105 protein-coding genes and 1 pseudogene (2 of these 106 cut by a window edge) are annotated in these 112,378 nt (G+C 68.3%); 37 read left to right on the top strand and 69 right to left on the bottom strand.

The genetic code is table 11. The features are described 5' to 3' along the window. The 8 genes in view from P73_RS24375 to P73_RS10825 are tightly spaced (at most 44 nt apart) and all read right to left on the bottom strand, a layout consistent with a single transcriptional unit that may run on beyond the window. Positions 1 to 332 carry the 5' portion of an ester cyclase gene (locus P73_RS24375; protein ID WP_052453187.1) on the bottom strand. It extends 106 nt beyond the left edge of the window, so 332 of the gene's 438 nt are visible here — the first part of the coding sequence; the start codon lies at positions 330 to 332; its stop codon lies beyond the left edge, outside the window. Then, positions 329 to 1,723, bottom strand: coding sequence for an aromatic ring-hydroxylating oxygenase subunit alpha (locus tag P73_RS10855; protein WP_052453186.1), 1,395 nt, complete (start codon positions 1,721 to 1,723; stop codon positions 329 to 331). The genes P73_RS24375 and P73_RS10855 overlap by 4 nt, the downstream gene beginning before the upstream one ends. A 10-nt stretch (positions 1,724 to 1,733) precedes the next feature. Continuing rightward, positions 1,734 to 2,300: an aromatic-ring-hydroxylating dioxygenase subunit beta gene (locus P73_RS10850; RefSeq protein WP_043869567.1), complete on the bottom strand. Its 567-nt coding sequence runs from the start codon at positions 2,298 to 2,300 to the stop codon at positions 1,734 to 1,736. Continuing rightward, positions 2,297 to 3,895: an ABC transporter permease gene (locus P73_RS10845; protein WP_052453185.1), complete on the bottom strand. Its 1,599-nt coding sequence runs from the start codon at positions 3,893 to 3,895 to the stop codon at positions 2,297 to 2,299. Before P73_RS10845 ends, P73_RS10850 begins: the two co-directional genes overlap by 4 nt. Beyond that, on the bottom strand, positions 3,892 to 4,710 hold the full coding sequence (locus tag P73_RS10840) for an ABC transporter ATP-binding protein (protein WP_082033202.1): 819 nt from the start codon (positions 4,708 to 4,710) through the stop codon (positions 3,892 to 3,894). The genes P73_RS10845 and P73_RS10840 overlap by 4 nt, the downstream gene beginning before the upstream one ends. Continuing rightward, the gene (locus P73_RS10835) at positions 4,700 to 5,692 is read right to left on the bottom strand and encodes an ABC transporter substrate-binding protein (RefSeq protein ID WP_043869566.1); all 993 of its coding nucleotides are present in this window, start codon (positions 5,690 to 5,692) and stop codon (positions 4,700 to 4,702) included. The genes P73_RS10840 and P73_RS10835 overlap by 11 nt, the downstream gene beginning before the upstream one ends. 44 nt (positions 5,693 to 5,736) lie before the next feature. Then, positions 5,737 to 6,690: an ABC transporter substrate-binding protein gene (locus P73_RS10830; RefSeq protein WP_043869565.1), complete on the bottom strand. Its 954-nt coding sequence runs from the start codon at positions 6,688 to 6,690 to the stop codon at positions 5,737 to 5,739. Beyond that, the gene (locus P73_RS10825; protein WP_043869564.1) at positions 6,690 to 7,658 is read right to left on the bottom strand and encodes an isopenicillin N synthase family dioxygenase; all 969 of its coding nucleotides are present in this window, start codon (positions 7,656 to 7,658) and stop codon (positions 6,690 to 6,692) included. Before P73_RS10825 ends, P73_RS10830 begins: the two co-directional genes overlap by 1 nt. 153 nt (positions 7,659 to 7,811) lie before the next feature. Between P73_RS10825 and P73_RS10820 the strand changes: the two genes are divergently transcribed. Continuing rightward, the gene (locus P73_RS10820; RefSeq protein WP_052453184.1) at positions 7,812 to 8,726 is read left to right on the top strand and encodes a LysR family transcriptional regulator; all 915 of its coding nucleotides are present in this window, start codon (positions 7,812 to 7,814) and stop codon (positions 8,724 to 8,726) included. A 39-nt stretch (positions 8,727 to 8,765) separates the two neighbouring features. Here P73_RS10820 and P73_RS10815 read toward each other — a convergent pair whose 3' ends face one another. Then, positions 8,766 to 9,512 carry a substrate-binding domain-containing protein gene (locus tag P73_RS10815; protein ID WP_420836136.1) on the bottom strand — a complete coding sequence of 249 codons (747 nt, stop codon included), beginning with the start codon at positions 9,510 to 9,512 and terminating at the stop codon, positions 8,766 to 8,768. A gap of 162 nt (positions 9,513 to 9,674) precedes the next feature. After that, a pseudogene (locus P73_RS26750) lies at positions 9,675 to 9,788 on the bottom strand (LacI family DNA-binding transcriptional regulator); the annotation flags it as partial. Positions 9,789 to 9,943: 155 nt separating this feature from the next. Between P73_RS26750 and P73_RS10810 the strand changes: the two are divergent. The 4 genes from P73_RS10810 to P73_RS10795 are packed head-to-tail and all read left to right on the top strand — an operon-like array spanning position 9,944 to position 13,665. Further along, on the top strand, positions 9,944 to 11,083 hold the full coding sequence (locus P73_RS10810; RefSeq protein ID WP_082033201.1) for an aryl-sulfate sulfotransferase: 1,140 nt from the start codon (positions 9,944 to 9,946) through the stop codon (positions 11,081 to 11,083). Further along, positions 11,074 to 11,904 (top strand): ABC transporter permease, encoded by an 831-nt coding sequence (locus P73_RS10805; RefSeq protein WP_043869562.1) that lies wholly within the window; start codon positions 11,074 to 11,076, stop codon positions 11,902 to 11,904. The genes P73_RS10810 and P73_RS10805 overlap by 10 nt, the downstream gene beginning before the upstream one ends. A gap of 4 nt (positions 11,905 to 11,908) precedes the next feature. After that, positions 11,909 to 12,700: an ABC transporter ATP-binding protein gene (locus P73_RS10800; RefSeq protein WP_043869561.1), complete on the top strand. Its 792-nt coding sequence runs from the start codon at positions 11,909 to 11,911 to the stop codon at positions 12,698 to 12,700. A gap of 17 nt (positions 12,701 to 12,717) precedes the next feature. Further along, positions 12,718 to 13,665 carry an ABC transporter substrate-binding protein gene (locus P73_RS10795; protein WP_043869560.1) on the top strand — a complete coding sequence of 316 codons (948 nt, stop codon included), beginning with the start codon at positions 12,718 to 12,720 and terminating at the stop codon, positions 13,663 to 13,665. 234 nt (positions 13,666 to 13,899) lie between these two features. Here the strand turns inward: P73_RS10795 and P73_RS10790 are convergent, their stop codons facing one another. The 5 genes from P73_RS10790 to P73_RS10770 all read right to left on the bottom strand — a co-directional run bounded on the left by P73_RS10790 (position 13,900) and on the right by P73_RS10770 (position 18,815). Next, positions 13,900 to 14,973 carry a LacI family DNA-binding transcriptional regulator gene (locus P73_RS10790; protein ID WP_043869559.1) on the bottom strand — a complete coding sequence of 358 codons (1,074 nt, stop codon included), beginning with the start codon at positions 14,971 to 14,973 and terminating at the stop codon, positions 13,900 to 13,902. A gap of 96 nt (positions 14,974 to 15,069) precedes the next feature. Further along, complete coding sequence (locus tag P73_RS10785) at positions 15,070 to 16,053, bottom strand: isopenicillin N synthase family dioxygenase (RefSeq protein WP_052453183.1); 984 nt, start codon at positions 16,051 to 16,053, stop codon at positions 15,070 to 15,072. Between the two features lie 31 nt (positions 16,054 to 16,084). Further along, positions 16,085 to 16,927: an ABC transporter permease gene (locus P73_RS10780; protein WP_043869558.1), complete on the bottom strand. Its 843-nt coding sequence runs from the start codon at positions 16,925 to 16,927 to the stop codon at positions 16,085 to 16,087. Next, a complete protein-coding gene (locus P73_RS10775) occupies positions 16,927 to 17,733 on the bottom strand; it encodes an ABC transporter ATP-binding protein (RefSeq protein WP_052453182.1) in 807 nt (268 codons plus the stop codon). Before P73_RS10775 ends, P73_RS10780 begins: the two co-directional genes overlap by 1 nt. Further along, positions 17,733 to 18,815, bottom strand: a complete 1,083-nt coding sequence (locus P73_RS10770; RefSeq protein ID WP_052453181.1) for an ABC transporter substrate-binding protein — start codon at positions 18,813 to 18,815, stop codon at positions 17,733 to 17,735. Before P73_RS10770 ends, P73_RS10775 begins: the two co-directional genes overlap by 1 nt. Before the next feature lie 292 nt (positions 18,816 to 19,107). Between P73_RS10770 and P73_RS10765 the strand changes: the two genes are divergently transcribed. Further along, a complete protein-coding gene (locus P73_RS10765) occupies positions 19,108 to 20,124 on the top strand; it encodes an adenosine deaminase (protein ID WP_043869557.1) in 1,017 nt (338 codons plus the stop codon). After that, a complete protein-coding gene (locus P73_RS10760; protein WP_052453180.1) occupies positions 20,121 to 20,720 on the top strand; it encodes a glutathione S-transferase family protein in 600 nt (199 codons plus the stop codon). Before P73_RS10765 ends, P73_RS10760 begins: the two co-directional genes overlap by 4 nt. A 15-nt stretch (positions 20,721 to 20,735) precedes the next feature. Here P73_RS10760 and P73_RS10755 read toward each other — a convergent pair whose 3' ends face one another. The 4 genes from P73_RS10755 to P73_RS10740 form a co-directional block, all read right to left on the bottom strand. After that, positions 20,736 to 21,470 carry an amino acid ABC transporter ATP-binding protein gene (locus P73_RS10755; protein WP_043869556.1) on the bottom strand — a complete coding sequence of 245 codons (735 nt, stop codon included), beginning with the start codon at positions 21,468 to 21,470 and terminating at the stop codon, positions 20,736 to 20,738. Next, positions 21,467 to 22,141, bottom strand: coding sequence for an amino acid ABC transporter permease (locus tag P73_RS10750; RefSeq protein ID WP_043869555.1), 675 nt, complete (start codon positions 22,139 to 22,141; stop codon positions 21,467 to 21,469). The genes P73_RS10755 and P73_RS10750 overlap by 4 nt, the downstream gene beginning before the upstream one ends. A gap of 3 nt (positions 22,142 to 22,144) precedes the next feature. After that, positions 22,145 to 22,888: an amino acid ABC transporter substrate-binding protein gene (locus tag P73_RS10745; RefSeq protein WP_043871608.1), complete on the bottom strand. Its 744-nt coding sequence runs from the start codon at positions 22,886 to 22,888 to the stop codon at positions 22,145 to 22,147. Positions 22,889 to 23,095: 207 nt separating this feature from the next. Further along, complete coding sequence (locus P73_RS10740; RefSeq protein ID WP_043869554.1) at positions 23,096 to 24,100, bottom strand: hypothetical protein; 1,005 nt, start codon at positions 24,098 to 24,100, stop codon at positions 23,096 to 23,098. Between the two features lie 123 nt (positions 24,101 to 24,223). On the opposite strand from P73_RS10740, the gene P73_RS10735 reads away from it, so the two are divergent. The 5 genes from P73_RS10735 to P73_RS10715 all read left to right on the top strand — a co-directional run bounded on the left by P73_RS10735 (position 24,224) and on the right by P73_RS10715 (position 29,097). Further along, positions 24,224 to 25,102, top strand: a complete 879-nt coding sequence (locus P73_RS10735; RefSeq protein WP_052453179.1) for a LysR substrate-binding domain-containing protein — start codon at positions 24,224 to 24,226, stop codon at positions 25,100 to 25,102. A 287-nt stretch (positions 25,103 to 25,389) separates the two neighbouring features. Further along, positions 25,390 to 26,376: a TRAP transporter substrate-binding protein gene (locus P73_RS10730; protein ID WP_043869553.1), complete on the top strand. Its 987-nt coding sequence runs from the start codon at positions 25,390 to 25,392 to the stop codon at positions 26,374 to 26,376. A gap of 1 nt (position 26,377) precedes the next feature. Beyond that, on the top strand, positions 26,378 to 26,932 hold the full coding sequence (locus P73_RS10725) for a TRAP transporter small permease (protein WP_052453178.1): 555 nt from the start codon (positions 26,378 to 26,380) through the stop codon (positions 26,930 to 26,932). Beyond that, on the top strand, positions 26,929 to 28,176 hold the full coding sequence (locus P73_RS10720; protein WP_043869552.1) for a TRAP transporter large permease: 1,248 nt from the start codon (positions 26,929 to 26,931) through the stop codon (positions 28,174 to 28,176). Before P73_RS10725 ends, P73_RS10720 begins: the two co-directional genes overlap by 4 nt. Positions 28,177 to 28,296: 120 nt before the next feature. Continuing rightward, the gene (locus P73_RS10715) at positions 28,297 to 29,097 is read left to right on the top strand and encodes a shikimate dehydrogenase family protein (protein WP_043869551.1); all 801 of its coding nucleotides are present in this window, start codon (positions 28,297 to 28,299) and stop codon (positions 29,095 to 29,097) included. A 138-nt stretch (positions 29,098 to 29,235) separates the two neighbouring features. Here the strand turns inward: P73_RS10715 and P73_RS10710 are convergent, their stop codons facing one another. The 7 genes from P73_RS10710 to P73_RS10680 all read right to left on the bottom strand — a co-directional run bounded on the left by P73_RS10710 (position 29,236) and on the right by P73_RS10680 (position 36,244). Then, positions 29,236 to 30,678 carry an MFS transporter gene (locus P73_RS10710; protein WP_052453177.1) on the bottom strand — a complete coding sequence of 481 codons (1,443 nt, stop codon included), beginning with the start codon at positions 30,676 to 30,678 and terminating at the stop codon, positions 29,236 to 29,238. A gap of 77 nt (positions 30,679 to 30,755) precedes the next feature. Then, the gene (locus tag P73_RS10705) at positions 30,756 to 31,781 is read right to left on the bottom strand and encodes an aliphatic sulfonate ABC transporter substrate-binding protein (RefSeq protein ID WP_043869550.1); all 1,026 of its coding nucleotides are present in this window, start codon (positions 31,779 to 31,781) and stop codon (positions 30,756 to 30,758) included. A 114-nt stretch (positions 31,782 to 31,895) separates the two neighbouring features. Further along, complete coding sequence (locus P73_RS10700; RefSeq protein WP_082033198.1) at positions 31,896 to 32,753, bottom strand: ABC transporter permease; 858 nt, start codon at positions 32,751 to 32,753, stop codon at positions 31,896 to 31,898. An 11-nt stretch (positions 32,754 to 32,764) separates the two neighbouring features. Continuing rightward, complete coding sequence (locus tag P73_RS10695) at positions 32,765 to 33,598, bottom strand: ABC transporter ATP-binding protein (protein WP_043869549.1); 834 nt, start codon at positions 33,596 to 33,598, stop codon at positions 32,765 to 32,767. 17 nt (positions 33,599 to 33,615) lie between these two features. Then, the gene (locus P73_RS10690) at positions 33,616 to 33,945 is read right to left on the bottom strand and encodes a 4Fe-4S dicluster domain-containing protein (protein ID WP_043869548.1); all 330 of its coding nucleotides are present in this window, start codon (positions 33,943 to 33,945) and stop codon (positions 33,616 to 33,618) included. After that, positions 33,942 to 35,594, bottom strand: coding sequence for an FAD-binding protein (locus P73_RS10685; protein WP_052453176.1), 1,653 nt, complete (start codon positions 35,592 to 35,594; stop codon positions 33,942 to 33,944). The genes P73_RS10690 and P73_RS10685 overlap by 4 nt, the downstream gene beginning before the upstream one ends. A gap of 62 nt (positions 35,595 to 35,656) precedes the next feature. Continuing rightward, positions 35,657 to 36,244, bottom strand: a complete 588-nt coding sequence (locus P73_RS10680) for a thioredoxin family protein (RefSeq protein ID WP_052453175.1) — start codon at positions 36,242 to 36,244, stop codon at positions 35,657 to 35,659. 379 nt (positions 36,245 to 36,623) lie between these two features. On the opposite strand from P73_RS10680, the gene P73_RS10675 reads away from it, so the two are divergent. Continuing rightward, positions 36,624 to 37,103 carry a MarR family winged helix-turn-helix transcriptional regulator gene (locus tag P73_RS10675; RefSeq protein WP_245629265.1) on the top strand — a complete coding sequence of 160 codons (480 nt, stop codon included), beginning with the start codon at positions 36,624 to 36,626 and terminating at the stop codon, positions 37,101 to 37,103. 48 nt (positions 37,104 to 37,151) lie between these two features. Here the strand turns inward: P73_RS10675 and P73_RS10670 are convergent, their stop codons facing one another. Next, on the bottom strand, positions 37,152 to 39,029 hold the full coding sequence (locus P73_RS10670; protein WP_245629279.1) for a TonB-dependent receptor plug domain-containing protein: 1,878 nt from the start codon (positions 39,027 to 39,029) through the stop codon (positions 37,152 to 37,154). Positions 39,030 to 39,451: 422 nt separating this feature from the next. Here P73_RS10670 and P73_RS10665 point away from each other — a divergent pair, with 422 nt between their 5' ends. Then, positions 39,452 to 40,006, top strand: a complete 555-nt coding sequence (locus P73_RS10665) for a cytochrome b (RefSeq protein ID WP_043869546.1) — start codon at positions 39,452 to 39,454, stop codon at positions 40,004 to 40,006. 37 nt (positions 40,007 to 40,043) lie between these two features. On the opposite strand, the gene P73_RS10660 is transcribed toward P73_RS10665, so the two are convergent. From P73_RS10660 to P73_RS10650, 3 genes are read right to left on the bottom strand one after another with little or no spacing between them, the layout of a single operon-like run. Then, positions 40,044 to 41,015 (bottom strand): TRAP transporter substrate-binding protein, encoded by a 972-nt coding sequence (locus P73_RS10660; protein ID WP_043869545.1) that lies wholly within the window; start codon positions 41,013 to 41,015, stop codon positions 40,044 to 40,046. A 9-nt stretch (positions 41,016 to 41,024) separates the two neighbouring features. Next, positions 41,025 to 42,284, bottom strand: coding sequence for a TRAP transporter large permease (locus tag P73_RS10655; RefSeq protein WP_043869544.1), 1,260 nt, complete (start codon positions 42,282 to 42,284; stop codon positions 41,025 to 41,027). Next, positions 42,281 to 42,847: a TRAP transporter small permease gene (locus tag P73_RS10650; RefSeq protein WP_052453174.1), complete on the bottom strand. Its 567-nt coding sequence runs from the start codon at positions 42,845 to 42,847 to the stop codon at positions 42,281 to 42,283. Before P73_RS10650 ends, P73_RS10655 begins: the two co-directional genes overlap by 4 nt. 335 nt (positions 42,848 to 43,182) lie before the next feature. Between P73_RS10650 and P73_RS10645 the strand changes: the two genes are divergently transcribed. From P73_RS10645 to P73_RS10635, 3 genes are read left to right on the top strand one after another with little or no spacing between them, the layout of a single operon-like run. Further along, on the top strand, positions 43,183 to 44,799 hold the full coding sequence (locus P73_RS10645; protein WP_043869543.1) for a (2,3-dihydroxybenzoyl)adenylate synthase: 1,617 nt from the start codon (positions 43,183 to 43,185) through the stop codon (positions 44,797 to 44,799). Positions 44,800 to 44,808: 9 nt separating this feature from the next. Further along, positions 44,809 to 45,039, top strand: coding sequence for a phosphopantetheine-binding protein (locus P73_RS10640; RefSeq protein WP_043869542.1), 231 nt, complete (start codon positions 44,809 to 44,811; stop codon positions 45,037 to 45,039). A 6-nt stretch (positions 45,040 to 45,045) separates the two neighbouring features. Beyond that, positions 45,046 to 48,885 (top strand): non-ribosomal peptide synthetase, encoded by a 3,840-nt coding sequence (locus P73_RS10635; RefSeq protein WP_043869541.1) that lies wholly within the window; start codon positions 45,046 to 45,048, stop codon positions 48,883 to 48,885. On the opposite strand, the gene P73_RS24370 is transcribed toward P73_RS10635, so the two are convergent. Then, entirely contained in the window at positions 48,882 to 49,826 is a 945-nt protein-coding gene (locus P73_RS24370; protein WP_245629264.1) for an alpha/beta hydrolase, read from the bottom strand. The two genes, P73_RS10635 and P73_RS24370, sit on opposite strands and share 4 nt — an antisense overlap. 96 nt (positions 49,827 to 49,922) lie before the next feature. On the opposite strand from P73_RS24370, the gene P73_RS10625 reads away from it, so the two are divergent. Genes P73_RS10625 through P73_RS10615 form a run of 3 tightly spaced genes read left to right on the top strand, consistent with a single transcriptional unit; the run spans position 49,923 to position 52,842 of the window. Then, on the top strand, positions 49,923 to 51,029 hold the full coding sequence (locus P73_RS10625) for an ABC transporter substrate-binding protein (protein WP_052453172.1): 1,107 nt from the start codon (positions 49,923 to 49,925) through the stop codon (positions 51,027 to 51,029). Then, positions 51,008 to 52,072 carry a FecCD family ABC transporter permease gene (locus P73_RS10620; protein WP_043869540.1) on the top strand — a complete coding sequence of 355 codons (1,065 nt, stop codon included), beginning with the start codon at positions 51,008 to 51,010 and terminating at the stop codon, positions 52,070 to 52,072. Before P73_RS10625 ends, P73_RS10620 begins: the two co-directional genes overlap by 22 nt. Continuing rightward, a complete protein-coding gene (locus P73_RS10615; RefSeq protein WP_043869539.1) occupies positions 52,069 to 52,842 on the top strand; it encodes an ABC transporter ATP-binding protein in 774 nt (257 codons plus the stop codon). The genes P73_RS10620 and P73_RS10615 overlap by 4 nt, the downstream gene beginning before the upstream one ends. Positions 52,843 to 52,921: 79 nt before the next feature. On the opposite strand, the gene P73_RS10610 is transcribed toward P73_RS10615, so the two are convergent. The 3 genes from P73_RS10610 to P73_RS10600 all read right to left on the bottom strand — a co-directional run bounded on the left by P73_RS10610 (position 52,922) and on the right by P73_RS10600 (position 56,297). Further along, positions 52,922 to 54,286 carry a YncE family protein gene (locus P73_RS10610; protein WP_074743206.1) on the bottom strand — a complete coding sequence of 455 codons (1,365 nt, stop codon included), beginning with the start codon at positions 54,284 to 54,286 and terminating at the stop codon, positions 52,922 to 52,924. Between the two features lie 268 nt (positions 54,287 to 54,554). After that, positions 54,555 to 55,154, bottom strand: a complete 600-nt coding sequence (locus tag P73_RS10605; protein WP_043869537.1) for a cysteine dioxygenase family protein — start codon at positions 55,152 to 55,154, stop codon at positions 54,555 to 54,557. A gap of 171 nt (positions 55,155 to 55,325) precedes the next feature. Beyond that, positions 55,326 to 56,297, bottom strand: coding sequence for an NAD-dependent epimerase/dehydratase family protein (locus P73_RS10600; protein ID WP_043869536.1), 972 nt, complete (start codon positions 56,295 to 56,297; stop codon positions 55,326 to 55,328). Positions 56,298 to 56,469: 172 nt separating this feature from the next. Between P73_RS10600 and P73_RS10595 the strand changes: the two genes are divergently transcribed. The 4 genes from P73_RS10595 (at position 56,470) to P73_RS10580 (ending at position 60,440) form a co-directional block, all read left to right on the top strand. Further along, positions 56,470 to 57,270: an IclR family transcriptional regulator gene (locus P73_RS10595; protein ID WP_043869535.1), complete on the top strand. Its 801-nt coding sequence runs from the start codon at positions 56,470 to 56,472 to the stop codon at positions 57,268 to 57,270. A 285-nt stretch (positions 57,271 to 57,555) separates the two neighbouring features. Next, complete coding sequence (dctP, locus tag P73_RS10590; protein ID WP_052453171.1) at positions 57,556 to 58,530, top strand: TRAP transporter substrate-binding protein DctP; 975 nt, start codon at positions 57,556 to 57,558, stop codon at positions 58,528 to 58,530. 76 nt (positions 58,531 to 58,606) lie between these two features. Then, on the top strand, positions 58,607 to 59,137 hold the full coding sequence (locus P73_RS24365) for a TRAP transporter small permease (protein WP_082033194.1): 531 nt from the start codon (positions 58,607 to 58,609) through the stop codon (positions 59,135 to 59,137). Beyond that, entirely contained in the window at positions 59,130 to 60,440 is a 1,311-nt protein-coding gene (locus tag P73_RS10580) for a TRAP transporter large permease (protein WP_043869534.1), read from the top strand. The genes P73_RS24365 and P73_RS10580 overlap by 8 nt, the downstream gene beginning before the upstream one ends. A gap of 34 nt (positions 60,441 to 60,474) precedes the next feature. On the opposite strand, the gene P73_RS10575 is transcribed toward P73_RS10580, so the two are convergent. Genes P73_RS10575 through P73_RS10565 form a run of 3 tightly spaced genes read right to left on the bottom strand, consistent with a single transcriptional unit; the run spans position 60,475 to position 65,491 of the window. Continuing rightward, the gene (locus tag P73_RS10575) at positions 60,475 to 62,829 is read right to left on the bottom strand and encodes a xanthine dehydrogenase family protein molybdopterin-binding subunit (RefSeq protein WP_052453169.1); all 2,355 of its coding nucleotides are present in this window, start codon (positions 62,827 to 62,829) and stop codon (positions 60,475 to 60,477) included. A 31-nt stretch (positions 62,830 to 62,860) separates the two neighbouring features. Beyond that, positions 62,861 to 64,501 (bottom strand): GMC family oxidoreductase, encoded by a 1,641-nt coding sequence (locus P73_RS10570; RefSeq protein ID WP_043869532.1) that lies wholly within the window; start codon positions 64,499 to 64,501, stop codon positions 62,861 to 62,863. A gap of 45 nt (positions 64,502 to 64,546) precedes the next feature. Further along, entirely contained in the window at positions 64,547 to 65,491 is a 945-nt protein-coding gene (locus P73_RS10565) for a cyclase family protein (RefSeq protein ID WP_043869531.1), read from the bottom strand. Positions 65,492 to 65,797: 306 nt separating this feature from the next. Between P73_RS10565 and P73_RS10560 the strand changes: the two genes are divergently transcribed. Continuing rightward, positions 65,798 to 66,601, top strand: a complete 804-nt coding sequence (locus P73_RS10560) for a helix-turn-helix transcriptional regulator (protein ID WP_043869530.1) — start codon at positions 65,798 to 65,800, stop codon at positions 66,599 to 66,601. Positions 66,602 to 66,630: 29 nt separating this feature from the next. On the opposite strand, the gene P73_RS24360 is transcribed toward P73_RS10560, so the two are convergent. The 4 genes from P73_RS24360 to P73_RS10540 all read right to left on the bottom strand — a co-directional run bounded on the left by P73_RS24360 (position 66,631) and on the right by P73_RS10540 (position 70,769). Next, complete coding sequence (locus P73_RS24360; protein ID WP_158401936.1) at positions 66,631 to 67,602, bottom strand: helix-turn-helix domain-containing protein; 972 nt, start codon at positions 67,600 to 67,602, stop codon at positions 66,631 to 66,633. A gap of 177 nt (positions 67,603 to 67,779) precedes the next feature. After that, positions 67,780 to 68,877, bottom strand: a complete 1,098-nt coding sequence (locus P73_RS10550; protein ID WP_043869529.1) for a C4-dicarboxylate TRAP transporter substrate-binding protein — start codon at positions 68,875 to 68,877, stop codon at positions 67,780 to 67,782. A gap of 58 nt (positions 68,878 to 68,935) precedes the next feature. Continuing rightward, the gene (locus tag P73_RS10545; protein WP_043869528.1) at positions 68,936 to 70,246 is read right to left on the bottom strand and encodes a TRAP transporter large permease; all 1,311 of its coding nucleotides are present in this window, start codon (positions 70,244 to 70,246) and stop codon (positions 68,936 to 68,938) included. A 1-nt stretch (position 70,247) separates the two neighbouring features. Beyond that, a complete protein-coding gene (locus P73_RS10540; RefSeq protein ID WP_052453166.1) occupies positions 70,248 to 70,769 on the bottom strand; it encodes a TRAP transporter small permease in 522 nt (173 codons plus the stop codon). 400 nt (positions 70,770 to 71,169) lie between these two features. Here P73_RS10540 and P73_RS10535 point away from each other — a divergent pair, with 400 nt between their 5' ends. From P73_RS10535 to ssuD, 7 genes are all read left to right on the top strand, one after another. Then, entirely contained in the window at positions 71,170 to 71,736 is a 567-nt protein-coding gene (locus P73_RS10535) for a hypothetical protein (RefSeq protein ID WP_043869527.1), read from the top strand. Continuing rightward, on the top strand, positions 71,729 to 72,154 hold the full coding sequence (locus P73_RS10530; protein WP_043869526.1) for a hypothetical protein: 426 nt from the start codon (positions 71,729 to 71,731) through the stop codon (positions 72,152 to 72,154). Before P73_RS10535 ends, P73_RS10530 begins: the two co-directional genes overlap by 8 nt. Next, complete coding sequence (locus P73_RS26475) at positions 72,151 to 73,878, top strand: serine O-acetyltransferase (protein ID WP_245629263.1); 1,728 nt, start codon at positions 72,151 to 72,153, stop codon at positions 73,876 to 73,878. Before P73_RS10530 ends, P73_RS26475 begins: the two co-directional genes overlap by 4 nt. A 215-nt stretch (positions 73,879 to 74,093) precedes the next feature. Beyond that, the gene (tauA, locus tag P73_RS10520) at positions 74,094 to 75,080 is read left to right on the top strand and encodes a taurine ABC transporter substrate-binding protein (RefSeq protein WP_043869525.1); all 987 of its coding nucleotides are present in this window, start codon (positions 74,094 to 74,096) and stop codon (positions 75,078 to 75,080) included. A gap of 46 nt (positions 75,081 to 75,126) precedes the next feature. Next, on the top strand, positions 75,127 to 75,915 hold the full coding sequence (locus P73_RS10515) for a taurine ABC transporter ATP-binding protein (protein WP_043869524.1): 789 nt from the start codon (positions 75,127 to 75,129) through the stop codon (positions 75,913 to 75,915). Further along, positions 75,912 to 76,733, top strand: a complete 822-nt coding sequence (locus tag P73_RS10510) for an ABC transporter permease subunit (RefSeq protein ID WP_052453165.1) — start codon at positions 75,912 to 75,914, stop codon at positions 76,731 to 76,733. The genes P73_RS10515 and P73_RS10510 overlap by 4 nt, the downstream gene beginning before the upstream one ends. A gap of 11 nt (positions 76,734 to 76,744) precedes the next feature. Next, positions 76,745 to 77,860: an FMNH2-dependent alkanesulfonate monooxygenase gene (gene ssuD / locus P73_RS10505; RefSeq protein WP_139267131.1), complete on the top strand. Its 1,116-nt coding sequence runs from the start codon at positions 76,745 to 76,747 to the stop codon at positions 77,858 to 77,860. 126 nt (positions 77,861 to 77,986) lie between these two features. On the opposite strand, the gene P73_RS10500 is transcribed toward ssuD, so the two are convergent. The 17 genes from P73_RS10500 to P73_RS10415 all read right to left on the bottom strand — a co-directional run bounded on the left by P73_RS10500 (position 77,987) and on the right by P73_RS10415 (position 95,562). After that, positions 77,987 to 78,733: an ATP-binding cassette domain-containing protein gene (locus P73_RS10500; protein ID WP_043869522.1), complete on the bottom strand. Its 747-nt coding sequence runs from the start codon at positions 78,731 to 78,733 to the stop codon at positions 77,987 to 77,989. Further along, positions 78,733 to 79,575: an ABC transporter permease subunit gene (locus P73_RS10495; protein ID WP_082033191.1), complete on the bottom strand. Its 843-nt coding sequence runs from the start codon at positions 79,573 to 79,575 to the stop codon at positions 78,733 to 78,735. Before P73_RS10495 ends, P73_RS10500 begins: the two co-directional genes overlap by 1 nt. Positions 79,576 to 79,580: 5 nt before the next feature. After that, a complete protein-coding gene (locus P73_RS10490; protein ID WP_074743209.1) occupies positions 79,581 to 80,141 on the bottom strand; it encodes a type 2 periplasmic-binding domain-containing protein in 561 nt (186 codons plus the stop codon). 274 nt (positions 80,142 to 80,415) lie between these two features. Continuing rightward, entirely contained in the window at positions 80,416 to 81,444 is a 1,029-nt protein-coding gene (locus P73_RS10485) for an IS110 family RNA-guided transposase (protein WP_043867978.1), read from the bottom strand. A gap of 102 nt (positions 81,445 to 81,546) precedes the next feature. Beyond that, a protein-coding gene (locus tag P73_RS24945; protein WP_139267087.1) for an IS5 family transposase occupies positions 81,547 to 82,307 on the bottom strand; the annotation gives its coding sequence in 2 pieces (ribosomal slippage) (positions 81,547 to 81,983 and positions 81,983 to 82,307; 762 coding nt in all). Between the two features lie 25 nt (positions 82,308 to 82,332). Next, positions 82,333 to 82,824, bottom strand: a complete 492-nt coding sequence (locus P73_RS10470) for a PhnD/SsuA/transferrin family substrate-binding protein (RefSeq protein WP_139267161.1) — start codon at positions 82,822 to 82,824, stop codon at positions 82,333 to 82,335. Between the two features lie 311 nt (positions 82,825 to 83,135). Next, positions 83,136 to 83,615 carry a MarR family winged helix-turn-helix transcriptional regulator gene (locus tag P73_RS10465; RefSeq protein WP_043869521.1) on the bottom strand — a complete coding sequence of 160 codons (480 nt, stop codon included), beginning with the start codon at positions 83,613 to 83,615 and terminating at the stop codon, positions 83,136 to 83,138. Positions 83,616 to 83,949: 334 nt separating this feature from the next. Then, positions 83,950 to 85,245, bottom strand: coding sequence for a TRAP transporter large permease (locus tag P73_RS10460; RefSeq protein WP_043869520.1), 1,296 nt, complete (start codon positions 85,243 to 85,245; stop codon positions 83,950 to 83,952). After that, positions 85,235 to 85,807, bottom strand: coding sequence for a TRAP transporter small permease (locus P73_RS10455; protein WP_043869519.1), 573 nt, complete (start codon positions 85,805 to 85,807; stop codon positions 85,235 to 85,237). The genes P73_RS10460 and P73_RS10455 overlap by 11 nt, the downstream gene beginning before the upstream one ends. A 1-nt stretch (position 85,808) precedes the next feature. After that, positions 85,809 to 86,795, bottom strand: a complete 987-nt coding sequence (gene dctP / locus P73_RS10450; RefSeq protein ID WP_158401935.1) for a TRAP transporter substrate-binding protein DctP — start codon at positions 86,793 to 86,795, stop codon at positions 85,809 to 85,811. Positions 86,796 to 86,874: 79 nt separating this feature from the next. After that, the gene (locus P73_RS10445) at positions 86,875 to 87,885 is read right to left on the bottom strand and encodes an aldo/keto reductase (RefSeq protein WP_052453161.1); all 1,011 of its coding nucleotides are present in this window, start codon (positions 87,883 to 87,885) and stop codon (positions 86,875 to 86,877) included. An 8-nt stretch (positions 87,886 to 87,893) separates the two neighbouring features. Next, a complete protein-coding gene (locus P73_RS10440) occupies positions 87,894 to 89,546 on the bottom strand; it encodes a GMC family oxidoreductase (RefSeq protein WP_052453160.1) in 1,653 nt (550 codons plus the stop codon). A 74-nt stretch (positions 89,547 to 89,620) separates the two neighbouring features. Then, positions 89,621 to 91,285 (bottom strand): thiamine pyrophosphate-binding protein, encoded by a 1,665-nt coding sequence (locus P73_RS10435; protein ID WP_175474783.1) that lies wholly within the window; start codon positions 91,283 to 91,285, stop codon positions 89,621 to 89,623. A gap of 58 nt (positions 91,286 to 91,343) precedes the next feature. Then, entirely contained in the window at positions 91,344 to 92,324 is a 981-nt protein-coding gene (locus P73_RS10430) for a polysaccharide deacetylase family protein (RefSeq protein ID WP_043869517.1), read from the bottom strand. 134 nt (positions 92,325 to 92,458) lie between these two features. Further along, positions 92,459 to 93,361 (bottom strand): MBL fold metallo-hydrolase, encoded by a 903-nt coding sequence (locus tag P73_RS10425; RefSeq protein WP_043869516.1) that lies wholly within the window; start codon positions 93,359 to 93,361, stop codon positions 92,459 to 92,461. 44 nt (positions 93,362 to 93,405) lie between these two features. Continuing rightward, complete coding sequence (locus tag P73_RS10420; protein ID WP_043869515.1) at positions 93,406 to 94,200, bottom strand: MBL fold metallo-hydrolase; 795 nt, start codon at positions 94,198 to 94,200, stop codon at positions 93,406 to 93,408. Between the two features lie 438 nt (positions 94,201 to 94,638). Further along, positions 94,639 to 95,562 (bottom strand): amidohydrolase family protein, encoded by a 924-nt coding sequence (locus P73_RS10415; RefSeq protein ID WP_052453159.1) that lies wholly within the window; start codon positions 95,560 to 95,562, stop codon positions 94,639 to 94,641. A gap of 250 nt (positions 95,563 to 95,812) precedes the next feature. Here P73_RS10415 and P73_RS10410 point away from each other — a divergent pair, with 250 nt between their 5' ends. Continuing rightward, positions 95,813 to 97,507 carry a thiamine pyrophosphate-binding protein gene (locus P73_RS10410; protein WP_043869514.1) on the top strand — a complete coding sequence of 565 codons (1,695 nt, stop codon included), beginning with the start codon at positions 95,813 to 95,815 and terminating at the stop codon, positions 97,505 to 97,507. Between the two features lie 27 nt (positions 97,508 to 97,534). Then, on the top strand, positions 97,535 to 97,939 hold the full coding sequence (locus P73_RS10405; RefSeq protein ID WP_043869513.1) for a VOC family protein: 405 nt from the start codon (positions 97,535 to 97,537) through the stop codon (positions 97,937 to 97,939). Here the strand turns inward: P73_RS10405 and P73_RS10400 are convergent. The 11 genes from P73_RS10400 to P73_RS10350 all read right to left on the bottom strand — a co-directional run bounded on the left by P73_RS10400 (position 97,936) and on the right by P73_RS10350 (position 108,227). Next, positions 97,936 to 98,883: a LysR family transcriptional regulator gene (locus tag P73_RS10400; RefSeq protein WP_052453158.1), complete on the bottom strand. Its 948-nt coding sequence runs from the start codon at positions 98,881 to 98,883 to the stop codon at positions 97,936 to 97,938. The two genes, P73_RS10405 and P73_RS10400, sit on opposite strands and share 4 nt — an antisense overlap. A gap of 285 nt (positions 98,884 to 99,168) precedes the next feature. Beyond that, positions 99,169 to 100,056, bottom strand: a complete 888-nt coding sequence (locus P73_RS10395; protein WP_043869512.1) for an SMP-30/gluconolactonase/LRE family protein — start codon at positions 100,054 to 100,056, stop codon at positions 99,169 to 99,171. An 80-nt stretch (positions 100,057 to 100,136) separates the two neighbouring features. Beyond that, complete coding sequence (locus tag P73_RS10390; protein ID WP_082033185.1) at positions 100,137 to 100,955, bottom strand: transporter substrate-binding domain-containing protein; 819 nt, start codon at positions 100,953 to 100,955, stop codon at positions 100,137 to 100,139. Between the two features lie 21 nt (positions 100,956 to 100,976). After that, complete coding sequence (locus P73_RS10385) at positions 100,977 to 101,720, bottom strand: amino acid ABC transporter ATP-binding protein (RefSeq protein ID WP_043869511.1); 744 nt, start codon at positions 101,718 to 101,720, stop codon at positions 100,977 to 100,979. Next, entirely contained in the window at positions 101,717 to 102,388 is a 672-nt protein-coding gene (locus P73_RS10380) for an amino acid ABC transporter permease (protein WP_043869510.1), read from the bottom strand. The genes P73_RS10385 and P73_RS10380 overlap by 4 nt, the downstream gene beginning before the upstream one ends. Then, positions 102,385 to 103,065 (bottom strand): amino acid ABC transporter permease, encoded by a 681-nt coding sequence (locus tag P73_RS10375; RefSeq protein WP_043869509.1) that lies wholly within the window; start codon positions 103,063 to 103,065, stop codon positions 102,385 to 102,387. The genes P73_RS10380 and P73_RS10375 overlap by 4 nt, the downstream gene beginning before the upstream one ends. 243 nt (positions 103,066 to 103,308) lie before the next feature. Continuing rightward, positions 103,309 to 104,160 (bottom strand): SDR family NAD(P)-dependent oxidoreductase, encoded by an 852-nt coding sequence (locus tag P73_RS10370; RefSeq protein WP_043869508.1) that lies wholly within the window; start codon positions 104,158 to 104,160, stop codon positions 103,309 to 103,311. A gap of 186 nt (positions 104,161 to 104,346) precedes the next feature. Next, complete coding sequence (locus tag P73_RS10365; RefSeq protein WP_043869507.1) at positions 104,347 to 105,330, bottom strand: aldo/keto reductase; 984 nt, start codon at positions 105,328 to 105,330, stop codon at positions 104,347 to 104,349. Positions 105,331 to 105,379: 49 nt separating this feature from the next. Beyond that, positions 105,380 to 106,666 (bottom strand): TRAP transporter large permease, encoded by a 1,287-nt coding sequence (locus P73_RS10360; protein WP_043869506.1) that lies wholly within the window; start codon positions 106,664 to 106,666, stop codon positions 105,380 to 105,382. A gap of 2 nt (positions 106,667 to 106,668) precedes the next feature. After that, positions 106,669 to 107,172 (bottom strand): TRAP transporter small permease, encoded by a 504-nt coding sequence (locus P73_RS10355; RefSeq protein WP_043869505.1) that lies wholly within the window; start codon positions 107,170 to 107,172, stop codon positions 106,669 to 106,671. Between the two features lie 26 nt (positions 107,173 to 107,198). Next, positions 107,199 to 108,227 (bottom strand): TRAP transporter substrate-binding protein, encoded by a 1,029-nt coding sequence (locus P73_RS10350; protein ID WP_043869504.1) that lies wholly within the window; start codon positions 108,225 to 108,227, stop codon positions 107,199 to 107,201. Between the two features lie 915 nt (positions 108,228 to 109,142). On the opposite strand from P73_RS10350, the gene P73_RS10345 reads away from it, so the two are divergent. The 3 genes in view from P73_RS10345 to P73_RS10335 are tightly spaced (at most 39 nt apart) and all read left to right on the top strand, a layout consistent with a single transcriptional unit that may run on beyond the window. Further along, complete coding sequence (locus P73_RS10345; protein ID WP_139267159.1) at positions 109,143 to 110,903, top strand: ABC transporter permease; 1,761 nt, start codon at positions 109,143 to 109,145, stop codon at positions 110,901 to 110,903. Between the two features lie 39 nt (positions 110,904 to 110,942). Next, the gene (locus P73_RS10340; RefSeq protein WP_052453157.1) at positions 110,943 to 112,067 is read left to right on the top strand and encodes an ABC transporter ATP-binding protein; all 1,125 of its coding nucleotides are present in this window, start codon (positions 110,943 to 110,945) and stop codon (positions 112,065 to 112,067) included. 35 nt (positions 112,068 to 112,102) lie between these two features. Continuing rightward, positions 112,103 to 112,378, top strand: partial view of an ABC transporter substrate-binding protein gene (locus P73_RS10335; protein ID WP_043869502.1) — the beginning only. Its footprint extends 765 nt past the window's final position; the window shows 276 of its 1,041 coding nt (coding positions 1-276); it begins with the start codon at positions 112,103 to 112,105; its stop codon lies beyond the right edge, outside the window.

Here is a 112,378-nt window from a genome sequence, read left to right as displayed (position 1 = left end):
GCCATGGTGATCTGCTTTCCCGTCGCGGCGATCCCGCCATAGGGGCCGACGTGCCGGCCCGTGGTGGACCAGTGCAGCACGACGCTGTCGCCTTCGGCCACGAGGTGATGGATGGTGGTGCGCTGGTCGGTGAAGGCGGTGAAATAGCGTTCGACATCCTCGCGCACGACATCGACCGCGGTGCCGTCGAAATCGGTCATGTGGACCTCGGCTTCGGGCGACCAGTAGAGGTCGATGACGGCGGTGTCGCCCTCGCCCCAGAGGCTCCGGTGATAGGTGCGGACGATCCGCTTGTTCCGCTCCTCGGGGGTGATCGTCTGTGCGGCGGTCATGAGTTCTGTTCCCTTTTCATCTGGCGTTGGCGGATGGTCTGCATGAAGCGGCTCTCCTCGATCCGGGCGCGGCGCACGGTGGTCGGGACGGGTTTCGACATGAGCCGCTTCCATTCCGCGAGATAGGCGCGCATCGGCGCCTCGGAGGCCACGGTGCCGGTCACGAGCCCGTCCTCGCCGGTCACGTCGCCGGCGCCCGTGCCGCGGGAGATGTCGATCCATTCCTCCTCGTCGACGCGCAGCCCCTCCTGCACGCGCTCGAACATCTCGAAATCGTCGGGCGTGCCGAAGGAGAGGAAATCCTCGTCGACGCGCAGGCGCATGAGATCGACCTCCTCGGGGGCCTCGGGCGCCATGGTGAGGTAGAAGGCGACCCTGGTGCGGTCCGGGGCGACGGGTTCGGGCACCATGATCTGATTGCCGACGAAGATGAGGTTGGGAAAGATCGACAGGTTGATCATGTCGCCGGTCATCAGGTCGAACATCTCCCGCCGCGTCTCGCCCCGCTCCCGCAGGCTCGCCTCGATCTCCGCGCGGGTCGGGAGCGGCCGCATCGTCGACCAGGGACCGTCGGGGATGCCGGGGCGCTGGTCGACGACGCAATGGCCATGGCCGAGCGTGCGCGAGACCATCGGGGTCACGGCGGGGTTGCGCGCGAGGACGGTTTTCGTGTCGGCGGATTTGCCGAGCGTATTGTAGGAGGCATGGGCGAAGGTCGCATGGATCCCGTCGGCGGCATTGTCCCAGGACATCTTCCAGTTGGCGGCGAACTCCTGCACGATCCTGCGGCGCTGGACCTTCAGCCTGCCGCCAGGATAGCGCGCGACATGCAGGTCGAGCCAGGGACCGGCCGCGCCGAGCCAGTCGTCCACCGGCATCGGATCCGCCGCCAGCGTGCCGAAGATGAACCCGGCGCGGATCCCGATGGCGACCTGGCCGAGGTCGAAGGGCCGTTCGTGGAGCCTGTCGTAGCTGTCGGAGACCGGCAGGTTCGCGATCCGCCCGTCGAGGTCGAAGGCCCAGCCGTGATAGGGGCAGACGAAGCGTTTGGCGCAGCCCGCCTCCGAGGGCACGAGCGTGGTGCCGCGGTGGGTGCAGCGGTTCAGCAGGCCCTTGACCTCGCCGTGTTCGGTCCGCACGATCAGGATCTGCCGCTTGCCCATCTGGCGCCGGACATAGTCGCCGGCCTCCGGGATCTCGCTCTCATGGGCGAGGAAGACCCAGGAGCCGCCGAAGACGCGCTGCATTTCCAGGTCGAAAAGCTCCGGGTCGGTGTAGACGGTCCGGTGCAGCAGGTCGTCCTGCACGAGATAGGCGAGGCGGTCGGTCAGATCCGGGCCGCGGGCGATGACGGCGTCGGGGCGTGTCGGGTCGGATGTGCGTGCGGTCATGGGAAACCTTTCAGATGATCCAGCCGAGATGGGGCGTCGACAGGACGAGCTCCGGCAGGATGAGCGTCTTGGAGGTGATGAGCCCCCGCCCCGCGGCGGGGTCGTGGGAGAGGGAGAGCACTTCGCGCCCGGAGAGCCTGAGCGGGGCGCCGCGGCGCACATGCAGGATCTCGATCGGTGCGGTGGCGAGGAGTTCCGCGCCGGTGTCCCAGGCCTCAACCGTGCCGAGATGGCGGATGATCAGCGGATCGGGGGCGGTGACGGCCCAGGCCTGGCGGTCGGAGAAATGCGCGATGCGCTCCGCGATCCGGCGGCGGTCGTCGAAGAGGAGCGCCTGGTCCCGCGCCGGGTGGTCCTCGGGATGGACCGGCACCCAGAGGACCATGTCCTCCGACAGCATCTCCTGCCAGGCGTCGAAGGCGCGCGCGTCGAGCAACCGGGCCTCCGCCGCGAGCCAGCTCGCCGCCTGCGCGCAGAGCGCGGGATCGGCGGCCGGGGCGACGCGCAGATGCGCGAGGCGGCGGGCCATGGCGTCATAGCGGGCATGGACGCGCCCGAGCGGGGCCGCGGCGGTCATGTGCGCACCTGTTCGGGGGCGTAGACCGCGAGGACGCGGCGTTCGAGCGCGCCGACGCCCGCATAGGCGGCGGCCGAGAGCAGGGTGACGGCGGCGATGGAGGCATAGAGCATGTTGTAGTCCGATGTGGAGGTCGTGAGCGCCATGAGGTTGCCGATCCCGGTGCCGGTGGCGAGCCATTCGGCGACGGTGACGGCGAGGACGGCGGCGGGGACGGCCATGCGGGCCGAGGCGAAGAAGGCCGGCAGCATGGCCGGGACGCGGGCGAGCAGCAGCGTGCGCAGCGGCGGCGTGGCATAGCTGCGGAACACGTCCATCACCTGCCCCGGCGCCTGGCGCAGCCCCTGGAGGCAGGCGATGAGGGTCGGGAAGAAGATCATCACCGCGACGATGGTGATCGTGCCCGCGGCCCCGCGTCCGAGCCCGAGGACGATGAGCGGCGCGGTGGCCACGATCGGAACGGAGCGCAGGGCGATGGCGACCGGCAGGGCGACGCGGGCCAGCGCGGGCAGCAGGACGAAGAGCGCGGCGAGGACGGCGCCGAGGCCGAGCCCGGCGAGATAGCCGGGGAGGACGAAGGCCAGCGTCTCGCCCAGCGCGTGCAGCAGCACCGCGCGATGCTCTGCCGCCGCGTCGGAGGTGACGAGGAAGGCCCAGACATCGGCCGGGCGCCGCGCGAAGAAGCGGTTGAGGCCGAAGGCCTCCATGCTGCCCCACCAGAGCGCCAGCACGACGAGCACGGTCAGAAGCGGCAGGCCCGCGCGCCCGAGCCGGCGGTGGGCCGCTGGGTCCGGGCCGTCCTGCGGCACGGCGGAGAGGATCACCGGGGGCCGGTCGGACCACAGCAGGCGGCCGAGCGCGCCGACCGCGAGATAGGCGGCGATGGAGACGGCCGAGGCGACCGTGGCCAGCGCCCATGTCGCCTCGACATCGAGGCTGCGCATCGCCTGGATCGCGAGCACGCCCATGCCGCGTTCCGCCCCGGTGAACTCCCCGACCATGGCGCCGAGGAAGGCGGCGGGGGCGGCGATCCGGAGCCCGGTGACGAGGTAGGGCACGGAGGCCATCGCCCGGATCGTGACGAGTTCGGAGCCGCGGCCGCGCCCGTAGCTCGCCACGAGATCGAGCCAGGCCGCGGGTGTGGCGCGCAGCCCGACGAGGACCGGCACGAAGGTGGTGTAGTAGACGGCGAGCGCCGCGAGGGTCACCTGCGGCCCGATGCCGGGCCCGTAGAGCACCCGCAGGATCGGCCCGGTGGCGACCAGCGGCAGGCAGAAGGTGACGAGGGCGAGCGACTGGACGAGCCGTTCGAGCCGCGGTACCAGCAGCGCGAGGGCGGCGAGCGCGATCCCGGCGAGATTGCCCCAGAGATAGCCCAGCATCGCCTCGCGCAGCGTCACGGAGAGGGCGCGGGACATGAGGCCCGCGTGGTCGCGCAGGTAGGCCAGCACCTCGACCGGCCCGGCGAGCAGGTAGCTTCCGGCAAGGGCGCGGGCGAGGAGTTCCCATCCCAGCAGCACCGCGAGGAGCGACAGGACGGCCGAGGTCGCCCGCGGCGCGGCGATCAGCAGCGGATGGCGGAGCGCGCCGGTCATTCCGCCGCCAGCCTGTCCGACGGGGAATGTCCCGCGCCGCCGTTTCCGAAGAGCACGCCCGCGACCCTGCGCTCGAGCGCGCGGAAGGCGTCGCTGTCGGTCATGTCCGCCCGGCGGGGGCGCGGCAGCGGCACAGGGATGTCGGCGACGACGGCGGCCGGGCGGGCGGAGAGCACGAGGATGCGGTCGGAGAGCAGCACCGCCTCGCTGATCGAATGGGTGACGAGCACGGTGGTGGCGCCGGGTTTTTCCCACAGCCGCGGCAGTTCGAGGTTCAGGCGGCGGCGGGTCAGCTCGTCGACCGCACCGAAGGGTTCGTCGAGCAGCAGGAGCCGCGGCAGGGTGACGAGGCAGCGGGCGATGGCAGCCCTCTGGCGCATGCCGCCCGACAGCGCCGCCGGGCGCCTGTCCTCGAAACCGGCGAGCCCGACGCGCCGGATCAGGTCGTCCACCGCGGCGGGATCGGCGGGTTGCCGGGCCAGCCGGCGCGCCAGGGCGACATTGCTGCGCAGGCTGCGCCAGGGCAGGAGCGAGGGATCCTGGAAGGCGATGGACAGCGCGCCGCGCCGGCTGACCGTGCGCGGCGTCTCCCCCGCGATCAGCACGGAGCCTTCGGTGGGCGCCTCGAGCCCGGCGACGATCCGCAGCAGCGTCGATTTCCCGCAGCCCGAGGGGCCCACCAGCGCGGTGGTCGAGCCGGGGGCGAAGCGCAGGTCGGTCGGCGCCACGGCCTCGACCCTGCGGGGACCGGTGCCGAAGACCTTGGTGAGGCCGCGGCAGACGACCTCCGGCGGGCGGGCCGGTTCAGAGGCCATCGGCGTGCACCTCCTCGAGCAGCGAGCGGTCCCACATCTCCGGGCTCACCTTTCGGCCGAGCAGGCCGAGCGTCTCGATATTGGCCGCGACCGTCTCCTCGGTGAACCAGCCGAAGCCCTGCTCCTCGGTGAGGTCGGAATACATGAGCTCCACCTGGGCGGCGGCCTGCACCCTCTGCGTCTCGGGATCGAGGCCGAGATCGGGGAACATCGCGACGGTGAGCGCCGCCGCCGCCTCCGTGTCGGCGCGGTAGTCCTGCCAGCCGCGGATCTCGCCGCGCAGCAGCGAGACGAGGGTGGCGCGGTCGTTGGCGAGGCTGTCCTCGGTGACGATATAGGTCTGGGAATGCACGGCATAGCCGTGATCGGCGAGGAGCATCACGGTGTTGTCCACCCCCGCCACGGTCATGGCGACGGGCAGGTCGGTCTTCCAGCAGAGCAGGCAATCGACCTGTCCGTTCACCAGCGGCGCGGCATCGTATTGCGTCGGCACCACCTCGATCCCGTCGGGATCGACGCCGTTGATCTCGCAGAGCGCCCGCAGCACCGGCATGTTGGCGGTGGCCATGCCGATGGACCGGCCGACGAGATCGGCGGGTTCACTCACCGGGTTGTCCGTCAGGGAGGCGATGGCGAAGGGGTTCTTCTGCATCGCGACCGCGACGATGCGGAAGGGCGCGCCCTGTTCCACCGCGGCGGCGGTGTAATCGGCCGCGGAGATGCCCATGAGCGCGGTGCCGGAGACGACCGGCGGCTCCACCGGCGCGTTCGGGCCGCCGGGCTGGAGCGACACGTCGAGCCCCTCCTCCGTCCAGTAGCCCCTGTCGAGCGCGATATAGCTGCCGCCGAACTGCACCGAGGGCAGCCAGGAGAGCTGGAAGTTCACCGGCGTCTGCGCGCGGAGCGGGCCCGCGAGGGCGAGGCCGCCGAGCGCGGCGGTGCCCTGGAGGAAGCGGCGTCTGGGGAGGAGGAGCTGCGTCATGGGGAGGTCTCCGGGTGACATCTGGGCTGGGGTGGGGATCGGGATCAGGGCGCGGGCAGGAAGCTGAGATCGTAAGCCCGCGCGGGGTCGAGCGTCTCGGGATAGACCCCCGCCGCCTTCATCGTGTCGGCGAAGGCGGACCAGCGGCCGGCGTCCATGCTGCCGATCGGCACGTCCTCCTCTCCGGTCACCATGTCGCGGTCGATCAGTTGCGACATCTTGAAATCGAAGAGGCCCGCGGAATGGTCGGGATTGGCCGCCATCACCGCGCGTTTCGCCGGCTCGTAGTCGCCCGCGATGCACTGTTGCCAGCCTTCGGCCGAGGCGGCGAGGAAGGCTTCGACCGCGTCGCGGTGCGCCTCGAGCCAGTCGGACATGCCGAAGACGGTGGCGGCGTAGTCGCGATAGCCGTAATCCGCGAGCAGGATGGAGACCGGGGGCGCGTCCATCTCCTGCCCGAGGAGGAAGGCGTCCTCGGTGACATAGCCCTGCTGCACGGCGCGCGCGTCGGCGAGGAAGGGCGCGGAGGAATAGGCATAGGGGCGCAGCTGGTCGTCGGAGAAGCCGTATTCGGCCTTGAGGAACTGCCAGAATTCCATGCGCGAGAAATTGGCGACCATGATGTCGCGATCCTTCAGGTCCTCGAGCGTCTCGACCCCCTGCCCCGGATGGGCAACGAGGGTCTGGGGCGATTTCTGGAGGAAGGCGGCGACCGTCACCCCCTCGATCCCCTCGAGCGCCATGTTCATCGTGGTGAAGGAGGAGCCCATGCCGAGATCGGCGGCCCCGCCCGCGACGAGCATCGGGACATTGGTTTCCGGCCCGCCGGCGAGCAGCGTGACGTCGAGCCCGGCCGCCTCGTAGAGACCGTTCGCCTCCGCCTGGAAGAAGCCGCAATGCTCCGCCTGGGGCAGCCAGTTGAGATGGTAGCTCAGTGGCACGAGATCCTGGGCCGCCGCCGGAGAGCCGAGCAGGAGGACGGGAAGGAGCCGGCGCATCAGTCCGCCTCCGACAGTTCGTGCGAGGCACGGATCTTCGACAGCACGTAATCGCCGCAGGCGACCGGCTGGTAGAGCGGCGGGTTCTCCGCCGACTGGCAGGACGGCAGGCAGGAGATCTGCGTGCGCTCGTTCGGTCCGGTGAAGGCCACCATCGACAGGCGCCGGGTCGAGCCGGTGAGATCGCGCGGCGGGTTGGAGACGCGGTGGAGCGTCGAACGCCAGCGGTTGTTCGTCCAGCGCGCGAGCAGGTCGCCCACGTTGATGACGAAGCTGTCAGGGACCACGGGGGCCTCGCGCCAGACGCCGGTGTCGTCGCGGATCTCGAGCCCGCCCGGCGCCGCGTCCTGGCGCAGGATCGTGAGCGCGCCGTAGTCGTGGTGTTCGCCATAGCGCAACTGCCCCGGTTTCGGCGCCTCGGGCTGGTCGGGATAGTTCACGAAGCGCAGGGTCAGCGACGGGTCGGCATAATCGGCGTCGAAATATTCCTCCGGCAGATCGAGCGCGAGCGCGGAGAGCCGCGCCAGGTGGCGGCTCAGGGTGTTGATCTCTCCGGTCCACGCGCGCACCAGCCCGGCGAGCGCCGGCGGATCGTCCGGCCAGTAGTTCGTGGCATCGTTTTCCGGCCGGTGCGGCGCGGCATAGACGAGCGCCTCGCACAGGTCCGGCGGCGTCTCGCCGCTCAGGGTCTTCGCCACGCTTTCGATGCCGATCGGCAGGTAGCCCCGCCCCTTGGCCTTTTCCGGCGGGGTGAAGACGGTCTTGCGCTCCATCGGCTGATCGAAGAAGGCGGTCATCGTGTCGTAGAGCCGGCGCGCCAGATCCTCCGGCACGCCATGGCCGGTGACGATCGCGAAGCCGGTCGTCTCGAAGGCGGCTCCGAAGGCGCGCGCGACCTGCGCCCTGGCTTGGGGATCGCCGTCCAGGAAGGGGGCGATGTCGACGATCGGCAGATCGAACTCACTCATGTCGGGGCTCCGCTGTTGCTCAAATCCTGGTCTCCCCGAGCGTAGAAAGGGGAAAACGGCGGCAGCGAGCGTCTTTTTCCTACCGTGGCGTGCGCAAAAAGCGCACGCTGACGGGGGTCATGGCCGAAAAGCCAGGAAAAACAGGTGGGAAGGATGCTTCATTCCAGCCTCCTCAGGCAGCTCGACGAAATCGCCCGCAGCGGGTCGATCAGAAGTGCGGCGGAAACGCTCAATGTTTCGGCGTCTTCTATAAACCGGCGCCTGCTGCAACTGGAGGAGGAACTCGGCCTCCAGCTCTTTCACCGGCACCGGCGGGGGATGACCCTGACCGCGGCCGGGGAGATCGTGATCGCCCATATCCGCGAAACGCTCCGCGACCACGAGCGGCTGCATCTGCGCCTGAGGGAATTGCGCGGGACCGAGGGGACGCAGGTGCGGATTTCCGCGATGCACGGGCTCGCGGCGGGAATCCTGCCGCGGCTGATCCGCGAATTCCGCGCCGCGCACCCGGAGATCCATGTGACCGTCCGGGCGCAGACCACCGCCGGCGTCGATGCCGATCTCGCCATGGGCGCGGCGGACCTGGGCCTGTCCTATGCCTATCCGCAGGGGCACGGGATCGAGGCGACCGCCGTCTTTCCCACGCGGCTCGGCGTCATCGTCGCGGCGGCGCACCCGCTGGCGGCGCGCTCCGACCTGCGCCTGATGGAGCTTGCGGACCACCCGCTCGCGATCGCCGACGAGACGATGACGATCAACCATCTCGTCAGCGACGCCTTCGCGAGGGCCGGGCTGCGGATCCGCCCGACCTACAAGTCGAATTCCATCGAGCTCCTGAAATCCATGGTGCGGGCGGGGGAGGCGATCTCCTTCCTCAGCCGGATTGACGTGGACGAGGACCTGCGCACCGGACAGCTCGCCTATATCCCCATCCTCGGGCGCGAGCTGAAGAGCCACGAGCTGCGCCTCGGCCGCAGGATCGACAGCACCCTGGCGCCGGCGGTGACGCTGTTCGAGGAATCCCTGCGCCAGCACATCTCGAGGATCGAGACGCCCTGGGTCGACTGAGCCGGACGCGGCCCCCTGTCCGCCCCGGCCTGTCCGCCCTCAGCGGGTCGAGGCGCGTTCGATGAGCGCGGGGGACTCCGCGGTGAGAACCTGCGGAACGTCGAGGCCGTCGATCAGGTCGAGCAGCGCCAGCGTCGCCGCGCTCGCCACCGCGTCGAAGTGGAGTTCGACCGCCGTCAGCGGCGGGGTGGCGGCCTGGGCGCGCAGACCGTTGTAGCGGGTGGCGACCCGCACGTCCTCGGGCACGCGCAGCCCCGCCCGGCGCAGCGCCGCGAGGGCGCCGGTCGCCAGCGCGTCGACCGGCACGAGCAGCCCGTCGACCCGGTGCCCCTGTGCGAGGAGCGCGGAGAGCCCGGCCTCCGCCGCCGCCTCGCCGCGGCTCTCGTCGATGCGCAGGATCCGGGGGGTCATGCCGGTGCGCGCGGCGTGGTCGAGATAGCGCGCCTCGAAGACCTCGTAATACCGCCGCGCGCTCGACCCGATCACGAGCGGGACGTGGCGCGCGCCCCGCGCGTGGAGGTGGCCGATCAGCAGGTCCGCCGTGTCCGCATAGCGCAGGTCGACATGGGCCGAGGCGGCGTCATGGGCGCCTCCGATCGCCACGGTCGGGATGGCGCGCGCGGCGAGGATCGGCAGGAAGGGATCGTCGCGCGCCGGTTCCACCAGCAGGGCGCCGTCGAGCGGCACCGCCCCCAGCGCCGCCTCCGGGTCGGGGATCGGCGGGACCAGCACCAGCGCGACGTTGCGGGTGAGCGCGGTCAGGGAGGCGGAGGCCGCGATCTCCATCATGAAGCCGAGCCTCGAGGGGCCGGCGGAAACCGCCGTCGACATGGAGGAGAAGAGCGCGATGGTGTTCGCCCGCCCGGTCCGCATGCCACGGGCGGCCATGTTCGGCCGGTATCCGAGTTCGCGGATCGCCGCGTCGATGCGCGCGCGCGTCTCGGCATCGACCCGGCGCTTGCCGTTGATGGCGTTGGAGACCGTGCCGGGCGACACCCCGGCGAGGCGGGCCACGTCGATGACGGTCGCGCGCCGTTTCGGGGGGAGTCCATGCTCTTTCATCCGCATCCTGTCCATTTTCTGTGCAGACCGGCCCTGCGAAAGCGGAAACGGCGATCATGCAGGAAATATTCGGCCCCGCGTCAATTAAAACGTTTTAATGAACGCGCCGCAAGTGCATAAGAGCTTTAAAACGTTTTAATGAACCGGAGACGACGATGACGACGCAGACTCTTTCCAAGGACATGGCCCCCGCCGTCGACCAGGTCACCCTGCGCCGCCGGCGCACCGGCCTGACCGCCGCCGATCCGCGCCGCACGGCGGGGGGCTATACGCTCTATGCCGGGCAGACCGCCGGGGGGCGGGTGGACCTCGTGGATATCGGCGGCGCGACGGCGCATCGCTGGCAGATGCCCGTGCGCGCGGGCCGGGACGCGGTGATCCTGCCGAACGGCAATCTCGGCTACAACGGCAGCCACGCCACCTCCGCCGCGCTCTACCCGGCCTGGGATCTCTGGCACGGCGGGGATTTCTACGAGGCGACGCCCGAGGGGGACATCGTCTGGCGCCACGAGGACATCTATCACCACCACGACGCGCAATGGCTTGCGAACGGCAACCTGCTCTATACCGTCGCGGCCCCCCTGCCCGCCGACAAGGCGGCGCGCGTCACCGGCGGCGACCCGCGCAAGGACGGGGCCGACGGGATCGTGCAGTCCGATATCGTGCGGGAGGTGAACCGGGCCGGGGAAACGGTCTGGGAATGGCGGATCTGGGACCATCTCGATCCCGCGGATTTTCCCGTGCACGCGATTTTCGACCGGCGCCACTGGCCGATGATCAACGGGCTTTCGGTCACCAGGGGCGGGCTCGTGCTGATGAGCCTGCGCACCACTTCGGGCGTGATCGCGGTCGAGCGGTCGACCGGCAAGGTGGTCTGGCATGTCGGCCCCGACACCGTCGCCCAGCAGCACACGCCGGTGGAGATGGAGGGCGGCACGGTGCTGTGTTTCGACAACGGCAACCTGCGGCAGGGCTCCACCTCCCCCTTCTCCCGCGCGCTGGAATTCGATCCGGCGACCGGGGCGGTCGTCTGGTCCTATGCCGATCCGATGCCGGGCTCCTTCTTCTCGCCCTACATGGGCGGCTGCCAGCGGCTGTGGAACGGCAACACCTTCATCTGCGAAAGCGCCTTCGGACGGCTCTTCGAGGTGACGCCGGAGGGGGAGACCGTCTGGGAATACGTGATCCCGGATTTCGCGGAATATCCCACCCCGCTCAACGAGTTCATCATCGGCGCGCACAACTCCTGCTTCCGTGCCCACCGCTATCGTGCGGAGCAACTGCCATGGCTTTGAGCGACCCGGCCCCCGGCGACCGCAAGGGATCGCGCCTGCCGCCCTCCGGCGTCGCGGTCCGCGCGCTGGAGGCGACGGCGAGCCTCGGCCGGCCGCTCGTGTCCTTCGCCTTCGTGCTCGCCCTCTGGGCGCTCGCGGGTGCCTTCCGCATTGTGCCCGAGGCGATCTTTCCCGCGCCCTGGTCGGTCTGGGCGGCGGCGGTGGAGATGTGGCGCAACGGCACCTTGCCGAAGGACCTGTCGGTCTCGCTGAGCCGGGCCGCCATCGGTTTCGTCATCGGCGCGAGCCTCGGCATCGCGCTCGGGCTGCTGACCGGGCGCGTGGCGCTGATCCGCACGCTGCTCGGGCCGTTCCTCTCGCTCCTGCGGCCGATCCCGGCGATCGCGCTCGTGCCGGTGGCGATCGTCTGGTTCGGCATCGGCGAGGGGTCCAAGTATTTCGTGATCTCCTACACCGTCTTCCTCACCGTCTGGTTCAACACCCATCACGGCATGGAATACGTGCCCGAGGTCTACCTGCGCGCCTCGCGCTCGCTCGGGGCGTCGCGGCGCCGCGAATTCCTGACGGTGATCGTGCCGGCCGCGGCCCCCTATATCTTTGCCGGGCTGCGGCTGGGCGTCGCCCTCGCCTTCCTGAGCCTCGTCGCGGCGGAGCTGTCGGGGGCCTCCTCCGGGATCGGCTACAGGCTCCAGGAGGCGCGCCAGTATATCCGCACGGACCGGATGTTCGCCCTGCTCGTCCTGCTCGGCGCGCTCGGCGCAATCGTGGATCTCGCGGTGCACCGGATCGGCCGCAGGATCGTTCACTGGGAACAGGGATAGGGACATGAGCACCGCAGTTCCGCAAGGCGACGTCCGCATCGACAACGTGTCGATCCGCTTCAAGGGCCGGAAAGGCCCGGTCACAGCACTCGACCCCACCACGCTCCGGCTGCGCCCCGGCACGTTCACGGCCCTCATCGGCCCGTCGGGCTGCGGCAAGTCCACGCTGATGAACGCGATCGGCGGGTTCGTCGCCCCCGCCACCGGCGCGATCACCATCGACGGGGCCGAGGTCACCGGCCCCTCCGACAAGGTCGGGGTGATCTTCCAGCAATACGCGCTCTTCCCGTGGTTCACCGCGCTCGGCAACGTCCGCTTCGCCCTGCGCCGGTTCGGCCTGCCGAAGCGCGAGGAGACCGAGCGCGCCCGCGCGGCGCTCGCGGAGGTCGGGCTGGAGAGCCATGCCGACAAATACCCGCAGCAATTGTCGGGCGGGATGAAGCAGCGCGTGGCCATCGCCCGCACCTTCGCCTGCGAGCCGAGCGTGCTGCTGATGGACGAGCCCTTTGGCGCGCTCGACGCGCAGACCCGGCTGGGGATGCACGAGCTTCTCCTGCGGGTCTGGCAGAAACACCGCGCGACGGTGCTTTTCGTGACCCATGACGTCGACGAGGCGCTGCTGCTGGCCGATGACGTCCGGGTGATGAGCCAGGCGCCGGGGCGGCTCATCCGCCACTATCCGCTGCATCACCCGCGCCCGCGCGCCTTCAGCCGCTCGGGCGCCGACCTCCTCGAGATCCGCGAGGACATCCTCGCGCTTCTGCGTCCCAATCCCGCACATGCCACAACCCCCTGAAACCGACAGGAGAGACCATGACATATTTCCGCACCCTCGCACTGGGCACGGCCCTTGCCCTCGGCCCGATCGCCGCACAGGCCGACACGCTCGTCTTCGGCTGGAGCCCGAACCCGCAGACGCCGCAGGTCGACGTCGCACTTGAGAAGGACTATTTCACCGAGGCCGGGGTCGAGGTCGAAATCGTCCCCTTCGACAGCGGGCGCGCCGCCTTCGAGGCGCTGCTCGGCGGGCAGGTCGACGTCGCCTTCATGGCCGAATTCCCGGCCGCGACCGGCGCGCTGACGGGACAGGAGTTCGCCATCGTCGGCGATCTCGCGCGCTTCACCGGCTCGCGGCTCATCGGCAATTCCGACGCCGGCCCGCTCGACAGTCCGGCGGATCTGGCCGGCCGCAGGATCGGCACGACCATCGGCACCAACGTGCATTTCTTCCTCGACACGCTGCTCTCGGAGGCCGGGGTTGAGGCGGAGATCGTCTCCGCCGCGCCGCCGGATCTGGTGCCTGCGGTCACCCGCGGGGATGTGGAGGCGATCGTGCCCTTCCCCACCTTCTACAGCGCCGCGCAGGAGACGCTCGGGGAGAAATACACCGAACTGCGCCCGGAGAGCTACCAGGTCCATTACATCCTCGCCGCGACGCCGGAGATGGTCGGAGACCGCGCCGCGACGCTCGACGCCTTCATGGGCGCGCTCGCAAAGGCCGATGCGGATGTCGCCGCCGACCCCGAGGCCGCGATGGCGGCCGTCTCCGCCTCGATGAACGGCGCGATGAGCCCCGAGGCGCTGGCGGCGATGTGGCAGGATGTGGAGATCGGGCTGACGCTCGACGACGGGCTCACCGACCTGATCCTTGCCGAGGCCGAATGGATCCTCGCGCAGGGCGTGGTGCGCGCCGAGCCGCTGAGCCGCGCCGCGGTGGAGGCGATCATGGCGCCGCAGTCGCTGGAGAAGGCGACCCGATAACTTGGTGGCGCGCCCGGTCCCGCGGCCGGGCGCCCCCCGCATGGGCATGGGCAGGGCTGGCGGCGCGACCGCCTGCCCGCCGCCGGATCTCCCTCCCACGTTCGGATCTGATGGCTCCACCGCGCTGCGCCGGCCTCGCCGCGCAGGGCGGCGGGGCGTCTTTCTCCGGGCCGGGCGGACCCGGAACGGTCCGGCATCCGCAGACCGGCGCCCTCGCCCGCTCCGTCGCGGCGCTCACGCGGGGGCGGCCGGCGAGGCGATCGTCTCCCCTTCGATGAAGGAATATCCGAGGTCGACCGGGATCTCCGCGCCGGCGGTCCCGGCCGCGCCGAGCATCACGAGCAGCCGCGCCGCCGCGATCTCGCCGAGGCGGCGGAATTCGAGGCGGACGGTGGAGAGTTTCGGGTCGACATATTGTGCCATGATCGTGTCGCCGCAGCCGGTGACCGAGATGTCGCGGGGCACGGAGCGCCCGGCGCGCTGGCATTGCGCGATGACGCCGAGGGCGAGGATGTCGCCGGTGCAGGCGATGGCGGTGAGATCGGGCATCGCCGCCAGCAGCCGCAGCGTCGCCTGCCGCGCGTCCTGCGCGTCATAGCCCGCCGTTTCGGCCACCGCCACCTCGGGCAGCGGCAGGCCGAGTTCGGACAGCCGCGCCCGCGCGCCCGCCAGCCGGTCGGCGACGGGGCGGGTGTTGCGCGTCGGCCCGGTGACGATGCCGATCCGCCTGTGGCCGCTCTCCACCAGCCTGTCGATGGCGCAGGCCATCGCGGCGGCATCGGGCATGGCGATGGAGACAAGCCCCGCGCCGCCTTCCGGGTCGTCCTGGCTGACCACGGCGATCTCGCGCTGCGCCATGAGCGGCAGAAGGTCGGGGTGGCGATAGGAGCCGGTGAGGATGATGCCCTCGACGCCGCGCTCCATCATCATCCGCGCCTGCTCGAGTTCCTTCTCCGGGCTGCGGTAGGAACAGGAGATCAACAGGCCGTAGCCCGCCGCGTTCAGAACCTCCTCCACCCCCGCGATGGTCGGCGCGAAGATCGGGTTGCCGAGCGCCGGCACGATCAGCCCCACGGTCATCGACCGCCGGCTCACCAGCGACCGCGCCGCGATGTTGGGGATGTAGTTGACGCGGTCGAGCACGTCCTGCACCGCGTTGAGCTTTGCCGGCGTCACCAGCCCGGTGCGGTTGATGACGCGCGACACGGTGGAGACGGACACGCCCGCCATGCGGGCGATGTCCTTGATCGTGACCTCGGCCGCGCGGGTCCGACCGGACGGCTTTCGCACCCGCGCCTGTTCACTCATCCGCGTTCCCCGTCCCGTACCTTGCCCGTCTCGTTTCGTTCTGACCGGAAATCGCCCGCCGGACAACTCCCTTCTCCGGGGCGCGCGCGCGGAGGATCATGCCGGTTCGGTCTCGGCCCCGTATTTCTGGACCGTCCTGAACCGGCTCACGAGATAGTCCCCGGAGGAGATCGGCGCGTGGCGCGGCGGGTTCTCCGCCGAACAGCAGCCCGGCAGGCATTCGACCGGCGCGTGGTAGTCGAGGTTGTAGAACATCGGGATCGAATAGCGCTCCTTTCCGGTGCGGTTCACGACCCGGTGCGGATTGGAGACATAGAGATCGTTGGTCCAGCGCTGGAACAGGTCGCCGATATTCACCACGAGCGTGCCGTCGACATAGGGCGCCCGGATCCATTCGCCGTCGCGCTTCTGGAGCTCGAGCCCGCCGATCGGATCCTGGTTCAGCAGGGTGATCATGCCGTAATCGGTATGGGGCGCCACGCCGAAGGCGTTCTCCGGCGAGGCCGGCGGCTGCGGCGGATAGTGGAACAGGCGCATCTGGACCATGGGCTTCTGCGTATACTGGAGGAAATGATCCTCCGGCAGGTCGAGCGCCACGGCGATCAGCCTCAGCATCCGCTCGCCCAGCGCCCTGGTGGCGGCGAAATAGGCCTCGGAGGCCTCGCGCAGCCACGGCAGCTCCTCGGGCCACTGGTTCGGCGCATGCAGCGGCAGGCGCGCGGTCACGTCGGGATCGTCCGCGGGCAGGTCGACGCCGATCTCGTAGCTTTCCTTCAGGTCGGGCTGGAAGCCGGGATGCTGGTTGATCCCCTGTTTCATGAAGCCGCGCCGGTAGACCGGATCCATGACATGCGCCTCCCGCGCCTCGGCCGGCAGGGCGAAATACCGGCGCGTCGCGCCGAAGATCTCGTTGGTGAGGCGCTCGGGCACGCCGTGGTTCGAGATGTAGAAGAAGCCGGTGTTGCGGCAGGCCTCGTCGAGCTGGCGGGCAAGCTCGCGGATGTCGCCGCCCTGCGTCAGCGGGGTGAGGTCGAGCACGGGCACCTCGTCGGGGCTGGCCACACGGGGAAGATCGGTCATTGGGGTTTCCTTTCGTCAGTTTGCGGGCGGGTCAGGCGCCCGTCACCTCGGCATGGGTTTCGGACCAGAACAGCAGGCGCCTCTGGATCGCGACGACCAGAAGGTGAAGTCCGACGCCGATCAGGGACAGCAGGATCAGGATCGCGAAGACCCCTGCCATGTTGAAGTTGAAGTTCATTTGCAGGATGAGGTAGCCGAGCCCGGCGCGCGCGCCGACGAATTCGCCGACGATGGCGCCGATCACCGAGAGGACGGCGGCCACGTCGAGCCCGACGAAGATATAGGGCAGAGCCTGCGGCAGCCGCGCCATGCGGAAGATCTGCCATTCGCTCGCGGTGCAGGCGCGCAGCATGTCGATCTGGTCGCGCGGCGCCGAACGCAGGCCGACGATGGTGTTGGCGAGCAGCGGGAAGAAGGCGATGGTCGCGGTGATGATGATCTTGGAGGTCAGCCCGTAGCCGAACCAGATCACCATGATCGGCGCGATCGCCACCTTGGGGAGGGTCTGGAAGGCGACGACATAGGGATAGACGAGGCGTTCCATGAAGGGCGACAGGCCGATGAGCACGCCGAGCACGATGCCCACGCCCGCGCCGATGGCGAAGCCTGCGAGGATTTCCCACAGCGTCACCAGCAGATGCGGCCAGAACAGGCCGGAGGCGAAGCCGTCCCACATCGCGACGGCCACGGCCGAGGGGCGCGGCAGGACGATCCTGGGCACGTCGAGCAGGATCACGAGCCCTTCCCAGGCAACCAGCACCACGACGAGAAGCGACAGCGGCAGCAGTCGGCTCTCCTTCCAGGAGCGCGGCGCGGGGGCGGGGTCGGCCGCGGCGTGGGGCGCGGCGGGGGCCGCAACGTCGAGATCGGTCATCAGTCCAGCTCCATCGTGCTGTCGAAATGCCGCCGGATGCGGCCCACATGGGCGCCGAATTCCGGCGTGTTGAACATGTCCATCCGGCGCGGCCGCGGCAGGTCGACCTCGATCACCTCGGCGATGCGGCCGGGCCGCGGCGACATCACCACCACCCGGTCCGCGAGGAAGACCGCCTCGGGGATCGAATGGGTGACGAGCAGGATCGTGGCCCCGAGGCTCTTCCAGAGGCGCAGCAGTTCCATGTTCATGGTCTCGCGCGTCATCGCGTCGAGCGCGCCGAAGGGTTCGTCCATCAGCAGGAAGGCAGGGTCCTGCACCAGCGCCCGGCAGATGCCCACCCGCTGCTGCATGCCGCCGGAGAGTTCCCGCGGATACTTGTCCTCGAACCCGTCGAGCCCGACCATCGTCAAAAGCCGCTGCGCCCGCTGCCGCGCCGCGCCGAGATCGCTCTTCTGGACGATGGCCGGCACCATGACATTCTCGATCACCGACCGCCACGGCAGCAGGACCGGCGCCTGGAACACCACGCCCAGATCACGGTTCGGCCCCTCCACCGCGCGGCCGGCGATCTCGACCTGTCCCGCGCTCTTGTCGAGGATGCCGGCGAGGATCTTCAGGAGCGTCGATTTCCCGCAGCCCGAGGGGCCGACGATGGTGATGAATTCGCCGTCGGCCACGTCGAGCCGGATATCGTGCAGCGCGTGGACGTTGCCCTTGTCGCGCGTCGCATAGATCTTCTCCAGCGCGGAGATGCGGACGAGCGGGCCGGAGGCCGCAGCGGGGAGACCGGTCGCATCCGGCATCAGTTCACCATGGCGCAGTCGCGCGCCGCCGCCCGGATCGCCTCTGCGTCGAAATCGTTCACCTGCGCGGCATAGTCTTCGATCTCCACGAGATAGGACGCGGGATCCACGGTGCCGTCGATCACCCCCGTCTCCTGAAGGAAGCTCTGGAGCCGGTCGAAGCCGTCGGGATCCACCGTGCCCCAGATCTCGCCGCCGTTCAGTTCGAAACCGGCCTTCAGGGTGGCAAGCTGGGCGTTGATGTTGTTCAGATCCCACGCGAGGAGCGTCTCCTCGTCGGCGCCCGTGGGCTTTGTCTCGGGATAGTTCTGCCAGTGCAGCTTCACCGCGCATTCCGGGTTTTCCAGCGCGAAGACCGTCGCCTTGGCGATGCCGCGGGCGATGCCGACCACCATGTCGGGATCGGACTCGACGGTATCGGCCATCACCGCCAGCGAGTAATCGGGATATTCCGCCCAGGTGTCGGAGGCGAGCTGGCGCAGCTCCAGCCCCGCATTCTCGAACCCGGCGGTGGCCGAGGCCCAGTAGAGCAAGGCGTCCACGTCCCCGGTCCTCAGCGCCTCGACCGGCGCGGCGCCGAGACCCAGGGGAATGAGTTCGAGATCGGTCTGCGGATCCAGCCCCTCGGAGGCGAGCCAACTGTTCATCAGCGGAATCCCACCCGTCGCGAGCGAGAACACCCCGATCGTCTTGCCCTTCAGGTCCTGCGGCGCGGCGATGTCGCTGTCGGCGGGGACCGAGACCGACCAGTCGATCACGCCATTCGCCATCGCGACCTTCACCGGCAGATCGTTCACCACGTTGCCCTGCACGATGACGCTCGCGTTGACCTGGGCGAAGGCGGCATTCCCCGCCACCATCTGCTGAAGCGCCTGGAGCGAGGCGCCGACCGGCTCCACGCTGACCTCGTAGCCCTCCTCCTCCCAATAGCCGAGCGTCACCGGCAGCGTCAGCATCGGATAGCCGACATTGAGGACCGAGGTGCCGACCGCGATGGTGAGCGGCTGCGGGTCCTGCGCGACGGCCGGAGCGGTCAGTCCCGTGGTGGCGAGGGCGAAAACGAGGACGGCGCTTGGCTTCATGACATTCTCCTGGGGCTGTGTGCGAACGGGGTCGTCTGGCATCCGCGACCCTCTGTGTGAGATTCACCCTTCCCTCTGAAAACGCTTTCTGCAAACGTTGCCAAACCCGGAAAAATGCCGAGGATTTCCCGATGAAATATACATTTTCAATATGTTAATCGGAAAAGCGCACAATCCGTGGTCGTTTGCGAAACCGAGGCAAAAACGAAGCGCCGGAGAATGCGTCAGGCTGCGGGCGGGAATGGTCAGAAACTGGGCGCGATGTGAACGCGCCCGAATCGAAGGAGAGAAGATGATCGACGTTTCAACCCTGCCCAAGGCAGAGCTTCACATGCATATCGAAGGCTCGCTCGAGCCCGAGATGATGATCGCGCTGGCGCGGCGCAACGGCGTGAAGATCCGCTTCGACACGCCGGAGGAGGTCGCCGCCGCCTGCGAATTCGACAATCTCCAGACCTTCCTCGACCTCTATTATGCCGGGCTGACGGTGATGCGGACCGAAGAGGATTACTTCGAGGTGACCCATGCCTATCTGAAAAAGGCGCATGAGGATGCGGTGCGCCGGGTCGAGCTTTATTTCAGCCCGCAGGCCCATGTCCGCCGGGAGATCCCCGTGCCGACGATGATGGCCGGGATCGCCGCGGCCTTCGACGCGGGCAAGCGCGATTTCGGCATCGACAGCGCCCTGGTCTGGGGCCTGCAACGGCAATATTCCGAAGAGGAGGCGTTGCAGACCCTCGATCTGGCGCGGGGATACGAGGACCGGATCGTCGCGCTCGGGATGGGCGGGCCGGAGGTCGGGAACCCGCCTTCGAAATTCCGGCGCGTCTATGCGGAGGCGAAGGCCCGCGGCTGGAAGACCTCGATCCACGCCGGCGAGGAAGGTCCGCCCGCCTATATCCGCGAGGCGCTGGAGCTGCTGGATGTGGACCGGATCGACCACGGGGTGCGTGCCTGGGAAGATCCCGCGCTCGTGGCCGAGCTCGCGGCGCGCGGCACCTGCCTGACCGTCTGTCCGCTGTCGAACGTCCGCCTGCGCGTCTACGACCGGATGGAGGATCACCCGGTTGCCGCGCTGCTGCGCGCAGGGGTCAGGGTCACGGTGAATTCGGACGATCCGCCCTATTTCGGCGGCTATGTGAACGAGAATTACCGCGCCTGCCAGGAGGCGCTGTCCCTCACCGACGCGGAGACCGTCCAGCTCCTGCGCAACAGCTTCACCGGATGTTTCCTCCCCGAGGCGCAGATCTCGGCCTATCTGTCGGAGTTGGACGGGGCGGTGGCCGCGGCGCGCGCGGGGGCGAGATGACCGCGCCGGACGCCCGCCTCACGGTGATTCAGCGCCCGCTCTCGGGCAATTGCTGGAAGGTGCGGCTTTGCCTCGCCGAGGTGCAGAGGCCCTATCGCACGGTCGCTCCGGAAGACCTGCCGGAGGCGGCGTTTTCCCGGTTCTCCCGGCGGCGGAGGATTCCGGTGCTGCTCGAGGAGGGGCGCCCGCCGCTGGAGGAATCCGCGGCGATCCTCCTGCGCCTCGCGCGCGGCACGGATCTGTTGCCGGAGCGGTTCGGCGATGTCGTCCTTTCCTGGCTGATCTGGGACCAGGCGGAGCTGTCAAAGCCTCTCGCCCTGCCCCGCCACTACGCCCGGACGGGCCAGAGCGGCGCTCGCGCGGAGGAGATCGCGCGGCTTCGGCAGGAGGCCCATGCCGGCCTCGCCTTTCTCGACGGGTGGCTGTCCGCCCGCGACTGGCTGGCGGGGGACGGGTTCACCGTCGCGGATCTCGGCCTGCATTGCTATGTCGCGCTCGCGGGCGAAGGCGGGACCGACATCGCCCCCTATCCCGCGGTCCGCGCCTGGCTCGACCGCATCCGCGCCCGGCCGCGCTGGCAGCCGCTCACCGCCTGAACCGGCGGCGGGCCGTCATTGCGTCACCCGCCGCAGGAACCGCCTCAGCCGCTCGTCCCGCGGCGCGTCGAAGATCTGTTCCGGCGGCCCCTGCTCGACGATCCGGCCGCCCTGCATGAAGATGATCCGGTCCGCGATCTCGCGCGCGAACTGCATCTCGTGGGTGACGATCAGCATGGTCTGCTTCTGTTCCGCGACGCTGCGCATCAGGTCGAGCACCTCGCCCACCCATTCCGGGTCGAGCGAGGAGGTCGGCTCGTCGAACAGGATCAGCTCCGCGCCGATCGCCATCGCCCGGCCGATCCCCACCCGCTGCTGCTGGCCGCCCGAGAGGCTGGCGGGATAGCTGTCCGCCTTGTCCGACAGCCCGGTCTCCGCCAGCACCGCGAGGGCGCGGCGTTCGGCCTCCTCCTTCGGGCGGCCCTGCACGGTGACGAGCGCCTCCATGATGTTCTCCTTCGCCGTCCGGTTGGCGAAGAGCGCGTAGTTCTGGAAGACGAAGGCCGTGCGCCGGCGCAGCGCGAGGATCTCCGCGCGCGTCGCATGTGCCGCGTCGACGGTCACGTCCCCCATCGTGATCCGTCCCGCGTCGGGCGTGTCGAGGAAGTTGAGGCAGCGCAGCAGGGTCGACTTGCCGGTCCCCGACGGGCCGATCACCACAACACGCTCGCCATGCCCGATATCGAGGTCGATCCCGTCGAGCACCGTGGTCGGCCCGAAACGCTTGTGCAGGTCACGGACGGAGATCATCGTGCATAGGCCCTGTTGAGATAGGTCTCGAGCCGCTTCTGGCCCTGGTTCAGCAGTTCGACCATGCCCCAGTAGATGATCGCCACCACGAGGAAGGCCTCGAAATAGAGGAAGCTGCCCGCCGCCTCCTTCTGGGCTGCGCCCATCATCTCGGTGACGCCGAGAGTGAAGGCGAGCGAGGTGCCCTTGATCATGTCGATGAAGTAGTTGACGAGCGTCGGCGCGGCCACCCGCGCGGCCTGCGGCAGGATGATCCGGCGCATCATCTGCCATTGCGTCATGCCGATCGACCGCGCCGCCTCCCACTGGCTGCGGTCGACGCCGAGGATCGCGGCGCGGATGGTTTCGGCCATATAGGCGGCGAAATGCAGCGTCAGCCCCATGATCGCCGCGGTCACCCCGTCGATATTGGTCAGGACGCTGACCACCTGCGGCAGCCCGTAATAGAACAGGAAGAGCTGCACCAGCAGCGGGGTGCCGCGAAAGAAGCTGATGAACAGCACCACCAGCCAGTCGAGCCAGCGGAGGGGAAACACCCGCTCGACCGCCAGGAGCGAGGCGAGGAGGAGCGCCAGCACCATCCCCGCCCCCGCCATGGCGAGGGTCAGCGGCACATATCCGAGGATCACGGGGACCAGCCCCAGCATGTAGTCGAGGTCCAGTCCCCGCATGGCTCAGTCCGGGCTGGTGATGTCGGTGCCGAACCACTTCTGCGAGATCTCCGCGAGCGTGCCGTCCTCGCGCAGCGCGGTGAGCGCGGCATCGACCTCATCGCGCAGCGCCATGCCGCGCTTGTCGCTGCGGAACGGCAGCGCGTTGCGGATTTCGGAAAAGGGCGCCCCGGCAAGCGCCAATGGCAGCGGGCTTTCCTGAATGAGCTGTGCCGAGGAGACGCGGTCCATCACGAAGGCATCGACCCGGCCAAGGGCGGTGTCCTGGGCGATATTCGATTCATAGGTCCGGATGTCGATCTCGTCGGCATAGGGCAGCTCGCGCAGCAGCTCCTCGAAATTGGAGCCGAGATTGACCGCCACGGTGCGCCCGCGCAGGTCCTCGACCCCGCCGATCCCGGCATTGCCCTCGCGCACCACCACCTGCGCGCCGTCATAGACATAGGGCTGGGTGAAGGCGAAGCGCGCCTCGCGTTCGGGCGTGATCGTGATCTGGTTGGCGATGGTGTCGATCCGGCCGGATTCCAGCGCGCCGATCAGGCCGGAAAAGGACATGGTGGCGAATTCGATCCCGAGCCCCGCCCGCTCGCCGACGGCATTCATCACGTCGACCTCGAATCCCTGGAGCACGCCCTGCCGGACGAAGGTAAAGGGAAAGTAGCCGCCCGACATGCCCACGCGCAGCGTCGGCGCGTCCTGAGCGACGGCGGCACTTCCGAGCACGAGCGTGACGACGGCGGCGATCATGGATCTGAGCATGTCCGGACTCCCTTGACGGTGTGGGCGATGTGGCCGCCTGCCGGGAGGGACCATCCCGCCGGCAGGTGACTCCCCAGATAGCGCGCCCCGCCGCGCTGTCGATCACCGGCGCGGGGACGGCCGGATCGGCACCCCGAGTGTCTCGCCGCGCGGCTGCGCGCTGCGGCGGGCCGGTGCCGCGCAAGCTGTGGGGGGCTATCCGGCCATCCTGATGTGCCAGGTGATCGCCTTGCGGTAGCCCTGCCGCTCCAGAAGCGCGATCTTCGAGTGCCAGGCCGCCGGGCAGACGACCAGCACGGAATGGGCCCCGCGCCGCTCGCGCGCGGCCTCTGCCGCGGCAAGCAGGGCTGCGGCTTCGGACCCGGCCGGGCCGAGCCTCAGGGGATCTTCCGTGGCCTCATGGAAGAAATCGTCGATCATGCCCACGCCCGAGATGTCATGCGGCGGTGGGAAATGCAGCGGGGTCGCCGGCTGGGAGATCGCATAGCCCCGGAGGCGGCCGCCGTCCTCCGACACGACCATGTCGCGGTCCGCAAGGGTGAGGCTGCGCGTCATCCAGGCGCCGAAGCGGCTGTCGGCCGCCTCGTGCGGCGCCCAGAACCGCGGATGCAGCGCGTGCAGGATGCGCCTGTGCACCGCGCTCGCCGCGACGATCCCCGGCACATCCGCCGCACGGGCCGGCCGCACCCCTGCCCCTTCGGCGTCCCGGCTGAGCCCGGTCCTGGCGAAATACAGGGTCAGGGGCTCATAGCCTTGATCCGCAAGATGCCCCTCCCACGCGCCCCCCGCCACGCTCGAGCCCAGAAGGATCCGCGCGCCGGCGCCGGTCAGATCCGCCTCCGCGGCCTCGAGCAGAGCGTGCCGTACACCGGCCGGGGCATCGGGCGCGACGAAGCTGTCCTCCATGATCAGGCCGGGCGGGCCGAATTCCCCCGCATAGATCGGCGGAACCGGCAGCAGGATGGAATGCGCCACCCCGACCGCGCGCCCCCCGGCCTCGGCGATCAGCCAGTGCTGGCGAAAGGGCGGCCTTTCGTCCGTCATCGCCGCCGCCACGGCCGAACGTGCCTTGTCCCGCGCCTCCCGGTCCAGGTGCCACAGGCCGGGATCGGCGGCATGACGGTCTTCGGCATCGGCCAGCAGCAGCTCCGCGAGCGCGTCGAGATCATCGCGCCCGGCAGGTCGGATCGTGAAGGTCATGGCGGTCCCTTTCGTCGCCGGTCATCGGATGTTCTGCATTGCCCTACCGATGGCAGAACCGGAATGAATTGACAAAGCAGCAATTCTGCCGACGCTGTCAGAAAATCTGACACCGGTCGCCTGATGGAGAAACTGAATCTCAACGCCCTGCGCGTCTTCGCCATGGCCGCACGCCACGGCAGCTTTCTGCGCGCCGCCGAGGCGCTGCACGTCTCGCACGGCGCGGTGTCGCAACGCATCCGGCAGCTCGAGGCCGATCTCGGCGTCGTGCTGTTCGACCGCACGCCGCGCGGTGTTTCCCTGACCCCGAAGGGCCGGACCTATCACGCGGCGGTCGAGGAGGCGCTGGCGGTCCTCACCGCGGCCACCGCCGATCTGAGCCGCTCGGGCCATCGGGTCACGCTGCATCTCGGCCCGTCCTTCGCCGCGAAATGGCTGATGCCGCGGCTGGGCGCCTTCAATGCCCGCTTCCCCGAGATTGCGCTGACGACCGAGGTTCACCACACCCCGCTGCGGCGCAACCTCGGCCGGAACGAGATCGCGCTCTGGCCGGAAAGGACGCCCGCGCCGAACCCCGCGCATCACCTGCGGCGCCTGTGCCGGATACGGCTCGTGGCCCTGTGCAGCCCGGATTTTCCGCGCCCAGAGGGGCCCGTCGAGACCGCGACGCTCCTGTCCTTTCCCCTGCTTCAGGACTCCCATCGCAGGTGGGAGCGCCTGATCGAGGACAGCGGTCATGCCGGTCCGCACACCCTCCTGAACTTCGACCGCTCGGCGCTGGCGCTGGATGCGGCCGTCCAGGGCCACGGGGTCGCCATCGCCCCGACCTACATGGCCGAGGCGGATCTGCGCGCCGGGCGCCTCGTCGGGATCTGGCGCGGCCCGGCGCCCTCGGCGGACCACCTCTTCCTGTCCTGGTCCCGGCACCATGCGCGCGAGACGCCGCTGCGGCAGACCGTGGCGTGGATCCTGTCGGAATTCGGCGTGGAGGCCGCGGCGTAGACCGTAACCCGAAGCGCCATCCCGGAGGCGCGGGCACGGGCGGAGCCGCCGCGCTGCGGCCTGCGGTGGGCGTGGCGTGATCGGAAAACGCACAGGGGGTGAGGAAATTTGAAGGGATTCGCCCTCCGCCCCGCCTTGCATCCCGTGCCGCCTTTTTGCGATACGCGGAATTAACCTGCGTTTTGCCGCGGTTTTCGGCAATTTGGGAACGAAACCCCCGCTCCGCACGCAGCGGTTTTTCACGGGCCGCTTTCGCCGCCCCTCTTTCAACTGTCTGGGAGGACAACATGACGACCCTATTCAAGGCTGCGGCCCTTGCCACCGTGTCCCTCGGCGCAATGTCCGCGCCGCTGTTTGCAGAGATCGAACCGGTGACCCTGCGCCTCGCCCATGTGGTGAACGAACAGGACGGGTTTCACGCCGCCGCGACGAAATTTCAGGAACTCGTCGCCGAGCGCTCTGACGGCGCGATCTCCGTCGAGATCTTCCCCAACGCCACGCTGGGCGACGAGCGCACGCTGCTCGAGGGGATGCAGATCGGCACCGTGGACATGGGCGTGATCACCAACGGCCCGGTGTCGAACTTCCTCGAGGAGATGGCTGTGTTCGAACTGCCGTTCCTCTTCCCCTCCCCCGAAGCCGCCTACAGCGTGCTCGACGGCGAGATCGGCCAGGAACTCCTCGACCGCCTCTCCGAGGTCAACCTCAAGGGCCTCGCCTATGCCGAGCGCGGCTTCCGCAACCTCACCAATTCGGAACGTCCGGTCACCGCGCCCGAGGATCTCGACGGGCTGCGCATCCGCGTGATGGAGAACCCGGTCTATATCGACACCTTCCGCGAACTCGGCGCCGACGCGATCCCGATGGCCTGGACCGAGGCGCTGACCGCGATGCAGCAGGGCACGATCGACGGCCAGGAGAACCCGGTCGGCGTGGTCTATTCCTTCAAGCTGAACGAGACTCAGACCAACATGACCATGACGCGCCACACCTATGCGCCGGCGATCTTCGTCATGGGCATGCCGAAATGGAACCAGCTCTCCGGCGAGGCGCAGGAGATCGTCTCCGAGGCCGCGCAGGAGGCCGCCGAATACGAGCGCGCGCTCAACGCCGAACTCGAGGCCGAACAGCTCCAGGCGCTCAAGGACGCGGGCATGACCGTGGTCGAGGATGCGGACCTCTCCGCCTTCGCCGCCGCGATCCAGCCGGTCTACGAGGAATACGGCGAGAAATTCGGCGATTACCTGCCGCGCATCCGCGAGGCGCTGAAGTGACATGCTGACCGCGCTGGCGTGGATCGACCGCCTTCTGGGCGCCGTGCTCAAACCCGTGGTCTTCGCGGGGATGGCCGGGCTGACGGCGGTGATCACGCTCCAGATCGTCTCGCGGGTGTTCTTCACCTCCGTGAGCTGGACCGAGGAGGTCGCGCGCTTCCTGCTGATCTGGATCACCTTTCTCGGTGCCACGCTGGCCTGGCAGCAGGGGCGGCATATCGCGGTCACGGTCCTGCGTGACGCCTTGCCGCCCGCCCTGAACCGGATCGTGACGGGGGCGGCCGTGCTCGTCGCGATCACCTTCCTCGTCGCGCTGGCGCGGATCGGCTGGACCTATACCGGCATGCAGAGCTTCCAGAAATCGCCCTCGATGCGCCTCTCGATGAGCTATGTCTATGCCGTCATGCCGATCTCTGCCGCGCTGATGGCGGGGCTGTCCGTCATCGACCTGCTGCGCCTGCTCGCCGGGCAGCCGATCCGCGCGGCGCATACGGAGCTCGATGTCGATCCCGAGGTCTCCGTCCTGCCGCCGGATGCGGGGGAGACACGGCCATGAGCCTCGTTCTCGCCGGTTTCTTCGTCCTCTTCCTTCTGATGGGCATTCCCGTCGCGATCGTGATCGGCGCGGCGACGATGACCGCGCTCGACATGTCGGGCATGCCGCTCATGGTCGTGCCGCAGCAGATGTTCTCCGGCATCAACTCCTTCGCCCTCGTCGCCGTGCCGATGTTCGTCCTCGCGGGCGACATCATGGCGCAGGGAGAGATCTCGAAACGGCTCGTGGCCTTCGCGGATTCGATGTTCGGCTTCATCAAGGGCGGGCTGTCGATCGTCTCGGTGCTCGCGGGCATGTTCTTTGCCGCGATCTCCGGCTCCGGCGCGGCCACGACCGCCGCCGTCGGCGCGAGCCTCGTGCCCGAGCTGAAGCGCAAGGGCTACGATCCCGCCTCCGCCGCCTCGCTCATCGCCGCCTCCGGCACCATCGGGGTGGTCATCCCGCCTTCGGTGCCGATGATCATCTATGCGGTGATCGCACAGGAATCCGTGCGCGAGCTGTTCCTCAACGGCTTCATCCCCGGCATCGCCATGGGGGCCGGCCTGATCGCCGTCGCCCTGGTGCAGGGCCACCGCCGCGCCTATCCGCGCGGCACCGCCTTCAGCCTGCGGACCATCGGCCGGACGCTCATCTCGGCGAGCTGGGGCCTGTTCGCCCCGCTCATCATCCTCGGCGGCATCTTCTCCGGCGTCTTCACCCCCTCGGAAGCGGCCGTGGTCGCGGTGAATTACGCGATCCTCGTCTCGCTCTTCGTCTATCGCGACATGAGCCTGAGACAGCTCTATCACGTCATGGTCCGCGCCGGTGTGACCACCGCCGTGATCATGTTCGTGATCGCCGCCTCCTCGGTGCTGAGCTGGACGCTTTCGAGCTGGCAGGTGCCGAACCAGATCGCCACCGCGGCGCTGTCGCTGTCCTCCAACACCTATGTGCTGCTCCTGCTCGTCATGGCGGTGATCCTTCTGGCCGGCGTGTTCCTCGAGACCGCCTCCGCGCTCATCATCCTGACGCCGATGCTCCTGCCGCTCGCCGCCCAGCTCGGCCTCGGCACGGTGCATTTCGGGATCATCATCGTCGTCGGTCTGGCCATCGGCATGGTCACCCCGCCGGTCGCGATCAACCTCTTCGTCGCCTCGACCACGGCGGGGCTGCCGATCGAGCGGATCACGCGGGCGGTGCTGCCCTATCTCGCGGTGCTGCTGCTCGTCTACCTGCTGATCGCCTTCCTGCCGCTCGCCCTCTGACGCCCTGCGGACGGGACCGGCCACCGGGGCCGGACAGAGCACGAAAAGAACCACCGGCCGGCCGCGCGCCAGCGCCGATGGCACGCGGATTGCGGACCCGATCCCGAAAGGAGTGCCCCCATGACGATCAACCTCAACGGCCGGACCCGGCTTTTCCCGCTTCTCGGAGACCCGATCATCTACGCCCGCTCACCCGACTGGCTGAGCAAGCACATGGCCGAGCGCGGGATGAACTGCATCTCGCTGCCGATGGAAGTGCCGGATGGAAAGCTCAAGGTGGTGATGGACGGCCTCGCGGCCACCGGCAATGTGGACGGCATCTGCCTGACCATGCCGCACAAGGTCACCGGCCGCCAGTATTGCGCGACCGTCTCGGAGACCTCGCGCCTGATCGGCGTGGTCAGCGCCCTGCGCCGCAACAGCGACGGCTCCTGGCATGGCCACACGACGGATGGCGATGCCTTCGTCAAGGCGCAGATCGACAACGGCGCCAGGGTGGAGGGCGCGCGGGTGCTGGTGCTGGGCGCCGGCGGCGCGGGCAGCGCCATCGTCATCTCGATGCTCGACCACGGCGCGAGGGAGGTGGTCGTGCATGATGCCGACGACAGCCGCGCGCAGAAGATCGTCCGACTGCTGAAGGAGAAGGCCGGCGACCGCGTCAGGACCGGGACCAGCGATCCCACCGGGTTCGACCTCGTCAGCAACGCGACCCCCATGGGCATGGCCGAGGGCGACCCGCTGCCGCTGGACCCGGCAAAGCTCGACGCCGCGACCTTCGTCGGCGACGTCGTCGCGGGCCATGGCCAGACACCGCTCATCAAGGCCGCCCGCGAGGCCGGTTGCAGGACCGCCGATGGCGACGCGATGGTGGTCGCGGTCCTGGACGTCATGTGCGATTTCCTCGAGGACGCCTGGACATAGATCCCGCGGGGGGCGGAACGGCGCCCCCTGCCCCGGCGGCCGGCCCCGCGGAGGCTGTGCCGGCGCCGGGCTGGACCGGCGGCGCCCGCGCGCGCAGCGGCCCGGTCCGGGGTCACCGGATCACGGGATGCCTGCCGCTTACGCCCGCCCCGGCGTCTTGCCCTTGTCGGCGCGGACATCGTGGCGCGCCGTCACCTCCCGTCCGGCATCCTGCGCGAGCCCCGTGAAGGCCAGCGCCGACAGGACGCCGAGGAGAGACATGCCCGCAAAGGCGATCTGGAAGGGAAAGGCCGCCTCCCGGCCGGCACCGCCGGTCAGGGTGACAAGTCGGATCAGCAGGACCGGCAGGGCGACGCCGAGCAGCATCGCGAACTGCTGGGCCATCGCGGCGAGCGTGGTCGAGGTGGTGCGCGCTTCTGGAGGAATATCCGCGAAGGCGAAGGTGTTCAGCGCCGTGAAATGCAGCGACCGCGTCGCCCCCGCCGTGAAGAGCATCGGATAGAGGGAGAGGACCGACGCCGTCGGATCGACGAACCCCAGGGCGCCGACACAGAGGGCGGAGCCCAACCCGTTCACCACCAGCACCTGGCGGAAGCCGAAGTGCCGCAACAGCGGTGTGGTCACCGATTTCATCACGAGGTTGCCGAGGAAATAGACCAGCAGAAGCTGTCCCGCCTCGACCGCCGTCAGGCCGAAGCCCACCTGACACAGGAGCGGCAGCAGGAAGGGCGTGGCATTGATCGTGATGCGACCGAACATGCCCGCCGTGATCGTCGCCATCCGGAACGAGGTCACGCCGCAGACCGACAGATCGAGCAGCGGCACGGGAGCCCGCCGGAGATGCAGGACGGTCAGCACCGCAAGGCCGAGACCGGCGGGCAGCATCAGCAGGACGGGCAGCGCGGTGAAGCCTCCGACCAGCGCCTCCAGCCCGCCGAGCACGAGCACCATCGACAGGCCGCAGAGGACGAAGCCCCGCCCGTCGAACCGCCGCCCTTCGCCGGGCCGGTCCTGCGGCACGATCTTCCAGAACAGCAGCGCGGACAGCAAGCCCAGCGGCAGGTTGATGTAGAAATTCCACTGCCAGCCCACGGTTTCTGTGATCCAGCCGCCCAGGACGGGCCCGATGACGGGGGCGAACAGCGCGGGCCAGGTGATCGTCGCGATGGCGCGCATCAGCTCGGATTTCGGCGCATGTCGCAGGACGAGCAACCGGCCCACCGGCGCCATCAGCCCGGCCGCCGCCCCCTGTGCCATCCGCGCCGGGATGAAGCTTTCGAGCCCCCCGGACACGCCGCAGACAAGCGAGGCGAGCGTGAACAGGCTGACGGAAAAGATCAGGACCCGCTTCGACCCCCATCGCTCCGCCAGCCAGCCCGAGGCCGGGATGACCAGGGCCATCGCCAGCAGAAAGGTGGTGATGCCGATGCTCATCGCGACGGCGTCCACCCCGAAGTCGAGCGCCATATGCGGCAGCGAGGTGGCGATGATGGTGCTGTCGAGCAGCTGGATGAAGAAGGCCAGTGCGACGAGCTGCGCGATGCGCGAAGACGATGGCGTCCCGTGTACGTCCGATGACATGAAGACCGTTCCAGATGTCGGTTGAAAGAGGCCGGCATCGGCCGGCCTCTCCGCGTGGTGCTGTTCTGTCTCTGATCTCAGTTGGTCTGGCTGTCCAGCAGTTTCAGGGCCGCCTCGTAATAGCTGGTGTCGATCCAGCTGTCATAGTCGATGGTTCCCTGGAGAAGATCGTTCTCGGTCATGAACGTCGCCTCGGACCGCAGCGCCTCGACCGCCTCGGGCGTGAACTCGGGGGACTGATGGAAGACACCGTCCGGATAGGTCTCGCGCGTGGCCGCCTCGTCGCGGCCCGTCCCCTCGACGAAGAGGCGGATGGTCTCTTCGGGATTCTCGTCGACCCAGCGGGACAGGCGGATATCCTGGGCGAGCAGACGGGTCAGGATCTCCGGATGATTGCGCGCGAAGGTGCCGCTCACCGTGATCGGGAAAGGCACGGACCATTCCGGATATTCGCCGGCGTCGAAGATCACCCTTGCGAAGCCGCTGTCGATCAGCGACTGGACGGTGGCCCGCGTCTCGACGATCGCGCTGACATCGCCACGGTCGAGCGCGGGGCCGGAGACCTCGATCCCGAAATTCAGCGTGTCGACATCCGATGTGCTCAGCCCCACGGTCTCGAGCGCCTTGGAGAGGGTCGAATGGCGGACGGTCCCAAGAAGATAGGCGACGCTTTCGCCCTTGAGATCCTCGAGCGAGTGGATGTCGGAATCGGCCCGCACGATGACGACCGTCTCGTTGTTGGGCACCCAGGACGACAGGCCGGCGGCGATCACGTCGGCCCCCGTCGCGGCGAGGCGCAGCGCGGGATTGTTGCCGGTATACATGAGATCGAGCTCACCCGACCCGAGCGCCACGCTCGCCGCGGAACCGCCGTCGAAGGTCGAGAACTCGATCCGCGTTCCCTCCGCGGCGAATTCCCGTTCCAGCCAGCCGTTGGTGCGGAACAGCACGAACTTGAGATGGCCCGGTGCGGTCGATCCGATCCGGATCACCTCGGGTGCGGCGGCCTCCTGGGCGAGGGCACCGGATACGGGCAGGACAGCGGCCGCAAGCGCCGCGGCAAGGGAGAGGCTGACGCCCCGTCGTGTGAAGACGTTCGACATGGAATGGATCCTCGATTTGCAGTGCAGATGGGTCGCGGCGGTCCCGGATGCGCCGGGCCCCGCCGCCGCCCGTCCGCGCCGGGGGGCGGGCGGGCTCGTGCAGGGAACCGCCGCTCAGTGCGGCGTGTCGTCCGGGTTCGGCCGCCAGTGCGTCGCCCGCCGCTCGATCGCGACGAGGACGTAGTTCAGGACCAGCCCGACGACCGTCAGGGTGATGATCCCGGCATACATGTCCGCCGATTTCAGCATCAGTTGCGAATTGTAGATCAGGTAGCCGATGCCCGACCTCCCGGCCAGCATCTCCGCCGCGATGACGGAGAACAGCGCCGTCTTGATCCCGAGCCGCGCACCGGCCACGATCGAGGGGATGGCGGAGGGAAAGATGACCTTGCGGAACAGGTGCAGATCGGAGGTTCCCATCGACTTCGCGGCCTTGAGCAGAAGCGGGTCCACGGATTTGACGCCCACGATCGTGTTGATCAGCAGGAAGAAGACGGCCGCGTAGAAGGTGATCGCGATCTTCGACGCCTCGCCGATGCCGAGCAGCAGCACGAAGACCGGCAGGAGGGCGAATTGCGAGGTGTTCCGCAGCGTCTGGGCCAGAAGATCGGTGATCTTCTCGAACAGGGAATAGCGCCCCATCAGGAATCCCAGCGGGATCGCCACCACGACCGCCAGGGCGAAACCGTAGGCCGCGCGTTGCAGGCTGATGCCGATGTGCCGACCCATCGTTCCCGAGCCGATCAGATCGCCGAGCGCCGCGAGCACCGCCGAGAGCGGCGGGAAGAAGATCGGGTTCATCCACCCGACGCGGGGCGCGATTTCCCAGAGCGCGCAGAGCGCGAGCATGAGCGGCAGGCCGAGCAGGAGGTTCGAAATGCCGCGCGTGCGCGGCACCAATATCGCCGCGCCCCGCCTCAGCACCGCGGAGAGCGGCGGCTTGTCGGCATGTTTTTCCAGAACATAGGTCATTTTCGGATCTCCTAATGGGTGGCCGACGCCAGCGCCCAGTCTTTCTGCGCCTTGGTGACTTCGTCGCGCAGCACCTCCCAGACCCGCCCGCGCAGGACGGAAAATTCCGGCGTGTTGCGGATTTCCGGCGCGCGCGGTCGCGGCAGGTCGATGTCGATGATCTCCTTGACGAGACCGGGACGCGCGGTCATCGCGACCACGCGGTCGGCCAGGAACACGGCCTCGTCGATCGAATGGGTCACGAAAACCACGGTGGTCTTGATCTCTTCCCAGATCCGCAGGAGCTCGCCCTGGAGAATGTCGCGGGTCTGGGCGTCGAGCGCGGCAAAGGGTTCGTCCATCAGCAGGACCTCCGGATCCGTCGTCAGCGCCCGCGCGATCGCCACCCGCTGCTGCATGCCGCCGGAGAGCTGCGCCGGATACCTGTCCTCGAACCCGCCCAGGCCGAAGATGTTGAGGAAGTGACGCGCCTTCTGCCGACGTTCGGTGCGACCGGCCCCGCGCACCTCGAGCGCATATTCGACATTCTCGAGTGCGGTGCGCCACGGGAACAGGGCATATTGCTGAAAGACATAGGCCATGCGCGGATCGGGCGCCTGGATGAGCTGGCCGTCGATCCGCGCATCGCCCTCTGTCGCCGCGGTGAGGCCGGCGATGATGTCCAGAAGCACGGATTTGCCGCTGCCCGAGGGCCCCACGAGCGTGATGAACTCGCCCTTCCGGATGGTCAGGTCGAGCCCGTCCAGAACGGTGATGGCGTTGGTTTCGACCCCGTCCACCAGAACCGACTGGCCCGGCTTGAGCTGAAAGGTCTTCGAGACATTGGTTGCGACGATGCGATCCATCTGGCGCTCTCCATGAATTACGTCTGCGCGGCGCGCAGGTGTTGCGTCGTGTCGAATTGCGAGCCGCCCGCGCGGCCCTTCGCCCAGCCCAGCGACCGGGCGTAGGCGCCGAACAGGCCGGACGCCTCCACGACAGACTCTGTGATCCCCGTCACCTCATCCGCCACCTCCGCGACGAACAGCGCATCGGTCGGACAGTAGATCTCGCACAGGAAGCAGGTCTGGCAGTCGTCCTGCCGGAGGATCACCGGCAGGCCCTCCCCGTCCTTCCCGAAAACATCGGCCGGGCAGACGCGCACGCAGATGTCGCACCGGATACACCGGCTCGCGGAAACCACCTCGATCATGACGCCTGCTCCCTTTCACGTGCGGCGGGCTCCTCCGCCTCGACCTGCACCTCGATGCGGTCGAGGCCCGACAGGAGGTAGCGGCGCACCGGTCCCGGCGCGGCGTCGGGGAAATCCGTCCTGCGGTGGATGCCCCGGCTTTCCCGCCGCGCCGCGGCCGCCGTCAGCGTCCATCGCGCCGCGGCCATCGCCCCGGCGATCTCCCGGTGGCGCAGCCGGCCTTTCCCCTCGCCGCCGAGATGATCGGCGACCGCCGTCCACAGCCTGTCGAGCGTGCCGAGGCTTTCGGCAAGCCGGTCGCCGCTGCGGGTGTAGTTCTTCGACAGCGGCGCCATTTCGCTTCGGATCGCGGCGGCGAGCATCTTGGTGTCGAGCGGCTCGGCCCGGTGCCGCGGCCGCAGCCCCGCCGTGCCCAGCGGCGCCGAGGTCCTGCGGAAACGCCGCGGCGCGGACCGGCGCGCGGCATGGCCGGCCGCCCCCGTCCCCGACCACCAGCCGCTGGCGATCGCCCAGGAGGCATTCGTGGAGCCGCCGCCCGACATCGCCCCCGCGACATCCTCGCGGCTGGCGGCATCGCCGGCGACATAGAGGCCCGGAATGCCCGTGCCGCAGTCATGCGTGGCCACCCGGATGCCGCCCGTGCCGCGCACGGTGCCCTCGGGCTTGAGCTCGACACGGAAAAGCTCCGTGAACGGGTCGATGCCCTTGCGGTCGTAGGGCTGCATCACATTCGGCTGGCCCCGGCGCAGCCACTCCCGCAGGGCCCCCTGCGCGAGATCCAGCCGGGCATGGACCGGCCCGGCGATCATCGCCGCCACGATGTCCCTTTCGGAAGCGCCGCCGATGCCGTTGACGAGCGGCTCCCCCTTGGCATTCCTGAGCGGCGAGCCGTCCTCGGCATGGAAGGACGCCCAGCGGAAGGGCAGGCCCTTGTTGAGCGAGCTGCCATAGGGCGCCATCGTGTATTTGCCGGTGAACTCCATGCCCGACAGGAGCGCGCCCGCCTCTGCCGCCATCAGCAGGCCGTCGCCGGTCAGGCCGGCCGCTCCCATGTTGCGTTCGAAGAAGGCGCAGCCGCCGGTGGCCAGCACCACCGCGCCGGCGTCCACCTGCCAGTCCCTGCCGGTGCGGCGGTCGAGCCCGGCGCAGCCGGTGATCGCCTCCCCGTCGGAGAGCAGTTCCAGCGCCGGATGGTGGTCGAGCACCCTGACGCCCGCCGCCCGCACGCGGGCTCGCATGAAGCGCATGTAATCCGGCCCGCGCAGGTTGGCGATATAGAGATTGCCCTCGGCATCGGAGGGAAACGGGTAACCCCATTCGACCAGCCGCGTCAGCCCGGCATAGGACTGGTCGACCGTCCGCAGCATCCAGCGCCGGTCCCCGAGCCCGAGGGTGCGGGGCATCCGCCGCTCCACCGCTTCGGCGCGGTCCTCGGACGGCGGCACGCACCATGTTCCGGTATTGGACGGGGCCGTCGCGCCGCTCGTGCCGAAATACCCCTTGTCGGCCAGCACGACCCGCGCGCCGGCTTCGGACGCGGCAATGGCCGCCCAGGCTCCGGCAGGGCCGCCGCCGAGCACCAGCACATCGGCCTGGAGCAAGAGCCGGTCAGGCGCCGGATGTCCATTGTCCTTCGCGAAATCTGTCATCGCATCTTCCGTTCAGCTCTGGCGGCGCGCCCTCGGGGCGCGCCGGCTGGATCGCCGGGCGATCACTCCGCCGCGGCGACGGTTGCGGGATGCGCCGTCTCGCGCCACTTGATGTTGCAGCCGATGGACGGGATCTGGCGCGCGGTCGGCGCGGCCCCGGACAGGACGGCATCGACGGCGGCCTGGAGGTCCGAACCGGTCACGGGAACGTCGTTTCCGGGCCGGAAACCGTCGAACTGCCCGTGGTAGGCGAGCCGGCGGCCGGCATCGAAAAGGAAGAAATCCGGCGTGCAGGCGGCGTCATAGGCGCGTGCGACCTCCTGATCGTAATCCTTGAGATAGGGGAAGCCGTAGCCTACGGCCTCCGCCTCCTGGCCGAGGCGGTCGAGCGCTTCTTCCGGATAGTGCTCGGGGTCGTTCGAATTGATCGCGATCACCTGAAGCCCGCGGGGCGCGTTCGCACGCGCGAAAGCGGCAAAGGCCTCCCGGATTCCAAGGACATAGGGGCATCTGTTCGAGATGAAGGCCACCAGAAGAGCCGGGCTCTGCGCGTAGTCCGAGAGGGCATGCAGCCGGCCGCTGGCGTCCGGGAGGCGGAACTCTGGCGCGACTGTTCCAAGCTCGACCGGCCGCGATTCTGTTTTCGGCATCCTCTTTGCTCCCATAGGAAAAGGGCGGCGGAAACGCGCCGCGCGTCGATAAAAATCGTTATGTCAGAGTGACTTATGAATCACGTCCAACACGATCGAGATTACAGCCTGAGACCTCGCGGCGTAAAGGGAACGAAGATTTCGAATATCGCTCCGCAAGGAGAACGGATGCCCCGCCCCCTTCCCTCCGCGCGACAGCACGCTTCTCCCGACCCGCTCTCCCGGCGCCGGCTCAGGCGCGACGGTGGCCGGTGTTTCGCGCGGGCGGCGGGTCTCGCTCCGCCCGCAGGCCGAGAGCGCCGAAGACCGTTGCAAATCGGCGTGGAAGTTCCGAAAAGATCTCCACAGTCCAATCCTGACCCTCAGATGGAGCGCCACCGTGACAGAGGCAGACACGCGACGATCGGACAATCCGTTTCCCGCCGACGAAGACCCGCTGATCGGCTACAACCGTGTCTGGTTCAACCTCCTGAGGGTCCAGAGATCCCTCGTCCCCCGGATTTCCCGCATTCTCCGCGAGGCCGGGGTGGAGGATCCGATCTGGTACGAGATCCTTCTGGAGATCGAGCGGGCCGGACCGGAGGGTGTGGGGATGGCGGAGCTCGAAAGCCGCCTCTACGTCCCGCAATACGCCCTCTCGCGGCACACGCGCCGCATGGAACTGGCGGGACTCATCCACCGCACGCCAAAGCCCGGACGCGGCCGCAGCCGCATCCTGACGCTGACGCCGGAGGGGGTGGGGAAACATGAGCGGATCTGGCCGCTCTATCAGGCGGCGATCCACGAGGAGCTGATGCCGCGCCTGTCGACCGCGGAGGCCTACGGCCTCGCGCGGCTGCTGATCCGGCTTTATCCGTAAGCGCGGCGGCGGGGCCGGAGCGCCGCCGCCGCGCGATCCGCACCGGTGTCAGAACCGGGTGACGGCGGTCAGCGAGACGGTGCGCCCCGGCTCCTTCATCGTCACGACCGTATCGTATTCGCCGCCATAGGTGGCACGGTCGGCATAGCTCGCATCGAACAGGTTCTCGACCTCGAGCCGCAGCGTCACGGCCTCGAAGCGGGGCGGCACGTATTCGGCGAAGACATTCACCACCTCGTAGCCCTCGAGATCCCTGTCGGCGCTGTCGGGCATGTCGTAGTCGAAGGCGATATCGAGCCCGCCGCCGATCTCCAGCCCCTCGATGCCGGTCTGCTGTTCCACCTCGAGCGCGATCACCGTGCCGAGCGGCGCGCCGAAGTCGAGCGCCTCATAGCCGGCGGCGGCTTCGCCGTCCACCTCGACATCGCTGTGCGACAGGGTCGCGCGGGCAAAGCCGGTGGCCCAGCCGTAGGTCGCGCCGAGGTTGAACCCCCGGCTTTCGAAGTCGAAATTCTCCGCCGAGCTGCGGGCATTCCCGATCTCCGTCACGAAGAGCTCGCCGCCCAGCGTCAGCGCGCCGATCTCCCAGTCGAAGCCGAGCGTGGCATTGTTGGCGCGCGAGGACTCCAGCCCGCTGTAATCCGTCATGCGGAAGAAGGTGTAATTGTCCTCGATGTCGATCCCGCCGAAGACCGTGGACAGACCGCCGCGCAGCACGAAACCGTCCGTGACCGCATAGCTTGCCGACCCGTTGAGCGAGGCGCCCTCGGTCTCGATCGTGGTGCCGGTGACGCCGGTGAACTCCTGCCGGTCGAAGCGCGCGCCGAAGGACAGGGTCCAGCGGTCGTCGGGCACGAGCCGCGCCTGGGCGAAGAGGCCGAAGATCCGCGATTTCTCCGTGTCGTCGTCGCCGCTGGCCGGAGAGGTGTAATTGCCCCGCCGCTCCTGCCAGTCGATCCCCGCCGTGACCGTGTCGCTGCCGTTCAGGTGGAAGGTGTTGGACAGGCTCGCGGACCATGTCTCCGACGTGCCGTAGCTCGCCTCGATGAGCGGCCGGTCGATGTCGCTGCGCGAATAGCCAAGGGTGAATTCCGGATCCCACATCCCCTCGGCCAGCGTGTTCCCGTAGCTCAGCGAATAGCTCTGGCGCTCGGTTTCATAGAGCGTCGGACCGGGATTGAAGCCCGCAAGGGAGTCCCCGAAGTTCGGGCGGTATTGCCGGATCTCGTTATCCGTCAGGCTCTGGCCCGAAAGCTCGATCCGGTGGCCCCCGGCGCTCTCGTAGGCGAGCTTGCCGAGATAGCTTTCGAGATTGGCCGAGGTGCCGGTCATGGTGTCGCCCGCGCCGCTCTCGTAATCGTCGCCGGTGGCGCGCTTGACATAGCCCAGCCATTCGAAGCCGCCCTCCTGCCCCGCGAGGGTCAGGGCGCGCTGGAAGGTCTCGCCATTGTCGGCATAGCTCAGCCGCAGGTCGCCGCCGAAGCGGTCACCCGGCGCAAGGATGTCGGAGGCGTCCACGGTCTCGAAGACGACCGAGCCCGCGAGCGCATAGGGCCCCGCATCGGCGGGCGAGACCGTCGCATCGGCGCGCACCTGCCTGAGCAGCCCCGGATCTATCGCATTGGCGGAGACATGGTGGAAGGCGCGGTTGTTCTGCGCCGCGCCGTCGATCGTCACGCCGAGGTTCAGCATGTCGACCCCGTTCACATAGATCTTCTGGGTCAGCGGGATCCCGCCCCCGACCGAGACCGAAGCGATGCCGGAAAAGACGTCCCTCAGATCGCCGGTCCGCGCCCGCTCGAGCTCCGCATCCGAGACATACATCGAGGTCGCGCGGTCGGCCGCGTCGGACAGTTCGTCACGCGCCTCCACGATGATGGGATCGAGCGAGAACCCCGCCTCCTGCGCGTGAAGGCCGCCGGTCATGGTAACAGCCAGAATGGTGGTGGAATAAAGCCGCGTCCGGCCTGAGTGACGCCTGATCATATGTGCCCCCGATCCGTTGATGTCGCAATTCGGATGCTGGGGGGAGGCCTGGCTTGGCACCTCAGTAGAGGGGAATCCGATTTCATGCAAGTGCATGAAATGGAACGGAGGCGAAAAACCCGCGGCCGCTCCGGGCAGGTCCTAACTCGGCCGGTGGCGCGGCGGCACCCGCGATCATCCGGGGCCGTGCCCCTGGCGCAGGCGCAGGCGCAGGCGCAGGAGAGGAAGACGGCGGAAAATCACGGGACAACGATGGGAAGACAAAGTCAGATGAAAACGGTAAACTTTCCCACGGACGGCCCACCTGCCCTCACGGCGCCGCAGAGTCCCTTGGAACGCATTTAGAAATCTTACGGAACCAGATGAAGATCAACGACGTACTTCTCGACACCCCGGCCGCCTATGGTCTCGTCAGCCGCATATTGCACTGGGCGCTCGCCGCGCTCCTGCTGTGGCAGCTCACCGGCATGGCGCTGAAACTCGCTCTCGGGCGCCAGCCCCTTGTCGCCTTCTTCGTCGGCCTGCATCAGCAGATCGGCACGGTGATCTTCCTGCTCGTCGTGCTGCGCATCCTGTGGATGTTCGCGATGCGCCGGCGCCGGCCGACCCATGCCGACGGGCTTCTGGGGGCTGCGGCAAAGGCGGGCCACGCCCTGCTCTACGTCGTCATGCTGCTGGTGCCGCTCAGCGCGCTGATCCGGGCGGCGGGATCAACCCGCGGCTTCGCGCCCTTCGGCGTCACGATCTTCCCGCCGCGCGAGACCGAACTCGGCTGGACGGCGCAGGTCGGGGAGAGTTTGCACGGCGAGATGGGATGGATCCTCGCCGTGCTGATCGGCGGCCATGTCGCGATGGTCGCGCTGCACGAGGCGCTGTGGCGCGACGGCACGCTGCGCCGGATGGCCGGCCGCGGGTGAGCGACAAGGGGGCGGTCGCCCGCCCCCGCGCCGCCGGTCAGAGCGCGTCCGCTTCCGCGCGGAGCTGTTCGAGCACCGGCGTTTTCTGCCCCCAGAGCGCGTTCCACTCTTCGACCGCGGGGCCGAAGACCTCCGGCCCCGGTGTGAGGACCGGCACGCCCGCCGCCTCGAGCTGCGCGCGATAGCCGGCGTCGATTTCGGGATAGAGCGCCCGGATCCGCGCCGCTTCCTCGCCCACGAGGCGTTCGATGAGGGCGCGGTCCTCCTCGGAAAAGCCCTGCCACTTGCGCGCGGAGGCGACGGCCACCATCGGGAAGATCATGTGCTCGGTCGCCAGCACGGCGGAGGAGAGATCGGCAAAGCCCATGTTGACGGCGCCTTCATAGTCGATCTGCATCCCGTCGATCTGGCCGTTGGCATAGGCGTCGTAGAGCTCGGTGAGCGGCAGCGGCGTCGGCGTGGTGCCGGCGAGGCGCCAGAAATCGAGCTCCTGGGCGAGCGGGACGGTGCGGATCTTGCGCCCGGCGACGGTGCCGCCCTCCTCGAGAGGCCCGGATTTCGACAGGAGCACGATGCGCATCCCCGCCTGCCCGTAGCCGAGGCCGTGCAGCCCGAGCGGCGTGAGCCGGTCGAGCAGGCCCGCGGCCACCTCGCCCTCGAGCAGCCGTGCGGCCTCTTCCCCGGTTTCGACGAGATAGGGCGCGGTGAGCACGCCGAATTCCGGGTCGCGGTTGGTCAGTTCGCCCACGGTGAGAAAGGCGAGGTCGAGCGCCCCGCTCTGGAGCTGCTGGAGCATCTGCGCCTCGTTGCCGAGCTGGCCGGCGGGAAAGACCTCGAGCGTCAGCCGCCCGCCGGTCTCCCCGGACAGGGCATCGGCCAGCGTGGCCGCGGATTTCGTCCATTGATGCGACGGCGGCGTGATCAGCCCCATCTTGAGCGTCTCGGCGGAGGCCCCGCCCGCGATCGCCAGAGCGAGCGCGAGCGGCGCGAGGAACGTGGAAAGTCTCATGGTATCTCCTCAGGATGCAAAGGGGTTGGCGGCGGCGACCGTCAGGCCCAGAAGCGTGACGAGCACCGCGAGAAAGAACGGGATCAGCCGCCGCGCGAGCCCGAGCGGCCGGGTGCCGGTCAGCAGCGCGGCGGTATAGAGCCCCGCGCCCACCGGCGGCGTGAGCAGGCCGAGCGTGAGGTTGACGCAGGTGACGATGCCGAAGGCCACCGGGTCGATGCCGTAGACATCCGTCGCCACCGGCAGCAGCACCGGCGCGGTCAGGATGATGGCCGGGATCGGCTCCATGATCATGCCGAGCGCAAGCAGCATCAGGTTCAGGAGCAGCAGGAAGACGAGCGGCGACTGCGTGAGGTCCTGGAGCAGCCGCGCCGTCATCGCGGGGAGGTTGGAATAGGTCAGCACCCAGCCGAGGAGCTGGGCGCAGGCCACGAGGAAGAGCACCTGCCCCGCCCCCTTCGCCGCTCGCAGGAGCGCGCCGGGAATGTCGCGCAGGCGCAGTTCGCGATAGACGCCCATGCCGACCAGCACCGCGGCGCAGGCGGAGACCGCGGCGGCCTCGGTCGGGGTCGCGAGGCCCGTGAGGATGGAGCCGACGGCGATCAGCGGCACGCAGAGCGCCGGCAGGGCCGCAATGATCACGCGGCCGCGTTCGGCCATCGGCGCGGGCGCGACGGGCGGCAGGTCGTGGCGGCGCGCGAGCCGTGCGATCACCACGACGAAGAGCCCCGCCATCACGAGCCCCGGCACGACGCCCGCGACGAAGAGCTCCGCGACCGGAAGCTGCGCGATGGCGGCGAAGACGATGAGGTTCATCGAGGGCGGCAGGATCGGCGCGAGCAGCCCGCCCGCCGCGGTGATCGTCGCGGACAGCTCGCGCGGATGCCCGGCGCGCTCCATCTCCGGCACGGCGAGCCGCGACATCACCGTGATCTGAGCGGTGGTGGAGCCGAGCACGGACGCCATCAGCACATTGGCCAGCAGGTTGACATAGGCGAGCCCGCCCTTGAGCGGCGGCAGCAGCGCGCCCGCGAGCGCGAGGAGCCGCCGCCCGATCCCGCCCGCCCCCATCAGCTCGCCCAGCAGGGTGAAGAGCGGCAGCGCGAGCAGCGCATAGGTCTCGATCCCGCCGAAGAGCTGTTGCGGCAGGCTTTCGAGCAGGATCCAGTCGCCGCCCTGCGCGATCAGCGCCAGCGAGGTCAGCACCAGCACCCAGGCGATCGGCACGCCGAGCGCGATCAGCGCGACGAAGGCGACGGCGGCGATCATGTCCGGCGCCCCGCGGAGAGGCGCGCGATATCGTCGCAGAGCGCGGCGAGCGCATGGAAGGCCGCGCAGAGGCAGAAGACCGGCAGCACCGCCCAGAACAGCGTCTTCGGCAGTCCGAGCGTCAGCGTCGGGTTCTGATAGATGAAGTTGAAGGTCTCCGCCGCCAGCGCCGCGCCGGAGCCTGTGCGCAAAAGACCGACGGGATCGAACCAGCGCCAGACGAGCCAGCTCAGGATCAGGAGCGCGGCGAGCACGACGGCATCCACGAGGAGCGCGAGCCGGTCCCGGCCCCGCGCGCCGAGGCGTTCGGCCAGCAGGTCCACCGCCACCTGCATCCGCGTCGCGATCGCGATGGAGGCGCCGAGAAAGGCGGTCCAGACCATCAGGTAGACCGCGAGTTCGTCGCCCCAGAGCAGGGGCCGGCCGAAGGCGCGCAGCCCGACATTGGCGAGCATCAGGAGCGCGAGCGCGCCGAGGAGCAGGGCCGCCACCGCGCCCTCGAGGCGCAGGATCGCGCGGTCCATCCGCGCGAGGACTGGGAGTTCGGATCCGTGCTCGAGCATCTCGCTTCTGGTCTTGCCGCGCCGCCTTCCCCTGCGGGCGGCCTTGCGCAAATTCAGCGGAGACATAAAAGATCGGAGCGCAAAGGCAAAGAATTTTTGTCGGGAATGTGCGGCCATGCCCTCCCCCCGCCGCATCCGGGCCCCGCCGGACGGCCGGACGCAGGCCCTCCCGCCCCGAAACCCCGCCCTTGCAGAAGCCGGATCTTTCCCATATTTCCGTCTCGAACTGATCCCGAGCCGGTGACGCGCCCGCGACTGCGGGCGCCGCGCCACGCCAGGTGGTCCCCAACCGCATCGCGGCCGGCAGCCGCGAACGCCGTCCAAGGATACCGCGCATGCGCACACCGACCCAGACCTGGCCCGACGATCTGGCGCAGAGCTATCGCGACAAGGGGTATTGGAAAGACGAGACCTTCGGGGAGTGGCTCGAGCGCCTCGCGCGGTCCTTCGGCCCCCGGACCGCCCTCGTCGCCGGCGACACGCGGCTCACCTATGACGAGCTTCTGGCCGAGGCACAGGCCATCGCGGGCGGGCTCCTGGCCTCCGGGCTGAACACGGGAGAGCGCGTGCTGGTGCAGCTTCCGAATTCGGCGCGCTTCCTTCCGGTGGTGCTGGGCGTGCTCTACGCCGGGCTGCTCCCGGTCTATGCCCTGCCCGCACATCGGGAGCGCGAAATCCTCCACCTCGCGCAGGGATCGCAGGCGCGCGCCTATGTCGTGGCGGCGCGGCACGAGGGGTTCGACTACGCCCCGCTCGCCCGTCAGGCCCTGGCGGACTGCCCCGATCTCGTCACCGCCTATATCGACGGGGAGGCCGAGGGGCTGGTGCCGCTCTCCCGGCTCCGGGACGCCGCGCCGCTGCGGGCGCCGGCCCAGGTCGATCCCGCCTCCGTCGCCTTCCTCCAGATCTCCGGCGGCACGACGGGCTTCCCGAAACTCATCCCCCGCACCCATAACGACTATATCTACAGTTTCGAGGCCTCGGCCCCGATCTGCGGACTGACGCAGGAAAGCGCGCTGCTCATCGCCCTGCCCGCCGCGCATAACTTCCCGATGTCGAGCCCCGGCTATTTCGGTGCGCTGTCGGTGGGCGCCAAGGTGGTCATGAGCCTCTCTCCCGCCCCCGATGCCTGTTTCCCCCTGATCGGGGCGGAGCGCATCACCCATACCGGCCTCGTGCCGCCGCTCGCCCTGCTGTGGATGCAGGCGGCCGCGAAGACGAAGCACGACCTCTCCTCGCTCGAGGTGCTGGGCGTCGGCGGGGCGAAGTTCACGCCGGAGGCCGCCGCGCGGGTGCGTCCGACGCTCGGATGCAAGCTGCAACAGGTCTTCGGCATGGGCGAGGGGCTGGTCAACTACACCCGTCTCGACGATCCCGAGGAGATCGTGATCGGAACGCAGGGCCGCCCGATCAGCCCGGACGACGAGATCCTGCTGCTGCGCGAGGACGGCACGCCCGTGGCAGAGGGCGAGCCGGGCGTCCTGCACACCCGCGGGCCCTACACGATCCGCGCCTATTACAACGCGCCGGAGGCGAACCGGCGCGCCTTCATCGAGGGCGGGTACTACTGCACCGGCGATATCGTGCGGCTGCGTCCGGGCGGCTATCTCGAGGTGCAGGGACGCGCCGGCGACCATATCAACCGCGCCGGCGAAAAGGTCTCCGCCGAGGAGATCGAGGATCACCTGCTGGCCCATGAGGCGGTGTTCGACGCGGTCGTCGTCGCGGTCGAGGACCGCTTCCTCGGCGAGCGGTCCTGCGCCTTCGTCGTGCTCGAGGACGGGGCGGAGGTGAAGCCGCCCGCGCTCAAGGCCTTTATCCGCGCCCGCGGCATCGCTGCCTTCAAGGTGCCGGACCAGATCGTGTTCATCGACGCGCTGGAGACCACGGCGGTCGGCAAGACCGACCGCAGGAAGCTCCGGGCGCAATTGAAAGAGAAGCATTTTGCCTGAAGGTCAACCATGGCGATAGATTTCGACATCATCCGGGCCGATGTGGCCGGAGCCCTCTACACCACGCCCGAGGAGATCGGGATGGAGGACAATCTGGCCGATATGGGGCTCGATTCCATGCTCATCATGACGCTCGTGATGGGCTGGCAGGAGCGCGGCATGGACATGGACTTCCTGTCCTTCGCGGAGGAACCGACGCTGCGGGCCTGGCAGGCGGCCCTCGAGGCACATCAGGACTGACACGGCATGGCGGATTTCGACCTTTGCGAGGCGCAGGAGGGGCTGTGGTATGCCCAGGCGCTCGATCCCGACAATCCGCTGTTCAACACCGGCCAGTATATCGAATTGACCGGGCCGCTCGACGCCTCCGCCTTCGCGCGCGCCCATGCGGCCGCGATGGCGGAGGCGGAGGCGCTTCGGCTGCGCCTGCGGGTGGAGCGGGGCCGGCCGCGCCAGAGCCTCGGCGGGGACGCGCCCCGGCTCGAGATCGTCGATCTGCGCGGGGCGCCCGACGCCTTCGACCGGGCGCGGGAGAGGATGGAGCGCGACAGCGCCACGCCCCTCGATCCGGCGCGCGATCCGCTTGCCGCCTTCATCCTGTTCCGCCTCTCCGACACACATCACCTCTGGTACGAGCGCATCCACCACCTCGCCATCGACGGCTTCGGCATGGTGCTCGTGACCAATCGCGTCGGCGCGCTCTACGGCGCGGAGCTCGGGCGGAAGGCGCCGTCGCCGCTCGCCCCCTTCGCCGACGCGCTCGCCGCCGACCGCGCCTATCGCGACAGCGACCAGCGCGCCGCCGACGCCGCCTTCTGGCGCGACTACGGCGCGACGCTCGGAACGCCCGCCTCGCCCTCCGCGCAGGCGGCGCCACGCCGCTCCGCCCCGCGCTTCCTGCGGCGGCAGATCGACGTCGATCCCGCCACATTCGCGCGCCTGCAAACCCGCGCGACGGATCTTCGGATCGGCTGGCCGGACCTGCTGACCCTGTTCACCGCGGCCTATCTGCGCCGTGTCTCCCCCGACGGCGACCCGGTCCATGGCCTGCCCTTCATGGCGCGTTTCGGCACGAAGGCCGCGCGCGTGCCCTGCATGTGGATGAACGTGCTGCCCTACCGCTTCGCGATCGACGAGGAGGAGGCGCTCGACCCCGCGCTCCTGCGCGAGGCGGCAATGCTCGCGCGGCTGCGCAAGGCGGGGCGCTACCGCTCGGAAATGCTGCGCCGCGACCTCGGCCGCACCCATGTCGGGGACGCGCTCTACGGCCCGCTCATCAACGTGCAGCCCTATGACATCGCGCCGCAGTTCCACGGTCTCGACAGCCGGTTGCACATCCTGGGCGCGGGGCCGGTCGACGATCTGACGGTGAGCTACCGCGGCGACGGCAAGGCCGCCCTCACCGTCGAGATCGACGCCAATCCCGACCTCTACGGCGGGGCGGAGATCGAGGCGCATCTCCACCGCCTCGCCGCCTTCCTCGACCGCGTGGTCGGGGCCGACAGCCTCGCCCCCGTGCCGACCGTGACGGAGGAGGAACACCGCCGCCTCATCCACGGGCTGAACGCCACGGACCATGCCCTGCCCGACACCACGCTCGCCGCCCTGATCGAGGCGCAGATGCGCGCGGCGCCGGAGGCGCTTGCGGTGATCGCGGGGGAGGACCGGCTGAGCTATGCCGAACTCGACCGCCGCTCCACCGCGCTGGCCGAGCGGCTTGTGGACATGGGCGCGGGGCGCGACCGCTGCGTCGCCGTCGCGCTCGAGCGCTCCGCCGAGCTGTCCGTCGCCCTCGTCGCGATCCTGCGCGCGGGCGCGGCCTATGTCCCGCTCGATCCGTCGCAGCCGCCCGAACGGCTCGCCGGGCTGATCGGACAGACGCAGCCGCTCGCGCTCCTTGCCGCCGCCACGCTCGACACCTGCGGCGCGATGACCCCGCTGCCGCCCGCCGACTGGCCCGAACGGCCCGAGGGCAGGGCCCGGCCCTGCCCCGCGCCGGACGATCTCGCCTATGTTCTCTTCACATCCGGATCCACCGGGGCGCCGAAAGGCGTGATGATCGAACATCGGGCCATCGTGAACCGGCTGCTCTGGATGCGCGAGCACTACGGGTTCTCCGCCACCGACCGCATCCTGCAAAAGACCCCGACGACCTTCGACGTCTCCGTGTGGGAGCTGTTCCTGCCCTTCCTCTGCGGCGGCACGCTGGTCTTCGCCGCCCCCGGCGCGCATCGCGACCCGGCCGCGATCGCCGCCACGATCCGGGAGCACGCGGTCACCGTCTGCCATTTCGTCCCCTCGATGCTCGCAGGCTTTCTCGACCATCCTGCGAGCGCGGGGATCGCGATGCGGCAGGTCTTCTGCTCGGGCGAGGCCCTTCCCGCCGAGTTGCGCGACCGGTTCCACGCCCGTATCGCCTCCGAACTGCACAATCTCTACGGCCCGACCGAAGCCGCGGTCGATGTCACCCATTGGGAGGCGTCGCACACCGACACCGCGCACCCGCTGCCGATCGGCTGGCCGGTCTGGAACACGCGCTGCTACGTGCTCGATCCGCTCGGCCATCCGGTGCCCGAAGGGGTCGCGGGAGAGCTGTTCCTCGGCGGACGGCAACTGGCGCGGGGCTATCTCGGGCGGCCCGATCTCACCGACGAACGGTTCCGGCCCGATCCCTTCGTCGCGGACGCGCGGATCTATGCGACGGGCGATCTCGTGCGCCGGCGCGCGGACGGGGCGATCCTCTACCTCGGGCGCAACGATCACCAGATCAAGATCCGCGGGATGCGCGTCGAACCCGGCGAGATCGAACATGCGCTCGCCGGGCTCGACGGCGTGCGCGAGGCGGCTGTGCTGGCGCGCGAGGATCTCGGCGGGCCGATGCGGCTCGTGGGCTATGTCGCGGGCGCACCCTGCCTCAACGAGGAGGCAATGCTCGCACGGCTGTCGGTCACGCTGCCCGCCCATATGGTGCCGCAGCATATCGTGACCCTGCCCGCCTTCCCGGTCACCGCCAACGGCAAGCTCGACCGCAAGGCCCTGCCGAAGCCGCAGATCGCCGCCGCCCGCGGCACGCCGCCGCAGAACGCGACCGAGGCGCGCGTGGCGGAGCTGTTCCGTACCACGCTGGGCCTGCCGGAGGTGCCGGTGCGGGAGGCCGATTTCTTCACCCTGGGCGGCGATTCTCTGTCGGCGCTGAACCTGCTGCTCGCCTTCGAGGAGATCGCCGGGCGCGCCGTGCCGCTCGGCCAGCTCTTCGAGACGCCGACGGTCGCGGGGCTTGCCCACGCGCTGCAACAGGGGGAGAACGCGCTCGCGGGTCTCTCCCCCATCTTCCCGCTCGCAACGGGCCAAGGCGCGCCTCTCGTCCTGCTGCATCCGGCGGGTGGCCTCGCCTGGGGCTATCGCGCGCTGGCGGAGGCGTTTCACGCCCGCACCGGCCTGCCGGTCCTCGGCGTGCAGTCGCCCGTGCTCTCGGGTGCGGAGATGCCCGACAGCCTTCCGACGCTTTGCCGACACTATGCCGACCTGATAGAGGCAGCGACCGACAGCCCCCGGCTCCACCTCACGGGCTGGTCGCTCGGCGGAATCCTCGCCCAGGAGATCGCCGTCGAACTCACCGCACGCGGGCGCGATGTCGGGCTGCTCGCCGCGCTCGATGCCTATCCGTCCGAAGCCTGGCGAGCGGAGCCGGAGCCCGATCCGGTGGCCGCGTTGCGCGCGCTTCTGGCCATCGCGGGGCACGATCCCGAGGCCCATCCCGACCTCGACACCCGCGCGAAGGTCGTGGCGTTTCTCAAGGCACGCGAAAGCCTGCTGGGGGCGCTGCCGACGGAGGTGCTCGACGCGGTGGTGCGCCTCGTCACCGGGACGAACGGGCTGATGCGGCGCCACGAGCATCGGGTCTACGACGGCACGCTCCTGCATCTGCGCGCCGGGCTCGACCATCGGGAGCGGGATCTCGACGCCCGGATGTGGGCGCCGCATGCGGCACGGGTGGAAAGCCTCTCCCTGCCCTGCCTGCACAAGGACATGGTCGCGCCGGATCACGCGCAGGAGATCGCCGCGCTGCTGGCGGCGCGGATCTAGACGGCGGCGAAGCGCAGCGTCGCGGGCAGCGAGGTCGGCAGGCTCGCGATATGCACCGCCCCGTCATAGACCTGGCGCAGGAGATCGACCCGCCCCGAGGCTGCGAGCCGGTCGGCAAGCTCGACGAAGCTCTCCGGCGGCGCGTCCGGCACGGGGCCGCCGAATCCCGTGCGTTTCTCCCGCGTGCCGACGCCCATGTAGAGCGGGATCGGCCCTGCCGTCCGCGGCGCGGCGAGCGCGGCCTCCAGCACCGGCGCGAAACGTTCGGGATGCCACCAGAGCGAGGGGCTGATCGCGGCATAGCGCGCGAAGCTGTCGGGCCGGCGCAGCATCAGGTTGAGCACGAAGAGCCCGCCCAGCGAATGCCCCCAGAGCGTGCGCCGCGCCGGATCGACGGCGAGGCCCGCCTCCGCCGCCGCGCGCAGCGCCCCGGTCAGCAGCGGCACGAAGCCCGTCGCGCCGCCGGCAGGACGGTCGCCATAGCCCGCATCTGGCACGAGCCCGACCTGCCCCTCGGCGGGAAAGGTGAGATCGCGGGCACGCGACAGGCGCTCGAACTGCGCGTCGGTGCGCTGGCCGATGCCGATCACGACGAGATCCGGCACGGTGGCAAGCATGTCGGCGTCGAGGAAATCGAAGGCCGCGTTGCCGTCGAGCATGTAGAGCACAGGCCAGCCGCGCTCGGGCGCCCGCCCCGTCGGCAGGGCGCGGAACAGCCGGTAGGGCGCGGCCTCCGGCGCGGCCAGAGGGTGACGGATCTGCGGCAGGTCGAGCAGGTCGAACCGGTGGCTCGCGCAGGGCTGCGACAGCACCAGATGCCGCGCCTGCCGCCCCTTGTGCGGCGGCAGGTCCAGCTCCGCGGCGGGGATCACCGGCGGCAGGGCAAGGCGGGGCGCATCGGATCTCGGCTCGGGTCTCGGCATCGCGGGCGTCAGGCTCATGGGCATTTTACTTGATCTGTTTAGTCGGAATTGGTTAGGTGCCGCAAACCGAAAAATCCGGTCGTCACGACCGCCGGCAGTCGCGAGAGTTTCGACATGTTCCGCCTCCCCCGCCCGATGCGCTTCGCCCTGATGCTGGCCGCCGCCCTGACGGGCGCGCAGGAGGCCCTGGCCGAGATTGCGGTGACCGACATCACCGGGCGGGAGGTGACGCTCGAGGCGCCGGCGGAACGCATCGTCCTGGGCGACGGGCGGCATCTCGTGGTGCTCGGCATGCTCGAGGACGACCCGGTCCACCGCATCGTCGGCTGGCGCGAGGCGAAGGCGCTCGATCCGGCACGGCTCACGGCCTATACCGACGCCTTCCCGGAGATCGCGCGGATCGCCTCCGTCGGCGCCGGCAACCGGCAGCTTTCGGTCGAGAGCACCATCGCGCTCGCCCCCGATCTCGTCATCCTCTCGCTGATCGACGCGGAAGACCCGCAGATGCAGGTGCCGCTGGCGCAGCTCGAGGCGGCGGGCATTCCCTATGTCTTCGTCGATTTCTTCACCAATCCGATCGCCAACACGACCGACAGCCTGACGATCCTCGGCAGGCTCATCGGCGCGGAGGACCGCGCGGCGGAGTTCAATGCCTATTACACCGAAAAGCGCGAGCTGATCCGCGCGCGCCTCGCGGATGCCGATCCGGCGCGGCCGCGCGTCTTCGTCCAGGTCCACGCCAGCGGCGCGCGCTGCTGTGCGACCGTGGGCGCGGGCGTCTTCGACGACGTGATCCGCGAGGCGGGCGGCGACAATCTCGGCCGCGAGATCGTGCCGGGGCTGATGGGCACGGTGGGGCTCGAGAACCTTGTCGCGCTCGACCCGGATTATTTCCTTGCGACCGGCGGGCAGCACATGCGCGCGCGCGGCGGTCTCGTGCTCGGCGCGGGCGTCGATCCGGCGGAAGCGGCGGCGAGCTTCGGGACGCTGCTCGACTCCCCCGGCATCGCCGACCTGCGCGCCGTCGAGGAGGGTCATGCGCTGGCCGTCTGGCACCTGTTCAACGACTCCCCGATCCATATCGCGCTGATCGAATATCTCGCGCAGACCTTCCATCCCGAGCTTTTCGCCGATCTCGATCCCGAGGCGACGATGGCGGAGATCCAGACCCGTTTCTCGCCCGTCCGGGTCGAGGGCACATGGTGGTACCGCGCGCCGTGACCGACAGTGCCCTGACCCGTTCGGAAACCCGCCGCCAGGCGCGCCGCGTCCTGCTGGTCGCGGTGCTGGGCCTTCTTGCCCTCGGCGGATTGCTGGCCGATATCACCTCCGGCCCCTCCGGCCTGCCGCTCTCCGAGGTGCTCGACGTGCTCACCGGCGGCACGGGCGCCTCCCGCGGGGCGGAGGTGATCGTGTGGAAGGTGCGCCTGCCCGTCGCGCTCATGGCGCTGCTCGTGGGCGCCGCGCTCTCACTTGCCGGGACGGAAATGCAGACCGTGCTCGAGAACCCGCTCGCCGAACCCTTCACGCTCGGCGTGTCCTCCTCCGCCGCGCTTGGCGCGGGGGTCGCGATCATCCTGGGGATCAGCCTGCCGGTGCTGCCGGCGATCTGGGCGATCTCCGCCAATGCGCTGGTCTTCGCGCTCGCCTCTATGCTGGTGCTCCAGCTCGTCTCACAGCTCCGCGGCGGCGGGCCGACCGTGGTGATCCTGTTCGGCATCGCGCTCAATTTCACCGCCGGCGCCCTGCTCGCGCTCCTGCAATTCGTCGCCTCCGCCGACGCGCTGCAACAGCTCGTCTTCTGGACCATGGGCAGCCTCGCCGGCGTGCGCTGGGAGGGGATCGTGCTCATGGCCGTGGTGCTCGCCGCCACCCTGCCCTTCAGCCTGCGTGCCTCCTGGCAGCTCACCGCGCTCAGGATGGGCACGGCCCAGGCGCAGAGCTTCGGCGTCGACGTCACGCGCCTGCGCCGCTGGGCGCTGGTGCGGGTGAGCCTTCTGGCGGCCTCCGCCGTCTCGCTCGTGGGGGTGATCGGCTTCGTCGGGCTCGCGGGTCCGCATATCGCGCGGATCGCCGTGGGGGAGGATCACCGCTTCCTGCTGCCCGCTTCCGTGCTCACCGGGGCCGTGCTCATGTCCTTCGCCTCCATCCTGTCGAAGCTGCTGGTGCCGGGCATCCTGCTGCCGATCGGGATCGTGACCTCGCTCGTCGGCCTGCCGGTGTTCTTCGCGCTGATCCTGCGCCGCAAGGGAACGCTGGCATGACGCTCACGCTCGAGGACATCCGCCTGATGCGCGGGCGCAAGACGGTGCTGGCGGAGCTTTCCACGGCGCCGCTCCGGCATGGCGAATTCGTCGTGCTCGCCGGTCCCAACGGGGCGGGGAAATCGAGCCTCCTGCGCGCCATCGCGCAAACCCTGCCCTATGAGGGGCGGATCGCGCTCGACGGCGAGGATCTGGCGCGGATGAAACGGGTGCTGCGCGCCGGGCGGATCGGCTATATGCCGCAGCAGCTCGAGAACCGCTCGGAGCTGACCGTGCTCGACAGCCTGCGCGTCGCGATGAACGCCGGCGGGACCACGGGCCTGTCGCAGCGCGAGCAGATCGCGCGGGCCGAGGCGCTGCTGATCCGCTTCGGCTGCCACCCGCTCGCCACGCAGTCGCTTGCCGGCCTGTCCGGCGGACAGCGCCAGTCGGTCGGCCTTGCCCAGGCGCTCGCCCGCGATCCCGATGTGGTGCTGCTCGACGAACCCACGGCGGCGCTCGATCTCTCGATGCAATTCCGCATGCTCTCCGAAATGCGCGCACTGGCCCGCGAAGGGCGGCTGGTGATCGCCGTGCTCCACGACCTGACGCAGGCGGCGCAATGGGCGGACCGCCTCGTCGTGCTGTCGGACGGCAGGATCACCGCCGACGGCGCGCCGGGCGCGGTGCTTACCCCGGACCTGCTTGCCCGCGTCTACAACGTCGCCGCGCGCGTGGAGCGCGACAGCCGCGGCGAGACGCTGATCCGCGTGGACGGCCCGGCCGCCTGATCGCCTGCCCTGCCAAAGAAAAAGCAGCCGCGCCGAGGGAGCGCGACTGCCAGTCTGCATGCCTGATATTATGCAGAAATCACTTGAGGTCGACGCGCCAGATCGTGTTGCTGTCCTCGTTGCCCTCGCGCGCCTTGTTCACCACGTAGATCGAACCGTTCCCGGCTTCCTCCACGAAGTTCGGCTGCGGACCGACGCGCAGGTTCGCGACCACTTCGCCGTTGGAATCCGCCACGGCAAGGCTGTCGGAGCCGCGGTTGACGACATAGGCGAGCCCGTCGGCATCGTCATAGACCACGTTCAGCGGCTGCACCCCGATCGGCGTGTCCGCGAGCAGGGTGCCCTCGGTATCGGTAATGACGAGATCGTCGCCGCCCTGGGAGACGAAGAACAGGCGCGAGCCGTCGTCGGAGACGTCCACGCCGATCGTGCCGTCCGTGGCGGTCAGCGGCGACACGGTGACCTCGCCGCTCTCCACGTCGATCACGGCGGTTTCGGGCGTCGTCAGGGACGGGGTATAGAGCAGGCCCTCCTCCTCGTTGAGTGCGAGGCTCGTGGTAAAGAACTCCTGGCCGCGCAGGTCGGAGGGCACCGCGATCGTCTCGACCAGCTCGAGCGTCTCGGTGTCGAACACCTTGATCCCGCCGGTCGCGGCGCTGACATAGGCGCGGCCGCGGCTTTCGTCGACGAGCACGTCGCGGGCATGGTCGGCAGTGCCGGCGTCGAATTGCTTCACCAGCGACAGATCCTCCTGGGAATAGACGGCGATCGTGTCCTGGCGGCTCTGGGTCACCCAGACATTGCCGTGGGTGTCATCGACGGCCACGCCGTAGACCGCGAAAAGGCTCCCCCGCTCGTCCTCGCCCTCGGGCGTCTTCTCCGCCAGGACTTCGAGCGTGTCCGCATCGAGCTTGTAGATCGTCGATTCCTTGACCGGCGGCCGGCCGACGGCGGAGGTCACGAAGAGGGTGCCATTCGCCTCGGAAACGGCAAGCTGGTAGAGGTTGCCGGACAGCGAGGCGCTCTTGGTGATCTCGAACTGCTCCTCGCCGAAGATCTCGAGCTCGGGCGACACCTTCACGCTCACCACTTCGGCGCTGTCGGGGGCATGGGTCTTCACCACGACCGGATGCAGGCCGAGTTCGGCATCGGCGGGGATGTCGAAACTGGCCGTGAAATTGCCTTCGCCATCGACTTCGGCCGCCTCGACCAGCACGCTGTCGCCGCGCTCGAGCGTCACGGTCTGGCCAGCGGAAAAGCCCGTCCCGCTCACTTCGGCCGTCGAGCCGCGGTAGAGCGGCGCGCGGTCGGCCCCGGAGATCGACACGCTGCCCGAGAAGGGCGCGGGACGGTCAAAGACTTCCTGCGCGAAAGCCATCTGGGTGGAGAGGAGAAGGGCTGCGGCGACGCACAAACGGCGCCCCATACGCGTCGAACGGTTCATGAAGACACCTTTTCAAAGTCATTAAGACCAGTCGGCTGATGGCAGCAAGGCCACGGCTGTCGCCGGCTGTTCTGATGTGACAAAAAGTGGAAGTCAATACCTGACAATAAAAATAAGACTTTGGCGGCGGCCGGCAGCCGGCCGTGGAGGCGCCCCGCTGGAGCCTGCCGGTCCGCGGAAGGCCCAACACGGGACGCAAAATGGCCCGCCGACCCGGCAGGGACGGCAGGCTGGCGCCGGGGGAAGGCCGGCATCCCGCGAGGGGCGCTCAGGCGCCCAGCTTGTAGGGGATCTGGACCGGACCCTTGGTCTTGTTGATCTTGCCCGTCTCCGCGTCATAGTAGTTCTGGAGGAAGCCGCCGACGCGCTGGTCGCGGAAGATGACGCCCACCACGGGCTCCTCCCCGGTGTGTTCGACATGGATGTCGTAGGGCCGCACGAAGTCGATATAGCCCGGCTTCACCTCATGCTCCGAGATCTTCTTCAGATCGGCATATTCGTCTTCGCCCGCCGCCTCGGAGGGCGTGTCGGTCCGTTCGAAGCGGATCACCTTCTCCGTGCCGCGCAGGACGCCGTAGAGCGTCCAGGTATGGGCGTGGTCGTGAACCGGGGTGCTTTCATGCGGCTTCTTCAGCAGCGAGTTCAGGACGAACTTGTAATCGGGATCCTCGTAGAAGAGGAGATTCTCGATATAGCCCTTTTCCGGTTCGTTCCGGAAAGGCCAGGATTCCGACGCCTCCTTCAGTTCCTCGTCCTTGAGAAGCTCCTGGAGCAGCGGCCGGATCTCCGCGAAGCGCGCCTCCATATCGTCGACGCGCCCGTAGATCTCGCGCACCTTTCCGATAAAATCCTCAACAGCCGTCAGCATGACACCATTCCTTTTCTGGATTTCGAAATTCGAGCGTTGCGCGCCCCGGCAGGGCCCGGCGTGCAACCTGTCCCAATGAGGTATGGGACACCCTCCGGGCTGACAAGCGCGCGGCCCGGATCGCGCGATCTTTGCAAGAATGTGAAAAATTTTCCGGCGTCCGGGCGGCGATCAGGCGCCCGCCGGGGCGAGCCCGAGCGCCTTCAGCGTCGCGATATAGGCGGCGATCCCCTGCCCCAGGTCGTATTCCGGCGAGAAACCCAGATCCTCGACCGCGCGCCTGTTGTCGAGGATCCCGCAATAGTTCACGTCCCCGCCGAAATAGTTCAGCCCGTCGCCGATCTCGATCTCCGCGCCGGGGATCTGACGTTCGACTTCCGCGGCGAACTCCCTCAGCGTGGTGCCGGTGTTGCGCGAGATGTTGTAGGCGGTGTAGGCCGGCCCCGCATGCGTCGCGGCCCGCAGGCAGGCCTGCGCGACATCCCCGACATAGATCACGTCGTCGCGTTCCTCCCCGCCGTGCGGGATGCGGACCGGAACGCCGGCCATCGCCCCCTCGATGATCTTGCCGTAGATCCCCATCGCGCCGTGGCGCGTCAGCTTGCCGGGGCCGAAGATCGTCGCGAAGCGCAGCGCCACGAATTCGAGCCCGAGCTTCGCGAAGTTCCGACCGATGAGCTCGCCCGCGAGCTTGGTCACGTCATAGACGTTCTCTGCCGCGAGGCACTGGTCCTCGACCACGGGCTCGTAATCCGGATAGGCGTTGCGGCCGGTGATATTGCCGTAGACCGCGCGCGAGCTCGTGTAGACGAAGCGCTTCACCCCGGTTTTCACCGCCGCGTCCATCAGTTGCGCCGTGCCCAGCGTGTTGACCGTCAGCCCGCGCAGCGGATCCTCCTGAAGCCCCGCGATGAGCGCAGCCATATGCACGATGCAGCTCACCTCGTGCTTCGCCAGCAGCGCGCGCATCGCCTCGCCATCCATGATGTCGGCATTGACGATCTGCACCGAGGAGGCGGCCTCTCCCAGCAGCGAAGTATCGGTCTGCCGGTCCACCACCAGGACCGGATGGCCGGCCTCGAGCAGTCTGCGCGTCACCCAGGCGCCGTTCACGCCCAGTCCGCCGGTTACGAGATATGTCATTGCGTGTCCTCCCGATGTCGTTCGGGGACCACTAGGCAGGCCCCGCTCCCGAGGGTCAACGACGCCGCGCGAGTGCCCGATATTTTTACACATATGTAAAATCTCATATCCGTGCTTTGTCCCGGCGCGCAGCCCGCATAGTCTGGAACCTCGCTGGGAGGAGGATCCGGTGATGACGAGGAATTCGGTGAAATCCGCGGAACGGGTATTCCAGATACTCGAGCATTTCGCCCGCACGCGCGAACCGGCGCGACTGAGCGAGGTCGCGGCGAGCCTCGACCATCCGGTCTCGAGCGTCAGCGCCCTGCTCAAGTGTATGGTCGATCAGGGCTACATGAACTTCGACGACCGGACCCGCCGCTACATGCCCGCGGCACGGATCGCGCATCTGGGCTCCTGGCTCAATTTCGACGCCTACGAACAGACGGCGGTGCTCGAGGCGATGTACCGGCTGCGCGAGGCGGCCAACGAATCCGTCGTGCTGGCCACGCCGACCGACATCTACCTCGAATATATCGACACGCTGCACGGCTGGGAGGGCATCAACATCCGGCGCGGGACCCGCAGGCTGCTGGTCCAGTCCGGCACGGGATGGCTGTTTCTCGCGCGGATGGATCTCGCGCAGGCCCTGGCGATCTACCGGCGCACGATCGAGCTGGGCGAGCTGCGCCAGGACGAATTCAGCGAGACCGAATTCCTGAAGAAGCTGATCGAGCATCGCGACATGGACATCTCCTTCGTCCATGCGCGCGAACTCCTGCGCCCGACCGCGCATTGGGGGGCGGCGATGATCTCCATGATCATCCCGACGCCGCCGGGGCACCGGGGCCTCGCGATGGGTGTGCACGGCCTCGCCGAACGGCTGGAGACCAAGCGCGCGCGCGTCTCGGACCTGTTCCACGAGATCGCCGCGGAGCTGGAGGCGGATCTTGCGCAGACGGCGGGGAGCGCGCCGGCCGCCACCGCCCCCTGAGCGCGGGTGCGGCCGCGCCGCCCGCCCGGACAGCCCCCGGCTCGACCCGTCGCTGGGCCTGCCGAAGCTGCCGGAAACGGCGCCGGAACCAGGACGGACAAATTACACATATGTGCAAAAACAAAACTTAGATCGCTTCGAGTTGACTTGGCAGGGGGCACGCGAAACCCTTTAGGGACGAAACGCAAGACCGACGATCATATGCCGAAAGGTGACTCTGCGAGATATCTAAGGTTATGGTCCGGACGGGAGGAAAGGTCCGGAAGGGGCCAAAGGGAGGAAAATATGAAGAAGGTTCTGAACACGGTTGCGGCCGGCGCCCTGGCGTGTGCCTGTCTCGTCGGACAGGCGCAGGCGGAGACGCTCAGGGTTCTCACGAGCTGGGACCAGAGTTTCCCGACGGTGAGCCAGGTGCTCACCGCATTCACCGACCATCTCGAGGAGAATGTCGAAGATCTGGACATGCCGGTCTCCGGGCCGGAAACGATCCCGCCCTTCGAACAGTTCGACCCCGTGTCGCGCGGCCTGTTCGACGTGCTCTTCACCATCGGGTCCTATCACTACAATTCCCTCGGCATCGGCATGGCGCTCGACACGCTGAAGGGAGATCTCGACGACTGGCGGGAGGCGGGGATCCTCGACTACGTGGACCAGGAATACCAGAAGAGGGGCATGAAACTCCTCGCGATCCTGGTCGATCCGGGCGGCTATCAGGTGGTGCTCAAGGAACCGCTCACCGGCGACGCCCTGGCCGGGCGCAAGATCCGCGGCACGCCCAGCTATCACGCCGCGCTGAACAATCTCGGCGCCTCTCCCGTCGTTCTTCCGGGATCGGAGATCTACCCGGCGCTCGAACGCGGCACGGTCGATGGCGCGGCATGGCCGATCATCGGCACCGTCGCCTTCCGCTGGTACGAGGTGGCCGATTACATCATGCGCCCGTCCTTCGGCCAGTCGACCTATCTCGTCCTCGTCAACCTCGACACCTGGAACGGCCTCGACGAGGAGACGCGCCAGCAGATCGAGACGGCGGCGCATGACTTCGAACCGACGGCCTCCGACATCTTCCGCGGCATCGTCGACGGCGAGGTCGAAACGCTCAAGGAGAACGGCATGCAGGAGACCGAACTGACCGAAGATCAGGCGGCCGCCCTGCAACAGGGGTGGTTCGTGGGGCAGATGGATCTCGCCGCGACGGTCAGCCCCGACGAGGTCGCCCGGCTGCGCGAACTCGCCGAGGAGGCGGGCCTCACCTACTGATCCGCACCCGGATCGCCCTGGGGCGCCCGAACCACGGGGCGCCCCGTTCCGACAACCCCACGCACGGGAGGACTGGATGGGAACCTACCTATACCGGACAGGCAGGCACGTACTGAAGCTGCACGACATGCTCTCGAAAGCCGCCTTCGTCCTGGCCTCGGCGGCGCTCGCCGTGATCGTCGCGAGCTTCGCCTACGAGGTCGTGATGCGCTATTTCTTCAACGCCCCGACCCGCTGGGCGAGCGACCTTGTCTCATTCCTGCTGCTGAGCGCGGTCTTCCTGGCCGCGCCCTGGCTCACGCGCGAGGGTGGCCATGTGTCGATCACCCTGCTGCCCGACCTGCTGCCCGAGGCATGGTCGCGCAGGATCGTCGCCGCAGGCTTCCTCGCCGCCGCCGCGGTCTGCCTCTGGGCCGGCTGGATCGTCGCCGGCGAGGTGCGGATCCTCTACGCGCGCGGCACGATGACGCTCAGCGCCGTTCCCGCGCCGAAATGGTGGTTCACCGCGCTGATCCTGTTCGGCTTCGTCAACAGCGCGCTCTATTTCCTGAGACTGGCCTTCGGCACGCAGGGCGAGCGCATACCGAGCGAGGCCCGCAATGCCTGAAGGAATCCCGGCCATTCTCGTGGGCGTCGGCCTGCTGCTGATGCTCATGGCCACCGGCATGCCGGTCTTTGCCGCCTTCCTGCTGATCAACCTGATCGCGGTCGGCCTGTTCATCGGCCCGGCGGGCTACAGCATGTTCACCAACAGCCTGTTCGAGACGACGACGAGCCAGTCGCTCGTGACGATCCCGCTCTTCATCCTCATGGGAGAGATCCTGTTCCGAAGCAATGCGGTCGAGGTCCTGTTCCGCTCCATCGACACGCTCGTCTGGCGCGTCCGGGGGCGGCAATACGTGCTGGCCGTGGTGCTGGCGACGGTGTTCAGCACGCTCTCGGGCGCGGCCATGGGGGTCGCGGCGATGCTCGGGCGCTCGCTGCTTCCGGGGATGATCGACCGCGGCTACGATCCCCGGCTGTCGGCGGGCACCATCCTCGCCGGGGCAAGCCTCGCTCCGCTGATCCCGCCGAGTGTCCTCGTCATCATCATCGGCACGCTCGCAGGCGTGTCCATCGCCGGGCTGCTGGTGGCGGGGATCATTCCGGGGCTGATGTTCGCGGCGCTGTTCCTCGGCTACATCTTCTTCCGGATCTGGCGCAATCCGGAGATGGCCCCGAAGAACAGCGATGCCGTGCAGCAGGTGAGCCCCGGTGCCGCACTGCGCGCCGTGCTCAGCCTCATTCCCTTCACCATCATCATCGCCATGGTGATGGGGCTGATCCTCGCGGGCATCGCCACACCCACGGAATCGGCGGCGATGGGGGTCATCGGTTCGCTCGCCACCGCCGCCATCTACCGCAGCCTCAACCTGCGCATGGTCATGCAATCGCTGGCCGCCGCGATGAAGGTCTCCGCGATGATCCTGATCATCATGGCGAGTTCCAAGCTGTTCAGCCAGCTTCTCGCCTTCTCCGGCGGCGCCTCGGCGCTGACGGAATGGGTGGTCGGGGCGGAGATGCCGACCTGGGTGCTGCTGAGCCTGATGATGCTGCTGCCCTTCGTCCTGTGCATGTTCGTCGACCAGATCGCGCTGATGCTGATCGTGATCCCGATCTACCTGCCGATCGTGGCGGCGAACGGGTTCGATCCGATCTGGTTCTGGCTCCTGTTCCTCGTGAACATCACCGTCGGCGGGCTGACGCCGCCCTTCGGCTACGTGCTCTTCGCGCTCAAGAGCACCTGGCGCGAGGGTCGGCTGAACGATGTCTATGCCGCCGCCTGGCCCTTCGTCATGCTGTTCATCCTGGGCATCGTGATCCTCGCGCTCGTCCCCGGACTGGCCACCTACCTGCCGTCGCTGTTGTGACGGCAGGCCGGCCGCCGGGACGCGGCGGCCGGTGTCAGGCCGATCTGCTCCGCGCCGCCCCGCGCGCGGCGCGGATCGCCTCCCAGACGCGCCCCGGCGTCGCAGGCATGTCGATGTGGTCGATCCCGAGCGGCGCCAGCGCATCCGCGATCGCGTTCATCGCCGCGGGCAAGGCGCCCACCCTGCCGGATTCCCCGACCCCCTTCACCCCCGCGGGGTTGGTGGTGGTCGGGACCGGGTGGCTCAGGACGACCGGCGATACCGAATCCGTGGCGCGCGGCATGGCGTAATCCATGAAGGAGCCGGTCATGTTCTGCCCCTCCTCGCTGAACACCATGTTCTCCATCAGCACCTGGCCCAGCCCCTGCAACACGCCGCCCTGGATCTGGCCCTTGACAATCTGCGGGTTCAGCTCGAATCCGACGTCGTCGCAGACGGTATGGGCTACGATCTCCACCACGCCCGTGTCCGGGTCGATCTCCACCTCGCAGACCTGGCAGCCGTTCGGGAAGTTCGGCGCGTCGAGCCGGAGCACGCCGTCGGCCTGCAACCCTTGTGCGAGCCCGGCCGGACGCATGTCCTCGTCGAAGGACGCCTTCGCCACCTCGAGGAAGGAGACGCCGCGCCCGGCGCCGCCCACGCGGTAGACACCGTCGTCGAAGCCGATCTCCGCCTCCGCCGCCTGGAGCAGATGCGCCGCGATCGGACGGCCCGCGGCGATGCTCTTGTCGATGCCGTCCATGATCGCACCGGCGCCGAAGGCCGCGCTGCGCGACCCGCCGGTTCCGTTGCCCGCCGCGACCTCGCGCGTGTCGGATTCGACCACCCGCACCCGCGCCGGGTCGATCCCCAGCCGGTCCGAGAGGTATTGCGCAAAGAGCGTCTCGTGCCCCTGCCCGTGATTGGTCGTCCCGGCGAGCACGGTGACGCCGCCGTCGGCGGCAAATCTGAGCGAGACATATTCGGTGCCGGGCCGCGTCGCGATCTCGATCGCCATCGCCACGCCGATCCCGCGCAGCCGGCCCCGCGCCGCCGCCTCTGCGCGCCGGGACGGGAAGCCGGCGTAATCGGCCGCCGCGACGGCCTTTTCCAGCACCTTGTCGAACTCGCCGCAATCGTAGACGAATTCCAGCGGCGTGTCGTAGGGAAAGGCGTCGTTGGGGATCAGGTTGCGGCGCCGGATCTCCACCGGATCCATGCCGAGCTCGCGCGCGGCAAGGTCGATCATGCGCTCGATCGCATAGGCCGCCTCCGGCCGTCCCGAGCCGCGATAGGGCGAGGTCGGCGTCGTGTTCGTCCAGACGCCGCTCACCTCCACCGCCATGTGCGGAATCGTGTAGGTGCCCGCGAGCGAGCCGAGGTTGTTGGTCGCCGGCGCCGCGCCGTTGGTCGACATGTAGGCGCCGATATTGTTGATGTTGCGGGTGCGGAAGGCGAGCAGCCGCCCCTCGTCGTCGAAGGCGATCTCCGCATCCGCGATCATGTCGCGCCCGTGGTCGTCGGCGGTCAGCATCTCGCTCCGCGTCGCCGTCCAGGTGACCGGCCGCCCGACCCGCTTCGAGGCCCAGGCGACCAGCGCCACCTCCGGCGGGATCGACCCCTTGAGACCGAAGGATCCGCCGATATCCCCCGGAACCACATCGACCCGCTCGCGCGGGATGCCGAAGACGTGGTCCGCGAGCGCGTTGCGGCATTCGAAGGGCCGGTGCACCCCGGCATGGACGGTGAAATGGTCGCGCGCCGCGTCGTAATCGCCGGTGAAGGAACGCGGCTCCATCGGGTTGGCATGCACCCGGTTGACGGTCAGGCGGCGGCTTAGCCGGTGCGGCGCCGTGGCGAAGGCACGCTCCGTCGCCTCCGCATCCCCGGCCCGGTACAGGAAGACCTCGTTGCCCGGACAGTCGTCGCGCACGAGCGGCGCGCCCTCTGCGATGGCGGCGGCGATATCGGCCACGGCGGGAAGCTCGTCGCACTCGACGAGCACCGCCTCGGCCGCATCCACCGCCCGCGCGGGCGTGTCGGCCACCACCACCGCGACCGGCTCCCCCACATAGCGCACGCGCTCGGAGGCGAGCGGCATGCGGGGCGGGTTGACGAATTCCCTGCCCGCCCGGTCGCACAGCGGGCCGGACAGCAGATGGCCGCGGAACCGCATCCCGCCGATGCCGTCCTCCGCCATTTCCCGCGCGGTGAGCACGGCCAGCACGCCGGGCATCTCCAGCGCGGCGGAGGGGTCAACCGAGAGGATGCGCGCATGACCGTAATCGGAGCGCACGACCGCGGCATGGGCCTGGCCGGGAAGCCGCACGTCGCCGGCATAGCGGCCGCGCCCCGTCAGAAGGCGGTCGTCCTCGCGACGCGCCACAGGATTGCCCGGACTGAACTTCATCTGTCTCTCATCCCTGATTTCCGGCGGACGATCATGCCCCGCCTGTCTCCGCCGCGGCCAGGATCATCGCCGCGGCCTTCTCCCCGATCATCATCGTCGGAATGCTGGTATTGCCCGAGACGATCACCGGCATGACCGAGGCATCCGCCACCCGCAGCCCCGCGATGCCGCGCACCCGCAGCTCGGGGTCCACCACCGCGCTTTCGTCCTGCCCCATCTTGCAGGTGCCCGCGGGATGGTAGCTCGTCGTGCCGGTGGTGCGGATGAAGGCCTCCAGCTCCTCGTCCGACTGCACCGCCGGTCCGGGCGCCATTTCCCGCGCGATCACCCCCGCCAGCGGCTCCGCCGCCGCGATGCGCCGCGCCAGCCGCAGCCCCTCGATCGCGACGCGCCGGTCGGTCTCGGTCTCGAGGAAGCGGTAGTCGATGGCAGGCGGCGCGAAGGGATCGGCCGACATCACATGGATGCTGCCCGCGCTCTCGGGCCGCTGCACCTGCGGCGTCACGAAGAAGGCCTCCACCCGCGACATGCGCCGCTTGCCGCCGACGCCGTTGCGGCCGCCGGTGACCTCGACGAGGAACGGGTTCACGACCATCTGGATGTCCCCCTCCTCGATCCCCTCGTGCGAGCGCGCGCAGACCCGGATGCCGCCGATGCCCTGGCCGATGAAGCCCCCGCCATGGGTCGCATAGCGCAGCAGTTCGCGCAGGAAACGCCAGCCATGGCCGCGGTTGGCAAAGGAAATGCCGGTCCGGTTCAGTTCCCATTTCATCTGCGGACCGTAATGCTCGCGCAGGTTCTCCCCCACGCCCGGCAGCGCCAGCACCGTCTCGATACCGTGCCGGTCGAGGATCGCGGGATTGCCGATGCCCGACAGTTCGAGGAGCTTCGGGGAATTGATCGTGCCCGCGCTCACGATCACCTCGCGGCCGGCGCGGACCTCCTCGATGCGGCCCCGGCGGCGATAGCGCAGCCCGACGCAGCGCCGCCCCTCGAGGATCAGCGACATCGCCTCCGCGCCGCCCAGGATCGTCAGGTTGGGCCGTTTCCGCGCCGGGGCGAGATATTCCGTCGCGGTGCTGTTGCGCCTGCCGCGGTGCACCGAGATCTGGGTCATCGCCACGCCTTCCTGCGTGTCGCCCATATAGTCGTCGTTGTAGGGCAGCCCGACCGCCTCCGCCGCACCGATGAAGAGATCGAAGAACGGCGTCATCCTCTCGTAGCGCGTCACGGTGATCGGCCCGGAGCGGCCGCGATCGCGGTCCGCGCCGATATCGGTGGTCTCGATCTTCCGGAAGAACGGAAGCACCTCCTCATAACTCCATCCGGTGCAGCCCATCTGCGCCCACTGGTCGTAATCCCGCTTTTGTCCGCGGTTGACGAGGGTTCCGTTCATCGCGCTCGAGCCGCCGAGGATCTTGCCATGCGCGACATGGATCGGGCGGTTGCCGTGGCTCGGGTTGGGTTCGGAATAGTCGTTCCAGTTGACCTTCGGGTTTTGCAGCATGAAGGCGCTGCCGAGCGGCGAGCGGCTCCAGATATAGCGTTCCGTCTCGGTTCCGGCCTCGAGGCAGAGGACCGAATGGCGGCCGCTCTCGCTCAGCCGGGCGGCGATCACCCCGCCCGCCGAGCCCGAGCCGACAACGATGTAGTCATAGGTTTTCGCAGACACCTTCGCTCCTCGCCTTCTGTTGCGCAGGGGCCCCGTCGGGGCGCCTCACTTGATCGCCTGGGGATTGATCGGGGAGCCGCTGCCGCCGGGCAGGTTCAGCGGCGGTGCGCAGAAGAAGAATTCATAGACCCCGTCCTGCGCACAGTCGGCGGCAAGCTCGCGCAAATAGAACATCTCCCCCATCGTCAGGCCCATCGCGGGAATGACCACGCCGTGCCACGGATAGGAGAAGCCCTCCCCCTCGGCCGGCCGCGCCTCCACCGCGTAATTGTCGGCGGCGACGGCGGCCACGTCCTTTTCCTTCAGCCAATAGCAGCTTTCGAAATGCAGCCCCGGCGCCATGCCGGTCGTGTGGCCCGCCCAGTCGCCCCGCGACCAGAACCGCTCCTGATAGCCGGTGCGGATCAGCACGAAATCGCCCGCCCGGATCTCCACCCCCTGCGCGGCGGCGCAGGCGTCGAGCTCCGCATTGGTGATCGCATATTCGTCCTCGAGGCTGTCGACGCCCTTGAACCGCGCCACGTCCAGCAGCACGCCGCGCCCAACCATGCGGTTCGCCATCTTCTCGATCCCGTTCACGGGAAAGCCCTTGGAGCCGAACCGGCGCGCGTCATGGCCGTTATACATCCGCCCGTCGTTGAAGACATGGGCGAGCGCATCCCAGTGGGTCGAGCTGTGGGTCGGCAGGTTGATCGCGTCGTCGGCATATTGCAAACGTCCCTCGAACATTCCCGTCGCCACGTCCGCGCCGTCCTGCATGAAGGTGTGGATCGTGTTCCAGCGCTTGTGCGGCACCGACTGGAGCGGCTGGTCGAGCGGCACGCCGAGCCCGAAGACCTTGCCCCTGCGGATCAGCCCCGCCGCCGCCACGATATCCTCCGGGCGGACGTTGTTGAGCGTGCCGACCTCGTCCTCCTCGCCCCACCGGCCCCAGTTCGACAGCTCCCTGAAGGTTTCCTCGATGCTCTGCTTGGTCAGTTTGTCCGACATGGGCGCTCTCTCCTTGGATGGTGCGGACCCTCCCGCCCCCGCGGCGTGCGGAAGGGATCCGCTCCGACGGCGATGGCGCGACGACTCCTCGTTCGCTTCCCCGGAAGGCTAGCCCGGCGCGGCCGAAGGCTCTGTCGTAGCCGGATAGGACCGGCCGCCGGTCCGCCGCGGCCTCCTGGCAATTGCGGTCATGGTTTCTGGCAATCCGGGACATGCGCGAGGGCCGCCATTGCGGCTATCCTGCGCTGATCCGGACCGGGTGCGGCGGTCACTGCGCGCATCCCGGACGGAAGGGAGGACATGACAATGATTTACGCACCTGTCGCGACCGCCAATGCGGTCGCCGCATCCGCCGTCGACAGTCTCGGCGGCACGATCGAAAGCGTCGGCGGCGACGCCTTCATTCCCGCGCTTGCCGCGCTTCTGGGCGACCACCTCGCCGCCGAGGACTTTCTCGTCCTGCGCAGCGGCCCGGAGGGGGAACCGCCGCGGGTCCTGCATGCGGGCGGCCGCGCCCGGCGGCTCGCCGTCCACCTCCTCGGCGGGCTGCGGAGCGAACCGCGCCTCACGCGGCTGCTCGCCGCGCCGTCCGCGCCCGGCACGCAGGTGCTCCAGGCGGAGGCCCGCGCCTTCCGCAGCCCCGCCTTCCGCCGCAACTGCTTCGCCCTGCCCGGCATCCGCGAACTGGTGATCCTGGTGCGCCCGGTGGGCGACGACCTGATCACGCTCTGTCTTTTCCGCCGCGCCGCGGATCCGCGGCCGCCGGCGACGGCCGAGCTGGCGCATCTCGGAACGCTGCTCCTGCCGGTGCTCGACCTGCATTTTCGGCTTCTGGGAACCGCCACGCGCCAGCGCAGCGTCTCGGCGCAGGAGATGGAGGATTGCGTCGCCGCCACCTTCCCCGAACTGACCCGGCGCGAGGTGGCGGTCTGCGCCCGCTCGATCCTCGGGGTCACGGCGGAGGGCATCGCCCTCGATCTCGGCATCAAGCAGACCAGCGTCGTGACCTACCGGAGACGGGCCTATACCCGGCTCAACATCAGCTCGATCAACCAGTTGTCGACGATGTTGATCCAGTCCTCCGCGGCGCGCCAACTCGCCGCGGCCTGAGCGCGGGCCTTCCTCCCCCGCGCTCGCCCTCAGCCGCGCCTCAGCACCGATGTCGGCGGCATGCCGAACTTGCGGGAAAAGGCGCGGCTGAAATGCGAACTGTCCTTGAACCCGAAGCTGAAGGCAGCCTCGGTCACGTTGCGCACCTGCGCCCGCGCGAGCACGTCATAGGCCAGCTCCAGACGGCGGTCGAGCACCCAGCGCATCGGTGTCGTGCCCCGCTCGGCGAACAGCCGGTTGAGCGTGCGCGCCGACACGCCCGCCTCCGCGACGAGGCTGTCGAGCGTCAGGTCGCAGTCGTCGATGTTGCGCAGCAGGAAATCCTCGAGCTTTTCCACCAGCCAGCCGCCCCGCGCCATCTCCGCGGGGTCCGGGCGTGTACCGAGGGTGGAGACCACGTCGAGCGTCGCTCCGACGAGCCGCCCGGTGTCGCGCGTGTTGCGCGAGATCGCGTTGACGCAGAGTTCACGCACCATCGTCAGGGCGAGCAGCCCGTTGGTGGTGTCGGGGCGGATCACCGTCGCGCTTTCCGACACGATGTCGGGACAGTGCCGCCGCATCATGCCGGGATCGACCCAGAGCGATACCGCCCAGTAGGGGTGGGGAAACTCGATCTCGAAGGGGGCTCCGTGGCGGTAGACCAGCGCCTCGCCCTCCCGCGCCCGCAGCGCCCGGTGCCCCTGGGTCAGGCGCAGCTCTCCGCGCAGGCTGACCAGCAGCACCAGACTGTCGAACCCGTCGCGCTTGATCGTCTGCGGATCGCGCAGGAAACGGCCCGCCGAGGAATGGATCCGCGACATGCGCGCCCCGCCCCTGGCGGCAAAGGTCATCTCGCCGGAGAAATGCGGATCGGAACGGGGGGCGTAGCGGGTTTCGCAGAACGCTTCGCAGATGGCGCTGTGCCAGGAGGCCATGTCGCTCTCCCGGACATGGCGCACGTCGGCGGGCGTGACGACGCCGCTGTCGCCCCTTTCGGCCATGCGTGATGCGGATCTGTGCACCGGCGGTCTCCCTCCTCCAACACTGGGCCTTGCCATGCTGGCGGACCCAGCCTATCCCGCCCTTGTCCGAAGGACCAGCCCCGCCGCACGGCACGCCCTGCCGCTCCCCCACGAAACGCAAACCGCGTGCCACCCGGAGATGGCACGCGGCGCGGACCGGCGCGGCAGAGGGCGCGCTCAGAAGGGAAACTTGCTCATGAGATGTTCGCGGACCACGGCGAGGAGCGCCTCCTCGTCGGTCCGGTCGATGCCCTCGAGACGCTCCGCCCAGGTCTGTTGCAGGACGGCGAACTCGTCGAGGATCGCCTGCCCCTCGATCCCGTTCGCATCGGCGACCAGCGTCTCGAGATATTGCGTCTTGTAATCCTCCACCTGCCGGGCGAGCTCCGGCCCGGCCTCGTGCATCCTGACACCCCGCGTCTCGGCCTCGGCAAAGGCGTCCCGCGCGTTGCGGTCGAATTCCATGTGGGTGCGCACGATGCCGACGGCCATCTCCTCCTTCAGGAGCGCCTTGTGCGCCTCGGAAAGGCCCTCCCAGCTATCCTTGTTGAACGCCCAGATCGCCCCCGTCACCACGCCGAGCGGCACGGTCGTGACATCGGTGACCACGTCGTTGAACGAATAGCTCACGAGCGTGTTCGGATCCGCGATGACGCAGTCCAGCGATCCGCGCTGGATACCGCTGTAGGCATCCCCGATCGGCACGGAGACCGGGGTGCCGCCCAGCGACGTCACGAGCCCCGAAAAGGATTCCCCCGCCGTCCGCATACGCTTGCCCCTCGCCTGTTCCGGCGTGGTCACCTCCGTGTTGCACAGGATGTTGTAGAGCGGCGTGGCATGGGCGCCGGCCATGATCACGTTGTGCCTCTCCCATTCGGCGATCGCGTCGGCATTGGTATAGTTGAACTCGGTATAGGCCAGCGCCACGGTCCACATGTCGTCGCTGACGAAGGCCGCGTTGTTGAGCAGCGTCTGGATCGGCAGCTCCGCCGGCGTGTAGGCGGCATAGACATAGCCGAGGTCCGCGACGCCGTCGCCGATCCCCGACAGGGTGGTGCGTGCCGGAAGCAGCGATCCGCCGAAGAAGATCTCCGCCGTCAGATCTCCGCCGGTCTCCTCGGCGATGCGCTCGAACATCTCCATATAGGCATGCTTGGAATGGGCGTAGTTCTGCGGCAGCCAGGAACTTGCCGTCAGCTCCTCGGCCAGTGCGGGGGCCGCGACCGCCGCGAGCGCGGCGCTCGCAAGCGCGGTGAATGGGATGCGGGTCTTCATGTTCAGGGTCTCCTCCCGTTTGAAACTGAATGGACGTCGGACCGGCACGCCGGGCAGCCTATTGGGCGACGCCCGGAAGCCACAGCGACAGGATCGGAAAGGCGATGATGAGCGCCAGCGAGACGAGGTCGGCCAGCAGGAAGCCGAAGGTGCCGCGGAACACCTGCCCCAGGCTCACCTCCTCGCCCATCGCGCTCTTGACGACGAAGATGTTGAGGCCCATCGGCGGGGTGACCATCCCCATCTCGAGCAGCTTCACCGTGATCACGGCGAACCAGACCAGATCCACGCCGAACTGCTGCAATACCGGCGTCAGCACCGGCAGGGTGAGAAGCATGATCGACACCGGCTCGAGAAAGCACCCCATGACGAGATAGAGGAGCGCGATGGCGAGGATCAGGCCGATCTGGCTGTGGATATGGGCAGAGACCACATCCGAGAGAAGATTGGCCATGCCGGTCAGCCCCAGCAGGCGCTGGAACAGCGCGGCGCCGACCACGATGATGAAGATCGACGCGGTGCCCGTCGCCGTGCGCCGCAGCGCATCGGTGAAGCCCGCCCGCGTGAAGCTGCGGCGCAGGATCGCGAGCAGGATGGTCAGCCCGGCCCCGATCGCCCCGGCTTCGGTCGGGGTGAACAGCCCGGCGAAGATCCCGCCGATGACACAGACGATGATCAGCGGCAGCGGCCAGACGTCGCGGAAGGCCTCGCGCCGCTCCGCCTCGGACACGGTCTCGGTCACCCGCGGCGCGATCGCCGGTTTCAGCCCCACGCGCAGGGTGATGTAGAGGATGAACATCGCCGCCGAGAGCAGCCCCGGCATGAGCCCGGCGAGGAACAGGCTGTTGATGGATTGCGACATGGTGATGCCGTAGACGATCATCAGCACCGAAGGCGGGATCAGCGCCCCCAGCGTGCCCGCGGCGGCCACCGCGCCGGTGGCGAGGCCCGGATGGTACCGGGCGCGCAGCATCTCGGGCACCGCGGTGCGGGAAAAGGCGGCCGCCGTGGCCACGCTCGACCCGCTGGCCGAGGCGAAGAGCGCGGCGGAGATCACCGTCGCCGAGGCGAGCCCGCCGGGCAGCCAGCCCAGCGTGATCCGCGCCGAGCGGAACAGGTTGCGCGTGAGGTCGGTCGAGGCCGCGACGTAGCCCATCAGCAGGAACATCGGGATGGCCGAGAGATTCCAGTCGCCCACCAGGTCGAAGGGCACCGCCGACAGCACCCCGATCCCCGCCTTCACGCTGATCGCCGCGGAGATGCCGCCGAAGGCCACGAGTCCCATGGCAATCCCCACGGGCACCCGGATCGCCACGAGCAGCACGACGACCGCGACGCTCAGCGCGCCGATCAGTTCTCTTTCACTCATCTCAGAAGGCTCCCGGCGTGTCGTGTGGCGGCGGCGGCGCGCCCGCCCGCATGTATCTTGCGGCCTGCACCGCCTTCACCGCCGCGGCGAAGGCGCCGAGGAACAGTCCCGCCGGCATGAAGACGCGCGCCGGCCAGATCGGCACGTTCCAGGTGCCGGTGACGAATTCCTTCACCGCGAACGCCTCGACCGCCACCTCGGCATAGACCCAGCCCAGGATCAGATAGAAGGCCAGGGTGAGCACATGCGCCAGCAGGTCGAAGACGTCGCGCAGCACCGCGGGACAGCGGTCGTAGAGCGCCTCCACGGCGATATTCTCGTCGAGCATCTGGAGCAGCGCGAGCGGCAGGAAGATCGCGGCGACCATCAGGTAGGAGGCGACGATCGTGTCGTTGCCGGGGATCGCCATGTTGAAGGTGGCCCGCAACACGACATCCGCGACCACCAGGACGAGCATCAGCACGATCCCGACCCCGGCTATCGCCACGGCCAGACGGCTGATCGCATTTGCGGCTTTCGTCATCTCCCTCCCTTTCCCTGCTCGGCGGCCCCGGCCGGACGTCCCGTGTTCCGGGCCGGACAATGCGGTGGCGCGGAGAGCACCCCGCCCTCCGCATGGCACTCCTCACAGCAATCCTCTTGCCAGAGCATGACGCACAGGCCCTCGCGGCTCTGTCCTATCGGGCGAGGACAAATCGGCCGCCCGCTTCGGCAGCGGCAGCCGTGCCGCACCGCCGCATCCGGCGCGCCCGGTTTCCGCAATCCTGCCGGCATGCTCCACACGGGGCCATCGGTGGAAAATTCTTCTCCATCCGTCCCTTAAAAAGCATGTCCTCTGTTCTCCCCATTTCTCCGCCCCGATGGCATGATGGAGGATGGAGAGGCGCCGCCACGGATGCCTCCGTCACGCGGAAGAAGACGCCATGCCTCGCACGACTGCCGGTCTGAGCACCACATTGGCCAGCCTTCCCCTGGACAAGGGGTTGCGCCGCGCCGTCGAGCGGCAGCAGGAGGCGCTCGGCCGCGCCGACCGGAGCGAAGCGGACCTGCTGTCGCCCGAACACGCAGGTCCGGTGTCGCGTCTCGAGCGCCGGGCCATCGCGCTCCATGTGGCCGCGATTCACCGCGAACAGGAGCTGATCGACCGCTACCACGCCCTTCTTGCCGCCACCGAGGGGGCCGGCACGGCCCTGGCGCATCTGGTCGAGGCCGAGGCGCAGCGCGACGCCGCCCGCCCCGCCCCGACCGGCCACGCCCTGCCCGATGAGCGGCTGGCGCAGCTCCTCGCCCATGTCCGGGCGCTTCTGGAAGGCGACCGGCAGGGCCGGAGCGCGCTTCTGGCCCTCGACGCCGAGGCGGCGGGCATCGTCTCGCGGATCCTCGCCCTCGTGGTCTTCGAGGCGCGTGTGATCGGCGGCTTGCGGCAATGCGCCCTGGCGCGGCGGTCCGTCAATCCCCCTGCCCCGAAAGGATATACCAACCATGTTTGACACCGGCACCGGACCCGGCGTGCTGCCGGCCCCGTCCCCCGCCCCGCTTGGCCTGTTCCGCCGCGCCCGCGGTCTCGATGCGGGAGAACGCGCCCTTGTGGCGCTGGTCGTCTGTCGCGAGGCGGGCCGGATGGACCTCGCGCAGGACCATGCGCGCACGGCAGCGGAGGCCCTGCGCGATCCCTTCGCCGTCACCCTGCTTCTGGAGGAGGGGCTGCCCTCGCCGCTGACGGGACGGCTGGGCGCACTGGCGACGGCGGCGGGCGCGCTGGCGCGGCACCAGCCCGCGCTCGGACAGGCCGAACTGGACCGCCTCGCCTCGAACGGGGTGGATGCGGACGACCTGCTCTGCCTCGTGACGACCGTGGCCGAGGCCAGCGGCCGCCTGCACATCGCCGCGCCGGAACGCGGCGCATGACCCATCCGGGTGCGACGGGTCCGGGTGCGGCGGGCAGGTCCACCACCGGCCGCGATGCCGTCACGCCGCTCGCGCACCGGCACATGCCGCGCCTGATCGCCGCCCCCGGCTGCCTGACGGCGCAGCGCGCGGGTCTCGCCCTGCTGATTTGCGGCCTGCCCCTCCGCGCCGAACCCGGCCCGCGCACCGAATTGCGGCTCACCGGCCCCTTCAAGGACACCACCGTCCGCCGCGATCCCCAGAGCATTCTCGCCCTGCTGGACGAGCTTTGTCCCGGCATCCTGTTTTCCGCCGACCCGGACCGGCGCGCCGGCCAGCAAAGGCTGATCTGCCAGACGATGACCGCCGATGTCCGGCTGCGCGAGGTGACGCATGCCACCAATCACCGCGACCTGGACATCGCCATCCACCTGCTGCGCGACACGATGCTGCGGATCGAACGGTGGTTCGATGCGCCGCCGGCAGTCCCGGCGCCGGACGCGGTGGTCGCGGTGGTCGCGCCGCTGATCTGGCGCATGACCCTGCTCGACCGCCACCACCGCACGCATCTCTGTCTGGGGCTGGAAGGGATCATGAGCCAGGCGGCGCAGGTCTCGCGCCTGCCGGGCGCGGAGACCCTGCTCGGGGAGGAAGCCGCGCGCCGCTTCCTTGCCCGGCTGCCCGCCGGCGCCGTGATCAGCCTGCCCGAGGACAAGCGCCCGGACTGGGCGCAGGCGCTCGGTCCCGTGGCGGTGCCGCAGCTCCGTCACATCACCCCACGACGAAAGACCACGATCCTGACGACTCCCATCAGACATGCCGACATCCCGTCCCCGCCCGGCCCCGAGGCCGCCGGAGACGATCCTCTGGACGCCATCGCCGAAAAGCTGCGGCTGATCCGCATCACCTCGCAGCAACGCCGCTATCCCGGCCGGGCGACCCCGCGCCTGCCCTCCCGCCTCTCGGTGATCCGGCTGCTGTCGCATGTCGTCGGCGCGCTCTACCCGCGCCACTACGGCCCGCCGGGGCTGGACGTGCAGTCGGCGGACGACTTCGTCGCGCAGAGGCTGCGTGCGATCCGCCACCGCCTTGCCGGTCAGCTGGAGCTCGAATGGCTGCTGCATCCCGAGGCGGGCCAGCCGGACTGCCGCCGCCGGGCCCGCGCCGCCGCCGACGCCTTCCTCGCGGGGCTGCCGCAGATCCGCGACCTGCACGACACGGACATCAATGCCGCCTTCCTGGGCGACCCCTCCGCCAGAAGCCTCGATGAGATCGTCCTGTGCTTTCCCGGCATCGCCGCCATCCTGCGCCATCGCATCGCCCACAGCCTCTATGGCCTGGGCGCGCCGATGCTGGCGCGGATCATGGCCGAGCATTCCCATTCGCAATCCGGCATCGACATCCATCCCGGCGCAAAGATCGGTCCGGCCTGCTTCATCGACCACGGCACCGGCGTGGTGATCGGGGAAACCGCCGTGATCGGCCGCAACGTGCGGATCTATCAGCAGGTCACGCTGGGAGCGAAACGGTTCGAGAGCGACGGCGAGGGCGGGCTGGTCAAAGGGCAGCCCCGGCATCCGGTGGTCGGAGACGACGTGGTGATCTATGCCGGCGCCACGATTCTGGGCCGGATCGAGATCGGCAAGGGTGCGATCATCGGCGGCGGCGTCTGGCTGACCGATCCGGTTCCGCCCGGCGCCGTCGTCACCCAGGCGATGCCGAGCCTCGACGGCACCGCGAGCTGACCCTTCCGCCGGGCGGAGGGCGCGACCGCCGGAGGCCCGGCGGCGGCGATCCCGGTGCCGCGAAGGAAACGTCGTTCTCCCCGCGCCCGCCCCTCTGGCAACAGCTTCCATCGGGGTGCCTCAATAGAGAATGGGAGGCAGGCGCAATCTCGTCCATATTGGTCGTGTATTAAGGAATATGCCGCAGCGCGGCAAACGCTCAGTGAGACACAGAAATGATCCTTCGGAACCTTCCCGCCTCCTTCGCCCTCGCCACCCTCCTGGGCGGCATCGCCATGCCCGCACTGGCCGACAGCCTGCGCATCGGATGGCAGCAGATCGTCGAACCCTCGCGCATCCCGCAGGCGGACGGCACCTATGAGACCGCCACCGGGGCCGATGTCGAATGGCACCTGTTCGGCGGCGGGGCGGATGTGATCGCCGCCATCGCGGCCGGCTCCATCGACATCGGCTATGTCGGATCCTCGCCGCTCACCGCCGCCGCCTCGCAGGATCTGCCGATCGAGACCATCTATATCGTCGGCAACATCGCCGAAGCCGAGGCGCTCGCGGTGAAGGACATCGACACGCCCGAGGATCTGAAGGGCCGGAAGATCGCCACGCCCTTCGTTTCCACCGCGCATTATTCGCTGCTGACGGCGCTGGACCACTGGGGGATCGCCCCCACGGAGGTGAACCTGCTGAACCTGCGTCCGCAGGAGATCGCCGCCGCGTGGGAAAGGGGCGACATCGACGGCGCCTATATCTGGGATCCGGTTCTGAACCAGATCAAGGCGTCCGGCGGCACGGTCCTGGCCGACAGCGCCGACGTGGCCGAATGGGGCGGGCCGACCTTCGACGCCTGGATCGTCCGCAAGGATTATGCCGAGGAACATCCCGAGATCGTCACCGCCTTCGTCAGGGTCACCGGCGAGGCCGCCGATGCCTATCTCGCCGATCCCTCCGCCTGGGACGAGACCAGCGAACAGGCCGGCAAGATCGCCGAACTGACCGGCGCCCCGGCCTCGGACGTGCCGGCCCTGCTCAAGGGCTATGCCTTTGCCGGTCTGGAGGAACAGACGAGCGACGCCTTCCTCGGCAGCGCCAGCGCCGAGGCGATCCGGGCCACGGCGAACTTCCTCCAGGACCAGGGATCTGCCACCGCGAAGGACGACTATTCGGCCTTCGTCAATCCCGGCTTCGCGGAAGCGGCGCTCAAGTGACGAAAGGGGGCCGGCGGATCGCTCCGCCGCCGGCCCGGACCGTTCCATGTCGGCACTTCGCCTCTCACAGGTGTCCCTGCATTACGGCGCGACCGGCGGTCGCGCCGCTCCGCTTGTGCTGGAGGACATCTCCCTCACCCTCGACCGCGGCGAATTCCTGTCCGTCATCGGCCGTTCCGGATCGGGAAAGACCTCCCTGCTCAACCTCGCGGCGGGCTTCGTCGCCCCCTCCTCCGGGCGGGTCGAGGTCGACGGCAATGCGGTGACCGGGCCCGGACCGGACCGCGCAGTCGTCTTCCAGGACGATGCGCTCTTTCCCTGGCGGCGGGTGCTGGAGAACGTGGCCCTGCCGCTGAAACTCGCGGGCGTGCCCCGCGCGGACCGGCTTGAGCGGGCGCACCACTGGCTGACCGAGGTGGGGCTGGCCGGACAGGGCGGCAAGTTCGTCTGGCAGCTTTCCGGCGGACAGAGGCAACGCGTCGGCATCGCGCGGGCGCTGGCGGCGGAGCCGCGGTTCCTCCTGATGGACGAACCGCTCGGCGCGCTGGACGCGATGACCCGCGACCAGATGCACGAGCTCCTCCTGAAGCTCTGGCAGGAAAGCCATGCCGGTGCCCTGCTCATCACCCACAGCGTCGAGGAGGCCGTCTTCCTGTCCACATCGGTCGTGGTTCTCGCCCCGGAACCGGGCCGGATCGCCTTCAGGGAAGAGCTCGATTTCGGCCGGCGCTTCCTGGCGGGGGAGGATCCGCGCAGCCTGAAATCCGAACCCGCCTTCATCGCCGCCCGTGAGCGGCTGCTGGCCGCGATCCACGAAAAGGAGACCGCCCGATGACCGATATCCCCCTGGAACGCGAGCCGCAGGCAGAACGCCCGGCGCCCCGCCGCCTGCACTGGGGCGCGCTGATCGGGACGGCGACCATCGCGGTGCTGGTCGCGCTGTGGGCCCTGGCCTCCGCGCTCGGCTGGGCCTCGCCGGTGTTCCTGCCCTCGCCCGCGCGGGTCTGGGCCGCGATGACGCGCGCCGCGACCGACGGCTATGCCAATGCGACGCTCTGGACCCATATGGGAGCGAGCCTGTGGCGCGTCGCCGCGGCCCTGTTCTTCACGATGCTGATCGGCGTGCCGACCGGGCTGCTGATCGCCACGTCGCGCATCGGACGCGGCGTCCTCGACCCGCTGGTCGAGTTCATCCGCCCCCTGCCCCCGCTCGCCTACCTGCCGCTGATCATCATCTGGTTCGGCATCGGAGAGCCCTCGAAGGTGCTGGTCATCGGGATCGCCATGCTGGCGCCCATCGTGATCTCCACCGCCTCGGGGGTGCGCGCGGCCAGCGAAAGCCAGATCCGTGCGGCGCGCGCCTTCGGCGCCACGCGCGGCCAGATGATCACGGAGGTCATGCTGCCCGCCGCGCTGCCCTCGATCCTGACCGGCATCCGCATCGCGCTCGGCGCGGGCTGGACCACGCTCGTGGCGGCCGAGCTGGTCGCGGCCACGCGCGGGCTGGGCTACATGATCCAGTCCGCCGCGCAATTCCTCGTCACCGACATGGTCATCGCCGGCATCCTCGTGATCTCCGCGCTGGCCACGATTTCCGAACTGGCGCTCCGCTTCGTCGAGCGCCGCTTCCTGCCGTGGATCGGCAGGTCATGAAAGGACGCCCGATGACCCATCCCGACATCTTCTGGTTCCTGCCGAGTTCCGGCGACACCCGCTATCTCGGCACAAACGATTACGGACGGACCCCGACGATCCCCTATCTCCAGGAGATCGCCGTGCGGGCGGACCGGCTGGGATATGACGGGCTGCTGATCCCGACCGCCGCGCAATGCCTCGATCCCTGGGTGGTGGCCTCCTCGCTGATCGGCATCACCCGCAACATCAAGGTGCTGGTGGCGCTCAGGACCGCGATCATGACCGCCCCCGCCTCGGCCCGACAGGCGGCGACGCTGGACCAGGCGCTGGAGGGGCGGCTTCTGCTGAACGTCGTGGTCGGAGGCGACGCGGCGGAGCTTGCCGCCGACGGCGTGCACCACGGCCATGACAACCGCTATGCCGCGGCGGACGAATTCCTGACCGTGTGGCGGCGCGTGCTCTCGGGCGAGGAAGTCAGCCACGACGGCCGGTTCACCCGCGTCACGCAGGCGCGCAACGTCCATGCGCCGGTGCAACGTCCCCACCCCCCGCTCTACTTCGGCGGCTCCTCGCCGGCGGCGCATGATCTTGCCGCGAAACATGTGGATGCCTACCTGACCTGGGGCGAGCCGCCGGAAGCGGTCGAGAGGAAGATCGGGGATGTCCGGGCGCGTGCCGAGGCCGAGGGCCGCACCGTGCGCTTCGGCATCCGGTTCCACGCCATCGTGCGCGAGACCGAGGCCGAAGCCTGGGCGGCGGCCGACAGGCTGATCGCGCAGGTCTCCGACGACGACATCGCCCGTGCCATGGCCGCCTTCTCGAAGATGGACAGCGAAGGCCAGCGCCGGATGACCGCGCTGCACGGCGGGCGCCGCGACCGGCTCGAGATCGCGCCGAATATCTGGGCGGGGGTGGGGCTCGTGCGCGGCGGTGCGGGCACGGCGCTCGTCGGCGATCCGCACACCGTCCGCAAGCGGATGCAGGACTACCAGGATCTCGGCATCGACACGTTCGTGTTGTCGGGCTATCCGCATCTGGAAGAAGCCCAGCGCTTCGCGGAGCTGATGTTCCCGCTGCTGGGCAAGGCGCAGGTCACGGAAACCGGCACCTCGCGCACCGGCGGGGCGAATGACGGCAGGCGCTGAACCTGCCGCGACGCCCGGACACGCGGGGCGAAGATCCATTGCAGAGACTTCGGGGGCGGCATCGGTCCCCACATCGCGACAATCGCGACGCGCGCCTGCCGCGGGAGGACCTATGCCCTGCCCGCCTCAGGCGACCGCCTTGCCGAACAACTGGTCGAGGATCCGCTGCTCGAGCGCCGCGACCTGCGCGCTGCCGTGATGGCGCGGCCGGGGCAGGTCGATCGCGAGGTCGAGCGCGATCCGCCCCTCCTCCAGCACCACCACGCGGTCGGCGAGGATGACCGCTTCGGCGACGTCATGGGTGACCAGAACCGCGGTGAAGCCCTTCTCGCGCCAGATCCGCTCGAGCAGCTGCTGCATCTCGATCCGGGTCAGCGCGTCCAGCGCGCCCAGAGGCTCGTCGAGCGTCAGGATGCGGGGCGAGCCGACCAGCGCGCGGGCCAGGGCCACGCGCTGCTTCTGCCCGCCCGAGAGGACGGAGGGCCAGTCCCCACCCCGGTCGCCGAGGCCGACCTCGGCCAGCAGGGCGCCGGTCCGCCGCCGAGCTTCGTCGCCCGTCGCGAGGCCGGTGAGCCCGACCGCCACGTTTCCGGCGATCTTCTCCCAGGGCAGCAGGCGGGGTTCCTGGAACATGATCCGGATATCCGCCGGTCCGATGGCCGCCGGCCGCTCGATCCGCCCGCCGTCGGGCCGGTCGAGACCGGCGAGCAGGCGCAGGAGCGTGGACTTGCCGCAACCGGATTTGCCGATGACGGCGAGGAACTGCCCCTCGGGCACCTCGAGCTCCAGCCCGTTCAGCACGGTCTTGTCTCCGAACCGGCGTGCGACACCGCGAAATGCGAAGGCCGGCGGGCGTCCTGCATCCTGTGCCATCAGTCGTCCTTTCGCTGGAAGGCCGGGTGCCATTGCAGGGAGAGGCGTTCCAGGAACCGCGCCAGGCTGTCGGCCAGCTTGCCCAGAAGCGCGTAGATCAGGATCGACAGCACCACGATGTCGATCTGCATGAACTCGCGGGCCTGCATGGCCATGTACCCCAGCCCCGACTGCGCCGAAATCGTTTCCGCCACGATGAGCGTCAGCCACATAATACCGAGCGCATAGCGCAATCCGGTGAAGATCGCCGGCAGCGCCCCCGGCAGGATCACCCGGCGGAACAGCGTCCGCGGCGTCATGCCGTAGATCCGGCCCATTTCCACGAGCTGCGGGTCGAGGCCCTGGATGCCCAGCAGCGTGTTGACATAGATCGGAAAGAAGACCCCGAGCGCGACGAGGAAGATCTTTGCCTCCTCACCGATCCCGAACCACAGGATCACCAGCGGGATCAGCGCCAGATGCGGCACGTTGCGGATCATCTGGAGCGTCGTGTCGGTCACGTCCCGCGACATCCGCGACAGGCCGTTGGCCAGCCCGAGGGCAAAGCCGATCGCCCCGCCGATGACGAAACCGGCGAGCGCCCGCCCGGCGCTTACCGCGACATTGTCGGCCAGCGCGCCGGAGAGCAGCAGCTTCCAGAACGCCGCGAGCACCGCGGTCGGCGCGGGCAGGACATTGGACCGGATCAGGCCGGCGCGCGACAGCCCTTCCCACAGCAGGATCAGGAGCAGCGGCAGCACCCAGCCGATCCAGCCCCGCCCCGGACGAAGGCGCGACAGGCGGAAGGGCGCGCGCTCCTCCGTCCGGCTCCGCCGCCCGGTCTGCGTGGAGATCACGCTCATCCGCCTCAGCCTCCCGGTGCGGCCCAGACCGCATCCTCGACGCGGATCGCGTTGGGAATGAGGCCGAGGTCGAAGAAGCGGTCGGCGGTCTCCTGCTGGCCGGCGACGATCTCCGGCGTCAGCGGGAAGATCCCGAATTCCGCCCGTTCGGCGGCAAGCTCCTGCGCCTCCAGCGGGACCCCCGTCACCTCGTGCAGCGCCTCGGCGACCTTGTCGCGATTGGCATCGGCCCAGGCGGCGGAGTCCGCGAGCGCGGCGAGCGTGCCCTCGATCACCGGCGCATTGTCCGGTTCGGCCGCAAAGGCGCTGTTGCCGAGGAAATAGGTGTTGACGGTGATCACCTCGGGCGCGCGCACCAGGACCGTGGGCTCGTGCTGCACCTCCGCGATGGCCAGGAACGGATCCCAGATCGACCAGGCGTCCACATTGTCGGAGCTGAAGGCCGCCCCCGCATCCGCCGGGGCGAGATAGACCGGCTCGATATCCGCGAATGTCAGCCCGTTCGCCTCTAGGCTCAGGACTTCGGTAACGGGGGCGTCCCAGTCAAGCGGTTTTGCGCACAACAATTGACCCGCCGTAGAGGTTACTTTGATATACTTGGTGCCGGTCCTGGCTTCCTTCGCGGCCTATAGCTGAGATCCTTGGGGAACATGCTTCGGTTCGTGGTCAGCGCGATGGCTGCCAACATGATGCTGGTTCGATGTAATTCCGATGTGCCCATCTCATAGGCGTGCTTGGCAAAAACCAGCGACAGTCCTGACCACGGCATCATCGGAACCACGTCCCTGCGGGACCTCAAAGGCCTGCGATCAGGCAGGCAACGGGTGGGGTGTCATCCTGTTAGGCAGGGTTTGGCGCCGCATCTGATTGGAAGGTTGTGCCATCGACCCAAATCCGATGCAGTATGACAGCGATGCGGCGTGCGAGGGCGACCATCGCAACTTTGCGTCCGCGCCGCTGCACGAGTTGGGCTCCCCACGTTCTCAGCCAAGTCGATCGGCCACGGTTCATCATGACAGTTGCAGCCTGGCACAACGCCCTTCTCAGATTGACATCGCCAGCTTTGGTTATACCACCCGACACGTCCCGTTCACCGGACTGGTTGCGTGAAGGCGTCAAACCAACCCAGGGTCCGACCCTTTTCGAAGACCGAAAGCGGGCCGGATCATCGACCGCAGCACGAAATGTCAGTGCTACGACGACACCGATTCCTGGCATCGACATAAGGCGTTGGCAAACCGGATCATCCCAGGCCAACCGCCGCACGCACTTTTCGAGATCGGCCAGTTCCTGTCGTAGGGACGCTCGGGCCCGCAGCATCGGTTCAGTCGCGGCTTCCAGCATCGGATTGCCATCTGCCAATTCCCGAATGCGTGTCTCGAACTTGCCGCGGGAGATCGCACCGACCTTGAGGCCAAAGTTCCGCAGCAATCCGCGCACCGACATTTCCAGAGCGATCATGTTCTGCTGGATAGCCTTTCGAGCGCCGAGAACTGCCCGGGTTTCCTGAGCAGAGACGGATTTACAGTGAACCGGGCGGAACCAGCCGAGATGAAGAAGGCGTGCAATCCCTTCTGCATCGCGGCGATCCGTCTTGATCGGCATCGCCTTCAACGCTCCTTTCACCTGGCGCGTTTCCATGAGCACCGCTTCCAGTCCAGCTTCGGTCAGCCCTCTGTGCAGCCATTGCGACAGTGGCCCGGCCTCCAGGCCAATCGCTGCGATACTGCCGTCAAGTTCGTCCAACCAATGCGCCAAAGCTTCCGGTTCACTTTCAGTCTCCGCCTCTTTGACGATCTGGCCATGCTCGCTGACCACACAAACTGCGGTCTTCGCCAACGACACATCCAATCCAATAAATAGCTTCATCCCGTCATCCTCCATCTGGGTTCAATACGGGAATGGCGACAGCGCGGTGCTGATCTGACAAGTGGCAACGGTCGTGCGTGACGCAGGCCCCGTTACAGCATCTCATAGCCAGAAAAGGACGGTTGCGGCGAGGGCGATGGCTGAGAGAAAAACCTTCGGGCACCTGTCGTAGCGGGTTGCAACGCGCCTCCAGTCCTTCAGTCTGCCGAACATGATCTCGATCCGGTTGCGGCGCTTGTAGCGTCGCCGATCGTATCGGACTGGTGTCTTCCGTCCCTTTCGGCCCGGGATGCAGACCCGCAAGCCCTTGTCTTGCAGACTTTCTCTGAGCCAATCGGCATCATAGCCGCGATCGCCGAGAAACCACTTCGCAGGTGGGAGATCGCGCAGCATCGCCCGTGCGCCGGTATAGTCGCTCACTTGGCCCGCGGACATGAAGAAGCGCAGGGGGCGGCCCTCGCCGTCAGTGACCGCGTGGAGCTTTGTGTTCATTCCGCCTTTCGTTCGGCCGATGAGGCGTCCGCGCCCCCCTTTTTTGCTCGCAGGCTGGATGCCGTGCGATGCGCCTTCAGGTAGGTTGCATCGATCATGATGGTCTCGGGCTCAGGGGCCTCCGCGGCCAGCCCCTCGAAGATCCTGGCAAAGACACCGAGCTCGCTCCATCGCTTCCAGCGGTTGTAGAGCGTCTTTGGAGGCCCATACTCCGAAGGCGCGTCACACCACCTCAAGCCGTTGCGATTGATGAAGATAATGCCGCTCAGGACACGACGATCATCAACGCGAGGGCGCCCATGGCTCTTTGGGAAGAAGGGCCGAAGGCGCTCCATCTGCGCCTCCGTCAACCAGAACAAGTTGCTCGTCATATCGGCCTCCTTGCGGAGCCGTGAATCACGACAAGCCCGACAAATCAATGGGTCCTGAGCCTAGCGCGGCAACCAGCAGGTTGTGCGCGGAGGTGCCCTTGCCCACCGCGACCTTCCGGCCCTTCAGATCCGCCACGGTCGCGATCCCGCTTCCGGCCTTGGCGACGATCGCCTCACCCAGCCCGTTGGCGGGCAGCGCCGCGATATAGACGATATCCGCCCCCGCGCTCTGTCCGAAGATCGGCGGCGCATCCCCGGTCCAACCCAGGTGCACGGCGCCGACATTCAGCGCCTCGACCAGGGGCGGGCCGGCGCTGAATTCGACCCATTCCACGCCGACGTCCAGCGGCTCGAGCGCGGTTTCTATGCTGCGCTGCTGCTGGGCGATGACGGGCAGGTTGGTCTTCTGGTAGCCGATCTTCAGCACCTTCACCGCCTCCGCGGCGGCGCCGAGGGGCGACAGCGCGGCAAGGGCGATGCCGCTCAGAAGCAGAAGGCGACGGGTCACACCGGGCATGAGGCTCTCCGTATTGCGGGTGGTTTCTCTGGTTTCACGCGCGATATTCGCACGAGAGACATATCACGAGTCAATGGGTCGTTATTTCGCCCGGCCGCGGCGGAGATCTCCACAGGGATAAGCAAGTATTTGTTTTGAAATGTATTTATTTCTCGCCTCCGGCGGGAGGAGAATGATATGCCACCACGGCGGCGCAAACAGATGAATTTTGCCGCAAGCGCCCCCGCATTTGGAAAGCCGTTGCGCCCGATCCGCAGACAGCGGAGGCCGCGACAGGCAGAAGACCGCCTGCCCCGCCTCCGCGGAAGGTGTCAGCCCGCGCGGCTGGCGGGCTGGGCGGAGGACGCGATGACGCGCGGCCGGCTCTCCGCCTCGAGTTCGCTACAGATCTTCTTCAGCAGGTAGACGAAAAGCGGCCTTTCATGCTCGTCCAGCGCCTCGAGCAGCCGGTTGTGGACATTGTCGACATTGGCGCGCAGCGCGACGACGATCCGGCTCCCCTCCCCGGTCAGGGACACGATCCGCGCCCGGCGGTCCGTCTGGCCCGCCCGGCGCTCGATGAGGCCCTTCTTCTCCAGCCTGCGGATCGTCTCGGCAGCCGTCGACTTGTCGAGGGACACCGCGGCGGCCAGAGTCTTCTGATCGAGCTCCCCGCGCTCGTTGAGCACCGACAGGATGGCGTACTGGATCGGCGTCAGGTCTGATCCCTCGCATTCCTGGAAGAAGAGCGACGAGGAAATCTGATGGCAGCGGCGGATCAGATGACCCGGTTTCTCGGAGATGTCAGTCATGGTGCGGATCCAGTTGCTTTGCCGGTTCCGGGGAGAGGCTCCGAAACCGGCCGGTTGAAGGCGTCCTCGCGGAACGGCCGAAAGGGACCGGGGACACCGGAGCGGACAGGGCAGTCCCATGCCCCTGCGGCCCCCCCGGACACATATCATACACCATGTCGCGTCACCCTTTCGCCGGCCCGAAGGCGCCCTTGCAAATCCCGTCGAGCGGATATGCCTTTATAGCGTCTCCGGGCGCGTCCACAACGATCGGGCCCGCCCCGGCCGCATCTTTCCTGCGTGCGCGGGCCGCGGCGGTCCTCTTCCGGCGTGTGACACGACGCTCCCTCACCGGCTATCTCAGCAGGTCCGGGAGCCAGAGGACGAGCTGTGGCCAGGCGACCAGCACCACCGCGAAAAGGACGATGATGAGCGCAAAGGGCACGACCCCGCGCATGACGTCCGAGAGCCGTCCCTGCGAGATCCCCTGGATGATGAACAGGCTGAGCCCCATCGGCGGGGTGATGAGCGCAAGCTCGATGAACAGGACGGTGATGACGCCGAAAACGACCGGATCTATCCCGTAATTGGCGAGCAGCGGAAAGACGATGGGCACGATGATGACCATCATGGCGATGCTTTCGACAAAGGTGCCCATGACGATGAACACCGCGAAGATCACCCCGACGAACTGCCATTTCCCCAGATCGAGCCCGCCGAAGAAATCGCCGATGACGGAGTTGATCCCGGCAAAGCTCGTGGCGGAGGCGAAGATGAAGGCTCCGACGACAATGAACATGATGCTGCCGGACACCCAGATCGTCTGCAAAAGCGCCGTTCTCAGCCGGGACAGGCTGAGGCCGCGGTAAGCGAAACCGAGGACGAGGGCAAAGACACAGCCGATCGTCGCCGCCTCCGTCGTGGTGGCCCATCCGGCATAGAGCGAACCGAGCGTGCCCCCGATCAGCAGGAAGAAGGGCACGACGTCTCCGACGGCGGCGATCACCTGGCTCGGCGTCGGCCGTTCCGACCGGACGCCCCCCGATCCCCTCACCAGCGTATGCAGGGCGATGTAGATCATGAACAGCCCGGCGAGGATCAGCCCCGGCAAGAGCGAGCCGAGAAAGAGCGTCGGGACGGAGGTGTTGGTGAAGGTCGAATAGAGGATCAGCGCAATCGAGGGCGGGATGAGGATGCCGAGCGTGCCGCCCGCCGCGAGCGACCCGGCCGAGAGCGCCGGGTCGTAGTTCCGGCGCGCCAGTTGCGGCAGGGCGATGCGCCCGATGGCGGCGGCGGTCGCCACGCTCGATCCGCAGACCGACGAGAACACGGCACAGCCCGCGATATTGGTCTGGAGCAGGCCGCCCGGAATGCGCCCGACCAGCACGTCGAGGCCGCGATAGACCCGCGTGCTGAGGCCGCTCGCCATCAGGATTTCGGCCATCAGGATGAACAGCGGAACGGCGGTCAGCGTCGGGTTGTTCAGCGTGCCCCAGACCAGAAAGCCGAGGCTGTTCATCGCGCTCCAGCCCGAGTCGATCAGCAGATAGGCAATCGCGGGGATGAGGATCGCGATCGGAACGACGAAGCCCCAGGCCAGCATGGCGAGGAAGCCGAGCAGGACGACGACTGTGGCGAGTTCAGGTGTCATCTTCGTCCTCCGCATAGCCTGTGCCCTGCGCGCCGGGTGTCCTGAGCTGAAGGAGGTGAACGATGAGGATCTGACACATGGCGACGACATAGAGGCCGGAGCCGAGCACCAGCGCGAATTTCGGAATCCAGAGCGGCGTGGCCGAGAGTGTCGGCGCGGTGTCGCCCGAGCGGATGCTCGAAATCTCGAATTCCGTGAGCTTCCACAGCAGCAGCGCGGTCAGCGCGAGGCCGACGAGGTCGAAGAGGATCTCCACGGCGCGCGCGACCGCGGGCGGCAGGTTCGCGATGATGATCTCCACCCGCGGGAACCGCCCGTGGAGCTGGCAGGTCGCAAGGCTCATGAGCGTCAGCGCGACGAGGGCGTATCCGGCGTATTCGTCGGACAGATAGGTGGAGGTCGAAAAGCCGCTTCGCAGAACGACCTCGAGGGCGACGATGCCGAGCATGAGAAGCAGCGCGGCGACGCTGGCGACCACGCAGATGCGGTCCACCAGCCGGATCGAACGATTGAGAAGGAGGATGCCCGGCCCTCCGTTCCCGGAGACCGACACGAGCGCCATGTCAGTCCCCGATGCCGGAGCGGATTGCATCGTACATCGACCTGCCCGCCTCGCCGTGTTTGTCGACCCAGTTCGTCCACATCGGTTCGGCCACGCCGCTCGCCATCGCCATGTCCGGCTCCGAGACGTCGACGACGGAGAAATCGTCGCGGGCGCGGAACCGGTCGATCGCCTCGAAGTCGATCTTCAGGAATTCTTCCTCGATCCATTGCGCATTCGATGCCGCGAGCTCGGTCAGGGTCTCCTGCTGTTCGGGCGTCAGCCGCTCGTACACCGCCGTATTGATGATGAAATAGTTGTTGTTGTAGTTGACCGGCAGCAGCAGGGCCGACTTGAGCGGTCCGCCAAAGAACTCGCCGCCCAGCCCGGAGGTCAGCAGTCCGTCGACCACCCCGCGCTCCAGCGCCGCGCTCACTTCGGCAGGGGCCAGCACGATCGGCACGGCACCCAGGGATTTCACGAATTCCGCCTGTTCCGGGGAAGACACGCGCAGCTTCAGGTTTTCAAGATCGGCAAGCGAACCGACCTCCTCCGTCGACCAGATATATTGCGGCGGCGACAGGTACCCCGCGAGCACCGTGATGCCCTTTGCGGCATAGGCCTCCGAAACGGGATCGAGCGAAGCCTCGAGCGCGGCATCCATGTTCGCCACGTCGCCCACCACGAGCGGCAGGCGCAGCGCCGTGGCAATCGGCACGCTGCCCGAGAAGAACAGGTCTTCGGCCATCTGCACGATATTGGCCGCGACGGCGCTCGTCGCGTCGGCGGCGTTGATCGAGAGCGTGCCCGCGAGATGCAGCCGCACCTTTACATCGCCGCCGGTCTGTTCTCCGACCTCCTCGGCGAATTTCTGCAATCCGCGCACGGCGGGCAGCGTCGTGCCGGATTGCGTCGTATACATGTTGAGCGTTTCCGCCGTCGCGAAACCGCCCGCGAGCGCGACCGGAACCGCCAGAAGCGCAGCGCGCATGGCCTTTGTGAACGTCATTGTCTTCTCCTCCTCCGTGCCTTTGAGCGGGAACTTCGTCCCCGTCCCGAGTCCTCCGGGACCGCGGTGCCATTCGGGCTCAGCCGCGCCCGGACCCGAGATCGGCACGCTCCGCCGAGGGGCCGACCGTGTCCACCGGACGCGTCTGATAGGGCGCTTCGAGGGCCGCGATCTCCTCGGGCTCGAGACGGATCTCCAGCGCCGCGACCGCGTCCTCGACATGCGAGAGTTTCGTCGCCCCCATGATCGGGGCCGTCACGCCGCGGGACTGAAGAACCCAGGCCATCGCGACCTGCGAATAGGAGCACCCGCGCGCCGCGGCGATGCGTCCGACCTCCGCGACGATGGCGCGCTGGTTGCCGATGTCGCTGTCGTAGATCCGGTGCACATCGGTGCTGCTGCGGAAGGTCTCCTCGCCCCAGGGCCGGGCGAGCTTGCCGCCGGCAAGCGCCGACCAGGGCAGCACGCCGACGCCCTCGGCCTCGCAGAGCGGCAACATCTCGCGCTCTTCCTCGCGGTAGACGAGGCTGAGCTGGTTCTGCATGGAGATGAAGCGCGGCCAGCCGTGAAGATCGGCGGTATAGAGCGCCTTGGCGAACTGCCACGCGGCCATGGAAGAGGCACCGATATAGCGCACCTTCCCCGCCCGGATCACGTCGTTGAGCGCCTCGAGCGTCTCCTCGATGGGCGTGAAATCGTCCCAGCGGTGGATCTGGTAAAGGTCGAGATAGTCGACGTCGAGCCGCTTGAGCGTCGCGTCGAGCTGTTCGAAGATCGCCTTTCGGCCGAGCCCCGCGCCGTTCGGTCCCGGACGCACGCGCGAAAACAGCTTCGAGGCCAGCACGTATTCATCGCGCGGGCCCAGTTCCTTCAGCAGCTTGCCGGTCACGATCTCGCTCGTGCCCTCGGAATAGGAATTCGACGTGTCGAAGAAGTTGATCCCCGCATCCCAGGCCCTGCGCAGCAGCTCGCGCGCCCTGTCCTCCGGCACGATCCAGGGGCGCCGTTCGCTCGGCACGCCGATGGAGAGACAGCCGAAGGCCAGACGCGAGACCTCGAGCCCGGATTTTCCCACGCGCACATAGTCCATTGTCGACCTCACACCGTTGCAATCTTCGTATCGGGGCCGCCGGCCAGCCCGCGCCTCTCCGGCGCCCCGCCCCGCGCCGCCGCCTTGATCATGTCCGCGGCCTTTTCCGCGATCATGATCACCGGCCCGTTGGTGTTGCCGGAAACGAGCTTCGGCATGATCGAGGCATCGACCACACGAAGCCCCTCGACGCCGTGCACCCGCAACTGGTCGTCGACCACCGCCATCGCATCCTCGCCCATCCGGCAGGTGCCGGAGATGTGGAAGCTCGTCACCCCCGTCCGGCGGGCATAATCCAGAAGCTCGTCATCGCCCTGCACCGCCTCGCCGGGATTGATCTCATGCGCGCGATAGGGATCGAACAGAGGATTTCCGGCGATCCGCCGTGCGATCCTGAACCCTTCGACCACGACGCGCCGGTCTTCGGCATCGGCGAGGAAATTCGTGCGGATGCGCGGCGGCGCATGCGGATCGCCGCTCGCGACATGGATCGTGCCGGCGGAACGGGGCCGCTGGAGGCTGAACCCGATCTGCATCCCCGGTTCGGATTCCGGATCGCGGGTGCCGGGCCTGAAGGTCAGCGGACAGAAATAGAATTGCAGATCCGGCGCGACGAGATCCGGCCGCGTCTTGACGAACCCGAGGGCGAAGGCGATCGGCACCGACAGCACGCCCTGCCGGGTCAGCGCATAGCGCACCGCCTCCGCCATCAGCGGAAGCCCCCGCGCCTTGTCGTTGATCGTGACGCGCTGTTTCACGCGGAAGGGCACGTTCAGGGTGAAATGGTCCTGGAAATTGGCACCCACGCCCGGACGCGCCCTGAACACGTCGATCCCGGCGGCCGAGAGCACTTCGGGATCGCCGATCCCCGACAGTTCCAGGAGCTGCGGGCTCTGTGCCGCACCCGCCGCGAGGATCACCTCCGCGCGGGCGGAAATCTTCACCTCCTGCCCCGCCCTCTCGCACAGCGCGCCGACGCAGCGCGCGCCGTCGAACTCGAGCCGCAGCGCCAGCGTGTCGGTCAGCACCTCGAGATTGGGGCGGTTGCGCACCGGATGGAGATAGCCATGCGCCGCCGACCAGCGCTGCCCGCCCTTCTGGGTGACCTGGATATGGCCGAAACCTTCCTGCGCACCGGAATTGTAATCGGGGTTGAAGCGATAGCCCTCCGCCACCGCCGCATCGAGGAAGACCTGCGTCAGCGGTTCCCGGAAGGACACGCGCGAGATCTCGAGCGGTCCGCCGGTGCCGCGTTCCGGGTCCTCGCCGTAGCGATAGTTTTCGAGCTTCCTGAAATAGGGCAGCACATCCTCGTAGGACCATCCGCGATTGCCCATCTGCGCCCAGTTGTCGTAATCGCTCGGATCGCCGCGCACATAGAGCATGCCGTTGATCGAACTCGACCCGCCGAGCCCCTTGCCGCGAGCCATCGGGATCCGGCGGTTGTGCAGGTTCGGCTCGGGCTCGGATTCGAAGCCCCAGTTATACTTCTTGCCATAGAACACCTTCTTCATGCCCGCCGGCAGCTTGATCCAGGGGCTGGTGTCGCGCGGCCCGGCCTCCAGAAGCATCACCTTCGCCTCCGGATCCTCGCTGAGACGGTTTGCCAGAACGCAGCCCGCGGATCCGGCCCCGATGATCAGATAGTCGCAATCCAACATGTCTCTTCCCTACTGTACGAATTGCGGCCGGAGGGACGCCCGGCGCCTGTGCCGCGCCGGGGTCTGCGGCCGGATCAGACGATGCGCGGCGAGCCGGGGAAATCGTGCGGCGCCTCGGCCTCCTTGCTGATGCGGATGTCGACGAGCGCCGGGCCACCGGCGGCATAGGCGGCGCGCAGGGCGGGGACCAGATCCTCCTCCTCTGTGACCGTGGCGCCGTGCACCCCGAAGGAGCGCGCCATGGCGGCGAAATCGACGTCGTGGAAATCGACGATCTCGGGGATCTTCCGCCCGCCCCAGCGGTGTTTCAACAGATGGTCCTCCGAACCGAAGGCGCAGTTGTTCATGACCACGATCACCACCGGGATGTTCATCCGCACAGCCGTTTCCAGATCGCCGATGTGATAGAGCAGCCCGCCGTCGCCGGTCAGCGCGACGGTGCGGCGCTCCGGCGCGGCAAGGGCGGCTCCCATGGCGCCGGGCACGACCCAGCCGAGCGAGCCGGCGGAGCGGATGAAATTATGCCCCGCCGCGATGGGAAAGAGCGCGCCCGCCCAGGCCGCGATCGCGCCGGTGTCGGCGGCGAGGATGTCGTCCTCCGCCATCACCTCCCGCAGGGCGGCGATCACCGCGGCCGGGTGCATGCCGTCCGCGAGCGGTTTGCGGTTGTCCCGCTCGACCTCGCGCCAGGCGTCGATGCGCTCCGCCACGGCCTTCGCCCAGGCGTCGGGCCGCGGGATCCCGGCGTCGGCGGACCGCAGCTCGGTCAGCGTCTCGAGCGCCAGGCGCGCGTCCGCGAGGATGCTCATCCCGGTGTCGTAGTTGCGCCCGAAGACCTCCGGGTTGGTGTCGATCTGGAGGAGCGTCTTGCCGTCGAGCTTCACGGTCCAGCCGGCGGTGGCGAGCCCGCCGAGCCGGGTGCCGATGGCGAGCACCACGTCGGCATCCGCGAGGATCTCGTTGGAGACCTTGCGCGAATAGCGCCCGATGACCCCGACGGACAGCGGGTCGCGCTCGTCGATGGCGCCCTTTCCGCCCGTGGTGGTGGCGACCGGAATGCCGCTTGCCGCGGCGAAGGCGGCCATCGCCTCGAAGGCGCGCGAGCTTACCACGCCGTTGCCCGCGATGATCAGCGGGCGCTCGGCCTGCCCGAGCAGGGCGAGCGCCTCCGCCAGTTTTCCGCGATCCGGCACGATGCGCAGGGAGTTGAGCGCACCGGTGCCGGTCGCGCCGCCGATCCGGGTCTGCTGCGCGTCCTGCGGCAGGAGATCGGCGGGCACCTCGAGGTGGACAGGGCCCGGCACCGGGCCCGTCGCCGCGTTGACCGCGGCATGGACCATCTCGGCGGCCCGCTGCGGCACATGAAGCTCGCGGTTCCACCGGGTGACGGACTGGTACATCGGCAGGGTGTCGACGTCCTGATATTCGAACCGGTCGCGCGAGCGCCGGAAGATCGAGGAGGTCAGGGCGATGACCGGACTATGCGCCCAGAGCGCGTCCGGCATGCTGGCGGCGACATTGGCCGCCCCCGGACCGCGCTGGCCGTAGACGAAACCCGGCCGGCCGGCGACGCGGGCATAGCCGTCCGCCATATAGGCGGCGCTGGCCTCGCTTCGGCAATTGACGATCCTGATCCCCTCGTCCTGCAATGCGATCCAGAAATCGTGATCGCCCCCTGTCAGGCAGAAGTAATATTCCGTCCCGTAGCCGTGAATCGTCTTCGCGATAGCCTCTGCCACCGTTACCATTTCCATGTCTCCAAAAATAAGTGCTGTCCTGTGGGATGCCGCGCGGGCATCACTCGATCCGGTAGCGGAGCGCCTCGGCCTCGGCCTCTTCGCCGCCGGCGCCGGAGGACAGGCCGTACCATTTGTCCTGCGCCACGGCCTCCGGGAAGAAGGTGTCGAGGGTGAGATCGGGGAAGGTCTCGCGCATGTAGGCGGCGATCTCCTCGCGCGTGGTGATCCACACGTTCCCCTTCGACTTCACGTAGTCGATGGTCTCCTCGAGCGGCTTCGTGCGGAACCCGTGCGACAGCAGCGGGTGCGTGCCATAGGCGAGGAACTGCGGACGGCCGCGCTGTCCTTCGTCGTAGAGAACATCGAAGAAGTCGCGCCATTGCCGCAGCACCGCGTTGATGTCCTGATCCTGGAAGCCATAGGAATTGAAATCGCTGATCGCGTAGCTGTTCATGCCGACGAGCGAGCCGCCCGACTTGCGCTTGATGATGAAGGGCACGTCGCAGTTGCGGAACCCGCAGCAATAGCTCATCCCGAGTTTCTCGACGATGTCGAAGGTCTCGGGCGTGATCGAGCCGGCCGAGGCGCTGAATCCCTCGGGCGTGTAGCCGAGCACGGATTTCATGCACTCGTAGGTGCGGCGCAGGCTGTCTTCCTGCTCGGCGACGGTCTGCTCCCAGAGAAAGGAATGGTCCCAGCCCTGCACCAGGAATTCGTGGCCGTCCGCGATCGCCTGTTTCGACAGTTCGGGATAGAGCTCCACGTTCAGCCCGTCGACATACCAGCTCGTCTTCAGCTCATGGCGCGACCAGACGTCCAGAAGCCGCTGCACGCCGCCGGTTTCGGCATAGGCATGTTCGTAGATCGGCATCATCCAGCGGCCGTATTTCGCATCCGGCGCGACCACTTCTCCGGCGCGCTGGTTGTTCCGGGCGGTGCCGAGCGTCTTCGGCCAGGTTTCCCAGGAAACGTTGAAGACGACGGCGATATGTTCGCCATTGGGCCAGTGAAACCCATTTTCCCATTCGGCCAGTGCCATGAATGTACCCTCCCTGAAGTCGGTTCGTGCGTGGGGCCTCCGCGGCGGGGTATGGCGCCTTCTGCGAGGCGTGGTCCCGGCCGCGGCGGCGATCCGCGGGGCATCCGCGCGATGCGGGCGCCCCGCGTCGTGGCTCAGGCGATCTTCCGACCGCTTGCGATACCCTTGAAATCCTCGGTCACGCTCTCGCGCGGCTGGTTGCCGATCGCCTCGACCGCGGCGATCGCCTTGTCCCAGATCTGCCGGACGTTCTCCGCCCCCTCGATGGTCGGCCCGTAGGCGGGGCAGAGCCGGTCGCTCGGGAAATCGGTCATCACGCGGCGCAGGTCGGCCATGACGGGGGCGGGATTGATCCCGCGCAGCCAGTCGAATTTCCGCCCGTAATGGGCGACGATCTGATCCACGGTGATCTCCGCGACCTCCGCGCCGATGGAATAGGGCCCCTCCTGATCGGTCGGCAGGAAGCCGAGGAAATCCGAGGTGAACAGCGTCCGCGTCTTCGGCTCGTGCAGCCACTGGGTCGCCAGCACCCGGACCGAGGGCCGCACCACGTCGAGGCGCGTTCCGGCATAGTCGATGGACAGGCCGGGGCGCAGCCAGTTGAGCGCGACATCGGTAAAGGTGCGGGCCTGCACCTCCGCCGCCACCTCCTCGAGCACGTCGAAGAAGTCGATCGGGCTGATGTCGCCGCTGAAATGGACCTTCTTCACGTCATAGCGCTTCAGGATCCAGGGCAGGTTCATGATCGTGTCCATTTCGCGCCGGGTCATCGTGACCTCGAGCGCGCGCTTGCCGATCAGCGTGTCGAGCGCGTCGCGGATCGCGTCGGCATGGACGACGAGGCCGGTGTCGATCAGCAGCGCCTGGTCGTCGTTGCGCAGAAGGTAGCCCTGGACGGGGATCCGCCCCTCGAGCCCCCTGGGCAACCAGCTCAGGTTCTGGCCGGCGTCGATGGACCCGCCGATGGCATAGAGGCTGCCCTCGACGACGGGATGGACGGTGGTTGCGGACAGGTCCGCATTCATGGTGACATTCATGGGTAAATCTCGCTACTTGCTGGAAAGTCTTCGGAGCGGACGGATCAGGCGCCGGCCGGGGCGGCGATCTGTTCCACCGTCATGCCCTCTTTCACATGCGGCGTGAGAACCTCGGGATTGTCGATGATGCCGCCATGCGCCGGCGCGATGAGCCGGGGATCGAGCGTCTCGAGCAGGTAGTCGGCATCGCCGAAGGTGGTCTGCACATCCGTGAACCGCGTCCATTGCAGCGCCCGCTCGTTGAAGAACTGGATCATCCCGATCTCGGGCAGGGGAATTTCGCTGGTGAAATAGTCGGACTCGCCGGGATGGTGGTAATGCAGATAGGCAAAGGAGTCGGAGACGAAGAGAACCCGGTCCGTGTCCTCGAAGGCCCAGAGCGTATTCGGGATGTCGCGCCAGACCGCCGGCACGAAACAGATGCGGCGGTCGCCCAGGTCCACGTAGTCGCCCACCTCGGCGTGACGCATCCGGTCGGTCAGTTCGGGATAGTAGAGATGCCAGTCGCGCATGTCGCCGACGCAGAGCGCGTCGGGATAGAGCTCCATGAGCTGCGGCAGCAGGCCGGCATGGGGAAATTCCGAATGCGTCGGGAAGATATAGTCGAGCTTGCGATCGCCGAGCGTCTCCTTGAGCGCCTTGCTCACCTCCGGCCAGTGGCCGGGATGGCCGGTGTCGATCAGCATCGTCTTCTCGCTGCCGATCACAAGATAGATCGAGAAATGGCCGTAGACGGTCTCCCCCCTGTATTCGACCGGAAGGCATCCGCCCAGCCAGAGCAGATGGGGTGATACGACACGGGGCAGAGTCCCCGTGGGCTTGCTGGCAGCGATAGGCATGTTTTCTCCTCCTTAGCTGAAGTGCGCGACTCCGTGCGCTTCGCTGATGACAGTATTAATACGTAGACGTACCAATCTCAATCCAATTTTTTCCAAATCATTTTGTTTTTGTGATTCAGAAAGGCATTTTATGTCATTTTTCATACGTGTACGTACGATATAACACAGACAGGACGGCCCGCCCCGCCGGGGTGCCGGCAGGCCTGGGAACCGTCCGGAACAGTGCGCCGGCACCGTCTCCGACCCCGATGCGCGGAGAGCGGCGGCCCTGTCGGGATCCGGCCTCTCCGCCGCCTCGCGGGACGTTCCGGCAGCGGACCCTCCACGATTCCGCCGCCCCGCATTCACCATAGGGGGCCGGTCCGGGGGCGAACACGTCCAAATTTCGATATAAAAGGTTCCAGTTCTGGAACGACCCGCCGCCCCGCGTCCCCGACCTCACGCCTCGGGCCCGGCGAGATAGACCGCCGCCGCCGTCTCACCGAACAGCCGCGCGCGCGCGGCTTCGCCGAGCCCCGCCGTCACGATCCCGAACGCCTCCCAGAGATCGGCATAGGAGATCACGGCGCGGTCCACCGGGAAATTGCTCTCGAACATGCAGCGGCCGGCGCCGAACCGGTCGATGGTCTCGCGCAGGGCCGGCCCCCAGGCCTCCGCCATCTCCCCGGCCCCCACAGGCGTCGCGCGGGCTTCGAACCCGAAGCCGAACACGGGCATGCCGATACCGCCGAGCTTGACACGCAGCCCCGGCGCCTGCGCGAGCAGGTCCATCTCCCGCCGCCAGAGACCCAGCCCCGCCCCCTGCCCGATGTCCACCGGCCCGCCGAGGTGGTTGAGCACGACGGTCAGCTCGGGCACCCGCCCGACCAGCGCGCGGAGTTCGGGAAGCTGTTCGCTGTAGCACCAGACGTCGAGCGGCAGCCCGTGGCGCGCCAGAAGCCGCGCGCCGGCCACGAAATCCGGATCGGCCAGAAGCCCGCGGGGCGGGTCCATCCGCCGGTTGCGCAGCGCCTCGCGGGCATGCCAGGTCGAGATGTTGCGGATCCCCCTCAGCCCTCCCTCCGCGACATCCGCATGCGCCTGAAGCAGGTCCTCCGCCTGCGGATCGCGCAGGTCGACATAGCCGATCGTCCCGATCTCCGGCCCGCCCCGGCGGCGCGCCTCCGCGGCAAGCCGGGCGACGGCACGGGTCTCCGCGATGGCCCGGCGCGACGGGCTGCCCTGCCCGCCCTGCCAGCGAAAGCTGCATTCGACGAACAGCAGATGGGTGATCCCCGGCACGGTCGCGACATCCGCGAGCAGATCGTCCAGCAGATAGGCCTGCGCCCCCTCGATGAAATGAAAATGCGGATCGACGATCATGCCTTCCCCCTCCCCTCCTGTGCCGCGCGGCCCGGCGCGCCCTGCGCACGCCCCTCCGGCTGCGCGGATGGAGTCACGTTCCGCCGTGCAACGCAACCCGGCAGAGCGTTCCAGATTCGAGACGCAGCGATACGCGCGCGGACGGTGGCGACGGGCCGGATCGCCGCATAGGCTTGGATGGCCCCGGCCATATTCGCCGGCAGGCAGGATGCGCGGGACAACACGATCTTGGAGGACATTTGTGTCGAACTTGACCGGGGCTGAAATTCTGACGCGATCCCTGATCGCCAACGGCATCGACACGGTCTTCAACGTGCCGGGCTACGGGATTCATCCCCTGACCGATGCCGTCATGCGCCACGGGGATGCGCTGACCTACCGCACCGGACCGAGCGAGACCGCCGTCGGCCTGATGGCGGAAGGCCACGGCCGGATCACCGGGCGCCCGGCCTTCGTCAATGTCTATCACGCCTCCGGCACGGCGCTCGCGATGATGGGGCTGACGGTCGCCTGGGGCGACCGCACCCCGATGATCTTTTCGACCACGACGAGCGGCCGCGGCCATGCCCGGCGCGACCAATATGCCTCGGTTCCCGGCGACATCACGGAGGCGACGCGGCACTTCACCAAATGGAGCTGGGAAGTGCCGGCGGCGGCGCGCATTCCCGAGGCGATCGCGCGCGCGGTCCTGATCGCGACGACCCCGCCGATGGGGCCGGTGCATCTTGCCTTTCCGATGGATCTCTATACCGAGGCGCTGGACGATGACCTCATGGCGCAGGTGCCGATGGCGCGGCCGGACCGGCTCAATTCCTACGGGCGCGGCGGCGCGGATCCCGAGGGGATCGCCGCGGCGGCAAAGATGCTTGCCTCGGCACGACGTCCGCTCGTCGTCGCAGGCGGCGAACCGACCCAGCTCGGCGCCGCGGCGCAGGTGGCGCGGCTCGCCGAACGGCTCGAGGCGCCGGTGCTCGCGGAGCCGTTCACGGCCCGGCTCGGGATCTCCAACCGCCATCCGCTCTTCGCCGGCCGCTTTTCCCCGAAACATCCGCTTGTCGCGGCGGCGGATGTGATCCTCGTGCTCGGCGCGGAATTCACCGGCGGCAGCGCCGCACCGACGCTGCCGCCGCCGGAGGCACGGGTCATTCACCTCGCGACGAGCCCGCTCGATCTCGGCAAGCAGATCTGGTCGGACGTCGGCCTCATCGGCCATCCGGCGACGACGCTCGACGCGCTCCTCGCCGCCCTCGGGCCGGACACCGGGCAGGACAGGGATCCGGCCTGGCGCGCCACGGTCGAGGCGCAGCTCGCGCAGCATCGCACCCGCCTTGCCGCGGTGAAGGCCGGTGCCACGGCGGAAAGCCCGATCCCGATCCCCGCGCTGATCGGGGCCGTCGAACGCGCCTTTCCCGAAGCGACCGTGGTGGATCATTCGACGACCGCGACGGCCTATATGCTCGAACTGGCGGAGTTCGCCTGTCCCGACCGCTATTTCGGCATTTCCGCACGGGCCAGCGCCCAGGGGTGGGGTGTGCCGGCGGCGATCGGGATGCAGATGGCGCGGCCGGAAACGCGCGTCGTCGTGCTCGTCGGAGACGGCGGCTTCATGTTCACCGGAAACAGCCTCTACGCCGCGGCGATGTGGAACGCGCCCGTCGTCGTCATCGCGCTCTCGAACGGCGGCTGGCATGACGTCGCCTATGCGGCGGAGAAGAACCGCGGCTGGGACGATGCCACGCTGCGCGCCTTCGGATGGCGGCAGGAGACCACCCCCGACCTCGCCCGGCTCGCGGAGGCCTTCGGCATCCCCGCCTTCCGCGTGGCGACGCCCGACGCGCTCGCGGAGGCGCTCGCACAGGCCCGCGCGGCCCATGGCCCGGTCTTCATCGAGGCCGCCACGGATCCGGCGGCCGTTCAGTATTACCTCGACTATCTCGCCCGATAAGCTGTCACGACCGGAGGCACCCCCATCATGCCCGTCCTATCCTTCGACCACGTCCATATCGTGAGCCGGCACCCGGAACTGGCCGCCCGATGGTATCGCGACACGCTCGGCGGCGAGATCGTCGAGAGCAAGCACATGCTCGGCGCGCCGCAGATCTATGTGAAATTCGGCACCTCGATGATCGTGATCCGGGGGCAGCGCCCGAACGAGATGGACCTCTCCGAACGGCGCTCCCACGGCATCGTCGACCATTTCGCCTTTCGCGTCGACCGCGATTTCGAGGGGTTCTGCGCCCGGCTGATGGCCCATGGCGTGGATTTCACCATGCAGCCCTGCGCGCTGGACGAAAGCACCTCCGTCGCCTTCATCACCGCCCCCGACGGGATCAGCATCGAACTGATGCACCGCGCGGTGGCGCCGCAGCCGGGCTAGGGCATGCCGCGAAATTCGACCTTTCCGGTCTCCTCCGAGATGTTGCCCATCTCCACCGGCACTTCCGTCGCGAGGAAGTCGACGAAGATGCGCAGGCGCGGCAGGAGATTGCGCCGGCTCGGCCAGAGCGCATAGAGCCGGACCGCGCGCTCCATCGTCCAGTCGGGAAGCACCGGCACGAGTTCGCCCTTCGCCACGGCATCGCGGCAGGTTGAATCGGGCAGCATCGCGATGCCGAGCCCCTGGATCGCTGCGTCGCGCCGGATGATCGCGTCGTTGAGATCGAGATGGGCGCGGATCTCCACCCGTTCGACCTCCCCCTCGCGGTCGAAGGCCATCACCCGGCTTTCCGCGCCGTTCAGGTAGTCGAGCAGGTTATGGTCGGTGAGATCCGCGGGGCGCGTGATGGGCGCATGGCGGGCAAGATAGCCGGGACTGGCATAGGGCGCGTAGAAGGATTCGCCCAGCAGCCGCGAGATCAGCGAGGAATCCTCGAGCGGGCTCGCGCGGATCACCATGTCGAACCCCTCCTCGATCGGGTGGATCGTCTGGTCGGTGATCTTGATGTTGACCCGCAGCTCCGGATGCGCCGCCATGAACCGCGGCAGGATCGGCGCGAGCACGAAGCGGCCGAAGACCAGCGGGACGGCGACCCGCAGAACCCCCGACACGGTGCCCTTCATGCTCTCGACGGCGGCCTCCGCCTCGGAGATCTCCAGCGCGACCTGCTGGCAATGGACGAGGAACCTCTCCCCGATCTCGGTCAGGGACAGGTGGCGGGAGGACCGCTCGATCAGCCTCACGCCGAGCGCGTCCTCAAGCCGGCTGACGGAGCGGCTGACCGACGCCTTGGGCCGGTTGAGCGCGCGGGCCGCGGCGCTGATGCTGCGGCATTCGGCGACCTTCGCAAACATGATCATGTCGCCGGGATTGTAGGTTGACATCGGGACGCAAACGCCTCCGCGGGAAGGGTTCTACAGGATCTCCGTGGTACAGAGCCGGGTGCGGAAAAACAAGGGGCAGAGGGAACACGAAAGGACACAGGATGGTGCGGCGGCCCGGCGGTCCGGAGGGAGCCCACGGTTTCGACCTGTTTCGGAGGCAAGCACCCACACCCTGGGGACCGGTTCCGGCCGCGTCGCAAACCGCCGGCCCACGCGAACGGGTCGGCGCGCGGGAGGCCCCCGCAGGCGCCCGACGCGCAGGGAAAGCCGCGCCACCCGGTCCGCTCAGCCCGGCGCCGGCACCTCGCAGACCAGGACGTCGCCGAAGGCGCTGGTCATGAACAGCGTCCGCCCGTCCGGCGCGAAGGCGCAATTGGTGATCACCGCGCCCTCCGGCCCGAGGATGCGCAGGCAGGGACGTCCGTCCGGCGCCACGACCCAGACGCATTGATGCCCCGGACTGCACATATAGAGCCGGTCGAACCCGTCCATCGTCAGGCCGTCCGGCCCGGTCCGCCCGCCCGGAAGGCGGCAGAAGCACTGGGCCTTGGTGATCTCCGCGCCATCCTTCAGCGCGAACATCCAGATCTCGCAGGATCGCGTCATCGCCACGAACAGCATCCTCTGGGCGCGGTCGAGCACCAGCCCGTTGGGGCTCGGCGCGTTGGAGAGCAGCCGGTCGATCCGCCCCTCGGGTGTCCTGCGGAACACCCTGCCCGTCGGATCGTGCAGGCCGGTCTGGCCCTGGTCGGTGAACAGGATGGAGCCGTCCTCGTGCAGCGTCAGGTCGTTGAGCCCCTTGAACGGTTCCGAATAGAGCCCCGTGAGCACATCCTCGACCCTGCCCGCGGCGGCGTCCAGCCGCACGAGGCCGCGCTTGTGATCGGCGATCATGAACTCCGACCCGCCGAGGAACTTCATGCCGTTCGGCAGGCCGTCATAGGCCACGACCAGATCCCAGCGGTCCGCTTCCACGGCGATCACCTCGCCATGGGGGATATTGACGAGGTGGAGCCGTCCGGCCTCGTCGAAACACGGCCCCTCGAGGAAGCACTCCGCGCTGCCGCCGGGAAAATTCGCCCGCGTCCAGTCGTTCGACACCTGCCGCCGCAGCCCGGCGGGCATCCTCGTCCAGACCTTCGCGCTCACCTCGGGGGGCGGTGAAAACCACATGTGCCGTCTCCTCTCTCTGCTCGCCCCGTCCTGCGGGGTCCTGTCCGCCCGTCACCGGGGTCCGCGGCCCGGATGCCGGCTCACGCCTGCTCGCGAATGCGCTCGGGCAGATCGACAAGGTGATATTTCTTGTAGATCTCGTTCAGACGGCCGTTCTGGATGTTTTCCAGGATCCAGGCGTCGATCCGGTCCTTCAGCGCGGTTTCGCCCTTCCGGATCCCCATGCCGATGTCATAGCTCGCATCCTCGAACTTGGTCTCGAAATTCTCGTTCCGGCGGTTGATCTCGTTGAGGATGTTGCGCGAGGTCGAGACCAGCGTCGCCTGGCCGCTCACCGCCGCGGTGATCAGGGTCGCGTCGTCCTCGTAGCGCTGGACGGTCAGGTCGTAATCCTTGCTCGACCCGGTCATCAGCGTGTCGGAGACCCCGGCCCGCGTCACGGCGACGGTCTTGCCCCGCATGTCCTCGAGCCCCGAGATCTCCGCGTCCTTCAGCGCCCCGACCACGGAGCCGATGGCCGAATAGGGCCGCGAGAAGTCGATGACCTTCGCCCGCTCGGGGGTGATCGACATGGCGGAGATGATGACATCCGCCCGGTTCGTCTGAAGGTTGGGCACCCGCGTGGCGTTCACCGTGGGGATCGTTTCGAGGTCGACGCCGAGATCCGCGGCCAGCGCCTGCGCCACCTCGATATCGGACCCGTAGGCCTCCATCGACTCGTTGAGCATGCCGAAGGGCGGGTTGGCGGTGTCAGAGCCGATCCGGATCTTGCCCGCCGCCAGGATGTCCTCGAGCTGGTCCGCGGCCGCGGGGGCGATCCCCGCCGACAGGAGCAGTCCGGCCCCGCCGACGAGTTCGAGCGCGGTCCTGCGCGTGACGCCTTTGCCGATGCGTTTCATGTGTCTCCTCCCTTTTCTGGTCTAGAGTTCGCTTGAGATGAACTGTTGAAGCTGCGGCGTCTGCGGCCGGTCGAGGATCGAGGCCGGGCCGGCCTCGCAGACCTCGCCCTGGTGCATGAAGACGATCTGGTCGGAGAGGTTGCGCGCAAAGCGCATCTCGTGGGTCACCATGATCATCGTCATGCCCGCCTCCGCGAGCCGTTCGATCACCCGCAGGACCTCCCCCGTCAGCTCGGGATCGAGCGCCGAGGTCACCTCGTCGAACAGGATCACCTTGGGCTCCATCGCCAGCGAACGGGCGATCGCCACCCGCTGCTGCTGGCCGCCGGAGAGCTGTTCGGGATAGTCGTGGATCTTTTCGCTCAGCCCGACGCGGGCGAGCACCTCCGCGGCCAGTTCCCGTGCCTGCCTGCGCGGGATCTTCCGCGCCACGACGGGCGCGAGGCAGATGTTCTCCTCCACCGTCAGATGCGGAAAGAGGTTGTAGCTCTGGAACACCATGCTGACGTCGAGCCGCAGCTTGCGCACGTTCAGGTCCGGGGAATGCACCGCCCGGTCGCAGACAAAGATCTCGCCCGAGCTGACGCCCTCGAGCCGGTTGATGCAGCGCAGCGCGGTGCTCTTGCCCGAGCCGCTGCGCCCGAGAAGGGCGGTGACGGTCCCGCGCGGCACGTCGAAGCTGATGCCGCGCAGCACCTCGAGCGCCCCGAAGCTCTTGCGGAGATCCCGGACGGAGACAATGGGGTGAGGGGAATGCTGGGTCATGCCGTCATCATCTTTCTTCTGGAGTATCCGACGCGGGTCTCGAGCCGCCTGCTCAGGACCGACAGCGGGTAGCACATCAGGAAATACAGCCCCGCGATGATCAGGTAGATCAGGAAGGGCTGGAACAGGGTGTTGTTGAGGATCTGCCCCGCCCGCGCGAGTTCGACAAAGCCGACCACGGAGGCGAGCGAGGTGTTCTTCACGAGCTGGACGAGGAAGCCGACCGTGGGCGGCGTCGCGATCTTGACTGCCTGCGGGAGGATCGCGTAGCGCATGCGCTGCGCCCGCGTCAGCGCGAGACATTCGGCCGCCTCCCACTGGGCGCGCGGCACCGCCTGGATGCAGCCGCGCCAGATCTCGCCGAGATAGGCGCCGACCCAGACGATGAGCGCGGCGCTCGCCGCCCCCAGCGCACTGACATCCCAGCCGAGCCCCGGCAGGCCGAAGAAGATCAGGAATATGAGGACGAGCAGGGGCGTGCCCTGGATGAGCTGGACATAGAGCAGCGCGAGCACCCGCACGATCCGCAGCGGCGAGATCCGCGAAAGGGCGACGACGAAGCCGATGAGCCCCCCGCCCGCCATGGCGATGGCCGACAGGGCGAGCGTCCAGGTGGCGCCCCAGAGGAGAAACTGGACGTGAGCGGAACTGAGTATCATGTTGGTCATATCGGAGTTCTGAGGCGGCGGCGGCGGGGAAAGATCACGAGCCCGAGCAGCCAGAAGGTGAGGCGCATGAGGAAGGACAGCGCGAGGTAGATCGCGGCGAGCACCGTGTAGGATTCGAAGGCGCGGAAGGTCGCGGACTGCACGTAATTCGTGACCGCCGTCACCTCTTCCGCCGAGATCTGCGAAGCCACGGAGGAGCCGAGCATCAGCAGCACGAACTGGCTGGTGAGCGCCGGATAGACCCGTTCGATCGCGGGCAGAAGCATGACGTGCCAGTAGATCTGGACCTTCGACAGGCTGAGGCTCTCGCCCGCCTCGATCTGGCCCTGGGGGATCGAGCCGAAGCCCGCCCGCATGATTTCGGCGCTGTAGGCCCCGACGTTGATCGCGAGCGCCGCCGCGGCGACGGTGAAGGCCGAGAGCGACAGGCCGAGGCTCGCGAGGCCGAAATAGACCACGAAGATCTGGATCAGGAAGGGCGTGTTGCGGATGCTCTCCACATAGATCGCGCAGAGGCGCGACAGCCAGCGCACATTGCTGCGGCGCGCGATCGCGCAGAGGGTGCCGAAGACGAAGCCGGTGACGATCGAGAGCGCCGCCAACTGGATCGTCATCAGCGCCCCGTCCCAAAGCTGCTGCCAGTAGGGCAGCAGAGCCGAGTAGTCGAGTTGGAACATTCGCCCCCCTTCATGTTTTCGCTGAGAAGACCGTCCGGTGCGACCCGTCTGGGGGAGCGCCTGTGCCTCTAGCTCCCGCACCTCCTCCGCAGGGCACGGACCGGTCTGTCCGTGGCTGTTTCTAGCAGCCGGTTTCGGCGCGCGGATAGGATGATTAACGCGTCGGTATGTTTCAGATCTGGAACGTCCGACGCCGCCTTCCCCCGTCTCGCGCGCGCCCCGGTGCCGCGATCCCGGCCCCGCTCAGTGGAAAAGCTGGCCGCCGTTGACGTTATAGGCCTGCCCGGTGATGAACCCCGCCTGCGGACCGGCAAGGAATCCCACGAGCCCCGCGATATCCTCGGATTCCGCGATCCGTCCCATCGGAACCTGCGCCGCCGCCGCCTCGACCGCACGCGAGCGGATCATCTCCAGCGGGACGCCTTCGGCCTCCGCTCGCGCCTGCTCGGCATAGCTCAGCCGGTCCGTGTTCACCGAACCGGGACAGACCGCGTTCACCGTGATCCGGTGTTCGGCGAGATCCAGCGCGGCCCCCTGGGTCAGCCCGATCAGCCCGAATTTCGAGGCGGCATAGGCCACGGCGAACCGCCGCGCCTGCTTGGACAGGTCGGAGCCGATGTTGATGATCCGCCCGCCCTCGCCCTTCTCGATCATGATCCGGGCGGCATATTTCGTCAGCAGGAAGGGGGCGGTCGTGTTGATCTTCAGGAACCTTTCCCAGACCTCGGCGTCGAGATCGGCCACCGAGACCTGGTCCCGGCCGATGATCGCGCGGGCGTTGTTCACGAGGATGTCGATCCTGCCGAATTCGTTGGCGACGGATCCGACCAGCACCTCGATCTGCTCGCGCTCCGTCAGGTCGCACTGGAAACAGGCGGCACGCCCGCCTTCCCGACGGATTTCCGCGGCGACGCTCTCGATGCCTTTCCACCCGGCCGCCATCTCGAGCGGCGGCGCGACGGTATGGTCGCGGGCCACATCGGTCAGCGCGACCGCGGCGCCCTGCCGGCTCAGTTCGAGCGCGATGGCCCGCCCGACGCCCTTCATCCCGCCCGCCCCCGTGATCAGCGCGACTTTTCCCTCAAGCGGTGCCATGCGCCACCCTCCTTTCTCAGTCTTTCCTGTTGTTCATCCGGCTTGTTCATCCGGCGTTCCTGCCCGCAGGGCCGGAGGCGCCGGGCCGGCCGGCGCGCAGCAGTCTAGGCGGGCGCCATCTCTCCCGACAGAGATCCAAAGGGCGCGACAGCGTTCCACCCGCGGAACGATGCCCGGCACCCCGCCTCAGGCCACCGCCATCTCGCGGGCGAAGGCCAGCGCCGCGGGATCGGGCGTCAGCGCCCTGCCTTCCGCCAGCCCGGCCAATTCCTCCGCGCTGCGGCAACCGACCATCACCCGTTCGGCCGGCGCCACCTCGAGCGAGGCGGCCACGGTGAGCGCGGCGAGATCCGCGACGGCGCAGCCCTGCAAGGCCGCGAACCGCGCCGCATGGTCCACCGCCCTCCCGAAGGTGTCACCGAGAAACAGCGCGGCGCCCGTCGTGCCGGGGTCGCGCCCGCTGCGCGCGATCCCGCGCCAGTCGTCCGCCTCGAAGACCGTGTCCCGGCGCACGGAGCCCGCGAGGATCCCGAAGGCGAGCGTGCCGAACACCATCCGTTCGACGCCCTGTTCCCCCGCAAGCCGCAGGATGGCGTCGCGCCGGCTGTCCAGAAGCGACCAGGGATACTGGATCACATCGACCATCCCCGCCTTGACCAGCTCCGCCGCGATACCGTCGTCGAGATTGGAAAACCCGATCTTCGCGGCCAGCCCCGCCTCGCGGCAGGCGATCAGCCCCTCGATCGAGGCGCGGACCGGCACCTGCGGGTCCGGGTGGTGCAGCAACAGGCGGTCGACCCGGTCGACCTGAAGCCGCTCGAGGCTGGCCTCGGCCTGGCGCAGGAGCGACTCGGGCGTGGCGCTGCGGACGACCCGCGCCCCCGCGCCCTCCTCCTGCACCATTCCGACCTTCGTGCAGATCGAGAAGGACAGGCCGAGCTCCCGCATCCAGCGCCCGAGAAGCCGTTCGCTTTCGCCATGGCCATAGACCGCGGCCGTGTCGACATCCGTGATCCCCGCCGCGGCGGCGGCCCGGAGCAGGGCCGGAAACCCCTCCGGGTTCTTTCCGCCGTAGCCGTCGGTGACGATCGTGCCGAGGCCGAGCGTGAGCCCCCGCCTCTGCTGTTGGCGCGCCGCGTCGGCGGCGGCGGTCGTGACAGGATTGTCCATGTCTTCCCTCCCTCTGTTCCCGGACAGGCTCGGCCCAGCGCCGCGCCCGTCACATCATCCGCGCCGGCAGCCACAGGGCGATGCCGGGAAAGGCGATCAGCAGGCCGACGAAAAGCAGCATGATCACGATGTAGGGCAGCACGCCCACCGCAGCGTCCGACAGCTTCGTGTTGCGCGGGTCGATGCCCTGGATGACGAAGAGGTTCATCCCCACGGGCGGCGAGTTGAGACCGACCTGCAACATGATGATCAGCACCACGCCGAACCAGATCCCGCTGTATCCCAGATTGGTGACGATCGGGTAGACGAGCGGCAGCGTCATCACCATGGTCGACAATTCGTCCATGAAGGCGCCGAGGATGAAATAGATCACCAGAATGGTGAGCAGGATGGTGAGGCCCGGAAGCTCGAGACCCTCCACCCATCCGACGATCTCGTAGGTGAACCCCCAGCTGAACACGGCGAAAGAGAAGATCTGCGCGCAGACGACGATGAACAGCAGCATCGCGCTCGCCCGCACCGCCGAGATCACGGCGTCGCGGTAGAGCGGCCAGAGCCGCTTTCGGTTGATCACGGGGAAGATCGCGGTCAGCAGCACGCCCAGGGCGGCAAGTTCCACCGGCGTCGCCCAGCCGAAATAGAGCCCGCAGAAGATGATCGCGATGATCCCCATGATCGGCAGGATGTTGACCGCCGCCCCGACGCGTTCCCGCCGGATCTCCGCGCCCTCGCCGCGCGCAGGCGGGGTGATGAGCGCGGAGACGAGGATATAGACCATCATCAGCAGCGTCAGCAGGAAGCCCGGCACGATGGCGGCGACCATGAGCCGCCCGAGCGATTCATCGACCAGCGCGGCATAGATCACCAGCGCGATCGACGGCGGGATCAGGATCCCGAGCGATCCGCCGGCCGCCAGCGTTCCGAGCAGCGGGCGTTCGGCATAGCCCAGCGCGCGCAGGTTCGGCAGCGCGGCGCGTCCGATACAGGCCGCGGTGGCGACGCTCGAGCCGCTGATCGCCGCGAAGAGCGCGCTGGCGGTGATATTGGCGTGCAGGAGCCCGCCCGGCACGCGGCGCAGCATGACCGCGAGCGCGTTGTAGAACCGTTCGGCGCTGCCCGAACGCTGGAAGATCTCGCCCATGAGCAGGAACAGCGGAATGCTGATGAGCGTGTAGCTCCCGGCGATGTTCCACACCGCCCGCGCCGCACCGCGCAGCAGGTTCGGATCGAGCGCGACGATCCACGCCAGCCCGACACCGCCGAGCACGAGCGCGATCGGGAAGCCGAGCAGCAGCGGGAACAGCACGCTGCACGAAAGAAGGAGAAAATTCGACATGGTCACCTTTCCCAGACATCGAAACTGTCGCCGCGCCGCACCGCGCCGAGACTCCGCGCCGCCATGAGAAGCTCGGCCACCGTCGCCAGCACCAGCCCCGCCACCATGCCGGCCTGCGGATAGACGAGCGGGATGCGGAGCATGTCCGCGCTCCGGCTGTTTTCCGCCGCAGAGGCCAGGAACAGCCCCGCCGCCAGCCAGGTCAGGACGGCGAGGAACAGGGCGAAGAGGACGTGGCTCGCCGCATAGCAGAGCGTCCGCCACCGCACCGGAAACAGGTCGGTGAGAAAGGTCGCCCGGATATGGAGCTGGTTGTTCGACACCTGCGCCAGCCCGAAGAAGAGCAGCCAGGCCATCAGGAAGCCGCCGGCATCGTCGACGCCGAGGAACTGGAGATTGAACGGCCTCAGGATGAACCCCGAGGCCGTCGCCAGCAGAATGAGCACGCAGCAGACGGCGGAGACGCCTTCCGACAGCCTGGAGAGCTGGGTGATGAGACGGCTCATCGGTCGCACAGACATGCCGGAGACCATCACTCGCCGAGCGCCCCGAGGGCCGCGTCGAGCAGCGCCTGCCCCTCGTCCCCCGCGCTCCGGACCCATGCCGGCCAGATCTTCGTCTGAGCGATCTCGCGCAACCTGGCGTAGTCTTCATCCGTGGCCTCGACCACGGTGAAATCCTCTTCCTCCAGCCGCGCGAGGGTGGAGGTGTCGGTTTCCCACATCACCCGCCGCAGATCCTCGCCCAGCACCTCCATCTCCTCCTCGAGGATGGTGCGCTGATCCTCCGGCAGCGAGTCGAGCATGTCCTCGCGAATGAGCAGGAAGGACGCCGGAAGCGACATGTTGGCGACATAGACGGAGTTGAGGACTTCGTTCCATTTCGACTGGATGATGTTGGGCGAGCCGGTCAGCACGCCCGACATCACGTTGCGCTGGAGCGCCTCGTAGACCTCGGGCGAGGTCATGGTGACGGGCGATGCGCCGACCTCCTCGAGCAGGATGCCGTATTCCGCATTGATCGTGCGGATCTTCTGCCCCCGGATCGAGAACATGTCCTCGAGATCCTCATCCGCCACCCAGAGGTTCATCGGCGGATAGTAATGCCGCGCCAGCGCCACCGCGCCATTGGCCGAAACGATGTCGTCGACCGCGGTGCGGTAGGCCTCGCTGTCCCAGACGGCGTTCATCTTCTCCAGCGATTCCTGCGCATCCGACATCGAGGGGATGAGGAAGGGCAGCTCGCTCGCGCCGATCGCCGGATAGGTCGCCGAGGTCAGCGCCGGGCTCCATTCCACCATCTGCGTGAGCCCGTCCTTCATGAGGTTCAGCGCCTCGGTATGCTTGTAGGGCGTTTCCCCGAAGAACACGTAGCGGATATTCAGTTCGCCATCGGTCTTCTCGCGGATCCGCTCGAATCCGGCGGCCATCGCCTGACCATAGGCATTGCCGCGCGGCATGTTGCCGAAGAAGGTCCAGTTGGATTTCGCTTCGGCGGCGCCGAAGCCGAGTGCGATAACCGCGCCGGTCAGGCCGGCGACGGCGCGAGGCCAGAGTTTCATGCTGTGTTTCCTCCCGATTTTGACATTCGTTGCGGTCCTGAGACCTTGGCCGGCGGCGCAGGGCTCTCCCGGACGACCCGGTCCAGGACGCGATGCCGGCCCGCCCTTGCCGTCCGCGCCTCCCGTCGCGGACGCTTTCCCCGCTCCGGACCGGCCGCCGGCGGGGACCGCCACCGCTTACCTTACTCAGGCCGCTCAGGCCGGAAAACTTCCCTCTGGTGAAAGGAAACGTTTCGATATTGGAACGATCGTCGCCTGGCGCAAGGGCGCGTCCGGCAGCACCGGCGCGGTGCCGCCGGCGGGGCCGTTCCAATATCGAAACAAAGTTTGTCTAAATTAAAACGTGTACGTCCTATAATGGGGCCACTATCCTGTCTGACAGGAAACGCGGCGAGAGGAGCCGTGTTCTGCGGGGCCGGCATCGGGGATGCGACACGGGAGGGTCATGCGCCACAGCGCGCAGCGGAACCGCGACGACAACGAAAATATGGGAGGAAGCTCAATGGAAACAGGTTCCGAACGGCCGACGGGGTGTCGCGCACGACGCGACGCACCTGCCGCCTGCGCAGCGCCGGCTCCGGCCGCCCGCGCGTATCTCAGACCTCCGGGGTGATCACACGAATCGGTCTTCCGTATCGCGGGCCCGCGATATGGCGGCCAAGGCGGCCCTCCCCGTCCCGACCCCCGTGCAGAGGCGTGGCGGCGACCCCGGCACCGCGACCGGATCCGCCCGGCCGGTGATCTCCGGCCCGGACCGGCACGCCCCCGACATTCCATGCCCGGCGCCGCCCCGACCGGCGGCAGGGCGATATCCGCGACGACCGACACAGCCAGAGAGCCTGCGGGCGTCGCGGCAGCAACGACAAGCAATCCGGCCCCGACGGTGTCGCGCGGCTGAATCGGAAGGTGAAACCCGTGCAGAGTGAACAGACCCTGACCAAACCCGACATGACGACACGCAGCTCCGACCCCGCCGGAAGGCTGCTCGGCACGCTGGGCAGGATACGCCCGATCCCGCTCGTGCTTTTCGTGATCCTGCTGCTGCTCACGGCCCTGCCGCTCGCCAGCGTCATCCTCGCGAGCTTCCGGCCCCTCGGGCTTCCGCTGAGCGACGGATGGACGCTCGATCATTTCAGCAGCATCTGGTCGGACGCCTATACCTACCGGCTGATCGGCAACACCTTCGTCTTCGCCGGATGCAGCACCGCGCTCGCCCTCGTCATCGCCGGCGCTCTGGCCTGGCTGATCGAGCGCACCGACCTGCCGGGGCGCGGCTTCTTCATGGCGGTGATCGTCATGCCCATGGCGACCCCGCCCATCCTGCTCGCGATCGGCTGGGTGCTGCTGATGAGCCCCGCCATCGGCGCGATCCCGAAGGTCCTCGACCTGCTCACCGGTGGGCTCATGCCGGAAATCCCGATGTACAGCCTCGGCGGCATGATCTGGGTGCAGTCGCTCGCCATGGTGCCGACCTCCTTCCTCATCCTCGCGCCCGCGATGCGCAACATGGATCCGAGCTTCGAGGAAGCCGCCTTCATGTCGGGCGCGAGCTTCTGGCAGACCCTGCGCCGCGTCTCCCTGCCCTTCCTGACGCCGCCGATCCTGTCGCTCGTCACCCTGCTCTTCATCGTCTGCATGCTGAGCTTCGACGTCCCGGCGGTCATCGGCATGCCGGGCAATGTCGCGGTGATGAGTTCCGAGATCTACAACCTCATGCACCCGAGCACCGGCCTGCCGGACTACGGCAAGACCGCGGCGCTCAACAGCTCGCTGCTCGTGCTGCTGGTCGCGGCGCTCTGGCTCTACTACCGCAGCACGAAACAGACCGAACGCTTCCGGACGATCAGCGGCAAGGGCTACAAGGCGACGCGCTTCTCGCTGGGCCGGTTCCGCTGGCTCGCCATCGGCGGCGTCTCGCTCTATTTCGTGCTTGCCGCCCTGCTGCCGTTCCTCGCGCTGCTCTGGGTCAGCCTCGCCCCCTATTATTCCGGCTTCAGCCTCGACCTCGTCCCGCAACTGTCGTTCAACTCGATGATCGGCACCTTCACCCGCGACCGGGTCTGGACCAGCACCGTGAATTCGGTGGTGGTGGCCACGACCTGCGCCGTGGGGCTGTCGGTCCTCTCGCTGCTGCTCGGCTGGACCATCGTCCGGTCCCGCTCGCGCCTCAGCCGGGCGCTCGACATCATGTCCATGGTGCCGATCGCGATCCCCCACCTGATGATGGGCGTGGCGCTCATCTTCATCTTCTTCAGCTTCCGCTTCCTGCCGCTCTACGGCACGATCTGGATCATCGCGCTCGGCCAGCTGATCATCTACCTGCCGGTCGGGTCGCGGATGATGCAGGCCGCGGTGATCCAGCTCCACAGCGAGCTCGAGGAGGCGGGCGAGATGTCCGGCGCGAGCAACTTCCAGATCATCCGGCGCATCCTCGTCCCGCTCGTGCGCGGCACGCTCGTCGGCCTCTTCATCTGGATCTTCGTCCATTCGTTCCGGGAATTCTCCGTGGCCGCCATGCTGCAATCGGGACGCAACGACGTGCTCTCCACCGTACTCTACAGCTACTGGGAAAGCGGCCAGCCGGACGCCGCGGCCTCCATCGCCGTGGTGATGATGGTCGTGCTCTGCCTCAGCGTCGTCCTCGGCCGCATGCTCGGCGCGAGCGAGGGCCGGTGAGCCCGCATTCCGAAAAAATAAGCCAGAAAGGTAACGCACATGCTTGAAGTCGATCAAATCGAGAAATCCTTCCCCCAACCAGACGGAAGCAGGACGACCGTGCTCGAACAGGTGAGCCTGACCGTGAAGGAGGGCGAATTCTTCACGCTGCTCGGCCCCTCCGGCTGCGGCAAGACCACGACGCTGCGCAGCGTCGCCGGCCTCGAGACGCCCGACACCGGCAGGATCGGCGTGGCCGGCACGGATTTCTTCAACTCGCGCCGGAACGTCTTTGTCCCCGCCCGCGCACGGCGGATCGGGATGGTGTTCCAGTCCTACGCGGTCTGGCCGCATATGGACGTGCACGACAACGTCGCCTTCCCGCTCAAGGTGATGCGGCCGAAGCTGCGCAGCGAGGAGATCAGGAAGAAGGTCCGCCGCGCGCTCGAGACCGTGCATCTCGCGGAATACGAGCACCGGCCGGCGACGCGGCTGAGCGGCGGGCAGCAGCAGCGCCTCGCGATGGCGCGCGCGCTGGTCATGGAGCCGCGCGTGCTGCTGCTCGACGAACCGCTCAGCAACCTCGACGCGCTGCTGCGCGAGACCATGCGGCTCGAACTGCGCCGCCTGCAACGCGAGGCCGGCATCACCACGATCTACGTCACCCACGACCAGGTGGAGGCGCTCGCGCTCTCCGACCGGCTCGCGGTGATGAACCGTGGAAAGATCGTGCAGGTCGACGATCCGCGCGAGCTTTACCACCGGCCGCAATCGAGCTTCGTGGCGGGCTTCATCGGGGTCAGCAACCTGCTGACGACCACCGCGAAATCCGACACCGCGCCGGGCGAGATCGGCGCCGTGGAATGGCGCGACCAGACGCTCCTCGCGGTGATGCCGCGCGGCAGCCGCCAGGGGGCGCAGATGGTGCTCTCGGTCCGCCCGGAGAATATCTCGGTCACGCAGGTGAACGGCAGCGTGCCGCAGGAGGGGATCAGCGGCCAGTCCAACATCCTTCTCGGCAATGTCGCCGAAAGCCAGTTTCTCGGCAATCTCACCGACGTGCTGGTGCAGGCCGGCGGCGAGGAACTGCGCGTCTACGGCTCGCCCGAGCGGGTGCTCTCGGTCGGGGACCGCGTGAGCATGGAGGCGCCGCACGACGCCTGCCTCGCCCTGCCCGCCGAATGACGCCATCACGATCATCGAATACGGAGGAGAAGACGATGAACGGAACCCCCTATCTGACACTTTCGGCCGCCGCCCTGGCGGTCCATCTCTCGGGTGCGGGCGCGATCGCGCAGGATCTCGAGACCCAGACGCTCGAGGAGGTCGCGCAAGCCGCGCAGGAGGAAGGCACGATCGTGTGGTACGAAAGCATTCCGCTGGAAGAGGCCGAGGAAGTGATGAACGATTTCCTCGCGGACTATCCGGATCTGGAATTCAACTACGTGACGGTCGGCGGATCGCAGCGGCTCGCCCGCGTGACACAGGAGAGCCTC

Source organism: Celeribacter indicus (assembly GCF_000819565.1).
GTDB classification, from domain to species: domain Bacteria; phylum Pseudomonadota; class Alphaproteobacteria; order Rhodobacterales; family Rhodobacteraceae; genus Celeribacter; species Celeribacter indicus.
This window is presented reverse-complemented; position numbering and strand designations above follow the sequence as displayed.

Bases quoted from the DNA above. Each gene is read 5' to 3' on its own strand.
- P73_RS10855 (WP_052453186.1), bottom strand. From the start codon at position 1,723: ATGACCGCACGCACATCCGACCCGACACGCCCCGACGCCGTCATCGCC.
- P73_RS10850 (WP_043869567.1), bottom strand. From the start codon at position 2,300: ATGACCGCCGCGGCCCCGCTCGGGCGCGTCCATGCCCGCTATGACGCC.
- P73_RS10845 (WP_052453185.1), bottom strand. From the start codon at position 3,895: ATGACCGGCGCGCTCCGCCATCCGCTGCTGATCGCCGCGCCGCGGGCG.
- P73_RS10840 (WP_082033202.1), bottom strand. From the start codon at position 4,710: ATGGCCTCTGAACCGGCCCGCCCGCCGGAGGTCGTCTGCCGCGGCCTC.
- P73_RS10835 (WP_043869566.1), bottom strand. From the start codon at position 5,692: ATGACGCAGCTCCTCCTCCCCAGACGCCGCTTCCTCCAGGGCACCGCC.
- P73_RS10830 (WP_043869565.1), bottom strand. From the start codon at position 6,690: ATGCGCCGGCTCCTTCCCGTCCTCCTGCTCGGCTCTCCGGCGGCGGCC.
- P73_RS10825 (WP_043869564.1), bottom strand. From the start codon at position 7,658: ATGAGTGAGTTCGATCTGCCGATCGTCGACATCGCCCCCTTCCTGGAC.
- P73_RS10820 (WP_052453184.1), top strand. From the start codon at position 7,812: ATGCTTCATTCCAGCCTCCTCAGGCAGCTCGACGAAATCGCCCGCAGC.
- P73_RS10815 (WP_420836136.1), bottom strand. From the start codon at position 9,512: ATGGAGATCGCGGCCTCCGCCTCCCTGACCGCGCTCACCCGCAACGTC.
- P73_RS10810 (WP_082033201.1), top strand. From the start codon at position 9,944: ATGACGACGCAGACTCTTTCCAAGGACATGGCCCCCGCCGTCGACCAG.
- P73_RS10805 (WP_043869562.1), top strand. From the start codon at position 11,074: ATGGCTTTGAGCGACCCGGCCCCCGGCGACCGCAAGGGATCGCGCCTG.
- P73_RS10800 (WP_043869561.1), top strand. From the start codon at position 11,909: ATGAGCACCGCAGTTCCGCAAGGCGACGTCCGCATCGACAACGTGTCG.
- P73_RS10795 (WP_043869560.1), top strand. From the start codon at position 12,718: ATGACATATTTCCGCACCCTCGCACTGGGCACGGCCCTTGCCCTCGGC.
- P73_RS10790 (WP_043869559.1), bottom strand. From the start codon at position 14,973: ATGAGTGAACAGGCGCGGGTGCGAAAGCCGTCCGGTCGGACCCGCGCG.
- P73_RS10785 (WP_052453183.1), bottom strand. From the start codon at position 16,053: ATGACCGATCTTCCCCGTGTGGCCAGCCCCGACGAGGTGCCCGTGCTC.
- P73_RS10780 (WP_043869558.1), bottom strand. From the start codon at position 16,927: ATGACCGATCTCGACGTTGCGGCCCCCGCCGCGCCCCACGCCGCGGCC.
- P73_RS10775 (WP_052453182.1), bottom strand. From the start codon at position 17,733: ATGCCGGATGCGACCGGTCTCCCCGCTGCGGCCTCCGGCCCGCTCGTC.
- P73_RS10770 (WP_052453181.1), bottom strand. From the start codon at position 18,815: ATGAAGCCAAGCGCCGTCCTCGTTTTCGCCCTCGCCACCACGGGACTG.
- P73_RS10765 (WP_043869557.1), top strand. From the start codon at position 19,108: ATGATCGACGTTTCAACCCTGCCCAAGGCAGAGCTTCACATGCATATC.
- P73_RS10760 (WP_052453180.1), top strand. From the start codon at position 20,121: ATGACCGCGCCGGACGCCCGCCTCACGGTGATTCAGCGCCCGCTCTCG.
- P73_RS10755 (WP_043869556.1), bottom strand. From the start codon at position 21,470: ATGATCTCCGTCCGTGACCTGCACAAGCGTTTCGGGCCGACCACGGTG.
- P73_RS10750 (WP_043869555.1), bottom strand. From the start codon at position 22,141: ATGCGGGGACTGGACCTCGACTACATGCTGGGGCTGGTCCCCGTGATC.
- P73_RS10745 (WP_043871608.1), bottom strand. From the start codon at position 22,888: ATGATCGCCGCCGTCGTCACGCTCGTGCTCGGAAGTGCCGCCGTCGCT.
- P73_RS10740 (WP_043869554.1), bottom strand. From the start codon at position 24,100: ATGACCTTCACGATCCGACCTGCCGGGCGCGATGATCTCGACGCGCTC.
- P73_RS10735 (WP_052453179.1), top strand. From the start codon at position 24,224: ATGGAGAAACTGAATCTCAACGCCCTGCGCGTCTTCGCCATGGCCGCA.
- P73_RS10730 (WP_043869553.1), top strand. From the start codon at position 25,390: ATGACGACCCTATTCAAGGCTGCGGCCCTTGCCACCGTGTCCCTCGGC.
- P73_RS10725 (WP_052453178.1), top strand. From the start codon at position 26,378: ATGCTGACCGCGCTGGCGTGGATCGACCGCCTTCTGGGCGCCGTGCTC.
- P73_RS10720 (WP_043869552.1), top strand. From the start codon at position 26,929: ATGAGCCTCGTTCTCGCCGGTTTCTTCGTCCTCTTCCTTCTGATGGGC.
- P73_RS10715 (WP_043869551.1), top strand. From the start codon at position 28,297: ATGACGATCAACCTCAACGGCCGGACCCGGCTTTTCCCGCTTCTCGGA.
- P73_RS10710 (WP_052453177.1), bottom strand. From the start codon at position 30,678: ATGTCATCGGACGTACACGGGACGCCATCGTCTTCGCGCATCGCGCAG.
- P73_RS10705 (WP_043869550.1), bottom strand. From the start codon at position 31,781: ATGTCGAACGTCTTCACACGACGGGGCGTCAGCCTCTCCCTTGCCGCG.
- P73_RS10700 (WP_082033198.1), bottom strand. From the start codon at position 32,753: ATGACCTATGTTCTGGAAAAACATGCCGACAAGCCGCCGCTCTCCGCG.
- P73_RS10695 (WP_043869549.1), bottom strand. From the start codon at position 33,598: ATGGATCGCATCGTCGCAACCAATGTCTCGAAGACCTTTCAGCTCAAG.
- P73_RS10690 (WP_043869548.1), bottom strand. From the start codon at position 33,945: ATGATCGAGGTGGTTTCCGCGAGCCGGTGTATCCGGTGCGACATCTGC.
- P73_RS10685 (WP_052453176.1), bottom strand. From the start codon at position 35,594: ATGACAGATTTCGCGAAGGACAATGGACATCCGGCGCCTGACCGGCTC.
- P73_RS10680 (WP_052453175.1), bottom strand. From the start codon at position 36,244: ATGCCGAAAACAGAATCGCGGCCGGTCGAGCTTGGAACAGTCGCGCCA.
- P73_RS10670 (WP_245629279.1), bottom strand. From the start codon at position 39,029: ATGACCGGCGGCCTTCACGCGCAGGAGGCGGGGTTCTCGCTCGATCCC.
- P73_RS10665 (WP_043869546.1), top strand. From the start codon at position 39,452: ATGAAGATCAACGACGTACTTCTCGACACCCCGGCCGCCTATGGTCTC.
- P73_RS10660 (WP_043869545.1), bottom strand. From the start codon at position 41,015: ATGAGACTTTCCACGTTCCTCGCGCCGCTCGCGCTCGCTCTGGCGATC.
- P73_RS10655 (WP_043869544.1), bottom strand. From the start codon at position 42,284: ATGATCGCCGCCGTCGCCTTCGTCGCGCTGATCGCGCTCGGCGTGCCG.
- P73_RS10650 (WP_052453174.1), bottom strand. From the start codon at position 42,847: ATGCTCGAGCACGGATCCGAACTCCCAGTCCTCGCGCGGATGGACCGC.
- P73_RS10645 (WP_043869543.1), top strand. From the start codon at position 43,183: ATGCGCACACCGACCCAGACCTGGCCCGACGATCTGGCGCAGAGCTAT.
- P73_RS10640 (WP_043869542.1), top strand. From the start codon at position 44,809: ATGGCGATAGATTTCGACATCATCCGGGCCGATGTGGCCGGAGCCCTC.
- P73_RS10635 (WP_043869541.1), top strand. From the start codon at position 45,046: ATGGCGGATTTCGACCTTTGCGAGGCGCAGGAGGGGCTGTGGTATGCC.
- P73_RS24370 (WP_245629264.1), bottom strand. From the start codon at position 49,826: ATGAGCCTGACGCCCGCGATGCCGAGACCCGAGCCGAGATCCGATGCG.
- P73_RS10625 (WP_052453172.1), top strand. From the start codon at position 49,923: ATGTTCCGCCTCCCCCGCCCGATGCGCTTCGCCCTGATGCTGGCCGCC.
- P73_RS10620 (WP_043869540.1), top strand. From the start codon at position 51,008: ATGGTGGTACCGCGCGCCGTGACCGACAGTGCCCTGACCCGTTCGGAA.
- P73_RS10615 (WP_043869539.1), top strand. From the start codon at position 52,069: ATGACGCTCACGCTCGAGGACATCCGCCTGATGCGCGGGCGCAAGACG.
- P73_RS10610 (WP_074743206.1), bottom strand. From the start codon at position 54,286: ATGAACCGTTCGACGCGTATGGGGCGCCGTTTGTGCGTCGCCGCAGCC.
- P73_RS10605 (WP_043869537.1), bottom strand. From the start codon at position 55,154: ATGCTGACGGCTGTTGAGGATTTTATCGGAAAGGTGCGCGAGATCTAC.
- P73_RS10600 (WP_043869536.1), bottom strand. From the start codon at position 56,297: ATGACATATCTCGTAACCGGCGGACTGGGCGTGAACGGCGCCTGGGTG.
- P73_RS10595 (WP_043869535.1), top strand. From the start codon at position 56,470: ATGACGAGGAATTCGGTGAAATCCGCGGAACGGGTATTCCAGATACTC.
- dctP (WP_052453171.1), top strand. From the start codon at position 57,556: ATGAAGAAGGTTCTGAACACGGTTGCGGCCGGCGCCCTGGCGTGTGCC.
- P73_RS24365 (WP_082033194.1), top strand. From the start codon at position 58,607: ATGGGAACCTACCTATACCGGACAGGCAGGCACGTACTGAAGCTGCAC.
- P73_RS10580 (WP_043869534.1), top strand. From the start codon at position 59,130: ATGCCTGAAGGAATCCCGGCCATTCTCGTGGGCGTCGGCCTGCTGCTG.
- P73_RS10575 (WP_052453169.1), bottom strand. From the start codon at position 62,829: ATGAAGTTCAGTCCGGGCAATCCTGTGGCGCGTCGCGAGGACGACCGC.
- P73_RS10565 (WP_043869531.1), bottom strand. From the start codon at position 65,491: ATGTCGGACAAACTGACCAAGCAGAGCATCGAGGAAACCTTCAGGGAG.
- P73_RS10560 (WP_043869530.1), top strand. From the start codon at position 65,798: ATGATTTACGCACCTGTCGCGACCGCCAATGCGGTCGCCGCATCCGCC.
- P73_RS10550 (WP_043869529.1), bottom strand. From the start codon at position 68,877: ATGAAGACCCGCATCCCATTCACCGCGCTTGCGAGCGCCGCGCTCGCG.
- P73_RS10545 (WP_043869528.1), bottom strand. From the start codon at position 70,246: ATGAGTGAAAGAGAACTGATCGGCGCGCTGAGCGTCGCGGTCGTCGTG.
- P73_RS10540 (WP_052453166.1), bottom strand. From the start codon at position 70,769: ATGACGAAAGCCGCAAATGCGATCAGCCGTCTGGCCGTGGCGATAGCC.
- P73_RS10535 (WP_043869527.1), top strand. From the start codon at position 71,170: ATGCCTCGCACGACTGCCGGTCTGAGCACCACATTGGCCAGCCTTCCC.
- P73_RS10530 (WP_043869526.1), top strand. From the start codon at position 71,729: ATGTTTGACACCGGCACCGGACCCGGCGTGCTGCCGGCCCCGTCCCCC.
- P73_RS26475 (WP_245629263.1), top strand. From the start codon at position 72,151: ATGACCCATCCGGGTGCGACGGGTCCGGGTGCGGCGGGCAGGTCCACC.
- tauA (WP_043869525.1), top strand. From the start codon at position 74,094: ATGATCCTTCGGAACCTTCCCGCCTCCTTCGCCCTCGCCACCCTCCTG.
- P73_RS10515 (WP_043869524.1), top strand. From the start codon at position 75,127: ATGTCGGCACTTCGCCTCTCACAGGTGTCCCTGCATTACGGCGCGACC.
- P73_RS10510 (WP_052453165.1), top strand. From the start codon at position 75,912: ATGACCGATATCCCCCTGGAACGCGAGCCGCAGGCAGAACGCCCGGCG.
- ssuD (WP_139267131.1), top strand. From the start codon at position 76,745: ATGACCCATCCCGACATCTTCTGGTTCCTGCCGAGTTCCGGCGACACC.
- P73_RS10500 (WP_043869522.1), bottom strand. From the start codon at position 78,733: ATGGCACAGGATGCAGGACGCCCGCCGGCCTTCGCATTTCGCGGTGTC.
- P73_RS10495 (WP_082033191.1), bottom strand. From the start codon at position 79,575: ATGAGCGTGATCTCCACGCAGACCGGGCGGCGGAGCCGGACGGAGGAG.
- P73_RS10485 (WP_043867978.1), bottom strand. From the start codon at position 81,444: ATGAAGCTATTTATTGGATTGGATGTGTCGTTGGCGAAGACCGCAGTT.
- P73_RS10470 (WP_139267161.1), bottom strand. From the start codon at position 82,824: ATGCCCGGTGTGACCCGTCGCCTTCTGCTTCTGAGCGGCATCGCCCTT.
- P73_RS10465 (WP_043869521.1), bottom strand. From the start codon at position 83,615: ATGACTGACATCTCCGAGAAACCGGGTCATCTGATCCGCCGCTGCCAT.
- P73_RS10460 (WP_043869520.1), bottom strand. From the start codon at position 85,245: ATGACACCTGAACTCGCCACAGTCGTCGTCCTGCTCGGCTTCCTCGCC.
- P73_RS10455 (WP_043869519.1), bottom strand. From the start codon at position 85,807: ATGGCGCTCGTGTCGGTCTCCGGGAACGGAGGGCCGGGCATCCTCCTT.
- dctP (WP_158401935.1), bottom strand. From the start codon at position 86,795: ATGACGTTCACAAAGGCCATGCGCGCTGCGCTTCTGGCGGTTCCGGTC.
- P73_RS10445 (WP_052453161.1), bottom strand. From the start codon at position 87,885: ATGGACTATGTGCGCGTGGGAAAATCCGGGCTCGAGGTCTCGCGTCTG.
- P73_RS10440 (WP_052453160.1), bottom strand. From the start codon at position 89,546: ATGTTGGATTGCGACTATCTGATCATCGGGGCCGGATCCGCGGGCTGC.
- P73_RS10430 (WP_043869517.1), bottom strand. From the start codon at position 92,324: ATGGCACTGGCCGAATGGGAAAATGGGTTTCACTGGCCCAATGGCGAA.
- P73_RS10425 (WP_043869516.1), bottom strand. From the start codon at position 93,361: ATGAATGTCACCATGAATGCGGACCTGTCCGCAACCACCGTCCATCCC.
- P73_RS10420 (WP_043869515.1), bottom strand. From the start codon at position 94,200: ATGCCTATCGCTGCCAGCAAGCCCACGGGGACTCTGCCCCGTGTCGTA.
- P73_RS10415 (WP_052453159.1), bottom strand. From the start codon at position 95,562: ATGATCGTCGATCCGCATTTTCATTTCATCGAGGGGGCGCAGGCCTAT.
- P73_RS10405 (WP_043869513.1), top strand. From the start codon at position 97,535: ATGCCCGTCCTATCCTTCGACCACGTCCATATCGTGAGCCGGCACCCG.
- P73_RS10400 (WP_052453158.1), bottom strand. From the start codon at position 98,883: ATGTCAACCTACAATCCCGGCGACATGATCATGTTTGCGAAGGTCGCC.
- P73_RS10395 (WP_043869512.1), bottom strand. From the start codon at position 100,056: ATGTGGTTTTCACCGCCCCCCGAGGTGAGCGCGAAGGTCTGGACGAGG.
- P73_RS10390 (WP_082033185.1), bottom strand. From the start codon at position 100,955: ATGAAACGCATCGGCAAAGGCGTCACGCGCAGGACCGCGCTCGAACTC.
- P73_RS10385 (WP_043869511.1), bottom strand. From the start codon at position 101,720: ATGACCCAGCATTCCCCTCACCCCATTGTCTCCGTCCGGGATCTCCGC.
- P73_RS10380 (WP_043869510.1), bottom strand. From the start codon at position 102,388: ATGACCAACATGATACTCAGTTCCGCTCACGTCCAGTTTCTCCTCTGG.
- P73_RS10375 (WP_043869509.1), bottom strand. From the start codon at position 103,065: ATGTTCCAACTCGACTACTCGGCTCTGCTGCCCTACTGGCAGCAGCTT.
- P73_RS10370 (WP_043869508.1), bottom strand. From the start codon at position 104,160: ATGGCACCGCTTGAGGGAAAAGTCGCGCTGATCACGGGGGCGGGCGGG.
- P73_RS10365 (WP_043869507.1), bottom strand. From the start codon at position 105,330: ATGGACAATCCTGTCACGACCGCCGCCGCCGACGCGGCGCGCCAACAG.
- P73_RS10360 (WP_043869506.1), bottom strand. From the start codon at position 106,666: ATGTCGAATTTTCTCCTTCTTTCGTGCAGCGTGCTGTTCCCGCTGCTG.
- P73_RS10355 (WP_043869505.1), bottom strand. From the start codon at position 107,172: ATGAGCCGTCTCATCACCCAGCTCTCCAGGCTGTCGGAAGGCGTCTCC.
- P73_RS10350 (WP_043869504.1), bottom strand. From the start codon at position 108,227: ATGAAACTCTGGCCTCGCGCCGTCGCCGGCCTGACCGGCGCGGTTATC.
- P73_RS10340 (WP_052453157.1), top strand. From the start codon at position 110,943: ATGCTTGAAGTCGATCAAATCGAGAAATCCTTCCCCCAACCAGACGGA.